Genomic DNA, 115,343 nt, shown 5'->3' with positions numbered 1-115,343 from the left:
TGAACGCGCCGCCCACGTTGACCGCGAAAGTATCCTGCCAGTCCTGCAACGAAAGCGCATCCGTCGCGCCCATGCGCAGAATGCCGGCCGCGTTGACCAGCACGTCCAGCTGCGGCGCGTCGCTCAGTAAACGCTCAGCGACGGCGCTGACCTGTTGTGCATCCGCTACGTTGAGCGTTTCCGTGGCGAACGGATAGACCTCCAGCGGGAAAGCCAGGTCGAAGCCGATAACCGTGGCCCCGGCGGCGCTGAAGGCCAGCGCGGTATGGTAGCCGATGCCTTTGCCCGCGCCCGTCACCCAGACGCGCTGGCCGCTAAAATCCATGCTCATGCCTGCGGCTCCCGTGACAGGAGCGCCCACCAGGCGTCGATAGTCGGATTTTTCGCCAGCATCACGAAATCGATGTCGGCGTGCACTTTGCGCCAGTTCGCCGCCAGCGCCATCATGCGCACGGAATCCAGACCGTAATCAATCAGGTTTTCGTCATCTTCCGGGACGTCGGATTCGTCGAGCAGCGGCAGCACCAGGTTACGCAGCTGTTCTTTGCTCTGCGGGGCGGACGCCGGCAGCAGATCGCGGGTCATCACCACGCGCCCGGAGCGGCCAGCGGTATATTTCAGCGCCATCATGTGCTCTTCGCGGCTGAAGTCGGCCAGCGCGTCGGCCACCATAAACGGCTTGATATCGCGCATAAAGGCATCGGTGGCGGTGGTCATGCAGCCGATATGGGCGTACACGCCGCAGATAATCAGCTGGTTGCGGCCGGTTTCCTTCAGGCTCTGCTCCAGCGGCGAACGGATAAAGGCGCTGTAGCGCCATTTGGTCAGCACGGTGTCGTTTTCATCCGGCGCGAGGGCCGCCACCACCTTCTGGCGCTCGGGATGTTTGTTCAGGCCCGGCCCCCACATGTCGTTTAAGAGCGCGCGGTCTTCATCGCTCTGGTTGTTCGGCTGCGCGGTGTAGTAAACCGGAATGCCGTTCGCTTTACAGTACTGGCGAAGCGCGGCGATATTGTCGATAACCTGCTGGATCATCGGGCAGCTGTCGCCCCAGAAATCGATAAAATATTCCTGCATATCATGGATTAACAGGGCCGCACGCTCGGGTTCGAAGGCCCACTGCACCTTGCTTTCCGGAAGGTCGGCGGCCGTCGGTAAGGAATATGCGTTCAGTTTTGGAATAGCCATAATTTCTCCGTGATTCAGGAAGCCAGCTGTTTTTGGGCAATCATCTGGCGCAAACGTTTTTTGTCCACTTTGCCGACCGGCGTAAGCGGCAGGCTTTCAACAATTTCGATACGATCCGGGAGCTTAAAGTCCGCGATGCCCAGCTCGCGCAGGTAGCGGCGGATCTCCACGGCCCGGAACGGGCGGCTGCCTACGATAAACGCGCAGCTTTTCTCGCCCAGCAGGCTGTCTTCCATCGACACCAGCGCGGCGTGGATAATCTCTTCGTGGCGCAGCAGCAGGTTTTCGATCTCCTCGGCGGCGATCTTCTCCCCGCCGCGGTTAATCTGATCTTTTTCGCGGCCCTGCACGGTGATGTAACCGTCTTCGGCAATGGAGATAAGATCGCCGGAGGCGTAAAACCCGTTGGCGTCAAATGCGCAGGCGTTGTGTTCCGGGCTGCGGTAATAGCCGCGGAAGGTGTACGGGCCGCGGGTCATCAGGCGGCCGACTTCGCCGCACGGCAGCGGGTTGCCGTCTTCGTCGGCGACCCAGACCTCGTCGTCCGGACACATAGGTTTGCCCTGGGTTTTGAAAATGTGCTCATTATCATCATCAAGGCGCGTGTAGTTCACCAACCCTTCCGCCATGCCGAACACCTGCTGCAGCCGGCAGCCGATTTCCGCCGGAATACGCGCCGCCAGCGCCTCGCTCAGGCGTGCGCCGCCAACCTGCAATAAAGTCAGCGATGCCAGCGAACTGTTGCTGCCCCACTCGGCAATCGCCTGCAGCCAAAGGCTTACCGCCGGCGGCACCAGCGCGGTAACGTTTATCTGATGGCGTTCGATAAGCGGGAAGCACAGCGTGGCGCTCGGATCGCTTGCCAGCACCACGCGGCCGCCGGCGTAAAAGACGCCCAGCGCGCCCGGTGAGCTCAAGGCGTAGTTATGGGCGGCGGGAATAGCGCATAAAAAGCGGGTATCTGCATCGAAACGGCAGATTTCTACGCTGCGGCGGATGCTGTAGTAGTAATCGTTATGCGTGCGCGGAATGAGTTTCGGCGTGCCGGTGCTGCCGCCTGATAGCTGGAAAAAGGCCACCTCGTCCGCCGCCGACGAAGCGGCGACAAAGTTATCTTCCGGCTCGTTAATAAAGGCGCTCAGGGAGCGGCCGCGTTCGTTTTCGTTCAGCAATACCGCCATGCGCAGCGAAGGATTCTGGCTGCACAGGGAGTCGAGAAAATCGTCATGCGCGAAAAGATTGTGCTTGCGGTCGGCGATCAGCAGCGCCGGTTCGAGCTGCTTTGCATAGGCCTCCAGCTCGGTGCGCTGGTGGCTGAACAGCGCGTTAACCGGCGCTACGCCGATCTTCAGCAGGGCAAACAGCGTGATGTAGAGCTCCGCCACGTTGCCAAGCTGCACCAGCGCGGTTTCGCCGGTGCGTAGGCCACGGCGCTGCAGCGCGCAGGCCAGCCGGGTCGACGACTGCTCCAGCTCGCTGTAGCTGTAGTGGCGCTCGCCGTCGATCAGCGCAATAGCGTTATTTTTGGCGTGCCGGCTCAGAATATCGGTGAGCGGCAGGTCCGCCCAGTAACCTTTTTCGCGATAGCGTGCGGCCAGATCTTCCGGCCAGCGGGTGAATTCAATCGCCATTTAATTAAGCCCCAATACGTTAAGCATGGTGGAAAGTTTTACCCCGGTTTCGCGCCATTCGGATTCCGGCGACGAGGCGGGCACGATGCCGGCCCCCGGCAAACAGACGAACCTGCCGTTTCGCCACGCGCGCGCAGCGAATGGTCACAACCCACTCGCCGTTGCCTTCCGCATCGCACCAGCCGACAATGCCGCCGAACAGTTCGCGGTCGAACGGCTCAAGCTCGGCAATCAGCCGCCGTGCGGCCTCGTGCGGGAAGCCGCTGAGCGCGGGAGTGGGATGCAGCAGGCAGGCAAGCGAAAGCGCGTTGTCCTGCGGGTCCTTCGCCTCGCCGTCAATGGGCGTGGCAAGGTGCCAGAGCGTTGGCGTGGTAATCAGCTCGGGTTTGTCCGGCAGCGCCAGGTAACGGCTGCGCGGCTGTAATACGTTTTGCATCGCGCTGGTGACCAGGCCGTGTTCATGGCGGTCTTTGGCGGAGTTCATCAGCGCTTCGCCGATCGCTTTGTCCTGCTGAGCGTCTTCTTTATTGCGTCGGGCAGAGCCCGCCAGCGGCAGCGAGCTGAACGCCTCGCCGTTTTTACGCAGCAGCAGCTCAGGGCTTGCCCCCAGCAGCGAACTGCCGTCCGGCAGCGGGACGTGGAAGTTAAAGCTGGCAGGGTTCTGGGCAATCAGGCGGTTTAGCAGCGCAGGGATATCGACGGGCGCGTCGGTTTCGATATCTATCAGGCGCGACAGCACCACTTTATCGATGCCCGGCCCGCCGGTGGCGGCCGCGGCGTGCGCCACCATTGCCATGAACTTATCCTGTTCCGGAATAGCCCGGCGAGCGGTAATGCCCGGCTGCGTCGCCGCCCGGCTTTGGCCAGCTTCCTGCTGACGCTGGGGACGAGAGAACGCCTGCCAGCTTAGCGGAATAAACAGCGCGGACGGCTGGCGGGTATCGAATGGAATGGCGCCGACGACTATCGGCTTTTCTATGCCCTGCTTTGCGGCGCGTTCAAACGCGTCGCGCAGCCGCGTCTGCAGATTTCCCTGCACGTTCGCGCCGTCTTCAGCGGGACAATCCAGACGCATAAAGCAGCCCTGGGTTGAAAAACTGCGGTAAGGAGACATAAAGAAAAAGCTATCCGCGCAAGGGGTTAGCTGCTTTTTCTGTGGCTCCTCGGCCAGTAATGTATCCATGCGTCCTCCGTTAAAAAAATGATAAAGGGTAGTAATAATAATTATCATTTGTATTTCGGGGTCGTAACCTAAAGAGAAACGATCTCGCTGTCAATCGGGACAAATTTTTTTTAACCTTTCCCGCGCTTGCACCGGAGCGGCATAATCATGAAAATGAGAAGCATTACTGATTACTTCAACAGGATGCGCCCGCGTGAAAATAAGAATTTCTTCAGCCCTGCTTAAACTGACCATCGGCACCACCCTACTGCTGGGCCTCAGCGGCCTTGCCCACGCCGCCGACTGGCCGCGCCAGGTGACGGACAGCCGCGGCGCCCACACCCTCGCTCAGGCGCCGCAGCGCATTGTCTCCACCAGCGTCACGCTGACCGGCTCGCTGCTGGCCATTGACGCGCCGGTCATCGCAAGCGGCGCCACAACGCCCGGCAACCGCGTGGCGGACGACCAGGGCTATATGCGCCAGTGGGGCAAAATCGCCAAAGAGCGTAATATTCAACGTCTCTATATCGGCGAGCCAAGCGCTGAGGCGGTGGCCGCCCAGATGCCGGATCTGATTTTAATCAGCGCCACCGGCGGGGATTCCGCCCTTGCCCTTTACGACCAGCTTTCCGCTATCGCCCCGACGCTTGTTATCAATTACGACGATAAAAGCTGGCAGCAGGTGCTGACGCAGCTCGGCGCGATCACCGGCCATGAAAAGCAGGCCGCAGAACGCATCGCCAGTTTCGATAAACAGCTGACCGAAGCGAAAAAGCGCATTACGCTGCCGCCGCAGCCGGTCACCGCCCTGGTTTACAGCCCGGCATCCCGCTCCGCCAACCTGTGGACGCCTGAATCCGCGCAGGGGAAACTCCTGCAGCAGCTTGGCTTCACCCTTTCCACGGTGCCGCCGGCCATTCATACCAGCCAGAGCATGGGCAAACGCCACGATATCCTTCAGCTTGGCGGCGAGAACCTCGCGGCCGGCCTGAACGGCGAAAGCCTGTTCCTGTTCGCAGGCGACGAAAAAGATGCGGACGCCCTGCAAAACGACCCTTTGCTTGCGCATCTGCCGGCGGTGCAAAACAAGCGCGTTTATCCTCTTGGCACCGAAACGTTCCGTCTTGATTACTACAGCGCAAGCCAGGTGCTTACGCGCATGACGGAGCTGTTCGGCAGCAAGTAATTATTTCGCCGTCGCCGCCTCGGCTTGCGTCGGGGCGGCCTGCTGGTAACGACGCAGCTGCGTCAGCACCACCGCCAGCGCCACGCCAATTAAGGCCAGCACCAGCCCGCCCGAGCTTGCCGCCGCAGCCGGCGTCATGGCGACGGTCATCCCGCCCAGAATCGCCGCGCCAATGGCGTCGCCCGTGACGTTTTGCGCCGTCCATAAGCCGTTGATGCGGCCCAGCATGCCGTCCGGCGTCAGCGTCTGAATCAGGGTGTATTGCAGCAGGGAGCTGATGGCGCTGAGATAGCCAAAGAGCGCAAGGCACGCAAGCCCGAGGCCCCAGTACGGCATCAGGCTAAACAGGCCAACAGAGATAAACGACACTATGCCGCTTGCCAGCATAATCACGCCGGGACGGGCATGATGGGCGATGCGTCCGCTGGTCAGCGCGCCAATCGCCGCGCCAAGGGGCACGGCGGCGTACATCAGGCCGATTTGTCCGGCGCTCATCTGCCAGTGGCCCGCCAGCGCCGGGTACAGCACCCGCACGGCGCTCGCCATGGTCAGCAGGGCGCCAACCAGCGCAATACCGCCGATAATCGGATGGCCGAGCAAAAAACGCAGCCCGTTGAGTAAAGAAAGCAGAGGGTTTTCCCGCGCCTGTGCAGGCGGCGGCAACAGCGGCAAACTCAGCAGCGGAATTAAGGTGACGAAAGTGCCGATGGAGGCCAGGCCGTAGTTCCACACCACGCCGCCGGATGCCAGCAGCAGGCCGCCGATCATCGGGGAAATAACCGAGCCGAGGCGCACCGTCAACATGGTTATCGCCCCCGCCTGCATCAGGTTTTCACGGCCGACCAGCGCGGGCGTCGCCGCCAGCAGCGCGGTGACGCCAATCGCGCCGAAGAAGCCGTCCCACACGCCGAGCAGATAAATAGCGGCAAGCGAAGGCTCCGGCAGCGCGGCGTTAATCGTCAGGCCGATAAAGCCTACACCGCAGGTTGAGCGCGCCAGCAAAATAAGCCGGCGGCGCTCGTGGCGGTCCGCCAGCACCCCGCCCATCATCAGCCCGACGAACATCGCCCCGCCCGTCAGCGTCACCGCAAGGCCCACCTGCAACGAAGAGCCCGTCAGCGTTTGGATCTGCACCGGCACCGCCACGCCCAGCAACCCCAGCGAGACGATGGAAATAAAACGAGCGAGAAACACGGCGCGAAAGGCCGGATGGGTCTTCAGCAGGCTGAGATTTAACAACAGAGAATTGCGGTTCATTACATGACCTTAAAACGAATTTTTCTTTCCGGGTGCGTGGCGGCTCATGCTAACATAAACAAATAAGAGTGATAATGATAATAACTATCATTTAATTTCACGCAGAGTAATTTTCAGGACGAGATATGTCGGTTTCACGGTTATCGACGCGCATCGCGGTGCTGTCGATCCTGTTTTTTTTGCTGCTATTGATGGCTACTTTCAGTTTGTTGTTGGGCGCGAAGCCGCTGCCGGTTGAGGTGGTGCTGGAGGCGCTCGGCGGCCAGTGTCAAAGCGCAGACTGCACCATAGTGCTGGATGCGCGGCTTCCACGAACGCTGGCGGGTATTCTCGCCGGCGGCGCGCTGGGCCTCGCCGGGGCGCTGATGCAAACCCTCACCAGAAATCCCCTCGCCGATCCCGGCCTGCTTGGCGTTAATGCCGGGGCCAGCTTTGCCATCGTTGCCGGCGCGGCGGTGTGGGGCCTGACCTCTCCTTTTGCCCTGCTCGGGCTGGCGTTTTTCGGCTCGCTCGCGGCGGCGCTGGTGGTGGCGTTTACCGGCAGCCAGGGAGGCGGGCAGCTCAGCCCGGTTCGCCTGACGCTCGCAGGCGTGGCGCTGGCCGCGGTGCTGGAAGGCCTGAGCAGCGGCATCGCGCTGCTCAATCCCGTGGTATACGATCGGCTGCGCTTCTGGCAGGCCGGCTCGCTTGATATCCGCACCCTTGCCACGCTGAAAATTATTCTCCTCCCGGTGCTGGTGGGCTGCGCTATCGCGCTGCTGAACGGCCGCTCGCTTAACAGCCTGAGCATGGGCAACGACACCGCTACGGCGCTGGGCAACAGGGTGGCGCGTACGCAGCTGTCTGGTTTGGTCGCCATTACGCTGCTGTGCGGAAGCGCCACGGCGGCGGTGGGGCCAATCGCCTTTATCGGACTGATGATGCCGCATCTGGCCCGCTGGCTGGTTGGCGCGGATCACCGCTGGTCCCTTCCCGTTACCCTGCTGGCTACACCTGCCCTGCTGCTGCTTGCCGATATCACTGGCCGTATGCTGGTGCCGGGCGAGCTGCGGGTGTCGGTGGTCAGCGCCTTTATCGGCGCGCCGATGCTTATTTACCTGGTGCGCCGCAGGCGCAAGGGGGCCGGACTATGATTCGTCTCTCTGCGCGTCTGGTTATCATCTGCCTGCTGCTGCTTTTGTTCAGCCTGACGCTCGGCGTCTGGAGCCTTGGCAGCGGGGTGCTGCCGCTTTCCGCAGGCCAGGTTATTGAGGCGTTGTTCGGCTACGCCCCGCGCAACGTTTCCCTGGTCGTCGTCGAGTGGCGCCTGCCGCGCGTACTGATGGCGCTGTTAATCGGCGCGGCTTTAGGCGTGAGCGGCGCAATCTTTCAGTCGCTGATGCGCAACCCGCTCGGCAGCCCGGACGTGATGGGCTTTAACACCGGCGCCTGGAGCGGCGTGCTGGTCGCCATGGTGCTGTTCGGCCAGCAGCAGACGACCATTGCCGCCGCCGCGATGGCGGGCGGGATCGCCACATCGCTGGTGGTGTGGCTGCTCGCCTGGCGCAACGGCATCGAAACCTTCCGCCTGATTATTATCGGCATCGGCGTACGCGCCATGCTGGTGGCGTTTAACACCTGGCTTTTGCTGCACGCGTCGCTGGAAACCGCGCTCTCCGCCGGGCTGTGGAACGCCGGCTCGCTCAACGGCCTGACCTGGGCGAAAACGCTTCCCGCCGCCCCGCTGATGCTGCTGGCTCTGGTAGCCGGCGCGCTGCTGGTGCGCCGCATGCGCCTGCTGGAGATGGGCGACGACAGCGCCTGCGCGCTGGGCGTCTCCGTTGAGCGTTCGCGCCTGGCGCTGATGCTAACCGGCGTTATCCTCACCGCTGCCGCCACCGCGCTTGCCGGGCCGATTTCGTTTATCGCGCTGGTGGCGCCACATATTGCTCGTCGCCTGAGCGGGACTTCCCGCTGGGGACTGTTGCAGTCCGCTTTATGCGGCGCGGCCTTATTGCTCGGCGCGGATCTCTGCGCCCAGCATCTGTTTATGCCTTACCAGCTGCCGGTAGGCGTGGTGACCGTCAGCATCGGCGGCATTTACCTTATTGCGTTGTTGATTCAGGAGTCCCGTAAGAAATGAGCCAGATATCCACCCCGCCGCGTCTGCATGGCGAACAGCTTACTCTGGGATACGGCACTCACGTAGTGGCCGACGGGCTGACCGTCGCCATTCCTGACGGGAAGTTCACCGCCATTATCGGCCCGAACGGCTGCGGCAAATCCACCCTGCTGCGCACCCTGAGCCGCCTGATGAAGCCCATGGCCGGCCGGGTGTGGCTTGACGGCAATGAAATTCACCGTTTCGCCACCAAAGAAGTGGCGCGCCGCATCGGGCTGCTGGCGCAAAACGCCAGCGCGCCGGGCGATATCAGCGTGGCTGAGCTGGTGGCGCGCGGACGCTACCCGCACCAGCCGATGTTTACCCGCTGGCGCGAAGAGGACAGCCAGGCCGTCGCCCGCGCCATGCAGGCGACGCATATTGAAGAGCTGGCCGATCAGCCGGTCGATACCCTGTCCGGCGGCCAGCGGCAGCGCGCATGGATTGCGATGGTGCTGGCGCAGGAGACCTCCATCATGCTGCTGGACGAGCCGACCACCTGGCTTGATATCAGCCATCAGATTGATTTGCTGGAGCTGCTGAGCGAGCTGAACCGTGAGAAAGGCTACACCCTGGCGGCGGTGCTGCATGATTTGAACCAGGCCTGCCGCTACGCCACGCATCTTATAGCCCTGCGGGACGGGAAGATTGTCGCTGAGGGCGCGCCGGAGGATATCGTCACGCCCGAGCTGATAGAAGCGATTTACGGCCTGCGCTGCATGATTATTGAAGATCCGGTGGCCCATACGCCGCTGGTGGTGCCGCTGGGACGCAGATAAAAACACGCACGACACCGAATAAGACACCCTCTCCCCGGGAGAGGGTGTCTTCCGCTATTTCAGCGCCAGCACCCGCTGCAATACCGGCCCTATCTCAGTGAAGGCAGCCGGGGAAATGATATCTACGTGCGCGCAGTCCAGCCGATGGATATCCAGCTGCGCTATCCACGGCGCCCAGGTTTTTTGCGGATCCATGCCTTCCGGTAAGGTACGTTCCGCCACAAACAGCGTCGCTTTGCCGGCGAAAGGCACGCTATGCGCGGTGGTCAGCAGGCGCACGGCGTCGCCGTAGTTGCCTTCGATGGCCTGGAATAGCGTGTCGGACGCCTGCCCCTGCTGCGCCGCAACAAAAGCCTCACGCTCGCGGTTGATCTCCGCCAGCACTATTGGATCGAGCTCGTTCGCCCCTTTTTCCGCCCAGTTCTGCGTTTCCGGCGGCCAGGTATCAAGCAGGCCGAGGAAGGCGACCTCTTCCCCCGCGGCGGCAAGCCTTGCGGCGATGCCCTGCGCAAGCGTACCGCCAAGAGAATAGCCCATCAGATAATAAGGCCCGTGGGGCTGCAGGCTACGCAGCGTTTTCAGATGCGTCTCGCAAACCTGCGCCAGATTCTCCGCCTGCTGCATCGGCCCCGTCGGCCGCGGCGACTGAATGCCGGTAATCGACCAGCGCGGATCGAGATAGCGCTGCAGCACGCTGAACTGCCAGGCGAAACCGGAAGCCGGATGGAAACAGTACAGCGTCGGCCCGGTGCTTTTACGCAGCGGCAGGACGGCTTCAAAGCCCGCGCGGCTGGCCTCTTCTTCGCTGCGCGCCTGCGCCAGCGTTTCGGCAAGCTGGCCGACGGTGGAGGCGATCATCACCTGGCCTACGGTCACCGGTTTTTCCAGCTCGCGCCTGAGCTGGGCGGCAAGACGCATCGCCAGCAGCGAGTGGCCGCCTAGGGCGAAGAAATCATCATTTACCGAAAGAATTTCGCTGCCCAGCAGGCCGGCGAAGGCTGCGGCAATCGTCTTTTCAAGCTCGGTTTCTGGCGCGCGACCGGCGCCACGCTGGGCCATTTCCGGCAGCGGCAGCGCCTTGCGGTCAAGCTTGCCGTTGGCGCTGAGCGGGAAATCCTCCAGCTGCACCAGCGCCACCGGCACCATATGCGCAGGCAGGACGGCTGCAAGTTGCTCACGCAGGAAATCGACGGGCAACGGCGCGCCCGAGGCGGAAACCAGGTAGCCCACCAGCTGACGCGCGTCGCCGCCGCTGGCGGCCGCGCCCTGATTGAGCACGCAGGCGTGGGTCACGGCCTGCGCAACATCGTCCAGCGCCTGCATCGCCCGGTCAATATCGCCAAGCTCAATGCGCTGGCCGCGGATTTTAAGCTGGTCGTCGCTGCGCCCCAGATATTCCACCGCGCCGTTTTCCAGCCAGCGCGCCACGTCGCCGGTGCGATACATACGTTCGCCCGCCGCAAAAGGATCGGCGATGAAACGGCTTGCCGTCAGATCCGGCCGCGCGAGATATCCCTGCGCCAGCTGGATGCCGGTGAGATAAAGATCGCCGGCGATCCCCACAGGTACGGGACGCATCGCGGCATCAAGAATGCGCAGCCCGGTATTCCAGACCGGCCAGCCAATCGGCACGCTGCTTCCCGTGACACGGGCGAGATCCTCGCCGAACGCCGGATACCAGCTTACGTCCACGGCGGGCCTCGGTAGGGCCATAAAGATTGTGCAACGGCGCATGCGTAAGCTGCTCCCACTGGCGGCACAGTTCCGCCGGCAGCGCTTCGCCGCTGCAGAACACGCGGCGCAGCGTAGCGCAGCTGGCGATCGCTTCCTCATCGGTGAGCGCGCCGACAAAGGCCGCCAGCATCGACGGCACAAAGTGCGTGGTCGTCACGCGGTAACGGGCAAACAGCTGCTGCAGCGCTTCCGGATCGCGATGCGCTTCAGGCGGCGCCATCACCAGCCGGGCGCCCACAATATAGGGCCAGAAGAATTCCCACACCGAGACGTCGAAACTGCAAGGCGTTTTCTGCAGCACCACGTCTTCCCCGTTCAGCGGATAGTGGTCCTGCATCCACAGCAGGCGGTTAACAATGGCCTGCTGCCCGACCATCACGCCTTTCGGGCGACCGGTCGACCCCGAGGTGAAGATCACATAGGCGGTATGTTCCGGCCTTGAAAGCTGCAGGTTTAGCGGCAGATTTACCGCCGCCAGCTCATGCTCATAGCAGAAGGTTTTCAGGCCCCGGACTGCGCTAAAGCGGGACAGCTGTTCGGCTGAGGTAATCAGCAGGCGCGGCGCGGCGTCTTCGAGCATCATCTGCAAACGATCGTCCGGATAGCCGGTATCGAGCGGTAGCCACGCGGCCCCCGCCTCCACGATCGCCTGTAGCGCAAGGGACAGGAAGACCGAGCGCGGAAGCGCCACGGCAACGACATCGCCCGGTTTAACCCCCTGCGCGATTAATTCTGCGGCCAGCGCCAGCACCTGCTCGCGCATGCGGCGATAGGTGAACCGATGGTTTTCGTCCGCCAGCGCCGGGGCATCCGGCGTGCGCTGCGCCTGTTCCGCTATCAGGGCGCTTAAGGTAGTGGCCGGCACCGGCATTTGCGTATGGTTTACGCTTTCCAGCAGGGCCGTTTCGGCGTCATGCAGCAGTTCGGCATCCACGCAGCGCAGCGCGGGGTTGGCCGCGAACTGGCGTAAAAGCAGCGGCAGGCGGGCCATATGCTGGCGCAAGGTCTGCGCCTCGTAGCGTTCCTCATTTGCCAGCAGTTCGAGTGAGAAGTCGCCCTGTTCGCTGATGTACAGCGCAATTTCCACATCGCGCACCGGGCCGGAGGCCAGCTGGTGCGTAATGCCTTCCATGCCGGCGAAATCGAGGCGGTAATCGAACATTTTCAGGTTCAGCACCGGGCCAAACAGCGGTTCGCCGCTGGAAACCTGCCCCAAATCGCGCTGGATTTGCTCGGCGTCGTAGCGCTGATAACGGCGCATTCCTTTCAGCTCGCGGGCCAGCTCCTGCGCCAGCTCGGGCAGCGTGGCATCAGGCTGGATGCGTACCCCGAACGGCAGTACGTTCAGCACCGGGCCGGTTGCGCACAGGGCGCTTGAGCCGATACGGCGCATAAAGATAAAGCCGGCGGAATAGTCGGCGCGTCCGCTTAAGCGGCCCAAGCCATAGCGCGACCAGGCCGAGCGCCATATCTGCGGCGGTCAGACCGCTGCCGTTTACCAGCCTGCGGAAATCTTCGCGGTCAAAACTCAGCGACTGCCGGATAAGCCTCGTGGTCGAACCCTGTCCGGTGAGCGGCCGGGTGGAAAGCGTGGCGGGCGCCGGCAGCTGGCGCGCTTTCTCTGCCCAGAACGCCGCATCGCGTTTCCACGCGTCGCTTTCGCGGTAGCGTTCATACTCCGCCACCACTTCGCTAAACGGCGTGAACGGAGAGGGTTCCGGCTGCTCGTCGCGGCGGTAAGCCGTATAAATATTGGCGATTCGGCGGGTGATGGCGGTGAAGCTGAAGCCGTCAACCACCAGGTGATGAAAACGCTGATACCAGAACCAGCGCGTGTCGCTCAGGCGCAGCAGCTCGTGATGGTAAAGCGGTTTCTGGCTTGCAAGGCGCAAATCCTGGTCGAGATCGTCACGCATAAACGCCTGCGCCGCGGCCTGCGGATCGGCCTCATGACGAAGATCGCGGCAGATCGGCGCCGTGAAGGCGGCGGCAGGATCTATCCACTGGCGGGCTTCGCCGTCCACCTCGCCAAAGCGCATGCGCAGGGTATCGGCTTCCGTCATGCCGGCAATAATCGCCCGGCACAGCAGCGCTTCGTCGACCTCTCCGTTTAACTCAACGTAGTGGGCCACGCTCCAGGCGTTGGGCTGCGGGGACAGCTGGTCCGCCATCCAGATGCCGGGCTGCGCGGCCACCAGCGGCAGCGTGTCGGTTTGTTGTTCCACGGGGTTTGCCATCAGCGCGTCACTCACTTCGCACCTCCCTGCTCAGCAAAAGAGGCCGGTTGTAAATTCGTCCAGTTGTCCTTAAGCCAGCCGTTGCAGGCCTCCGGCAACGCGGGCTCGCATACCACCTGCCAACCGGCGGGCAGCGCGCAGTTTTCTGGCCACAGGCTGAACTGCCTGGCAGCGTTTGCGAGAATAAAAAAACGACCCTGCGGGGCGTCAAAAGGATTAGTGTATTCCATGCCTTACTCCTGTCTGATCGGGGCCTGCCAGAGCCAGGCCAGCCCGTCGAGCAGGCCGCCGCGCCAGCAAAGCGCATCGTGTCCACCATCAACCTGACGGTAGAAAACAGCTCGCTGTGTTTGTTGTAGTAAGGGATAAAGGCGCAGGTTTACCCGATGAATAAGGGGTTCCCGTATGCCCGCCTCAAGATAAATGCGCAGCGGCGCGGGCTTGATTTGCCCTTCTTGTAGCTGCCTGATGAGCAGGCCGTCCTGCTGCTGGGGATCGCGCTTCGGCCACCAGTAGGAACCGGACTGGCTTAACACGCAGCCGAACGTTTCCGGCCAGTGCAGCCCGGCATACAGCGATGACAATCCGCCAAAGCTCTGCCCGGCCACGACCGTCGTCCGGGGATTATTATTCCATACGGTTTTTTCGCGCAGCTGGGGGAGAAGTTCTTCCTGCACCGCCAGCCAGAAGTCCGGATTGCAGGGAAGCTCCTGGCCGCGGCGCGCGTTATCGATAACGTCTATCAGCACGTAAACGGCTTCCGGCAGCGCGCCTGCGTTGGTCTGCGCCTGCAGGGCGGCCCATGCGGGCATCCCTTCCGCCCAGAATTGCCCGTCGAGCAAAATCGCCAGCGGGCGCCGGCCCGGCGCGCTATCGCCCGTGGCGAAAACCCACACGCGCCGCTGATTTTTAAGCCGCTTACTACGCCAGGTCACGCATTGCGCGGGTTGCCATGACGCCGCCGGGTTATCCCACCCCGGCTGAGCTGGCGCATCCGGCAGATGCAGCGCCGAGACGGGATGCCCCCGCCCGCCCTTCCAGCTGTCCGGGTTGAAAGGGTCGGCAATCGCGTGCGGCAGCAGTTTACGCCAGCCTTCGCGCAGGGCGTTACGCTCCGGCTCTTCGCCGGCAAAAGCCGCGGCGGGAAAGTCCTCTTCGTTGAGCGAGGGGATCAGACAATAATTACCGCGCCATGTCGAGGTGAGCTCCGTTTGCCATCGCCAGACGTCGGTGCCCGCTACGCGCTCCAGCGTTTGTGGACGGGAGCGCTGATGGTGATCGGTCACGCCGGTGATATAAATCCACACGCGTTTGATGGCTGAGGCGCGCTCGTCTCCGGCCGGATCGCGCCACCAGAAAGTTACCGTGCAACTTCCCCCTTTTTCACAGCTGACCGACGGCCCGCGCTGCGCCGCTATCCCCTGCCACCAGCTTTCACTTCCCATCCGCACCTGAACCACCAATACATAACCCCATGTTATTAATGGAATAATTTTTATCTTATCGAAATATATCGATAATACTATTGATAATTATTTGCATTTGCAATAGCGTATTTGCGCGCTTTAGGCTACGGGCTGTCGAGCGAAAACAATAAGTTGCCGGGCTGTCTGAAAAATATTGCCTTGTTATTCAATATTGACGCGCGCCCGGTATGAGTCACTGACATCCATGCTGCGCTCGGGCCCACTGGGCAAGGACGGCACAGAGAGCAGCGGAAAAGCAGGCCACCATAATGAATAAGAAGATCCAGTATTCCCTGTTGATGCTCATCAACATGGGAATTTACAGCGTTGCGCTTCCGGCAGTCGCGGAAGATAACGCTGCTGATAGCAAAGAAACCACACAGAACGCCGCTCACGAAGACACCATGGTGGTGACGGCCGCCGAGCAGAACCTGCAGGCGCCGGGCGTGTCCACCATCACCGCGGAAGAAATCAAAAAGCGCCCTCCGGCGCGTGATATCTCTGAAATCATCCGCACCATGCCGGGCGTTAACCTCACCGGCAACTCCACCAGCGGCCAGCGCGGCAACAATCGCCAGATTGATATTCGCGGCATGGGCCCGGAAAACACCCTGATCCTGATCGACGGCAAGCCGGTGACCAGCCGCAACTCCGTGCGCCTCGGCTGGCGCGGCGAGCGCGATACGCGCGGCGACGCAAGCTGGGTGCCGCCTGAAATGGTCGAGCGCATTGAAGTGATCCGCGGCCCGGCCGCGGCTCGCTACGGTAACGGCGCGGCGGGCGGCGTGGTGAATATCATCACCAAAAAAGGCAGCGGCGAGTGGCACGGCTCCTGGAACACCTATCTGAACGCGCCTGAACACAAAGACGAAGGCTCGACCAAACGTACCAACTTCAGCCTGAACGGCCCGCTGGGCGGGGATTTCAGCTTCCGCCTGTACGGCAACCTGGATAAAACCCAGGCCGACGCCTGGGACATCAACCAGGGCCATCAGTCCGAACGCACCGGCATTTATGCCGATACCCTGCCGGCAGGCCGCGAAGGGGTGATTAATAAAGATCTCAACGGCGTCGTGCGCTGGGACTTCGCGCCGATGCAGTCTCTGGAACTCGAAGCGGGCTACAGCCGCCAGGGCAACCTGTACGCGGGGGATACCCAGAACACCAACACTAACCAGATCGTGAAGGATAACTACGGCAACGAGACCAACCGTCTCTATCGCCAGACCTATTCCCTGACCTGGAACGGCGGCTGGGACAGCGGGCTGACCACCAGCAACTGGGTGCAGTATGAGCACACCCGCAACTCGCGCATGCAGGAAGGCCTCGCCGGCGGCACCGAAGGCATCTTCGCCAGCGACAAATTCAAGGATATCGATCTCAGCGACGTGCTGCTGCACAGCGAAGTGAATATCCCGCTTGATCTGATGGTCAACCAGAACCTGACGCTTGGGACCGAATGGAACCAGCAGCGCATGAAGGATCAGACCTCCAACGGCCAGACCTTTATGGGCGGCGCTATTCCGGGCTACAACAGCACCGGCCGCAGCCCTTACAGCCAGGCGGAGATCTTCTCTTTGTTCGCGGAAGACAACATGGAGCTGACCGACAGCACCATGCTGACCCCGGCTCTTCGCTTCGATCATCACAGCATTGTGGGCAACAACTGGAGCCCGTCTCTGAACCTTTCCCAGGGCCTCGGCGACGACTTCACCCTGAAAATGGGCATCGCCCGCGCTTATAAAGCGCCGAGCCTGTACCAGACTAACCCGAACTATATCCTCTACAGTAAGGGTCAGGGTTGCTACGCCAGCGGCACCGGCGTCGGCTGCTATATGATGGGTAACGACGACCTGAAAGCCGAAACCAGCATCAACAAAGAGATCGGCCTTGAGTTCAAACACGAAGGCTGGCTGGCCGGCGTGACCTGGTTCCGCAACGACTACCGCGATAAGATCGAAGCGGGCTACGCGCCGGTGGGTCAGACCTCTTCAGGCGCAACCAGAACGGATATTTACCAGTGGGAAAACATCCCTAAAGCGGTGGTTGAAGGTCTGGAAGGAACCCTGAACGTGCCGGTTAGCGATAGCGTCAACTGGACCAACAACCTGACCTACATGCTGCAAAGCAAGAACAAGGAAACCGGCGAGCGTCTGTCCGTGATTCCGGAGTACACCCTGAACTCCACGCTAAGCTGGCAGGCGCTGCAGGACATCTCCGTGCAGTCGACCTTCACCTGGTACGGCAAACAGCAGCCGAAGAAGTACAACTACAAAGGTCAACCGGCGACCGGGCCTGAAACCAACGAGGTCAGCCCTTACAGCATCGTTGGCCTGAGCGGCACCTGGGATGCGACCAAAAACGTCAGCCTGACGGCGGGTATCGACAACCTGTTCGATAAACGTCACTGGCGCGCGGGGAATGCGCAGACCACGGGCGGGGCGACGGGCTATATGTACGGCGCGGGCGCCGAGACGTTTAACGAGTCCGGCCGTACTTACTATATGAGCGTCAACACGCACTTCTAAGCGTAAAGGCAGCGGTGGATAGCGCTTCGCATATCCACCCTGCACTTAACCTTTTTGCAGGGCGGGCAGGCGCATGCGCCACCCGCCGTTTTCTTTCCGACCGCGGCCGCATGCCATGCAAGCTCATCTCACGCACTTCATCTTCCCCGGCACCGCTCAGCGTATTGCGCGCGTGGACTTTGCGGCCGATACGTACCAGCCGGGCGATCTGCTGTGGTTGCCCCACGCTTCACGGTTAGCCAACGCGGTAAATAAACGATGTGCGGAACACCTCGCAGGCCGTATCGCCGCGGCTGAAGCCCTGCGCCTGAGCGGCCTGAACGATTCTATCCCCGGCATCGGGTTGAACCGCGCGCCCTGCTGGCCGCCAGGATTTACCGGCAGCATTACCCATACCGACAGGCTGGCGCTGGCGACGGCGATCCCCGATCTCCCCGGCAAGCGTTGCGGCATCGGCATCGACGCCGAAGTCATAATAAATACTTATGACGCGCAGGATATCGCCGACGGCATCGTCAACCCGGCCGAGCGCGGGCTGCTGCGCGCCTGCGGCCTGCCCTTCCCCGTTGCGTTAACGCTGGCCTTCTCCGCGAAAGAGAGCCTGTTCAAAGCCCTGTATCGACACGTCGGGCATTATTTCGATTTTTCCGCAGCGGAAATCACGGCGGTCAGTGCGCAAATCCTCGAACTCAAACTCGTCTCCCGCCTCGGCCCTTTTGCGGCGGAGCAAAGCTTTTCCGCCCGCTGGAAGAGTGACGGCGCGGGATTAATGACGCTAATACGGCTCTGAGAATAATAAAAAGAAAACGCTTGCGGCGGCGTGATAAGAGAATGTTATAGTCAAAAAATAACCATTACAGACAACACAACAACTTTGACGACAAGGAGTTATTCTCTATGGAGAGTACCGTTTCCCTGCAACAGTTTCTGACCTCTGTGCAACAGCGTGACCCGCACCAGACCGAATTTTCTCAGGCCGTGCGCGAAGTGATGACCACCCTGTGGCCCTTCCTTGAACAAAATCCGCAGTACCGTCGTTCCGCGCTGCTGGAGCGTCTGGTGGAGCCCGAGCGCGTGATCCAGTTTCGCGTCGCCTGGGTGGATGACCGCAACCAGGTGCAGGTTAACCGCGCCTGGCGCGTGCAGTTCAGCTCCGCCATCGGACCTTTTAAAGGCGGGATGCGCTTCCACCCGTCGGTGAACCTCTCCATTCTGAAATTCCTCGGCTTTGAGCAGACCTTTAAAAACGCCCTCACCACTTTGCCGATGGGCGGCGGCAAAGGCGGCAGCGACTTTAACCCGAAGGGCAAAAGCGAAGGCGAAATCATGCGTTTCTGCCAGGCGCTGATGATCGAGCTGTATCGCCACCTTGGCCCGGATACCGATGTGCCGGCGGGCGATATCGGCGTGGGCGGCCGCGAAGTCGGCTTTATGGCCGGGATGATGAAAAAGCTCTCCAACAATACCGCCTGCGTGTTTACCGGCAAAGGGCTGTCGTTCGGCGGCAGCCTGATCCGTCCGGAAGCCACGGGCTATGGCCTGATTTACTTTACCGACGCCATGCTGCAGCGTCACGGCCTGGGCTTTGAGGGCATGCGCGTTGCGGTGTCCGGCTCCGGCAACGTCGCGCAATACGCCATCGAAAAAGCGATGTCCCTCGGCGCCCGCGTTGTTACAGCATCCGACTCCAACGGCACCGTGGTTGACGAAGAAGGCTTCACCGCGGAAAAACTGGCGCGCCTGTGCGAAATCAAAGCCAGCCGCGACGGCCGCGTGGCGGATTACGCAAAGGAGTTCGGGCTTAGCTATCTTGCAGGCCAGCAGCCGTGGAGCGTGCCGGTGGATATCGCCCTGCCGTGCGCCACCCAGAACGAGCTGGACGAGCAGGCGGCCCGCACGCTTATCGCCAACGGCGTGAAGGCGGTCGCGGAAGGCGCGAACATGCCGACCACTATCGAAGCCACCGACCTGTTCCTCGAGGCGGGCGTGCTGTTCGCGCCGGGCAAAGCGGCCAACGCGGGCGGCGTGGCGACCTCCGGCCTGGAAATGGCGCAGAACGCCGCGCGCCTGAGCTGGAAAGCGGAGAAAGTGGATATTCGTCTGCATCACATCATGCTGGATATTCACGAGGCCTGCGTGAACTACGGCGGCGAGGGCAAACAGACTCATTACGTGCGCGGCGCGAACATCGCGGGCTTTGTAAAAGTGGCCGACGCGATGCTGGGCCAGGGCGTGCTGTAAGGTTAAGCGCCAGATAATCAGGCGGATTATTTTAAGCCCGCTACTCTCTCGACCCCGGCTCAACGCGCCGGGGTTTTTGCTTTTTCACAAGCCCGGCGCAGAACCGTAGGGTGGATAAGCGCAAGCGCCATCCACCGAAATATCAAAGACCCTCCACCCGCTCAAACGCCGCCAGCAGCACTTCCGGGCTGAGCCTAACCGCCAGCGCGTGAATGGATTCCCCCGGCGCGAGCGTGCGGGTAATCACCTTGTCTAACTGCTCGCGGTTATGGATATCCACGTCCAGCTGCGCAAGGCTCGTCGGCAGGTTAAAGCGCTTAAACGCCTGCGCCAGCTCTTTTAACACCTCTTCCTGCCCCAGCAGCGCGCTCTGCACCAGAATGCCGTAGGCCACCTTGGTGCCGTGCAGGAAGCGGTCCGTCTGCGGCAGGGTGGTTAAGCCGTTGTGCACCGCGTGCGCTGCGGCAACGCGGGTGTAGCGTTCGCCAAGGCCGCCGACCATGCCGCCGCCGGCAATTATCGCGTCCACCACGTCGGCAAACGCCTGCGTCAGCTCGCCGCGTTGTTGGTCGGCAAGCGCCGTCTCGCTGCTTTCCAGCAGCACGTCGCGGATAGCTAACGCGGCGTTAATACCCAGGCGCACGGTCAGCGGCAGGGTTTGCGGCTGCGGGCTTAGCACCACCGCCTCGTACCATTTCGCCAGCGTATCTCCGATGCCCGCCAGCAGGTACTCCTGCGGGGCGCGCAGTATGATTTCCGGCTCGACCAGCACCAGATGGTTGGCGTCGTTAAAGATTTCAAAGCGCAGCGCCTGCCCCGCGTCGTTATACCAGACGGAAAGCGGCGTCCACGCGGCGCAGGTGGCGGCAATCGTCGGAATGGCGACCACCGGCACGCGCAGGCAACGCGCCACCACTTTTACGGTATCGAGCAGCGCCCCGCCGCCGACGCCGATTACCAGCTGGCGTTCACCCGCCCGGGCGACCAGCTTTTGCACCTCGCTTTCGCTGCAGTGGCCGCCAAAGGAGATGTGCTTTACTCCCGGCGCGTTAAAGGCTGCCGGCAGGAAAGGACGCGCCGCCGCTATCGCCCGCTCGCCGTAAATCCACACCGCGTTTTGTAATTGCTCATCGGTATAGAATTCATGCAGCCGGGCGAGCGCGCCGGGGTGAGAGTAATAGTTTGCCGGGCCGGTGACGACGCGGATGGCGGTAGTGGTCATGCTGTTGCTCCTTTTTCTTCTTGCCGTTATTGCGCGCGAAATGCCGTTAGCCCGATGATATGTCTGGACATCCGGACGGCTAATATCATTTTGCTTTATCTTATGCCTTTTGGTTAGTTGCCCGCAGGTCCTTTGCCCGTTAAAAATCCGCTAAATCAATTCATTATTTGCAGGGAACAGGCTAAAGATGACGACGCCTCACCGCCTCGAGATGCGGGATATCTCCATCGCCTTTTCCGGCTTTAACGCCCTGACGCGGGTTGACTTCACGCTTGACGGCGGCTCAATCCACGCCCTCACCGGCGCTAACGGCGCGGGCAAATCCACGCTGATGGCGGTGCTGTCTGGCGCCCACGAGCTTTATCTGGGCGAGATACTGATCGACGGCGAAAAGGTCGATATCCGCTCCCCGCGCGACGCCAAACGGCTCGGCATTCACCTCGTGCAGCAGGAGGTGGACGTAGCGCTGATTCCCGGCCTTAGCGTGGCGGAAAACATTATGCTCGATAAGCTTGCGCAGGCGGGCCACTTTTACCACTGGCCGCAGATCCGTAAACAGGCGCAGGACGCGCTGGCGCAGCTGGATGTCTCTCTCGACGTCAACAAACGCATTGAACAGTGCTCGCTTGCACAAAAGCAGCAAATCCTGCTGGCGCGCGCCCTTTCGCACCGCTGCCGCTTCCTGATCCTTGATGAACCCACCGCGCCGCTCGACCAGCATGAAAGCGAACATTTATTCAGCGTGGTGCGCCGCCTTCAGCGCAGCGGCATCGCCGTCGTGTTTATCTCCCACCGCATCCATGAGCTGAAAGCGATTTGCGACCGCATGACGGTGCTGCGCGACGGGCGGCTGATTGAAAGCGCGCCAATGCAGGCGCTGAGCGGCGAAGAGATCGTTGAGAAGATGCTCGGCCACCAGCTTGACGATATTTATCCCCCCCGGCGCCCGGCGGTGGTCGATGAGACGCTGCTGCACATCGAAGGGCTGCACGATGATTTGCTGCTGCGCGACATCTCCCTGCGGCTGCGCAAAGGGGAAATCCTCGGCATTGCCGGGCTGGCGGGCGCGGGCAAAACGGAGCTGTGCAAAGCGCTGTTTGGCGCCACGCGCAGCCGGGTGACGCGCGGCGAGCTGAAAGGCAAAGCCTGGAAGCCGAAAGACCCGGCGGATTCCGTCACCCGCGGCCTGGCTTTAGTGCCGGAAGAGCGCCGCAAGGAAGGCATTTTCATCGACGAGCCGGTAAGCATGAACCTTTCCGTCAGCGCCGATAACAGCTTTTCGCGCTGGGGCCTGTTCGGGCACCGCAGGGCGTGGCGCTGGGCGGAGGAAGCGATCGCCCGCCTGGGCATCCGCACCACCGGCCCCGCGCAGACCCTGCGCCGCCTTTCCGGCGGCAATCAGCAAAAAGTCGCTATCGGCAAATGGCTGCGCGGCAACGCCGAGGTGCTGATTTTCGACGAGCCGACCAAGGGCGTGGACATCAAGGCCAAAACCGATCTGTTCGCGCTTATCGACAATCTTGCCCGACAGGGCAAAGGCGTGATTTACGCCTCCGGCGAATTCGCCGAGCTGGTTGGCCTGTGCGACAGAATCTGCGTGCTGTGGGACGGCCGCATCGTTGCCGAACTCGATGGTCATGAAGCCTGCGAAGAAACCCTTTTACTCTACTCCACCGGAGGAACGCCTGCGTGAGCAAAGCACTTTCCCTTAAGGCGGCCTCGGGCCGTCACCAGCTGTTTGAATTTCTCTACAAGTGGGGAATGCTGCTGACCGTCGTCGCGCTGGTGGCGCTGTTCGGTTTTGCTTCGGATAACTTCCTCGACCCGCACAACATCATCAATATTCTGCGGTCGATCGCCATCGTGACGGTGATCGCCATTGGCGTATCGATTTCGCTGACCGTGGGCGGTTTTGATTTGTCGGTTGGCTCTACCGCATCGCTTGCCAACGCGCTGGTGATCTCGCTGTTTGTCTGGCACGGCTTCGGCACCACGGAGGCGATTCTTATCACCCTGGCGCTCTGCACGCTGGTCGGGCTGTTTAACGCCTTTTTAATCGTGGTGCTGAAAATCCCCGATATGCTCGCCACCCTCGCCAGCCTGTTTGTGATTCAGGGCGTGGCGATGACCTACAGCTACGGCGGCTCGATCACCGAAAACATGGTGCTGCCAAGCGGCGACATGGCGGAAGGCGCCATTCCCGCGGCGTTCGGCCTGCTCGGCCAGGTGCCGACCATCGTGATAATTATGCTGGCGGTGACCGTCGCGGCGCAGCTGGCGCTGTCGCTGACCAAACATGGCCGCCGCATGTACGCCATCGGCGGCAACCCGGAGGCGGCGCGGCTGTCCGGTATTCGCACCACGCGCTATCGCATAGCGGCTTACGTGCTGGCTTCTTTGCTGGCGGGCCTGGGCGGCATTCTGCTCGCTTCGCGTATCGGTTCTTCACAGGTTAACGCCGGGGGCGGCTATCTGATGGACGCCGTGGCGGCAGCGTGGATCGGCTTCTCCCTTGCGGGCTCCGGTAAGCCCAACGCGCTGGGAACGCTGGTGGGCGCGGTCATTCTCGGCGTGCTGCAAAACGGACTGGTGATGCTTTCCGTGCCGTACTACGCGATGGACATTATTAAGGGCCTGGTGCTGGCGGCAGCGCTGGCGATAACCTACATCCAAAAACGCTAATGACTTTCTGACAGGGAACACAACATGAAAAAAATCACCACTTCACTGCTGGCGCTGAGCCTGCTTGCCGCTCTGCCGGGTCACGCAGCCACGCCTGCGCCAGTCCCGGCGGCCATTGCCGGCCACGACGGCCCGGTTCGCATCGCGATTATCCGCAACCTCGGCTCCGACGATAACACCACGCAGTTTGTCGCCGGCGCCGTGCAGGAAGGCAAAAAGCTCGGTTTTAAGGTCAGCACTTTCCTTAGCAACGGCGACGACGCTAAGTTTCAGGACTTCGTAAACCAGGCCATCAGCCAGAAATACGACGGGATTATTCTCTCCCAGGGCCGGGATCCGTACTCCACGGAGCTGGTGAAAAAAGCCGTCGACGCCGGCATTAAAGTTGCGGTGTTCGATACCGCCGTCAACGGCGCGATTCCCGGGGTGACGGTTACGCAGCAGGACGACGCCTCGCTGACCAACCTTTCCTTCGGCCAGCTGGTGAAAGACTTCAACGGCAAAGCCAATATCATCAAGCTGTGGGTCGCGGGCTTCCCGCCGATGGAACGTCGCCAGACGGCCTATCAGGAGCTGCTGAAAGCGAATCCGGGCATTAAAGAGCTGGAGTCTATCGGCGCGGTATCAAGCGACGTGCAGGGCGACACGGCCAACAAGGTGGGCGCGGTGCTGGCGAAGTACCCGAAGGGCAAAATCGATGCGATCTGGGGCACCTGGGACGCCTTCAGCCAGGGCGCTTATAAAGCGCTGCAGGAGAACGGACGCACCGAAATCAAACTCTACAGCATCGACGTGTCCAACCAGGATTTACAGCTGATGCGCGAAGCAAACAGCCCGTGGAAAGTGAGCGTGGCGGTGGATCCTAAGCTTATCGGCGCCACCAACGTGCGTCTGATAGCCAACAAGATAGCCGGAGAGCAGACGCCTGCGACCTACGACTTTAAGGCCGCGGCGATCCCTCAGGCGCTGCTGGCAAGCCAGCCGGGGCCGGTAAACGTTGCCGCGCTGGGCAAAATTATTCCCGGCTGGGGCCAGACGGAAGATTTTATCGCGCCGTGGTTCGCCACGCTTGAAGCGAAACATAAATAAGAGGTGACGATGGAGCTTCCTCGCCCGGAATACAGCCGCAATATGCGGCTTATCGGCCACAGCGATCAGGGCGGCCGCCCGGACGGCGTGCAGGTGATGGTGCATCGCGGCTACGCCTACATCGGCCATATGGTGTCGCAGGGCTTTTCGATTGTCGACGTGCGCGATCCGAAAAACCCGAAGGCGGCAGGCTATATTCCTGCGCCCGCGGGAACCTGGAACGTGCATCTTCAGGCCCATGACGATCTGCTGCTGGTGATCAACGCCCGCGACCTGTTCGCCGACGCGCGCTTTGCCGACGAAAAGGTCTACTACACCCGCGCGGTGGGCGAAACCGTCAGCGACGTGCGGGACAAAGGCTGGAGCGCCGGGCTGCGGATTTTCGATATCTCCGTCCCGGACAGGCCGCGTGAAATCAGCTTCCTGTCCCTTAGCGGCATCGGCATTCACCGCTGCTGGTATGTGGGCGGGCGCTGGGCCTACGTTTCGGCGCTTATCGACGGCTTTAGCGACTACATCTTCCTGACTATCGATCTGGCGGATCCGCACAATCCGCAGGTGGCGGGAAACTGGTGGCTGCCGGGCATGAACGCCGCCGCGGGGGAAAAGCCGGGCTGGCCGGAAGGCAAACGCTACGCGCTGCACCACGCGATTATCAGCGGCGATACGGCCTACGCGAGCTGGCGCGACGGCGGGCTGACGCTGCTCGACGTCTCCGACCGCAGCCGGCCGCAGCTTATCAGCCACCGCAACTGGAGCCCGCCGTTTGGCGGCGGCACGCACACCGCCCTGCCGCTTCCGGACAGGGATCTGCTGGTCGTGCTGGATGAGGCGGTGCTGGATAATCAGGAGGACGGCGAGAAGCTTATCTGGCTGTTCGACATTCGCGATAAGGCCAATCCCGTCAGCATCGCCACCTTCCCGCAGCCGGATGAAATCGATTATGTGGCGAAAGGCGCGCACTTCGGGCCGCACAACCTGCACGAAAACCGGCCCGGCAGCTTTGTCAGCTCCACGCTGATTTTCGCCACCTACCAGAACGCCGGCGTGCGGGCTTACGATATCTCTAATCCCTACCGGCCGGTGGAGACCGGCGCGCTGGTGCCCGCCGCGCCGGAGCGCATGATGGATACGCGTCCGGGCCGCCCGCGGGTGATCCAGTCATGCGATGTGTTTGTGGACGCGCAGGGCATTATCTACAGCACGGACTACAACGGCGGGCTTTCGGTGATTGAATATCTGGGGTGATGCGCGGGGATTTTGTCGGATGGCGCTTCGCTTATCCGACCTGCTTTGCCTGAGTTTGTAGGGTGGAGAAGCGAAGCGCCATCCACCTTTTAATTCAGCCTATCCCTTCTGGCGGACGCGGGCAATAAACTGCTCGACGTTCTCAACCTGCCCGGCGATCAGAATCAGGTATTTGCCCAGCTCAATGGCGTGGCTGATACAGGCGACGCGCGTTTCGTCGTCGGTAATCGTTTCCAGATCCGCCACGTGCGACATGCCCACCGTGCGGCGAACCAGCTCGGTGCCGCAGTAGCCGACGGCATCTTTCCAGACGCTTTGCAGGAAACGGTTTACGTAGCCCGGATAAGCCAGCGCCGTATCGCGGGTTTGCGTGCGCGCCAGCTTTTCAAAGCGTTCGGCAAAGGTCAGCCACAGCTCGCGAATATCCTGCAGGCGCTGCTCCCGGCAGGCGGCGGCGTCGCGCGGGCCGAAATGCCCCGGCTGGGCGCAGTAGTTCAGCAGCAGGTTGCCGATTGCCGTCCCGATATCAAAGCCCATCGGGCCGAAATAGCCGAACTCGGCGTCGATGGCCTTCAGGCTGCCCTCGGCGACAAATATCGATCCGCTGTGGATATCGCCGTGCACAAGCGCTTGCGCCACCGAGAAGAAGCGATGCTTCAGCTCCGCCACGGCGATTTTCAGATCGTCGTCGTTGCGCAGCGCGGCAACCTGCTCTTCCAGCTCGGCTGGATAATTATTGCGGGCGTGTGCGATAAAGGGATCGTTGAAGAACAGATCTTCGGTGATCTCGCACATTTCAGGGTTAATAAAGCGGGCGACCTGCGCTTTCTTGTCGTGGGGATGCAGATAAAAATCTGAAGTGTGGAACAGCGTCTGAGCCAGATATTCCCCCAGCTGCGTCGCCGCCTGCGGGTAGTACACGCCGCTAATCAGCTCGCCGCGCCAGATGCGGTGGCTGGAGAGATCTTCCATCACCATCACCGCAAGCTCCGGGTCGTAATGGAGGATCTGCACGGTATGCTGCGGGCTGTGTTTGTAATGCTCCACCAGCGTTTGCGCTTCCAGACGCGCGCGATCGAGGGTTAACGGCCAGGATTCGCCGACGCAGCGCACGTACGGCAGCGCCTGCTTAACGACGATGCGGCTTACGCCTGCGGTATCGAAGATTTTAAACACCAGGTTCAGGTTGCCGTCGCCCACCTCCTGCGCGTCCACCAGGGCTGCAGGATTAGCCAGGCCGCCAAACTCTTGAGCGTAAGCTACCGCGTCGGCGGCGGTAAACGTGCGGTATTGCGACATTGCCGGTTCCTCTTCGGGAGTGATTAAATAAGCCGTTCAGACGTCTATACATCCGTCAGGCATGTTGGCACAATATCCCGCATCAACGCAACATGGATTTAACACGCATGCATAATTTAAAAACAACCAGCCTGCACGTTCGCGATAATCAGCTGTGGATCCTCGACCAGCAGGCGCTTCCCCAGCAGAAAAACTGGCTGCCTGCCCACAGCGTGGAGCAGCTTGTGGACCATATCCACGCCCTGCGCGTGCGCGGCGCGCCGCTGATTGGCCTTTCCGCCAGCCTGCTGCTGGCGCTGCTGGCCGAAAATGGGCTGCCGAAAGCGGAGCTTGGGCAGGCGCTGGAGATCCTGCGCGCGTCACGTCCGACGGCCGTCAACCTGATGAACAATCTGGATCGTATGAAACAGGCGCTGGCGCAGGACGCTTTCGTTCCCGCGCTGGGCAACGAAGCCTTGCGCCTGGTGGAAGAAGATAAAATTCTCTGCGAGAACATCGCGCAGGCCCGGCTGCGAGCTGGTTAAACCAGGCAGCCGCCTGCTTACCCACTGCAACACCGGCGGGCTGGCGACGGCGGGCGTCGGCACCGCCATCGGCGTGATTCACCGGGCGTTTGAGCAGGGCAAGGTGGCCTGCGTCTGGGTGGACGAAACGCGCCCCCTGCTGCAGGGAGGCCGTCTTACCGCCTGGGAGCTGGGCGAGCTTGGCATTCCCTACCGGCTGATTTGCGATGCCATGGCCGCCAGCCTGATGGCAAAGCGGCAGGTGGATGCCGTATGGGTGGGCGCGGACCGCATTGCCGCCAACGGCGACGTGGCGAATAAAATCGGCACCTACAGCCTGGCGGTGCTGGCGAAATACCACGGCGTTCCGTTCTACGTTGCCGCTCCACAGACCACGCTTGACGCCAACTGTCCGAACGGCGATGCGATACCTATTGAACAGCGCCCCGCTGCGGAGGTTACGGGTGTGGCAGGCAGCTTCGGCGCGGTACAGTGGGCGCCGGAAAACGCCTGCGTGTACAACCCGGCGTTCGACGTCACGCCCGCAGAGCTGATTAGCGGCTGGGTGCTGGATACGGGCGTGGTGACGCCGGAAAGGGTGCGGGACGGTTTTTTTAAAGCCCGATAGCCTGAAGGTGGATAACGCTTGCGCCTATCCACCCTACAATTCACAAGCCATAGGTCGGGTAAGCGAGCGCCACCCGACAAGTTTATTTCTCAGGGCAGCTTCGGATAGGCATCCGCAATCGCATCGCCGGTAAAGTTCGCGACCCAGCCTTCGGGGTTATCGAAGATGCGGATGGCGGTGAAATGCGGCTGCGACCCCATATCAAACCAGTGCGGCGTGCCTGCGGGTACGGAGATCAGGTCGTTTTTCTCGCACAGGATCTGATAGATTTTGCCGTCCAGATGCAGGCAGAACAGCCCCGCGCCTTCCACAAAGAAGCGCACTTCATCTTCGCCATGCGTATGCTCGGAGAGAAACTTGCCGCGCAACGCCTCTTTTTGCGGATGGTCCGCGCGCATGCTGATCACATCCCAGCTCTGGTAGCCCTTCTCCGCCACCAGCCGGTCGATGGCGTGCTGATAGGCATCCAGCACCCTTTGCGGTTCCGGGTTTTCCCCCAGATCGCGATCGGCCTGCCAGCGTTCGAACCTTACGTCTTTGGCGTTGAGCTGCTCGCGGATCGCTTCCGCGTCGGTGCTGTGCCAGACCGGCTCCCGGGATTCAGTGTCTGTAAAAATGGTCAGTGCGCTCATGAGGAAAAGGGCTCCAGAGTTATCTCGTCAAAACGGTTTACCTGCTGATGAACACTTTCAGTGTCCGCATCGCCGCGGATCAGCTGCACGGTATGCCAGCCCGCCTGCCGGGCGGCATCCAGCTCCTGGCGTATATCCGACAGGAACAGCAGTTCGTCTGCCGGCGTGCCGATTTCAGCGGCGATATTAAGGTACGACTGTGCTTCGCGTTTCGCGCCGACATGGGTATCGAAATAACCGCTGAATAAGGAAGTTACATCGCCTTCATCGCTGTAGCCAAATAACAATTTCTGCGCGTTGACGGAGCCTGAGGAATAAACGTATAGCGCCGCGCCCTGCCGCCGCCAGGCTTTAAAAGCGGGAACGACGTCCGGGTAAAGATGCCCGGTAAAATCGCCGTTCACGTAGCCATCGTGCCAGATAAGGCCCTGCAGCGCTTTTAACGCGGTGGATTTGCGATCATCATCCATAAAGCTCAACAAAACGTCGATCAGTCTGTCGATACCAGCCTGCGGCTCGTCGATCTCCGCTCGTAAATCGTCCAGAATCGCCGCGACAGCTTCTTCATGCTGATGCGCGCGTGCAAAGGCCGCCAGCCGCTCGCGGGCATAGGGAAACAGAACGTTATGCACAAAGCTGATGTCGCTGGTGGTGCCTTCGATGTCGGTAACAATTGCGCGGATCATGTTCTCTCCAGCAGGCGGCGCTGCATTTCACATTCAAATAAAAACTCCAGCCCTTCAAGATGCTGATGCGCCTGCGCGACGTTTTTGCCCCAGCAGGTCAATCCGTGCCCGCGCAGCAAAAAGCCGTAGCGCAGCGGGTTTTCACTCGCATAGCGCTCAATGCGGCCCGCCAGCCTTGCGATATCCTGGTCGTTGTCGAAAATGGCGACCGGCAGCGCATCAAGGTGCGTGGTCTGGCCGGTCAGCGACTTTTGCATTTCGTAGCCCTGCAGTATCAGCGCGTCTGACTTTTCCACACGTGAAAGCACCGTCGAATTGACGGTATGGGTATGCAAAACGGCGCCCGCCTGCGGAAAAAGACGATAAATCAGGGTGTGCAGGCCGGTTTCCGCCGAGGGTTTGCGGCCGGAAGGCGCGCGATTGCTGCTGATTTCCACCCGGATAAAATCGTCGGCCGTCAGGCTGCCTTTGTCCTTGCCGGATTCGCTAAGCAGGCAGTGAGCCTCGTCTTCGCGCAGCGACATATTGCCGCCGGTTGCCGGAGCCCAGCCTCTGGCGCCTATCCAGTGGCAGGTCGCCACGAGTTCGGCAAGTTGCGGATGTGCTGTCATATCCTTCCTTATGCGCAGGTGCGATGTCGCTATATCGTTATGGTTTAGACGTCTAAGCGTCTTGATTGCCAAAGCTTAACATCGACGTTATAGTCCAGCAACACAAGGAATACACGCCGCACATCAAAGGTCGCATAACAATGAGCCAGAAACCCTTGATTCCCGAGAGCAAATTGCCCGCCCTCGGCACCACCATCTTCACGCAGATGAGCGCCCTCGCCCAGCAGCACCAGGCTATTAATCTCTCGCAGGGATTTCCGGATTTTGACGGGCCGCGTTATCTGCAGGAGCGCCTCGCCTTTCACGTCGCAGAGGGCGCAAACCAGTACGCGCCGATGACCGGCGTGCAGGCGCTGCGCGAAGCCATTGCCGATAAAACCGCCGAGCTCTACGACCACAGGCCCGATGCGAATACCGAGATTACGGTGACGGCCGGAGCGACAGAGGCTCTTTACGCGGCGATCACCGCGCTGGTTCGGCCCGGCGACGAAGTGATCTGCTTCGACCCAAGCTACGACAGCTATGCGCCGGCGGTGACGCTGTCCGGCGGAGTGCTCAAGCGCATCGCCCTGCAGCCTCCGCATTTCCGCGTTGACTGGCAGGAATTTGCCGCGCTGCTTGGCCCGCGTACGCGCCTGGTTATTCTGAACACGCCGCACAACCCATCGGCCACGGTATGGCGCAAAAGCGATTTTGCGGCGCTCTGGCAGGCGATTGAACAACACGAAGTCTACGTTTTAAGCGATGAGGTTTACGAACATATCTGCTTTGCCAAAGAAGGCCACGCCAGCGTGCTCGCCCATCCGCAGCTTCGCGAACGCGCGATTGCCGTATCCTCCTTTGGCAAAACCTTCCATATGACGGGCTGGAAAGTCGGCTACTGCGTGGCGCCGGCCGCGCTGAGCGCCGAACTGCGCAAGGTGCACCAGTATCTGACCTTTGCCGTGAATACCCCGGCGCAGCTGGCTATCGCAGATATGCTGCGCGCGGAGCCTGAACACTACCGGGAATTACCGGACTTCTATCGCGCCCGGCGGGACAGATTTATCCAGGCGCTGGCGGACAGCCGTTTTGAGATACTGCCCTGCGAGGGCACCTATTTCCTGCTGGCGGATTACAGCGCGATTTCCGATCTGGACGACGTGAGTTTCTGCCAGTGGCTGACGAAAGAAGTGGGCGTGGCGGCGATCCCGCTGTCGGTGTTCTGCGCCGATCCTTTCCCGCACAGGCTGATTCGCCTGTGCTTTGCCAAACAGGAAGCGACGCTGGACGCGGCGGCTGAGCGTTTGCGTAAGGTTTGACCAGGGAGCGGTGGATGGCGCTGGCGCTTATCCACCCTACCCAACTGTATTATGCCGCCGGCACTACCTTAATATTCTCCATCCCAATCCCCAGCCTGCGCGGTTCATGGCCGAGAATGTTGCCTTCGTTGGACAGCTGCGGCGCCGGCGGAATGATTTCCAGCAGGTTGCTGCGGTCCGGATTCTCAAAGTGCAGCGTGGTGGTGGTAAGCTCTTCGCCTAACGTCAGATTCTGCTGCTGGCTTCCGACCTTCACCGGCACCGCTTTCCCCACGTTCGGCCCGAAGGCTTTGGCGGTAATCACCAGATCGAATTTTTCCGGCAGCGGTTCGGCGTACTCAATCTTCACCTCCGGCGCCAGGTTGGCGTTCGACCAGCGGCCCCAGGCTTCGGGACGTGAAATACCGGTAAACTGCTTCACGTTAAGCGGCGCGCCCGGCACGCTGAAGATAAAGCTGTCGGCCTGATAGCGGATCGCGTTTTCGTCGATTTTCAGCGTGGCGACGCTTTGGTTGAAGCGATCCTTATCGATTTGCTCTTTGGCAAAGGCCACCGCGTGCTGCTCCTGCTCGCCGACGATCGGGCGTACCGAAGGCTTGCCGCCCAGCTGCCCCTGGGAAACGCACAGGCCGGTGGACAGCGCCAGCTGCGGGTCCCATAAACGCGCCATTTTGAAGCAGCGATCGACCCAGATAAACTTATCTTTGGCTGCGAAATCAGCCAGCTGGTAGCGCAGCGGCGCGGAGTATTCGCTTTCCGGCAGCGGCTCGATTTTGTTGTCAGAAATGCGCAGCAGCAGCGGCATTTTGAAATGCGCGCCGGAATAGCTGAAGGTGTTCTTCTTCTGGTCGATAGCGTATTCGGTGATGGTTTTCGGGAAGTTCCACAGGTCGATGACGTCCGGCTTCCACTCAAGGATTTTCTCTTTAATATTCATAAAGACCGACGAGAGCGACTCGCCTGAAATACTGCTGCGCCCAAGCCCGATATAATTATCGCCGCCGAGAATATCCAGCACCGTCGCGCCGTTATCCATGGTGCTGCGCTTCACCGGAATTAATTTAGCCTCGGGCTTATCGCCGCGAATAATAAAGAATAGATTATCCCGCTCCTGCTTATTGAGATATTTATAGGCGGTGTTGTTCATGGCCAGATGATCGGAGGAAACGACAATCACCGTATTTTTAAAATACGGCGAGGCCTTAATTTTTTCGATTAACGCCGCGACGTGTTCCTGGCTGCAGGCCACGGCGCTGAATGACTGGTTAACCTTGCCGTCAAAGGTATAGCTGCGGCGGTTGCAGGTTTTGGAGATAAAGCCGTCCGGGTGATGGGTGTCCACCGTCAGCGTAAACAGCGAGAAGCGCTTATTCGCTTTCGACAGCTCGATGAATTTTTCATAAACCTCATCCAGCACCGTATCGTCATAAAAACCCCAGTTATTACGATAGGTCGGGTCGGCGACCATGCTTTTCAGCTCCTGCGCGCCATACATATGCTCGAAGCCGTGAGACTGTAAAAAGACGTCCTTGCCCGCAAAGCGCAGGTCTGCGCCCTGCATAAAGTAGTTTTCATAGCCGGAGGGCCTTCAGGATATCGCCCAGGCAGACGTTTTTCGGAAAGAAGCTCGACATCGAAGCCGAGGAGTTGCCCTCAAAAGGCGCAAACAGCGGAATGCCGCACTGGGAGGAGACCATGCCGGCAATGGTGTAGTCGGTGCCCGGCAGCTGGCCGGTATGGCTGAAGTCCATGCCCGAATCCTTCAGCCCGGTTAATTCCGGGGCAAGATCGGGGAAGAGTTCCGGCTGAAAATAGGTGCGCTCAAGGCTTTCCCCGTAAATATAAACCAGGTTCAGCTGCGGATGATTAATAACGCCGTGCGGGACTTTATAATAAGCATCGAAATCGGATTCCCCGGTGCGCGTCTGGGATTTAACCAGGTCGACGACCTGGCGAAACGCGGAGGAAGCATCCACCGACGCCAGCGCCAGCACCACGGCCAGCAGGCTGTAGCCAAAATGATGCGGACGATCTTTACGGTGGCGTAAGACCCACGTCAGCAGGCCGAAAATAATCACCAGCCCCAGCAGCACGCCGAGGCCCGGCAGCACGTATTTACCGATGCCCGCGCCCGTCAGGCTGCTGGTCAGCGTATAGAGAACGGCGTCGTTAATGCCCTCGCCGGTAAAATAGTTGCTGGCGACCAGCGTCACGTTAAGCACGATGTACAGCGTCAGGATCAGCAGGATGGAGCCGAACCACCAGATATTTCGCCCCGCTTTAACGGCGTATACGGCAATGGCTGCCGCAAATAACAACATTGAAAACGCTTCCGTCAACTGCCTGACCCTCACAAAAATGGACGCTCACCCGGCGCAACGCCTGCCTCAGAGAAATTCTGAGCGCTCAATCTAGCCCTGAAGGCACAGTGTTGCAATTTGTCTGTCACAAAAGTGTGCTGCGTTTCGGAATTGTTGTGTATTTCCTTTATAGGAAAAAGCTATCGCAGCCATCGTTATTAAGATTGCCCGGCAGATTGACCCTTCCACCGCTTCGATGCTGTAATTCCCGCGCTGTTATGATTTTTTAAAGTGGAATTGTAACGCGCAACATTAAGAGGCCACTCCGCAACGGGTGGCCTTTTTCTTTGCCGCTAACCTCGTTGTAAGGTATGGCTTATTGATTCGATAAAACCTACCCATTAGAGCCGGGCGCTCAACTTCGGTATCTTTCTCCCATCGCAAAACGGAGGAAGTACAGATGTCTTTAATTAATACAAAAATCAAACCATTCAAAAACAGCGCTTTTAAAAACGGTGAATTCATTGAAGTTACCGAGCAGGACGTAGAAGGTCGCTGGAGCGTATTCTTCTTCTATCCGGCCGACTTCACCTTTGTATGCCCAACCGAGCTGGGCGACGTGGCTGACCATTACGAAGAATTCCAGAAGCTGGGCGTGGATATCTACTCTGTGTCTACCGACACCCATTTCACCCACAAAGCCTGGCACGGCAGCTCCGAAACCATCGCCAAAATCAAATACGCGATGATCGGCGACCCGACCGGCGCGCTTACCCGCAACTTCGAAAACATGCGTGAAGACGAAGGCCTCGCGGACCGCGGCACCTTTATCGTTGACCCGCAGGGCATCATCCAGGCTATCGAAGTGACCGCTGAAGGCATCGGCCGTGACGCATCCGACCTGCTGCGTAAAGTGAAAGCGGCCCAGTACGTTGCTTCTCACCCAGGCGAAGTGTGCCCGGCTAAATGGAAAGAAGGCGAAGCGACTCTGGCTCCGTCTCTGGACCTGGTCGGTAAAATCTAAAGCAGTCGGTTTTGCAGGGCGGGCTCTACCGCCCTTTTGTCAGAAGGTGGACGGCGCATTCGCCTGTCCACCCCACTTGTTACGTTTTTTGCCTCCAGGGAGAGACCCGTGCTCGATACCAACATGAAAACCCAGCTCAAGGCCTACCTTGAGAGACTCACTAAACCTGTTGAGTTGATTGCAACTCTGGATGACGGCCCTAAGTCATCGGAGATTAAGGAACTGCTGGCAGAAATCGCTGAATTATCTGACAAAGTCTCCTTTAGCATTAATAACGACCTGCCGGTGCGCAAGCCGTCGTTCCTGATTACCAACCCAGGCTCCGATAAGGGTCCGCGCTTTGCGGGTTCCCCGCTCGGCCACGAATTTACTTCTCTGGTGCTGGCTCTGCTCCAGACCGGGGGACATCCGTCGAAAGAGTCGCAGGATTTGCTGGAGCAAATTCGCCAAATCGACGGCGATTTCCACTTTGAAACCTATTACTCGCTCTCCTGCCACAACTGCCCGGACGTGGTGCAGGCGCTGAACCTGATGAGCGTGCTCAATCCGCGCATCAGCCATACCGCCATTGACGGCGGCGTATACCAGAACGAAATCCAGGAACGCAACGTGATGGGCGTGCCTGCGGTTTACCTGAACGGCAAAGAGTTCGGCCAGGGCCGTATGACCCTTGCTGAAATCGTCGGCAAGATTGATAGCGGCGCGGAAAAACGCGCGGCTGAAGCGCTGAATAAACGCGAAGCCTACGACGTGCTGATCGTCGGCAGCGGCCCGGCGGGCGCGGCGGCGGCGGTTTACGCCGCGCGTAAAGGCATCCGTACCGGCCTGATGGGCGAACGCTTCGGCGGCCAGGTTTTAGATACCGTTGATATCGAAAACTACATTTCCGTGCCGAAAACCGAAGGCCAGAAGCTGGCCGGCGCGCTGAAAGCCCACGTTGACGATTACGACGTGGACGTGATCGATACCCAGAGCGCAAGCAAGCTGATTCCCGCGCAGGCCGAAGGCGGTTTACACCAGATCCAGACGGCTTCCGGCGCTACCCTCAGCGCGCGCAGCATCATCATTGCGACCGGGGCGAAATGGCGCAATATGAACGTGCCGGGCGAAGAGCAGTATCGCACCAAAGGCGTGACCTACTGCCCGCACTGCGACGGCCCGCTGTTTAAAGGCAAACGCGTGGCGGTTATCGGCGGCGGCAACTCCGGCGTGGAAGCGGCTATCGATCTGGCGGGGATTGTTGAACACGTTACCCTGCTGGAGTTTGCGCCGGAGATGAAGGCCGACCAGGTGCTGCAGAACAAGGTCCGCAGCCTGAAAAACGTCGACATCATTCTTAACGCGCAAACGCTGGAAGTAAAAGGCGACGGCAGCAAAGTGACCGGCCTGCAGTATAAAGACCGCGTGAACGAAAGCGTTCATGACGTTGCGCTGTCCGGCATTTTTGTACAAATCGGCCTGCTGCCTAATACCACCTGGCTTGAAGGCAGCGTCGAGCGTAACCGCATGGGCGAAATCATTATCGACGCCAAATGCGAAACCACGGTGAAGGGCGTATTTGCCGCAGGCGACTGCACCACCGTGCCTTACAAGCAGATTATTATCGCCACGGGCGAAGGTGCCAAAGCCTCTTTAAGCGCTTTTGATTACCTGATTCGCACCTCGGCACCGGAATAAGACAAAGACACACCTGCAAAATCCAAAGCGGCTTCGGCCGCTTTTTTTCTTCCCCTCCCCGCTTCGCTTACCCATTTTTAGGTATACAAATTAAAGAGTTAAGGGCACCCAGCGCAACTTTGCCGCGGTTAAGTCGTGATACGCTGCTTGCTTAAGATTCCTGTCGCACCTCAAATAACCCCCTCGCTTATTTTGTCGACGGCGACATGGCTCTGGTTAGTGGTATGTATAAAGGCAAACTTATGAAGCGAATCATCATCCCCTCTCATTTTATCCACACGCGCAGCACGCCTTTCTGGACAAGGGAAACCGCGCCGGCCGGCATCTGGAAACGCCATCTCGACGCCGGCACGCGGCAGGGCGTTTATCCCCGCTTATCGGTGATGCAGGGCGTTATTCGCTACTGCGGCTATGCCGATGAATTCAGCCCTGAACCGGTTGAAACGCTGGTTATCGAGGCCGGGCAGTTCGGCGTTTTCCCGCCCGAGGTTTGGCACCATATAGAAGCCTTAACCGACGAGGTGTTATTCAACGTTGATTTTTACGTCGACCCGCAAATTCTGCTTGAGGAATAAGGTGTAAGTGATGGACATGCAAGAAGAAAACAAAGGTTATACCCTGGCGGTGATGAACCGTAAGACCAAAACCGCCGCCGAAAAAGTCTACATGAAGCCGATGGCGCTGTACGTGCCGTCCGTCGCCGCCGCGGCCGTTGCCACGCTCGTGGAGAGCATCGGGCCGTCCGACGACTGCACGCTTTGCGATACCTGCTACGCCATCAGCGTCACCAACAACAATAACGGCGTCTCGGTAGATAAAGATTTCAAAACCCTGGCGCAGCTGGCGGAGCCGGACACCGCCGCCGAGGCGGTAAAAGAACTGATCAATATCGTGCGCGGCTACGACAACGACGAAGAGCACAACGTTTGCGGATGGTAGCCTGTAGCCTGATATAAAAAAGCCCCCTTATGGGGGCTTCAAATGGCTGACAAAGCCGTTACTTCCTGCGCCAGGTCGTGCCCTGCGGGCCGTCTTCCAGCACAATCCCCATCTCGTTTAAGCGGTCGCGCGCCTGGTCGGCCAGCGCCCACTCTTTTGATTTCCGGGCATCGTTACGCTGTTTGATCAGCGCCTCGATCTCAGCCACTTCGCTATCGTCCGCCTGCGCGCCGCTTTGCAGGAAGGCTTCCGGCTCCTGCTCCAGCAGGCCCAGCACGCCGGACAGCTGACGCAGCGCCGCCGCAAGTCCATTCGCCGCCGCCAGATCTTCGGTTTTCAGGCGGTTCACTTCGCGCGCCATATCAAACAGCACGGAGTAGGCTTCCGGCGTGTTGAAGTCGTCGTCCATGGCTTCGCGGAAGCGGGCTTCGAAGGCTTCGCCGCCCGCCGGCTGCGCCGCGCTGTCCGTGCCGCGCAGCGCGGTGTACAGACGTTCCAGCGAGGTGCGAGCCTGCTTTAAGTTCTCTTCGCTGTAGTTCAGCTGGCTGCGATAGTGGCCGGACATCAGGAAGTAGCGGATGGTTTCCGCGTCGTAGTATTTCAGCACGTCGCGCACGGTAAAGAAGTTGCCCAGCGATTTGGACATCTTTTCGCGGTCGACCATCACCATGCCCGAGTGCATCCAGGTATTCACATACTCGCCGTCGTGGGCGCAGGTGGACTGGGCGATTTCGTTTTCATGGTGCGGGAACATCAGGTCTGAGCCGCCGCCGTGAATATCGAAATGGTTGCCAAGCTGCTTGCAGTTCATGGCGGAACATTCGATATGCCAGCCCGGGCGGCCTTCGCCCCACGGGGACGGCCAGCTCGGCTCGCCCGGCTTGGACATCTTCCACAGCACGAAGTCCATCGGGTTGCGCTTCACGTTGGCTTCAACTTCTACGCGCGCGCCGGCCTGCAGCTGGTCCAGATCCTGGCGGGAAAGCTTGCCGTAGGCCGGGTCGGTTTCCACAGAGAACATGACGTCGCCGTTGGACGCCACATAAGCGTGGTGACGCTCGATAAGCTGTTCAACAATTTCGATGATTTCCGGGATATGTCTGGTCGCGCGCGGCTCGCTGTCCGGGCGCAGAATGTTCAGCGCGTCGAAATCTTTATGCATTTCGGCCACCATGCGGTCGACCAGCGCGACAAAATCTTCACCGTTTTCGTGGGCGCGTTTGATAATTTTATCGTCGATATCGGTGATATTGCGCACGTACTTCAGCTGATAGCCGATGAAACGCAGATAGCGGGCAACCACATCAAACGCCACAAAGGTACGGCCGTGGCCGATATGACACAGGTCGTAAACGGTAATACCACACACGTACATGCCAACCTGCCCGGCATGAATAGGTTTGAATTCCTCTTTTTGACGAGTCATTGTATTAAAGATTTTTAACATCAGGGGATTCCATATCAACGTGTGTAAGCGAAATTGCGGTATATGTTACCTCAAAATTTCACACGGAAGCAGTACGCTTTGCAAGGTGATGATGATGTTCAGTTATGCTATAACAACCACCTTGTGTGGCGGCACCGTCTGCCGGAACACTGTCTGACTAAATATAGGATGCCCAGCATGGTTACTTTTCACACTAATCACGGCGATATCGTCATCAAAACTTTTGACGATAAAGCGCCAATTACCGTTAAAAACTTCATGGATTACTGCCGCGAAGGTTACTACGACAACACCATTTTCCACCGTGTGATCAACGGCTTTATGATTCAGGGCGGCGGCTTTGAACCGGGCATGAAGCAGAAAGAAACCAAAGACACCATTCAGAACGAAGCCAACAACGGCCTGAAAAACACCCGCGGCACCCTGGCGATGGCCCGCACCCAGGCTCCGCACTCCGCAAGCTCGCAGTTCTTTATCAACGTGGTTGATAACGACTTCCTGAACTTCAGCGGCGAAAGCCTGCAGGGCTGGGGCTACTGCGTCTTTGCCGAAGTCGTGGAAGGCATGGACGTGGTTGATAAAATCAAGGCCGTCGCCACCGGCCGCAGCGGCATGCATCAGGACGTGCCGAAAGAAGACGTCATCGTCAACAGCGTCACCGTAAGCGAATAATCCCCGCTTAATGATCCTGTTTATTGCAGATTTACACCTCTGCTCAGAAGAACCGGCGATTACCGCCGGTTTTCTGCGTTTTCTGGCTGGCACCGCGCGCGAAGCGCAGGCGCTGTATATCCTCGGCGACCTGTTTGAGGCCTGGATCGGCGATGACGATCCCGAGCCGCTGCACGACCAAATCGCTTTAGCTATTAAAAGCCTGGTTGATGCCGGCGTGCCCTGCTTCTTCATTCACGGCAACCGCGACTTCCTGCTCGGCAAACGCTTTGCCCGCAAAAGCGGCATGACGCTGCTGCCGGAAGAAAAAGTCCTCGAGTTATACGGCCGTAAAATACTCATCCTGCACGGCGACACGCTTTGCACGGACGATTCCGGCTATCAGGCTTTCCGGCAAAAAGTGCATAACCCCGTTATCCAGCGGCTCTTCCTGGCGCTGCCGCTGTTTATCCGCAGGCGTATCGCCGCCAGAATGCGCGCGGGCAGCAAAGCGGCGAACAGCAGTAAATCCATGACCATTATGGACGTGAACCCGCAGGCGGTTGTTAACGCCCTCACCCGCCATCAGGTGCAGTGGATGATTCACGGCCATACGCATCGTCCGGAAATTCACTCTCTTACGGCAAACGATAAGCCCGCTTTTCGCTGCGTTCTGGGCGCATGGCATACGCACGGATCGATGATTAAAGTCACGCCCGCAGACGTTGAGTTAATTCCCTTCGATTTTTAACCAATCCCCTTCTTTTCGCCGCTTTGTTAACCACGCAACCGTTTTCCTTGCCCGTTGTTCATGATATTCTCCCAGACCTTCTGACCGACCGCCTGGCGTTCGGTGATGTTTGCCTACCCACAGGAGTTTTGAGACGCATGTCCTCCAACCAGACCCCGGCGCGTATCGCCATTGTCATGGGTTCCAAAAGTGACTGGGCTACCATGCAGTTTGCCGCAGAAATCCTCACCGCCCTTGATGTTCCGCACCACCTCGAAGTCGTCTCCGCCCACCGCACCCCGGACAAGCTGTTCAGCTTTGCCGAACAGGCTGCAAGCAACGGTTTTCAGGTGATTATCGCGGGCGCCGGCGGCGCTGCGCATCTGCCGGGCATGCTGGCGGCAAAAACGCTGGTGCCGGTGCTGGGCGTGCCGGTGCAGAGCGCGGCGCTGAGCGGCGTGGACAGTCTCTACTCCATCGTACAAATGCCGCGCGGCATACCTGTCGGCACCCTGGCGATTGGCAAAGCGGGCGCGGCTAACGCAGCCTTGCTGGCGGCGCAGATCCTCGCCCTGCACGATCCGGACTTGCATAAGCGCCTGGCCGCATGGCGCCATGAGCAAACAGAAGAAGTGCTGCAAAACCCTGACCCGCGGGGTGACGCATGAAGCGCGTGTGCGTATTAGGCAACGGTCAGTTAGGCAGAATGCTGCGCCAGGCGGGCGAACCGCTGGGCATTGCGGTTTATCCAGTAGGGCTTGATGCCGAACCGGAAGCGGTTCCCTTCGCGCAGAGCGTGATCACCGCCGAAATTGAACGCTGGCCCGAAACGGCGCTTACCCGCGAACTGGCCCGCCACAGCGCTTTCGTTAACCGCGACGTGTTCCCCATCATCGCGGACCGCCTTACGCAAAAACAGCTGTTCGACAAGCTCGGCCTCGCGACGGCCCCGTGGCAGCTGCTCTCCGGCCGCGAAGAATGGGCCGGCGTGTTTGCAAACCTTGGCGAACTGGCCATTGTGAAACGCCGGGTCGGCGGCTATGACGGCCGCGGCCAGTGGCGTTTACGTCACGATGAAACCGACCAGCTGCCGGAAGACTGCTACGGCGAATGCATCGTTGAAAAAGGCATTAATTTCTCCGGCGAGGTTTCGCTGGTCGGCGCGCGCGGGCATGACGGCAGCACGGTGTTTTACCCGCTGACCCACAACCTGCATCAGGACGGCATTCTGCGCACCAGCGTCGCCTTCCCGCAGGCGAACGCCGCGCAACAGCAGCAGGCAGAGGCCATGCTTTCCGCCATCATGCAGGAGCTGGGCTATGTCGGGGTGATGGCGATGGAGTGCTTTATTACGCCAGCCGGGCTGCTGATCAACGAGCTGGCCCCGCGCGTGCACAACAGCGGGCACTGGACGCAGAACGGCGCCTCCATCAGCCAGTTCGAGCTGCACCTGCGCGCGATTGTCGATTTGCCGCTGCCGCAGCCGATCGTTAACGCCCCGTCGGTGATGATTAACCTCATCGGCACCGATGTAAACTACGCCTGGCTGAAGCTGCCGCTGGTGCACCTGCACTGGTATGACAAAGACGTTCGTGAAGGCCGCAAGGTGGGCCACCTGAACCTGAACGACAGCGATACTGACAGGCTGAGCGCCTCGCTCGAAGCGCTGGTTCCGCTGCTGCCGCCGGAATACGCAAGCGGCATCGCCTGGGCGCAAAGCAAGCTTCTGTAGCCGACGGATTTTACGGCGGGTGGCGCTACGCTTACCCGCCTTCCAGGAATCTGTTTGAGCCAGAAGATTTCCAGCCCGGATAAGCGGCTGCGCCAGCCAACATTCGGGAAGCCGCATTTTCCCCTCTTTCTTTTCTTACTCAGCAGGCGCACAATCCCCGGCGTTTCACCCCCAATCGCCTGAAGGTTTATGCATGCAAAAAGCCCGTCCCGATACCCGCCATTATGAACATCTGCTGCGCGCCGATACTCCGCTTATCGACGTGCGCGCGCCGGTTGAGTTTGCCCAGGGGGCCATGCCCGCGGCGCTGAACCTTCCCTTAATGACGGACGACGAGCGGGCCGCCGTGGGCACCTGTTACAAGCAGCGCGGCCAGCAGGCGGCCATTGAGCTGGGCCACAGCCTGGTGAATGGCGAGGTTCGCGACGCCCGCCTGCAACGGTGGCTGGAGCAATGCAGGCTGCAACCCGAAGGCTATCTGTGCTGCGCCCGGGGCGGCATGCGTTCCCATATCGTTCAGCAGTGGCTGCGCGAAGCCGGGGTTGATTATCCGCTGGTGGAAGGCGGCTATAAGGCGCTGCGCCAGTTTGCGTTACAGGCCATTGACGCCCGCGCGCAGTGGCCGATGGTTATGGTCAGCGGCAACACCGGCTGCGGCAAGACGATACTTATCCGCTCCCTGCCGACGGGCGTCGATCTCGAAGGCCTGGCGCGCCACCGCGGCTCCTCTTTCGGCCGCACTGTTGTCGAGCAGCCTTCCCAGGCAAGCTTTGAGAATCATTTAGCCGCCACGCTGCTGAAAAAAAGCGCGGACGCGCCGGTGACCTGGGTTATTGAAGACGAAGGCCGCATGATTGGCTCGCGCCACATCCCGGAATCCCTGCGGGAAAACATGGCGCGCGCGCCGATTGTGGTGGTTGAAGATCCGTTCGAGGTGCGTCTGGAACGCCTGAAAACGGAATATTTCCAGCAGATGAGCGAGGCGTTTTTGGCCGTCAGCGATGAAGAGACCGCATGGAAAAATTACGCGGAATATCTGCACCACGGCCTGTTCGCCATCCGTCGCCGCTTAGGGATGGAGCGTTTTCAGCAGTTCACCCTGGTGCTGGATAAGGCGCTGGCGTTTCAGTGCAATACCGGCTCCAGCGACGGGCATCTGGCGTGGCTGGCGCCGCTGCTTGAGGAGTATTACGACCCGATGTATCGCTACCAGCTGGGCAAAAAAGCGGGGCAGATCGTGTTTCGCGGGGATTACGGCCAGGTTGAATCCTGGCTGCGCAGCAGCAGCTACGTCAGCCAGGCAAAATAGTTTCTCAGTGCCGGTCGCGTTTATCCGCGCGACGGGCCAGATAATCCCCCGCCATTTGCACCACCTGCACCAGCACGATCAGCGCGATAACGGTCACCACCATCACCTGCGTTTCGTAGCGGTAGTAGCCGTAGCGAATCGCGAGGTCGCCCACGCCACCGCCGCCCACAATCCCGGCCATCGCCGAATAGCCAATCAGGCTTACCAGCGTAATGGTCAGGCCGCGCAGCAGGCCCGCGCTGGCTTCCGGCAGCAGCACCGTGCAGATAATTCGCATCGGGCTTGCGCCAAAGGCCTGCGCCGCCTCGATAATCCCGCGATCCACCTCACGCAGCGCACCGTCGACCAGGCGAGCGTAAAAGGCGATTGCCGCTACGGAAAGCGGAACCGACGCCGCAATCGGGCCAATCGTATTGCCGAGCAGAAACTGCGTCAGCGGCAACAGCAGCACCAGCAGGATCACGAAGGGCACCGAGCGAATAATATTCACCACCACCGAGCTGAACACGTTTACAAAACGGTTTTGCCAGAACAGGTTCCTGTCGGTCACAAAAATCAGAAAGCCGAGCGGCAAACCGCCGACGATAGCCAGCACCGTTGAGATGCCGAGCATCTGGAAGGTTTCATTAAAAGCGAGCAGCAGGTCCGCGACTAAATCATCCATTGATCACCTCCACCCGGGCCGTACGGGCGCGAATATGTTCCACGGCGGCATCCACCGCGGCCGGGTTATGCGGAGCGGTTAGCTGAACCACCAGAATGCCCAGCGCCTTTTCGCCGATGTATTCAATTTTGCCGTGCAGGATATTTACCGCCACGCCAAATTTTACCGCCACGTCGGACAGCACCGGCTGTTCGGCGGAGTCGCCAATGAACAGGATCTTCAGCAACGAGCCGTGCAGATGCTGCTGCAGGCGCGCCGGCAGCGTGAGGTTCAGCGTGTGGGAAACCAGCTGGCGCGTGAAGGCGTGCTGCGGATGGGCGAAGATATCGAACACCTCGCCTGCTTCCACCACTTTGCCGCCGGACATGACCGCCACCCGGTCGCAGATGGATTTAATCACGTTCATCTCATGGGTGATCAGCACGATGGTGATGCCCAGCTGCTGGTTAATCTGTTTGAGCAGCGCAAGGATGGTGGCCGACGTTTCCAGATCCAGCGCCGAGGTGGGCTCGTCGCACAGCAGCACGTCAGGATGGTTGGCGATGGCGCGCGCAATGCCCACCCGCTGTTTCTGCCCGCCGCTGAGCTGTACCGGATAGCGGCCGGCTTTGTCTTCCAGCCCGACCAGGCTCAGGATCTCCGCGACGCGCGGCGCTATTTTGCCGCGCTCCCAGCCTGCGGCCTTCAGGCTGAACGCCACGTTCTGGCTTACGGTGCGGGTGTGCATTAAGTTGAAGTGCTGGAAAATCATGCCGATGCGCTGACGGGCTTTGCGAAGCTGCCCGCCCTCAAGCGCGGTGATTTCCGTGCCGGCAATTTTGACGCTGCCCTGGCTTGGGCGCTGCAGGGCGTTGAGCGTGCGCAGCAGCGTGCTTTTCCCCGCGCCGCTGGTGCCGACGATGCCAAAAATTTCGCCGGACGCAATATGCAGGCTGACGTCATCCACCGCCCGGCTGGTCTGGCCGCGGCCCGCGGGGAAATCCACACAGACCTTATCTAAATCAATCATGAAAACCTCAGAGTCGATGCGATGGGCAGGCATCCCGCCTGCCCGGCTAATGCAGCACTACTGTTTAGCGGCCTGCGTCATCCAGTCTGGTTTCTGGAAGGCGCTGAAAATGTTTTTCGGATCGTCAATCACGGCTTTATAGGCGGGTGATTTCACCGCTTCCACAATGTCCTTCGCAAAAGGTTTATCGGCGTCTTCGGTGCGCACGGCGATGATATTTTTGAGGTTTTCGTCGAGATGTTCCTGCTTGAGCGCAGAATTCAAGTCCAGCCCGGCGGCGATGGCAAAGTTGCCGTTAACCAGGGCGGCGGCAGCGCTGTCCAGCGTGCGCGGCAGCTGCGCGGCTTCCAGCGGTTTAAACACCAGGCCTTTCGGGTTGCTGGCGATATCGCGCTCCGAGGCTTTCGTCGGATCGATATTGTCCTTAATAGCGATCAGCTGCATGGACTGCAGAAACCGCAGGCCGCGCGCCAGATTCGTGGGGTCGTTGGAGAGCGTAACGATATCGCCCTTTTTCAGCTCGTCGATGTTTTTGACTTTATGGGAATAGAGGCCCATGCCGGCGGTGGGCACGGTCAGCAGCTTTGTCAGCTTCAGGTCTTTATCGGCGGTGAATTTGTTGAAATAGAGGCTGTGCTGGAACAGGTTGGCGTCGATGCTGCCGTTGGCGAGCGCCATGTTCGGCTGCACGTAGTCGCTGAATTCGCGTACCACCACCTTATAGCCTTTGTCTTTCAGGGCCGGCGCGATGGCCTGCTTAACCATATCGCCATAAGGACCGGGCGCTACGCCGAAAGTGATGGTCTTTGAGTCGGCGGCATGCGCCAGGTTTAGACCGCTTGCCAGAAGCAGCGCCGCGCTTGCGATACGAAGGCCGTGACGGATTCCCATATATTCTCCCTGAGATAAATGTGTGCTGTTTTGCGGCGGGCCGATCGGTGCCGGACCGCTCCATAAGTCGCTGAAACGAAAACCGAGCGATTAAGATGGCACAAACTGCCGCAGGGAGTAATTGCGAAAAAGGAATAAGGAAAGCTGAAATGGGTATAAGTGGGGGGCTGAGCGTTTTCCTTTTAGGGCTGTGGCTGGTGGGAGGGGTTGGAGGGAAACAGAAATTGTGGAGGATTCGATTGATATGCAATTCACAAGGGATGTTTAGTTTGTATTGGCTTAAATGAAATCTGGAAAATTTCCTATATTAGCCTCAGTTAAATTTAACATTTTGCTTTGCAATAGGAGTGTAAGTTTTAAAATCTGTCGAGGACTAATTAATAAAAGATGTTATGTGGTCAATGTTTGTTATGGTATGACTAAGATGCGTAACGTATTTTTGAGTAGTAGCACCTCTGTAAAAAACAACAAGGAAATGACTATGCACAATGAGCATGATGTATTTATTGACGCTATACACACTAAAAAAAACTGAGAATCCTGTTCTATTCAGAAGAAGATGGGCGTTACATCGAGAGAGTCTGTGCGCCTATGGATTATGCTGCTGGAAAAAAAATCAAAGATGGTATCCCCCGCTACTGGGTTTGGGATTTTGAGAGCGATAAAGCTAACCATACATTGCCATTAAGATCAGAACGTATTGAATATATGACTGATACGGGTGAACATTTCGAACCTGCATCCTTTGTTTCATGGAGTCCAAAATGGGTAATCGATAGGGAATGGGGACAATATAGCTAATTTTTCACTTTTGTCTTGAAGCCGCTAAAAAGCGGCTTCATTTTTTTAATTTCTCAGGTGGGGTTTATGATAAAAGATTATTTACTGATAATAATGGAAGATTCCTCATTATCTAAGGTTGTATTTGAAAATTTCTCACTCAAACTATTACCTCGGTGATAGTTAGTGTTCTTGTATATTAGCAATCAACACGATTAATCCAGGAACCTCTGGCACGTCAGTTATCCACTTCTCGCTCATTTCTATCCTAAGTTACTATTTTTCAGGCGATGTTATACCTGAAAGGGCCGTAACCAGCCCCCAGTGCAGTATGCAGGCAATTGGTGTAAAAGATCAGCCTAGAGTATTAAATAGAAATAAATCACCAACCACTCCTGCTGATAGTACCTGAGGGAATTAAGTTTGCTTGCGATCACCACCTAGGAATATTCTGATCCCCATTCTGCCTGTTGCCCTAAAAATGCGCTACGATAGCCGGGTATACCTTTTTCAAGGACAGGGAGAGAAAGAATGGCATATCTTACCGTCAGGGGCGTCAAAAGCTATGCCGCCGACCGTGACGTCAGTTTTGATCTCAGCAGTAAAGTTACACTTATTTACGGCCAGAACGGCTCAGGTAAGTCGACCGTGTCAGGCTATTTTTACGACCGTCACGCAGACCAATACCGGCATTGCACATTTAGCAGTTCGGGAGTAGATCATTTCCTCGTGTTTAATCAGGAATACATCGACAGCCGTTTCGGTAAAACTGACTCGCAGCCGGGTATTTTTACGCTCAGCGAGAAAAATCAAGGGCTACAAGACGTCATAACGAAGAATCAGAAGCAGAGTGCAAAAATTGCTACAGAACTAGAAGGAATTACAGCTGGCATTAGTAAAAGACAGCAAATGCTGGAAACCGTCAAGGATGACTGTGCCAGAAAGATGTTTGCCCGTACGGTAAATGACCGTAACAGGCTTGGGGGGTTTCTTGAGCGTGCAAAGCAGACAAGAAGCTTTTATGAGCGCATGCTGTCAACGCCTGTGTCGGAGTTACAGACCACCACAGAGACTCTGGAAGAAAAGTGGCATTTGCTCAGTAAAAGTGAAGGTACTCAAGTTGATGAACTGATCATGGTGTCGATTTCCGGGCCTGGAGCCAATGTCACAGAGCTGATGTGCACCCCCATAGTACCGGCAAATAGCACGCAGTTTTCCGCTACTATCGCCCATCTAGGTAATGCCGACTGGGTTCATAAAGGCTCCGGATATATTGAGGGCAGCATCTGCCCATTCTGTCAGCAAGTGTTTGATTCGGAGCATTTCGCAACAGAAATAGGCAAAATGTTTGATGCATCGTATCAAGATGTCCTGAAAACACTCTCCGCTTCGCAGGAGCAACTGGCGCAAGATTACAAGAGGCTTGAAGACTTTGAACGCCGCGTCCTTGTCCATGCCTTCGCTGGCCATAACAGCAGTCTTCATGCTTTGACAGAATCTTTGAAAAAGAGCGTGGAGCTACAACTCCAACAAGTGCTTAATAAAGTTAAAGAACCCTCACAGATAATTTTACTGGAAAACAAGCAGGACATTTATGCGCAGCTGTCTGATGAGGTTAATGCTCTTAACGCCCGCGTGGCGGAAAATAACCGCCTGGCAGTAAACTTTCGGGAGGAAAAACGGCGTCTGGCTGCGGAGGTGCACGGCCATCTGCGAGCGCGTTGCGAAGAGTACCTTGCAGAACAAGACGCTCAGCATAAGGAAATCCGTGCTCACCTTGTGCAGCTGACAGAGCAGCATGACATCCTGTTTGCTCAGAAACGCGCTCTTGACGCAGAGTCGTCCATGCTTACTGGCCAGCTTTCAGAGATCCAGCCAACCATCGACGTCATCAACGCCAACCTTAAACTTCTCGGCATTACCGGCTTTGAGATTTTCTGCCACGACAGTGAACTCAAGCGGTATCGACTGCGGCGCGGCAGTGAACCGCGAGAGGAGGCGGTATTTCGCTCCCTGAGTGAGGGCGAAAAAACCATCATTGCCTTCCTTTACTTTCTTGAGTCCTGCACCGGCAGCGTCACGCCAGAGGCCATTCCGACAGACAAAAAACTCATCGTTATTGATGATCCGATCTCCAGCCTGTCACATAATTACATTTATGAAGTCGCTGCGCTCATCAAACGAAAAATCATTACTCCAGCGATAGCAAAACACGTGGTGATTCTGACGCATAATATGTTCTTCTTTCAGGAAATTATTCTCAATAGCGGCCGTCTGCAGGACAACCGGTCTGCTCCAACAAACTGGTCGCTTATGCGCATCGTTAAAGGCGAGCATAGCGATTGCGTTGCGCTGTCCATGCATGAAATGCTCAACGATTACCAGGCACTATGGCAGACACTAAAGGACGTAAGGGACAGCAAAACCCAGCCGATCGTGCTTTTCAACACTATGCGCAATATTCTTGAATACTACTTTAGCTTCGCCTGCAAGCAAGAGAAGCTCAGGGCTGCGCTGGAAATGCTGGCAGCACAGCATTCAGACGCTGGAGAATATGACTCGTTTTATCGCGCCATCAACCGGCATTCCCATTCAGACGGAAGAAATATTCTTCAAACCGGCATCGTGGATAAAGAGCGCTACTTCGATATGTTTAGAAAAATCTTTAAACAAACTGAGGACGAGGAGCATTACGCGGCGATGATGGGAGAAGAAATGCAGCAGGAGCAATAAAGGCGCCAAGAAAAAATGTCATCACCTGCGGGCACCATTCACTTAACGGGTCGGAAGCGAGCGCATGTGTTTACGCACATGCTCTACGCGACCGAAGCGAAAACGAACGTACCGTATAACGGGCACAATTTTCGGCTTCATGCTGGGCCTTCCTTTTACAATCCGGCTACTGCCGAAAGTCCCTGTAACGATTTACAGGCGGTAAAAAGCTTAGGGAGGAACGCCCGAGGTGATGACTGGGCTGATTATACCATCACGAGGTAGGGGAGCAATGCTAAATCCTTACAGAAAATAGATTTAACAAATGCAAAAAATGTTAAGCTCTGCTTTATACTGCAAGAACGTTTACTAATCCTTTAGGCAAACGTTTACCAACCCTCCGTTGAAAAATTTCAGGTAACTTAGGTTATTACGAATTGACGCTAGCCTTTTTCAATATCTGCATCTCCCTCTTAGTCGGTTGGAGAGTCCATGCTACCGCAATTCAATGCCAGCTGCGGATAAAATTAGATTCCCCCACTACTTTTCTTCTTGTGTGCACATAATTGTCTGATAAAATCTGGATGTAAAAATAAACAATTTAAAGATGGGATAAAAGCATGACAATGATTGATTTATATAGACGGAATGTTGAGCGTAAAAGAGATGAAATCGCGCGCTTGATTGCCCAGAAGGCTAAAGAGTATGTAAAAATAACAAACTTAAATAATAAAATTCAATCTGCAACAAAACAAATGAACTCATCGAAATCCTTAACAACGATTAGCAACAGGCAAAAGGAAATATATAGGCATCAAGTAGATATATCTAAAGTTGAAAAGAGAATTTCAGAATTTGAATCCAAGATAGCCAAAAAGAATAAAGAATTACAAGCTGACCAAAGAAAAATGGATGATGAGGAAATTAAAGAATACAAAAAACGCCAACAGCTTCAAGATAAATTTCAGCGTAAGCAAACTAAGGTACTAAGCACTGTCAATAAAAAGTTATCGGAGCACTCTAATATGATAAAAAATTTAAGTGAATTACCTAAAGAAATAACGGTGTTGTTTCTTGCTTCAAATCCACAAGATCAAGGACAATTAAGATTAGATGAAGAAGTTCGTTCTATAAAAGAAATGATTACAAAATCACGTCATCGTGATGCAGTAAAATTGGAATCATGCTGGGCAGTTAGACCTGGTGACATTCTACAGCATATGAATGAATATATGCCAACAATTGTACATTTTAGTGGACACGGAAGTTTCAATGATGAATTAGTCCTTATGGATAACAACGCCAATACTAAGTTAGTCTCGCTTGAGTCTATTGTTCAGGCAATGAGTGTTGCAAATGACAACTTAAGATTAGTGTTTTTCAATACATGTCACTCAAAAAAACAAGCTAATAAAATGGTTGAACACATCGAATTTGCCATTGGAATGAGTGACTCAATTACAGATGAGGCTGCGAGGATCTTTTCCGCACAATTTTATTCATCTTTAACTTTTGGCCTTTCTGTTGAAAGATCGTTTAATCAAGCGAAAGCAGCTTTAATGCTAGAAGATATCCCAGAACAGGATACACCAACTCTTTTCATGAAATCTGGTTGTGATGCAGCTAATACATACATTATTGCACAGTTAGATTAATCAATGCTCTTAATAAATATTTAATTTGCTCAACATGATTCATTTTTCGGCATGTAGAGCAAATTAAACTCAATAAAAAAATCCTAATGTCCGCTCCTCGCTGGTAGCAAATCGTCAACCCATCCATGCTCACAACAAAATACTGCCGCCTAACTTCTAATCAAACTTACCTTTCTTCTCCCTCAAGGAAAAGGTGCTTTAAAAGGCACAGGTAAATCAATGCCGCCTCCCCTTGCCACCACTTCGCCCTCTATCACCTTCCACCCGTCCAATACCGGAGCCAACCACGGCGCTTTCAAATCTTCGGCCAGTACAAAAAAACATCTCATACAGCATCAGCATTATCGTCAGCGCCGCGCGGTATCCGTACAGGGTTTTGGAATCTGTTGCGACAGGGCTGCGAGGCATAATTTCAAGAAAGAGAATACAGGAAATTAAATTCTATAACCGGGAGCTTATTCATTGATCCATTAATAAATCCCCCAAGTAATGGAACCTGTATTTCCTTTTACTTAGCACCTCAAATAACCAGCATGGTTCAATAAACTTAACATTAGGAACTTTCATGCTAAAAAGTGGTGTTATCACTGCCATTCTGAATAGTATGATAAAAAACCCTTAACAGCATAAAGCCAATGAATTTATGGCGTATTCCGGTCACTTAATTTATCAAAATAATGCAAGACGGCACGGCATGTCACGTGGGATGGCGACGCCGGGTATTTATTACTGGTTTTATCAAAAAGTCCGTAATCGTGGTCCGTGGGACTACAAACAATTTAATCCGCTCTTTGCGGCCTTCGGCAACTTCAATTTTGTTGCGGCCGGCATTCCCCCGGAAATTCTTTTGCAGGGGGCCGGTTTTGCACAATCGCGGGCTGGTACGTCTAAAGATATTTGGGGCAAGTGGTATGAAAAACCGCCTTACGGCGATGACCCTACGGATCAGCGCAATATCAGAGAAGGAATTGAGTATGCCATTCAGAACGGCTATTAAATGGCTGCATGGCCTGACGACGCTCACGCTGCTGATTATTGTGGCCGGGTTTCTGTACCTGAACAGCAGCCGGACAGAAAGTCCGGACTTTTTAAAACGCGCCTCTCCGGTGAGCGAAAATACCTGGCTTTATATGACAGAGCAGAACAGCGGCGGGGCAACCGTATCGCTCATTTACCGTTATTATCTTTCGCCTGAATTAAAAGGTTCTGACGCTGATATAGCTATGAAGCTGAGTACTCAGCAGCCGCTCATCGTCGGGACAGGTACAATTACCGACATCAGGATTGATGAAAACAACATAATTAATGTGGGTTATAGCGGTAAAGTATTTTCAATTACCGACAGGGCAACACAAGTGGTCTTTCAGATGCCAACAAAGTAGAAAAATAACAAGCCCCCTTCCCTGCCAGAGGGAAAAGGGGCCTTTTAAACTCAACGCGGGATCAGTGAACCCCTGCCACCGGCTCACCCTCAATCATCTTTAGCCCGCCGGATGTCCGGACAAACCTCGGCGCTTTTAAGTCTTCGGCCAGCACAAAAATCATTTCGTACAGCATGCCGATCATTTGCTCTCTCTGTTCCGGCAGATCCTGATTGTTCAGCAGCGCTATCGTCAGCGCCACGCAGTATTGGCGCAGGGTTTCGGAATCTGTTGCAGGCGAGGTGCGGTAGTCGCTGGTTTCGCTGTCTTTTAGCGTCAGCTGCTCAATGAGATGCGCCGGCAGCGGCGCTTTCAGCACGCTTTTTAATACCTCCAGCCCTGCAAGCAGGCGGCCGCACAGCGCCATGCATTCGGTCAGATTATCGTTTTCAATCAAACCATCCGCGTACTGCCGGCAGATATCCAGCGCCTGGAAGAGATCCATCGCTGCGCCCTGCGGTTTTTTTAGCAGGGTTGCGATGCTGTCCGCAAATGCGGGTTGCCCGGGGGTGATTTCGTGGTGAGTCTGTGTGTTACCATCGGCGTTAGCCATAGCTGTTACCCTCTTAACGGTTGTGGTTAGCCCTCGTCTGGTGTTGCTGCACCTTTCGGGGGCGTTTTTTTCAGGGGTTTGCTTACCTGATTGTTTATTAATTGCGCTAATACTACTGGGTAACCTGCCAGTACTACAGATGAAAATTCAGGTGGATGTGCAGAATTCGAGGCGGATCGCAGGCTTGATGAAAAGCTTTGGGGAATTGCAGTTCAGGGCAGATCAGTTTGTGCTACCTGCCCCTTTTCGATTGGAAATTATTGCGCTGGTGAACCCGTTTCCTTTCGCCCGCAACGCTTTTTTTATCAGAGGGTAAATACCGTCCGGCAGCGGCTGTCATCCTCTGGCCAGGCCGCTTCCACTTCATGCAGCGGGCGTTGCCGGAACGGAATGGATAAATCGTTGTGCGCCGCCGCCTGCAGAAGTTCGCCGACAGAGGCTATCAGCCCGGCCTCGGAAACGCTGCCCAGCCCGCTTCCCATCAGCGTCAGCCCTGTCGAGCGCAACAGCTTGCCGTGCAGCGGAATTTCCTGGCCGCTGAGCGAACCAATCTGCACAAACCGCACGTTTTTCGCCGCGCCGGCCCACGGCCGCGTTCATGATTGCCAGCGCGCTCTGGCCCCAGAGATAATCCAGCACCACGTCAACGCCTTCAGCCATTAAGGCGGGTAATTCAGATGATAGGGCATCCAGCGTCAGGGTGACATCCGCTCCCTCGTGGCGCAGTTTTTCCAGCGCATCCCTGTTCCGGCCGGTGGCAATAATCTTACCGGCGCCAAGACAGCGCGCGATCCTGACGGCCAGCCCGCCCGATGTGCCGGTTGCACCGTTGATTAACACGGTTTCGCCTTGACGTAGCTGCGCCCGACGCGTTAACGCAGCCCAGGAGGACATGCCGGGATTGGCAATTGCCGCGGCGAGCACGGGATCGAGCGTTGCGGGTAAGGGCACGAAACCGTCGCGCGCCACCAGCGTTTTCTCCGCCATGCTGCCCCAGGGCATGTCAAACGTCAGGAAGTAGACCGGGTCGCCACTGGCGAGGTAGCCCGTACCGTCAATGCCGGGCACAAAGCGTTCGGCCGCCGTCGAGCTGTAATGCGTTCCCGCCGCGCGCGCTTTGACCAGCTGGCTTATCGCGGCGGCTTTAACGGTAATGACAACCTGCCGTTCACTGGCCTGAGGATCGGGAAACTCGCCGTATACCGGCATATCGCCGGCCTGATTAATCATCGCTGCCTTCATAGAGGGTCCACCTTTAGCTGACGGTTAATTATGTGTATAATGCACACATTATCCTTCACCTCAGACGGCGTCAATGAAAAGAGTGCAAAATACACATAACCGCGATAATTTTTCCGATCTGCACGATGCGCTACTCGCCCTTGTCGGGGCCTTTAACCGCCCGCAACGCGATGAATTAATGATTAAAGCGTCCACCATCCAGCTCGATCGCGCTTTGTTTCCGCTGTTGGTGCAAATCAGCCGCTTCGGGCCGATTGGCGTGGTCGAACTCGCAGACAGGGTGGGCCGCGATTACACGACGGTCAGCCGCCAGGTGGCGAAGCTGGAAGAGGCTGGCCTGGCAAAGCGGCAGAAAAACGCGAAGGATAAAAGGATCAACGAGGCCGCCATAACCCCGGCCGGCAAAGCGATGACCGATAAAATTGATGCGGCGCGGGAAAAAATCTATGAGAAGGTTTTTCTGCACTGGCGGGCGGAGGATCGCGTACAGCTGGAACGATTGCTCAGGCAGTTTGTTAACGACTTTACTTCGCCAGAGTGATGAAAAAAGAGGAATGAACCGCCATGCCTGACGCAGGCGGCTCCCGGGGCGGGTGAGCCTGCGCCCCCCGCCCGGCACGATTAGAAATCGTAACGCAGACGAACCAGGTTCATATCGCCCAGGTTGTCGCTGCTTGAGGTGAACACGTGTTCGTAGTCAACACGGAAACCGTAGTCCAGCTGGAAGCTCACGCCCACGCCGTTATCGATGCGCTGGTAGTCGCGACCGTTAGCGTATTCGATGCGATCGCCCATCACGTATGGCTGTACGGTTTTCAGCGCGTACTGGCCAACCGGCAGGGTGTAGCCCGCGAAGTATTCCACGCCCCAGGCATCGCCCGCGAAGTAGTTGTTCACGTCGACCTTTTTGGTGGTCATGAAGTTCTGATACCAGCCGCCGCCGACGCTGAACGTCCAGGCATCCGGCTTCCAGCTCAGCGCCGTACCGAGGATGTTCTGATCGTAGGTTTTGCTGTCGCCGTTGCCTGGGTTGCGCATGTCAGCACGGGTGTAGTTCCACGCCGCGCCCCAGGTCAGGTCATGGGTCAGGTGGTAATCCACGCCCAGCGAGCCGCCGCCATTGCGCTTGTAGCGCAGGCCGTTGCCCGGCAGGTATTCGCCGTCTTCAAACAGGTAAGAGGCGTAAACGTCGGCATCGCCAAAGCTGTTTTTGTATTTCAGCATCTTGCGTGAACGGTAGGTGCCGTCATAGTCGCCGTTAATACCGTTGCCCGACGCCTGGCCGACCATGTCGTAATCCCAGATATCGGTTTTCGCGCCCACCACGTCGTAATAAACGCTGTTTTGCTGGCCGAAGGTTAAGGTTCCCCAGGTTTTGCTTTTCAGCCCGGTATACAGCATACGGCGGGAAGTATCGTTCGCGCCTTCGGCATAATGGTTATCCCAGTCGAATACCGCCGGAATATTTACCCCCAGCTCGTAATAGCTTATCCAGCTAATATCATCAAACAGATAATAATCGGCCGCGAAACGCAAACGCGTCCCGCCGTCAAAGCCATTGCGTTTATAAGAAGTCTTATCGCCGTCACCGCTCATCATATTGAACTGCGGACGAATACTGCCGCCGAAGGTGAAATTCAGGCGGCTTAATGGATTACCCGCCTGGGGATCCTGTTTTAATAAGGTGATTTCTGCATTGGCCGCAAAAGAAGTCATCCCCAACAGCAGGCCTGCTCCCACAAGCCCTGGAAGCACGCGCATATTATTTTTCATGAATAAACCTTAGTCACCATTTTTATAAGCGGGGGGATATTACAGTTTATTTATTGCACCGGGCGAGGAATTTTTAATGATTCGTGCGGTTAAACGGGCGTGTATTCCTTAATAGGTATTATAAAAAATAAACAATAAGTCGCTAAATATGTTTTAGCGCAAAGAAAAGCGAAATATAACAAAGTTTATAACGCTATTTTCTGGCGGGATGCAAAGAGGGATTTCTCCCCCTTTGCGACAGGCTCAGGCAACAAACTGACGGAACAGGGCTTTGCCTTTCAGCAGGCGGCTTCCCAGCCAGCCGCCGCACAGGGAAAGAAGCAGCGCGCCGGCGGCCGGCAGAATGAGCCACAGCCGCCAGTCCGGCTCCCAGGGGAAATCAAATACCCTGGTCTGCAGCATGCCCAACGCGGTTTCCGCGCCTACCGCCGCCACCAGCCCGGAAACCAGGCCGAGCACGGCGAATTCGCACCACAACGTGGTTCTCAGCAGCCGTTTTCCGGCCCCCAGCGTGCGGTAGACCACCAGCTCCTGATGGCGCTGGCGCATGCCCACCTGCACCTGGGCCCAGCAGCAGCAGCACGCCGCAGGCGGTGACCAGCACCACCATCACCTCCAGCGCGCGGCTCACCTGCTCCAGCACCTGCCCTACCTGGCGCAGGATGGCGCCGATGTCCAGCAGGCTCACCGTCGGGAAGGTGCGGTTCAGCTGCGTCAACAGGCCGTTGTCCCCTTCCCAGCGGAAGCTGGTCAGCCAGCTTTGCGGCTGGTTATCCAGCGCGCCCGGCGGGAAGATGAAATAGAAGTTAGGCCGCAGGCTCTCCCAGTCGACTTTGCGCAGGCTGGTAACCTTCGCCGAGAAATCCTGGGTGTCGCCCATAAAGGTCACGGTATCGTTCAGCCCGATGTTCAGCCGCTTCGCCACGCCCTCATCCATTGAAACCTCGCCCGCTTTCGGCGGCCAGCTGCCCGCCAGGATCGGGTTGTGCTCCGGCTTCTGGCTCTGCCAGGTCAGGTTCAGCTCGCGGTTTAACGCCTCGTCCGGGTTGCCCTCGGTGGAGTTGCCGTTTATCGCCGTCATGCGCGCCCGCACTATCGGGTAGAACAATTCAGGCGCGACCTTGTGCTGCGCTAAAAAATCTTTGACCGGCGCTACCTGCTCGCTGGCGATATTGAGCAGGAAGTAGTTCGGGCTTTCAGGCGGGAGCTGCTGCTGCCAGCGGTCGAGCAAATCGCCGCGCAGCACCAGCAGCAGGGCCAGCAGCATAAACGACAGGGAAAACGCCGCCAGCTGGCTTAACGTGGCCCCCGGCTGGCGCAGCAGGCGGTTGACCGCCAGGCGCAGCGCGAGGTTCTTTACCGTCAGCTTTTTAAGGATTTTCAGCACGCCCCAGCCCAGGATGCCGCAAAGCGCCGCCAGCATAACCGTGCCCGCAAGCACCGCCCACAGCAGCATGCTTGCGCCCATCAGCCACGCCAGCAGCACAACGACAACGACGGCGGCGATCGGCAGATAAAACTTCAGCGGCCAGACGTTAGCCACCGCGTCGCGGCGCAGCACGCGCAGGGGCTGGGTCGCCAGCAGCAGGCGGTAAGGCCGCAGCCCGACCAGCAACGAAATCACCACCATCGACCCCACCGCCCAGAGCCAGGGCCACAGGCTCGCAGGCGGCAGCGCCGCAGGCAGCACCGGTTTTAACAGGCGCATCAGCGCCGCTTCAAATACCAGCCCGGCCGCGCCGCCGGTCACCGCCGCAAGCGCGAGCACCATTATCCACTGGCCGATAATAAGCTTGCGCAGCGCCGCCCTCCCCGCCCCGAGCGTTTTCAGGATGGCGACCAAATCATAACGGCTGCGGCAGTAGTGGTTCATCGCCACCGCCACGGCGGCCACCGCCAGCAGCAGCGTCAGCAGGGCGGAGAGCAGAAGAAACTGCTGCGAGCGCTGGAGAGATTTCCCCAGCGCGCCGTCGTCCTGCTCCATGCCGGACCAGCGCTGTTCCGGTTTCAGCTTCGGCAGCAGGTAGTTTTCGTAGGCTGTAATCTGGCGCGGCGTGCCGCCAAATTTGTAGCGCCAGGAGATGCGGCTGCCCGGCTGCACCGCCCCGGTTTTTTCAACGTCCGCCAGGTTCATCAGCAGGCGGGGCGCCATCTGGAACGGGTTGAAGCCGGAGTCAGGCTCTTGCACCACCTCCCCGGCAATTTTTAACGTGGCATCGCCCACGTCAATCGTCTCGCCGACTTTAAGGTTCAGCAGCGCCATCAGACGCGGCGCGAGCAGCACGCTGCCCGGCTCCGGCTTCAGGCCGGGCGGATTCGTTTCCAGCTCGCCGTACATCGGATAAACGGCGTCGACCGCTTTTACGCTCGCCAGCTGGGGCGTGTCGCCCGCGAAGGTCATGGTGGCGAAGGTAAGCTGCCTGCCGACCTTCAGGCCGTCTTTACGCGCCTGCTCCAGCCACGCTTCCGGTACGGCGCGTGCGCTGCGTAACGCGCGATCGCCCGCCATAAAGTCGCGGCTTTGTTGGCTAAGCCCCTGCTCCATGCGGTCGCTTATATTGCCCAGCGCCAGCACGCAGGCCACCGCCAGGCTCAGGGCCAGCCAGACGATCAGCAGCGAGGGCGAGCGCCATTCGCGCCAGAACCAGCGGGCAATCATGCTTCCTCCCACAATTTGCCTTCGCGCAGGCGCAGACGGCGGTCGCAGCGGGCGGCCAGCTGCTCGTCGTGAGTGACGAGGATAAGCGTGGTGGCGAAGTCGCGGTTAAGGGAGAAGAGTAAATCGGCGATGCGATCGCCGGTTTGCCTGTCCAGGTTGCCTGTCGGCTCATCGGCAAACAGCACGGCCGGCCGCCCGTTAAAGGCCCGCGCCAGGGCAACGCGCTGCTGCTCGCCGCCGGAAAGCTGCGCCGGGAGGTGATCCAGGCGCTCGCCCAGCCCGAGCTGTTCAAGCAGGGCTTTGGCCTGCGCCCGGCTGGCCGCATCGTTTTCACCGCGCAGCAGCGCCGGCAGCTCCACGTTTTCCAGCGCGTTTAAGGTCGGCACCAGCATGAAAGACTGGAATACAAAGCCGACGTTTTTGGCGCGCAGGGCCGCGCGGGCCTCTTCGTCCATGCTGTGCAGCGGCTGCCCGCAGAGGTGCACCTCCCCCTCGCTGCCGTCGTCCAGCCCGGCCAGAATCGCCAGCAGGGTGGATTTCCCCGAACCGGACTCGCCGATTAGCGCGATGGTCTGCGCCGGTTTGACAACCAGCTCAACTCCGGTGAGGATGGAGAGCCGATGTTCCCCCAGACCTACGGACTTACTAAGATGATGAACTTCAACAATGTTTTCCGCTGGCATTTGCCCTTCCTGTTTCTGGCTTTGATGACCTTCCGTGCCGCCGCGGCGGACACGTTGTTGATTCTGGGTGACAGCCTGAGCGCCGGATACCGCATGTCTGCGACCGCCGCCTGGCCTGCGCTGCTGGACTCGAAATGGCAGCAGCAAAATACCAGAGTGATTAACGCCAGCATCAGCGGCGACACCGCGCCGCAAGGGCTGGCGCGTCTGCCTGCGTTACTGAAACAGCACCAGCCGCGCTGGGTGCTGATTGAGCTGGGCGGCAACGACGGCCCTGCGCGGGTTCCAGCCGCAGGCCATCGAGAAAAGTTTGCGGCAGATAATCACCGCGGTGAAGGCGGCAAACGCTCAGCCGCTGCTGATGCAGATACGGCTGCCGGTCAACTACGGCCGGCGGTATAATGAGACATTTAGCGCTATTTATCCGCAGCTTGCCAAAGAGTTTGATATTCCTCTGCTGCCCTTTTTTATGGAGGAGGTCTATCTGAAACCACAATGGATGCAGGATGACGGCATTCACCCTAACAGTGACGCTCAGCCTTTTATCGCCGACTGGATGGCGACCCGTCTGGCTCCATTAGTTAAACATGACTCATAAAGATTCGGGGTCCCGCACGGGTAAAGTTATGCAAAAATCCATCTTAATTACAGGTTGTTCCAGCGGTATTGGCCTTGCCTGCGCAAAAGAGTTGCAGTCGCTCGGCTACCGCATTCTGGCGGCCTGCCGCAAACCTGAAGATGTGGAACGTATGAATCAGGCCGGCTTTACCGGCGTGCTGCTAGATCTCGACTCGCCGCAAAGCGTGGAGCGAGCGGCGGCGGAGGTCATCGCGCTGACCGGCAACCGCCTGTATGGCATCTTCAACAACGGCGGCTACGGCGTTTACGGGCCGCTGCAAACCCTTTCCCGCGAACAGCTGGAGCAGCAGTTTGCCACCAACCTTTTCGGCGCGCACCAGCTGACCATGCTGCTGCTGCCCGCCATGCTGCCGCATCGCGAAGGCCGCATCGTGATGACCAGCTCGGTGATGGGGCTTATCGCCACGCCGGGACGCGGAGCCTATGCCGCCAGCAAATACGCGCTGGAAGCCTGGTCGGACACCCTGCGCATGGAGCTGCACCACAGCGGGATTAAGGTCAGTTTGATTGAACCGGGCCCAATCCGCACAAAATTTACCGAGAACGTGAACCAGACCCGCGCGGACAGGCCGGTGGAAAATCCCGGCATCGCCGCACGCTTTACGCTTGGGCCAGAGGCGGTGGTGGAAAAAGTGCGCCATGCTTTTGACAGTGCAAAACCCAAATTACGCTATCCGGTGACGCTTGTCGCCCATGCGATGTCCTGGCTACGTCGCCTGCTGCCGGGCCGCGCGCTTGATAAAATTTTACGTGGTTGAGTTGAAGAGAAGCCAGCCGCCCCCATGTAAAAACAAATCTTTATAAGAGGGTAAGCCATGTCAGCTCAATATATTATCGATATCACCGAAGCGAACCTGCACCAGACCCTGGAGCAATCCGTCGCCACGCCGGTTCTGTTTTACTTCTGGTCGGCGCGCAGCCAGCATTGCGAAGAACTGACGCCGGTCCTGGACAGGCTCGCCGCGCAGTATCAGGGGCAGTTCATTCTCGCCAAAGTGGACTGCGACGCCGAGCAGATGGTCGCCTCCCAGTTTGGCTTACGCAGCATCCCCACCGTTTACCTGTTCCAGAACGGCCAGCCGGTGGACGGCTTCCAGGGGCCGCAGCCGGAAGAAGCGATTCGCGCCCTGCTGGAAAAAGTGCTGCCGCGCGAAGAAGAGCTGAAGGCTCAGGAAGCGATGCAGCTTGTGCAGGAAGGCAAACACGCCGAGGCGCTGCCGCTGCTGAAAGAGGCCTGGCAGCTGTCTAATCAGAGCAGCGAAATCGGCCTGCTGCTGGCGGAAGTGCAGATTGCGCTGAACCGCAGCGAAGATGCCGAAGCGGTGCTGAAAACCATTCCGCTGCAGGATCAGGACACTCGTTATCAGGGCCTGGTCGCGCAGATCGACCTGCTTAAACAGGCTGCCGATACGCCGGAGATCCAGCTTCTGCAGCAGCAGGTTGAGCAGGATCCCGACAACGCGCAGCTGGCAAGCCAGCTGGCGCTGCAGCTGCATCAGGTCGGACGTAACGAAGAAGCCCTTGAGCTGCTGTACACCCATCTGAAAAAAGATCTGGGCGCCGCCGACGGCCAGGTGCGCAAAATGCTGATGGAGATCCTTGCCGCCCTTGGCACCGGCGACGCGCTGGCCTCTAAATATCGCCGTCAGATTTATTCTCTGCTCTACTGATAGCTAAAGCAGCTGGTAAGTTTATAATTAACTCCTGTACGGAATCTGCAAAAGGAGCCGGCAGGGGTTTAACACCAGAGGCAATTTTTATTTATATTCCACTACGTTGCCATTTCCCTTCAAAATATAAGTTCCATCGTATACGGTGAACGCAATTCCCAGATTTTCACTTTTATCGACTGAAAATACGGCGTCCTTTTCAATGCAGTTTTCTTTTGTTTTCATATCATGAAAGCACAGCCTGTCATATTTCCCTTCTTCTTTATAACCATCGCCGAACAACCAAAAGGTAATAGTAAAATTCCCGTACGAAGCGGGTTTAGGGATAGCATATTTTTCTTTAAGAAAATCTTTATTTTTCAGCCACCAGTTGATTTTCCCCCGGTCGGTAAAAGGGAAGTTTTTTACCAACACATCACTGTAATTGTTTCGCTGATGAACAGCGATAATTTCCACCGGACGCAGCGACAACCAGAGGAAGTAAACGAGCAGAGCGCAGCCTGCCAGCACAAAGGATATTTTACTCATTCTACTTTTCACTACGCTCTCCGGTAATCTCTACAGTAGCTTCCATATTGGTCATAAAGGGCTTAAAACCAAACTGGTTGTACCGTTGCAGTACAAACCAGATACGGAAAATACGGAGCTGGTTAAATTTAATTTTTGAAATATCGATGCTATCAAGGCCAAAGTGATCCTGTACTTTATAATGCACAACGGCACGATAGCGCTCGTTATCTATATGCAGTGATTTTATAGTGATATGCGTTGCCCACGTATCGTGTACGGTAATCCCCATTCCGTTAAAATTATCCTGGAATCGGTCAAATTTAGATAATCTTCCTCCGAGAATAGCATCCATTAATTCATCTTTATTTTCATATGGATAGCCTTTCTGTAACCAATCTATGTTTTTGTTAAAGATTTTTTTCATTCGCAGCAATGTACTGTTATCTGTTCCGTCATTAATAAGATGCTCTTTCAAAGCCCTGTTTAGCGCCATATCGCGAAAAGGTGAACCGTTGCCATGTTGCATATGGTTGATCATCTTTTCAATCAGATACCTGTAAGGGCCGTAAACGGCAAATGAACGGGATAAATAACGGAATTCATCAAAAAGGATTCGGGCGCATTGCTGGCGAGTAACCTTTTCGCCCCCTATCCGGCTATCAGAAATACCTGACCACGGATGATTAAAAGGCGTCATTTTCGTTAACGTGTAAGGATCAACTTTGCTGGAAACATCAAATAAACGAAAATGCGATTTTAATTGTTCTTCGGTTAAGTCACCGCAACGCATATCGCCGGCGTTGTAATCGTCCATCCCTTTTTGCGTTCTGAATATGGTGCAGGGAAGCTGTAGAGCGGCCATCGTAATACATTCCTTGTATAAGATTTCACTGTCGTCTTCGCGAGGGAGGGTATGCCACGACGAGCAGCTGTGTAAATATTGCGCAGCACCCTGCGCCTGAATTCAGATTTTTGACCGGCTTAATACAGGATGTAATAACGAAGCCGCCTTTTTCGCGCATTTAACCCGCCCTGAATAGCGTTAACCCGTCTCTTTTATCCGGCATGCAGAAGTCGCTGAATGTTTGCGCGCCAGCGAGTAAACTAACAGTAAAACAACCAGGAGGTTTTTGATGCTAATCGTGATTCCCGTACTCATCCTCGTCGCGCTGATAATCGTCGGCGCCGGGGTAAAAATCGTCCCTCAGGGCTACCAATGGACCGTGGAGCGCTTTGGCCGTTACACCAAAACCCTGATGCCGGGCTTAAGCCTTGTGGTGCCGTTTATGGACCGCATCGGCCGTAAAATCAACATGATGGAGCAGGTACTCGATATCCCTTCCCAGGAAGTGATTTCCAAAGATAACGCCAACGTCGCCATCGACGCGGTGTGTTTTATTCAGGTCGTCGACGCGCCGCGCGCGGCTTATGAAGTCAGCAATCTTGAGCTGGCCCATTATCAACCTCACCATGACCAACATCCGTACCGTGCTCGGCTCTATGGAGCTTGACGAGATGCTGTCCCAGCGTGACAACATCAACACACGCCTGCTGCATATCGTGGATGAAGCCACCAATCCCTGGGGCATCAAGATCACGCGTATCGAGATCCGCGACGTGCGCCCGCCGGCTGAACTGATTGACGCGATGAATGCCCAGATGAAAGCTGAGCGAACCAAACGCGCCTATATCCTCGAAGCCGAAGGGATCCGCCAGGCGGAAATCGTCAAGGCCGAGGGGGAGAAGCAGTCGAAGATCCTGAAGGCCGAAGGTGAACGCCAGTCGGCGTTCCTGCAGGCGGAAGCCCGCGAACGTAGCGCCGAGGCGGAAGCGCGGGCTACGCAGATGGTTTCCGAAGCCATCGCCAAAGGCGATATTCAGGCGGTGAACTACTTCGTGGCGCAGAAATATACCGACGCGCTGCAACAGATTGGCTCGGCGAATAACAGCAAAGTGGTGCTGATGCCGCTGGATGCCAGCAGCCTGATGGGCTCTATTGCCGGCATCAGCGAACTTATCGCGCAAAGCGGCAACGAGCGTAAAAAATGATCGCCTTACTGCTTACCCATCCGCACGTCTTCTGGCTGACGCTGGGCGGCCTGCTGCTGGCGGCGGAAATGCTCGGCGCCAGCGGCTACCTGTTGTGGAGCGGCGTGGCGGCGGTGGTCACGGGCCTGCTGGTGTGGATTTTGCCGCTGGGCTGGGAGTGGCAGGGCGTAAGCTTTGCCCTGCTGACGCTGGTGGCGGCCTTTCTCTGGTGGCGCTGGCTGTCGTCCCGCAAACAGCAGGAGCCGGGCGACGTGCTGAACCAGCGCGGACACCAGCTGCTGGGGCGTCATCTGCGTCTGGAGACAACTTTAGTCAACGGACGCGGGCATATACGGGTGGCCGACAGCTCCTGGCCGGTGATGGCGGACAGCGATTTGCCGGCGGGCACGGAAGTCGTGGTGGTTGCCGTCGAGGGCATCACGCTGAAAATACGGGCGCTTTAACCTTCTTCGCGGGTGCGCTTAGATTATTCGCCCTGTCCTAACGCGTGCGGCAGCAGCCGGCAAGGTTGTCGATAATCGGGCAGTCGGCGCCGTCGTCGCCAGGGCAGGAGTCCGCAAGCGCCAGCAGCTGTCGGCGCATCGCCTGCAGCTCGCTGATATGGTTTTCAATTTCCGCCACTTTTTGCAGGGTTCTGGTTTTCACGTCCGCGCTATGGCGCGCGGGGTTGTTAAACAGGTTCACCAGTTCGCGACACTCTTCCAGATTAAAACCTACCTGGCGCGCCTGGCGCAGCAAGGTAAGCTCATCAAGGTGTTTTTGCGTATAGGTCCGGTAGCCGTTTTCGGAACGAAACGGCGCGGTCACCACCCCCTTCTCTTCGTAAAAACGGATAGCTTTACTGGTTAACCCGGTTTTTTTCGCCACGTCGCTGATATTCATCTTTTCCCCTCGCCGCCCGGCTTTTTTAACTTGCGCATCTCTATTGTAAGGGCTGTGAAGCAGGAACCAACCTGTCCTGAACATTTAGCCTGGCGTAAACAAAATAACCTCATTAACTCAAAGGGTTAGTTTTGCAGGCTTATTTTTTAACTGTGATACTCATCACAAAAAAATGCTTACGCACCGTGAGAAATTGACCTGCATCAAAGATGCATTTCCTTTACACCTTAAACGCTGGACGCCGGGCCGTGCGATTTTATATAAATGCAAATGATAGTGATTATCATTAATAATAAGGTTTGCATTTATGATGACAAGGACTTGCCAGGGGCGGTTTACGCTTACCGCTCTGTCGATTTTTATTGCCGGTGCCGCCGCCGCGCCTGCTGCCACAGCACAAACTCAGGCCGAAGGCGAAGATACGCTGGTGGTGACCGCCAGCCGTGCAGAAAGCAGCCTCTGGGAAAGCCCGGCAACCCTTCAGGTGCTTAACCGGGAGAAGCTGGAAACCTCCACCAGCACCGCGATTGCAGACGATCTGCAGGATATTCCCGGCGTTGAAGTCACCGATAACGCGCTGGCGGGGCGCAGGCAGATCCGCATCCGCGGCGAGGCCTCCTCCCGCGTGCTGATCCTGATCGACGGCCAGGAGGTGACCTACCAGCGCGCCGGGCAAAACTACGGCGCGGGGCTGCTGATTGACGAATCCGCCCTCGAGCGCATCGAAGTGGTCAAAGGCCCCTACTCCGTGCTTTACGGTTCGCAGGCGATCGGCGGCGTGGTGAACTTTATCACCAAAAAAGGGGGCGACAAGCCGCTCGGCGGCCTGGTCAAAGCGGTTTACAACTCCGCCACGGCGGGCTGGGAAGAGTCGGCCGCCGCCTGGGGCAGCATCGGGCAGCTCGACTACCGTCTTAACGGCAGCTATTCCGATCAGGGCAACCGCGATACGCCGGACGGGCGCCTGCCGAACACCAGTTTCCGCAATAACGGGCAGGGATTATGGCTGGGGTACAATATCGATCGCCAGAAAATCGGCCTGAGCCTCGATCGCTATAAGCTTGCCACCCAGACCTGGTTTGAGGACGCCGATAACCAGTACGACGCTTTCAGCGTGAAAATTCCAAAGCTTGAGCGCGAAAAGATCGGTCTGTTTTATGACTATGACCTCGACGGCGAGCTGCTGAAAAAAATCCATCTCGACGCCTATAACCAGACGATCGCGAGGACGTTTGAAAATGAAGTGGCGACCACCCAGCCGATCCCAAGCCCGGCGATCCAGGCGCTGAGCGTGCGCAATCAGACCCGCAGCAACGACAAGCAGTACACCCAGGGCGTGACGCTGCAAAGCGACTTCTCATTGCCTGCCGACAACAGCCTGGTCGTCGGCGCGCACTATCAGCATGACAAAGTTAAGCAAAACTCAACCGGCTATACGCGGCAGACCGCGGCGACCGGCTTCTTTGACACCGAGACCTGGACGCGCGGGTATAACGAATCGGAACAAAGCAATACGTCGATTTTTGCCCAGAACGACTGGAAGTTCGCCGATGACTGGCGCTGGACGCTCGGCGCCCGCCAGTACTGGCTCTCCTCTAAGCTCACCGGCAGCGATAACGCGACGACCAGCGTATCAGGCGTCGCCTACACCTCGCTGCCTTACGATTCCGCCCATGATAACGAGCTGGTCACCTCTACCGGCCTGCGCTACTCGGGCTTCGATAACCTTGAGCTTCGTCTCGCCTTTGCCCAGGGCTATGTCTTCCCGACGCTGAGCCAGCTATTTATGCAAACCTCGGCGGGCGGCGGAATAACCTACGGCAACCCGGGCCTGCAGGCCGAACACTCGAATAACTACGAGCTGGGCGCGCGCTATAACGGCAACCTGTGGGTTATCGATGGCGCGGTCTACTATTCCGCAGCCAAAGATTATATCGCCTCCGTCGCCTGCGCCGGCCAGGGCGTCTGTAACGGCAACGTGAACGCCTCCCGTAACGGCTATTACTTCTACGACAATATTGACCGCGCCAAAACCTGGGGTATGGAGCTGACCGCCGAATACAACGGCTGGGCCGTCTCCCCTTACCTGAGCGGCAATATTTTGCGCCGTCAGTATGAAAGCGGCGCGATCGCGACGTGGGATACCGGCGAACCGCTGCTTAACGGCCGCGCCGGCGTGAAGCACACCCTGATCCTCAACGCCCTGAACGTCACCTCCGATCTCTTCGTGCGTGCGGCCTCAGGCGCTTCGGATAAAACCAGCGCCAGCGAAATCCGCTATCCGGGCTGGGCCACGCTTAACCTCGCCTTTAACACCGAGTTCGGCCCACAGGATCGGTATCAGGTCAACCTGGCGCTCAACAACCTGACCGACAAACGTTACCAAACCGCGCACGAATCCATACCGGCGGCGGGCTTTAACGCGGCGGCGGGCTTCGTATGGAAATTCTGAGCATGAAAAAACTTTTCTGCGGATGCCTGATCTTCTGCGCCGCCGCCGTGGCGCAGGCCGGCGAGCGAATTGTGACGGCAGGCGGGTCGCTGACGGAAATTATCTATGCCCTTGGCGCGGGCGGGCGCGTCGCGGGGGTGGATGAAACCACCTCCTGGCCGCCGGAAACCGCATCCCTGCCGCATATCGGCTACTGGAAGCAGCTCAGCAGTGAAGGCATTTTGTCGCTGCATCCCGATACCTTTATCACCTGGCAGGACGCCGGTCCCGCCGTGGTGCTGGAGCAGCTTCGCTCGCGGAAGATAGACGTCATCACCCTGCCGCGGGTGCCGGCGACGCCTGAGCAGTTGTTCGCCAATATTCACACGCTGGCGAAGGCGCTCCACGTCGTGGAAAAAGGCGACGAGCTGGTGAATAACATTCGCCAGCGGCTCGAACAGGTGAAGCAGGCGAACCGCCGGCCCGTCCGCGCGATGTTTATCCTCTCCGCCGGCGGCAGCGCGCCGCAGGTGGCCGGTAAAGGCAGCGTGGCGGACGCCATTCTTACCCTTGCCGGGGCGCGCAACATCGCCACCCACGCGCAGTATAAAAGCTACGGCGCGGAAGCCCTTATCGCCGCCAACCCGGAGGTCATTATCGTGACCAGCGAAATGGTTCAGGGCGATATCTCCCGCCTTGGCGCCGTCGCGGGCGTCACCCATACCGCCGCCTGGAAAAACAAACGCATTATCGTCATCGACCAGGCGCTGATTCTGGGCATGGGGCCACGCGTTGCCGATGCCGTAGAAATACTGCATCGCCAGCTCTGAACAGACAGAAGGATTTGGTGTTTTAATGATTGTCACGACCTCAACAACACTCGATTTAAGCCCGCATTTTGCGCAGGCAGGCGGGCAGCCGTTTAAGGATCGCCACGCCACCATGCCCTGGCGCGGCGCGGCGCCGGTGGCGAAAGAGGCGCTGCAGAGTAGCTGGCAGGAGCTGATTAGCCGGGCCGCTCCCGCCCGCAAGCGGCTTGTCTATCTGCATATCCCTTTTTGCGCCACCCACTGCACCTTCTGTGGCTTCTACCAGAACCGCTATGAAGAGGATCGCTGCGCCAGCTATACCGATGCGCTGCTGCGTGAAATCGAAATGGAGGCCGACTGCGCATTGCATCAGTCGGCCCCGGTTCATGCGGTCTATTTCGGCGGCGGAACGCCCTCGGCGCTGTCGGCGCGCGACCTGGGACGCATCATTACCGCCCTGCGCGCGCGGCTGCCCCTGGCGCCGGACTGCGAAATCACCATCGAAGGGCGGGTGCTGAATTTTGATGATAACCGCATCGACGCCTGCCTGGATGCGGGCGCCAACCGTTTCTCCATCGGCATTCAGTCATTTAACAGCAAAATCCGCAAAAAAATGGCCCGCACCTCCGACGGCCCGACGGCGGCCGCCTTTATGGAAGGGCTGGTGCGGCGCGACCGCGCGGCGGTGGTCTGCGATCTGCTGTTTGGCCTGCCGGGACAGAACGCCGCCCTGTGGGGCGAGGATCTGAGAATTGCCCGCGAGATCGGCCTTGACGGCGTCGATCTTTACGCGCTCAACCTGCTGCCCCAGACCCCGCTAGGCAAAGCCGTCGCCGCAGAGCGCGTCGCCGTCCCTTCCCCCGCCGAGCGGCGCGATCTCTACCTGCAGGGCTGTGAGTTTATGGACGCCGCGGGCTGGCGCTGCATCAGCAACAGCCACTGGGCGCGCACCACCCGCGAGCGCAACCTTTATAACCTGCTGATCAAGCAGGGCGCGGATTGCCTGGCGTTCGGCTCCGGCGCGGGCGGCGCGGTGAACGGCTGGTCGTGGATGGTGGAGCGCAATCTTAACGCCTGGCACGAGTCCATCGCCGCCGGCAGAAAGCCGCTCATGATGATGACGCAGACCCAGGATCGCGGCTTTCAATGGCGGCACAGCCTGCAGGCGGGCGTCGAAACCGCACGTATCCCGCTTGATGAACTCACGCCCCGCGCGGCGGACCTTACGCCGCTGCTTGAACAATGGCGCCAGGCGGGACTGACAAAAGACGCCTCGACCTGCATGCGCTTAACCCGCGAGGGGCGCTTCTGGGCCAGCAACATTTTGCAGTCTTTACAGGAACTGATTGAGCAACTGAATACGCCACGCATCGTGGCCGATAAACCATAAAAGGAGTCGTTGATGAGCCATGTCTCTCTTAAGGATTTTTTAAAAACCGAGCCGGATGGCACCCTTGAAGCCATTGCCGGGCGGTACGGCGTCACGCTGCTGGAGGTGGTGAAAAACCTGCCTTCGCATACGCTGGCGGAAGGCGATAAGTTCGATACCGTCTGGGATAGCGTGTGCGAGTGGGGCAACGTCACGACCCTTGTGCACACGGCCGACGTGATTCTGGAGTTCACCGGCGAGCTGCCTTCCGGCTTCCATCGCCACGGCTATTTCAACCTGCGCGGCAAGAAGGGGATGACGGGCCATATCAAAGCGGAAAACTGCACGCATATCGCACTGGTCGAACGCAAGTTTATGGCTATGGACACTGCCTCTATCCTCTTTTTTAACGCCGCGGGCAGCGCGATGTTTAAAATTTTCCTCGGACGAGACGAACACCGCCGGCTGCTAACGGAGCAGGTCAACGCGTTTCGTCTTCTGGCACACACCCTTAAAGAGGCAGGCGAATGACTCCATGGCTCATTTTCGGCGCCGGCGGTACGGGCGTCGGCGCGCTGACGGCTGAGATAGCCCTGAAGCAGCGGCGTCCGCTTTACGTGCTGGTGCGTAACGCGCAGGCGGCGGAACGCCTGCGCGAAAAAGGCGCGCGGGTGATTATCGGCGACGCCTGCAACGCGGAACGCGTGGCCGAGGCCTGCGCCATGGCGGGCGAGCACGCGCTGGTTATCTCTACGCTCGGCGGGCAGAAAGAGTATCTCGCCAACCGCACCATTATCGATACGGCGGAAAACGCTCGCCTTACGCGCATGATTCTGGTCACCTCGCTCGGCTGCGGCGACAGCTGGCCGTGGCTGTCGGAGCGGGCGAAAGCCGCCTTTGGGCAGGCGGTTCGCGAGAAGTCGCTGGCGGAAAGCTGGCTGCAAACCAGCACGCTGGACTTTGCCATTCTGCGTCCCGGCGGTTTGCTCGACGGTCCGGCAACGGGCAAAGCCGAACTCTCGCAGGGCGAAGAAGCGCATGGTTTAGTGATGCGCGCCGACGTCGCCGCCCGCATCGCCGGGCTGGCCGGGCGGCCCGCGCTGAACCGGAAAATCTACAGCCTGGTCGAGCCGGGTCTTAAACCTTAAGCCGCAGGCGTTACCGCGGCAGCCTCTGCTGCCGCCTTTTTATGGAGATCCGAGTGTTGAAGGATTCACTCTCTTCCCTCAGCGTCTGTATCGGTCTGGCCTTCACGCTGGCTGCGCTCACGCTGGTCGCCGCCGGCCAGGGAGCAGTAAAGATCGGGCCTGGCGCCCTGCTTGACGACGCCTACCGCGATATCTGGCTGAATATTCGCCTGCCGCGCGTGCTGCTGGCGATCCTGGTCGGCGGCGCGCTGTCGGCGGCGGGCGTGCTGATGCAGGGATTATTTCGTAATCCGATGGCCGACCCCGGCCTGCTTGGCGTCAGCAGCGGCTCGGCGCTGCTGGTCGGGGTGGCCATCGTCTTCCCCGTCGCGCTGCCCGCCGTCTTTCTGCTCTACGAGCAGATGATTTTCGCCGTCGGCGGCAGCGTCGTGGTCTGCGCCCTTATCTTTCTTATCAGCCTGCGCCATACCCACGGCGGCATGATGCAGCTGCTGCTGGCGGGCATCGCCATCAATGCGCTGTGCGGCGCGGCAATCGGCGTGCTGAGCTACGTTGGCGACGAGCAGCAGCTGCGCCAGCTCACGCTGTGGATGATGGGCAGCCTCGGGCAGGCGCAGTGGTCGACGCTGCTGGCGGCGGCAAGCGTTACTTTGCCTGCGCTCGCCGCCACGCTGTGGCTGGCGAATACGCTTAATCTGCTGCAGCTGGGCGATGAGGAAGCCCACTATCTGGGCGTGAACGTCAGACGCAAGCGCCAGCAGCTCCTGCTGTTAAGCTCCGTGCTGGTGGGCGCGGCGGTTTCCGTCAGCGGGGTCATCGGCTTTGTCGGCCTGGTGGTGCCGCATCTTATCCGCATGATCGCCGGCGCCGACCACCGCTGGCTGCTGCCCTGCGCCACGCTTGCGGGCGCCTGCCTGCTGCTGATAGCGGACACGCTGGCGCGCACCCTGGTACAGCCTGCGGAAATGCCCGTTGGCCTGCTCACCAGCCTGATTGGCGGCCCCTGGTTTCTGTGGCTGATTTTACGATCCCGGAGGGCAATGTGATTGAAGCGCGCAATCTGACCTACGGCATTCAGGGGCGGCGGCTGACGGACAACGTCTCCTTCACCTTGCCCGGCGGCGAAATCGTGGCGATCCTTGGCCCGAACGGCGCCGGCAAATCCACGCTGCTGCGCCAGCTGACCGGCTATCTCAAGCCTGACGCCGGCTGCTGCTCGCTGTTTGGCAAACCGCTTCCCCGCTGGGGGACGGCGGAGCTGGCAAAGGTTCGCGCGGTGATGCGGCAAAACAGCCATATGGCGTTTCCGTTTAGCGTGCAGGAGGTTATTCGCATGGGGCGGCATCCGCACCGCAGCCGCAGCGCGCGCGACGAGACCGGGCGCATTATGGCGCTGTGCGGCTGCGAGGCGCTGGCGGCGCGTGACTACCGGCATCTGTCGGGGGGCGAACAGCAGCGGGTGCAGCTGGCGCGCCTGCTGGTTCAGCTATGGGAGCCTGAACCGTCCCCCAAGTGGCTGTTTCTGGATGAGCCGACTTCGGCGCTGGATATTCACCACCAGCAGCAGCTGTTTCGCCTGCTGCGTGGCCTGGTGCATGAGCGCCAGTTCAGCGTCTGCTGCGTGCTGCACGACCTGAACCTCGCTTCGCGCTATGCGGATCGCATCCTGCTGCTGGAGGAGGGAAAAATCGTCGGCAACGGCGCGCCGCAGGAGGTGCTGACCGAAACTCGCCTCGCCGGCCTGTACCGCGCGGGCTTAAAGGTGGTGACCTCGCCGGACGACCCGGCGCCGCTGATCGTTCTCGATCGCTGAACGCGTTGAGAAATTTCCTTGACCTTCCAGCTGCTGGAAGGTTTAACCTTTATCACGGTCAGTAAATTCACTGCGGTAAAAGGAGTCACTATGTCTCATACCATCAACCTGACGCTGGACGGCCTGAGCTGCGGCCACTGCGTCAAACGCGTTAAAGAAAGCCTTGAGCAGCGCGCCGACGTCGAGAGCGCGGAAGTCACTATCGATAGCGCGTCCGTTACCGGCAGCGCCGGCGCCGACGCGCTGATCGACACCATCAAGCAAGCCGGCTACGGGGCGGAGTTAAGCCACCCAAAGGCTGAACCGCTGACAGAAGAGTCAACACTCCCGTCGGAAGCACTGACAGCGGTCCCCCCTTCGCTTCCGGCAGCCGGCGACCATGACGACAGCCAGCAGCTGTTGATCAACGGCATGAGCTGCGCCAGCTGCGTCTCCCGCGTGCAAACTGCTTTGCAGAACGTGCCGGGAGTCGCGCAGGCACGGGTTAACCTCGCGGAGCGCAGCGCCCTGGTGATGGGGTCTGCCTCCGCCGGGGCTTTAATCAAAGCGGTCGAAAACGCCGGCTACGGCGCCGAAGCGATTAAAGATGATATGAAACGCCGCGAGCGCCAGCAGGAAACGGCGAACGCCGCCGCAAAACGCTTCCGCTGGCAGGCCGTTCTGGCGCTGGCGCTGGGCATCCCGGTAATGATCTGGGGCATGCTCGGCGACAATATGATGCTCACCGCCGATAACCGCTCGCTGTGGATGACCATCGGCGTGCTTACCCTTGGCGTGATGGCGATCGCCGGCGGCCATTTCTACCGCAGCGCCTGGCGCAGCCTGCTCAACCGCTCCGCCACCATGGATACGCTGGTGGCTTTAGGCACGGGCGCCGCCTGGCTGTATTCGATGACCGTCAACCTCTGGCCGCAGCACTTCCCGATGGAGGCGCGCCATCTTTACTATGAAGCCAGCGCGATGATTATCGGCCTGATTAACCTCGGGCATATGCTGGAGCAGCGTGCCCGCCAGCGCTCCTCAAAAGCGCTGGAACGCCTGCTGGACTTAACGCCGCCGACGGCGCGCGTTGTCACCGACGAAGGCGAAAAAACCCTTCCGCTGGCGGAAGTCGCCGCGGGCATGACGCTACGACTAACTACCGGCGACCGTGTGCCGGTGGACGGCGAAATTAGTCAGGGCGAAGCCTGGTTTGACGAAGCGATGCTGACCGGCGAGCCGGTTCCGCAGCAAAAAGCGAACGGCGACGCCATTCACGCGGGTATCGTTGTGCAGGATGGCAGCGTGTTATTCCGCGCCACGGCGACCGGCAGCCATACAACGCTGTCCCGCATTATCCGCATGGTTCGCCAGGCGCAGAGCAGCAAGCCGGAAATCGGCCAGCTGGCCGATAAAATCTCCGCCGTCTTTGTGCCGGTTGTGGTGCTGATTGCCCTGTTCAGCGCGGCGGTCTGGTACTTTGTCGGCCCCGCTCCCCAGATTGTCTACACGCTGGTGATCGCCACCACCGTGCTGATTATCGCCTGCCCTTGCGCGCTGGGCCTGGCGACCCCGATGTCGATCATTTCAGGGGTAGGACGCGCCGCTGAGTTTGGCGTACTGGTGCGGGACGCGGATGCCCTGCAGCGCGCCAGCACTCTCGACACGCTGGTATTTGATAAAACCGGGACGCTGACGGAAGGGAAACCGCAGGTTGTGGCGGTAATAACGCACGGCGGGATGCAGGAAAGCGACGCCGTAAGGTTAGCCGCGGCGCTTGAACAGGGCTCCGGCCATCCGCTCGCCCGCGCGATTGTGGACAAAGCGGGCGCCGACAAACTGCCGGAGGTTAACGGCTTCCGCACCCTGCGCGGCCTTGGCGTAAGCGGTGAGGCGCAGGGGCATAGCCTGCTGCTCGGCAATAAGGCGCTGTTCGACGAGCGGCGGATTGATACGCAGCCGCTGGCGGAGGAGATTGAAGCGCAGGCAAGCCGGGGGGCAACGCCGGTGCTGCTTGCCGTCGACGGCCGGCTGGCCGCCCTCTTCGCCGTTCGCGATCCGCTACGGGCCGACAGCGTGCGCGCCCTGCAACGCTTACACCGCAACGGCTACCGCCTGGTGATGCTGACCGGCGATAACCCGATAACCGCGAACGCCATCGCCAAAGAGGCGGGCATCGACGAGGTGATCGCCGGGGTGCTGCCGGACGGCAAGGCCGAGGCGATAAAAAACCTGCAGCGGCAGGGACGCCAGGTGGCGATGGTCGGCGACGGCATTAACGATGCCCCGGCGCTGGCCCAGGCCGAAGTGGGCATCGCCATGGGCGGAGGCAGCGACGTCGCCATTGAAACCGCGGCCATTACGCTGATGCGCCATAGCCTGATGGGCGTGGCGGATGCGCTGGCCGTGTCAAAAGCCACGCTCAGAAACATGCAGCAGAATCTGGCGGGCGCCTTTATCTATAACTCGCTGGGTATCCCCATCGCCGCCGGCGTGCTTTATCCGCTTACCGGCACGCTGCTTAATCCGGTCGTTGCCGGCGCGGCAATGGCGCTGTCTTCCATTACCGTGGTGAGCAACGCCAACCGCCTGCTGCGCTTTAAGCCGAAGGACTAACGACGGAAGCGCAGCGCTTGCCTGGCCTGCCGTTTTGCGGCCAGGCAAGCGCCATCCGCCGCAACATCTTCTGCGGACGGGTAAATTTGCACCTTCCCCCTTGCGGCGTTAGCATGACTTTTTAGCCAGGGATTTTGCTATGGGTCTGCTATCGCGTATCAGCTCGCTGTTATCAAGCGTTTTTACCACCACCTATCCCTGGCCCGCCCTCGACGTTGAGCTCCCCGGCAACCGCCATCTCCATCTGGTGGGCAGCATCCATATGGGCACGCGCGATATGGCTCCCCTGTCACAGCGCCTGCTCAATAAGCTGCGCGATGCGGATGCGCTGATTGTCGAGGCCGACGTTTCCGCAGGCGGCTCCCCTTTTGCCCAAATTGCCGATGACATCCCCCTCGAACAGCGGCTGTCTGCCGAAGACTGGCAGCGGGTGGCTTCGCTCACGCAAGAGCTGGGGATCTCGTTTAGCAGCATTGACAGCCAGCCGGCGTGGCAAATCGCGCTGCTGCTGCAGGCGCATCAGGCTCAGCGCCTGGGCCTGCGCGCCGACTACGGCATCGATTTTCAGCTGCTGGAAGCGGCGAAGGCCCTGGCCGTGCCGGTGATTGAACTGGAAGGCGCGCAAAGCCAGATTGATATGCTCACCCGGCTGCCCGAGGGCGGGATGCCGCTGCTGACCGACACCCTGACCCACTGGCATACCAACGCCCGGCTGCTGCAAATGATGATCGGCTGGTGGCTGGAGACGCCGCCGCAGCAGGGAAATATTTCCCTGCCGAATACTTTCGGCGATGAGCTATACGATGTGCTTATACACCAGCGCAACCGCCAGTGGCAGGATTTTTTGCAGCAGCTTCCCGCCGGCCGCTACGTGGTCGCCGTGGGCGCGCTGCATTTGTACGGGGAAGGAAACTTGCCTGGCCTGTTGAAAAAAGGATAAAAAAATGGCCAATATCGCTATTGGCCCGTCAAAGAGGAATTAAGTTTATTATTGTTGTTATTTCGATCGATTAACGACCGAAGCCGGAATTGTCGCTCAATGCGACGATTAACGCTATCACTATTAAGCTGCATTATAGTATCTATAAAACATATCACCTGAATGACAATGCCATGCGTTTTTGAGAAAAATTTAGCAGGAAGGATGAAATGACCCCCGCCATCAAGCTCCTCGAAAAGAATAAAGTTCCGTTTCAGCTTCACGCTTACGATCACGACCCTAATGAAACCAACTTCGGCGAAGAGGTGGTTCGCAAACTCGGGCTCGACGCCGCGCAGGTTTATAAAACGTTGCTGGTGGCGATGAACGGCGACATGAAGCACCTGGCGGTGGCCGTTACTCCCGTTTCCGGGCAGTTAGATTTGAAGAAGGTGGCGAAAGCGCTGGGCGCTAAAAAGGTGGATATGGCGGACCCAATGGTTGCGCAACGCGTGACGGGCTATCTGGTCGGCGGCATCAGCCCGCTTGGGCAAAAGAAACGCCTGCCGACGGTGATTGACGCGCCGGCGCAGACGTTTGGCAGCATTTATATCTCCGGCGGCAGGCGCGGTCTGGATATCGAACTGGCGGCGAGCGACCTGGCAAAGCTTCTTGATGCCAGCTTTGCCGATATCGCCCGCCGGGATTAATCGTCGTATCGGTGGATAGCGCTGGCGCTTACCGCCCTACGAATTTGTAGGGCGGGTAAACAACGAGCCATCCGCCAGACCGGCTTACTGCCAGCTCACCTCGCCTTTCGGTTCGTAGGCGCTCACATCCAGCGGCGAGTTCTGTTCGATGTACTGCTTAAGCACTTCCGCATCCACAAAGCCGGTGTTCACATAGCCCGGTTTTTTATCGATCGCCGGATAGCCGTCGCCGCCGGTGGCGTTAAAGCTTAGCGTCGCCATGCGGTAGGTTTTCGCCGGGTCGATCGGCTCGCCTTTGATTTTCAGATCCTGCAGGCCTTTTGCCGAAGCGACAAAGCTTACATTGGCGAACTGCGGGTAGGCGCCTGAATCCGGCGTTTTCTTCGCCACTTCCGTCAGGTAATCCGTCACCTCTTTGCCGGACATATCGACATAGGTCAGGGTATTGCCGAACGGCTGCACCTTGAGCACCTCTTTATAAGTGATGTCGCCCGCCTCGATGGAGTCACGAATGCCGCCGCCGCTCATTACCGCAAAATCTGCGCTGGCGCGCGCTATTTGCGCCGCAAGAATGACGCGCGCGAGGTTCGTCTGCACAAAGCGAACCTTGCTGCGATCGCCTTCCAGATGCCCGTTCACCTGGCCCACCTTCACCCTGAGCTGCGCCTGGCCTTTGTTCTGGAAAGGCGTCAGCAGCGCAAGCATCCGCTGGTTTTCAGCAATCTGCGGGGTGTAAAGCACGCGCTCGCTGTCGCCGTTGTCGTAGGTGATTTTCTTCTTCAGGTTGATGGGGATAAGCTGGTAACGCACCAGCTTCATCTCGCCGTTGCGGAATTCAAAATCCGCGCGGCCGACGTATTTGCCCCACTCATGCGCCTGCACAATCCAGGTGCCGTTTTGCTTATCCGGCGCGCAAGGCGTTCCCGGCACGTAGTCCACCTGCTTTTTGTTTTCGGATGCCATGCACACCGGGTTTTGTGAGTGACCGCCCACAATCATTGTCAGCGCCCCTGCGGGCAGGCTACGCGCCATTTCAACGTCGCCCGGCGCGTTGGAGCCGTGCTCGCCGTTGTCATAGTGGCCCATGTGGGTGGCGGCGATAATCACGTCCGGCTGTTCCGTGCTTTGCAGCTCCTGTATCACCAGCTTCGCTTCGTCGGCAGGCTTGCGGAATTCGATGTCGGTAAAGAATTCGGGGTTGCCGATTTTGGCGGTGTCGTCCGTGGTCAGGCCGATAACCGCAATTTTAACGCCCTGCGGTTTGAAGATGGCCCAGGGTTTAAATAACCGCTCGCCGGTGCTCTTTTGATAAATATTGGCCGACAGCAGCGGGAATTTGGCCCACTTTTCCTGCTGGCGCAGCACCGAGAGGGGATTATCAAACTCGTGGTTGCCGACGGCCATCGCATCGTAACCAATCAGATTCATGCCGCGGAAGTCGGGTTCCGCATCCTGCAGATCGGATTCAGGTACGCCGGTGTTGATATCGCCGCCCGACAGCAGAAGCACGCTGCCGCCCTTTTGCGCCACCTCTTTGCGCACGCTGTCCACCAGCGTTTTTTGCGCCGCCAGGCCGTATTCGCCGTATTCGTTGCGCCAGAAATGACCGTGATGGTCGTTGGTATGCAAAATAGTGATGTTGTAGGTTTTATCTTTTTCCCACGCCAGCGCAGAGATGCTCGTCAAACTCAACGCTACTGCCAGGGCCGAAGCCAGCCCTTTAATTGCGAACCGCATTGAAAATCTCCATGTTCTTAATCCTGATACGCACCAATAACAGAATGTTAGCATTCCGGACAAATAAGTTTTGTTAATTGCGACTTTCCTCAACTCTCGCCGCCGGGTATGTTAGCAGAGTAACAATAACCCACGGATACGCCTGCAATCCGTTACCGCTATCCGTTTCAAAAATAATAATCAGCTTCTCAACAGGTATTTATGGCAACCTCCGAACACACCCTCGCCCCGCCGGAAGCGAAAAAGGCGCGCACCTCCTTTGGAATTTTAGGGGCCATCAGCCTCTCGCATTTGCTTAACGATATGATTCAGTCGCTGATTCTGGCGCTCTATCCGCTGCTGCAGGCTGAGTTTTCCTTAAGCTTTGTGCAAATCGGTTTGATAACGCTGACCTTCCAGCTGACCTCGTCGCTCTTCCAGCCGGTGGTGGGCTATCTGACCGATAAACGGCCGATGCCGTGGTCGCTGCCGATGGGCATGTGCTTTACGCTGTGCGGATTAATTCTGCTGGCGCTGGCGGGCAGCTTCGGGATGGTTCTGCTGGCCGCCGCGCTGGTGGGAACCGGGTCGTCAATCTTCCATCCAGAATCCTCGCGCGTTGCGCGTATGGCTTCCGGCGGGCGTCACGGGCTTGCGCAGTCTATCTTCCAGGTGGGCGGCAACTTCGGCAGCTCGCTCGGGCCGCTGCTGGCCGCGCTGATCATCGCCCCTTACGGCAAAGGCAACGTGGCCTGGTTCGTGCTGGCGGCGCTGTTGGCTATCGTGGTGCTGCTGCAGGTCAGCCGCTGGTACGCCGCGCAGCATCGCATGGCGAAAGGTAAAGCGCAGAGCGCGGTGGTGAGTCATCTGCCGCGTAATAAGGTGATTCTGGCCGTTTCCGTGCTGCTGGTGCTTATCTTCTCGAAATATTTCTATATGGCAAGCATCAGCAGCTATTACACCTTCTACCTGATGCATAAATTCGGCCTGTCGGTGCAAAACGCCCAGTTCCACCTGTTCGCCTTCCTGTTTGCCGTCGCGGCGGGGACGGTGATCGGCGGGCCAGTAGGGGATAAAATCGGCCGTAAATACGTGATTTGGGGCTCCATCCTCGGCGTAGCGCCGTTTACGCTGCTTTTACCCTATGCATCCCTGTACTGGACGGGGATTTTAACCGTCATCATCGGCTTTATTCTCGCCTCGGCGTTCTCGGCGATTCTGGTGTATGCCCAGGAGCTGATGCCGGGCCGTATCGGTATGGTTTCCGGACTGTTTTTCGGCTTCGCCTTTGGTATGGGCGGGCTTGGCGCGGCGGTCCTCGGCCTGGTCGCCGATCGTACAAGCATCGAGTTGGTCTACAAAATATGCGCCTTCCTGCCGCTACTGGGTATTTTGACCATATTCCTGCCCGATAATCGGCATAAGTCGTAGTTTTACCCGGCCAAAGCCTTGCTTTGGCCGTTCTCCATCCCCACATACCTTCGTATCCCCCGGACTATAAGTGGCTGAAACGCTGCTTAGCCTGTTTTTTTTGTCGAAATGCGCTTTTTATTATTAATTCAATAATTATTCATCCACGCCGATAAAGATAATGTCATAAACTAATACAGTGACTTTTGGCCTGACCGCCCAAAACTGGACCTCACTGCTAACGAAAGGAGACGGAATGCATCACGCCACACCGCTTATCACCACCATTGTTGGTGGTCTCGTGCTCGCTTTTTTATTCGGCATGCTTGCCAATAAGCTGCGGATATCGCCGCTGGTGGGATATTTGTTGGCAGGGGTGCTTGCAGGTCCATTTACGCCAGGCTTTGTCGCGGATACTAAACTCGCGCCGGAGCTGGCGGAGCTGGGCGTTATCCTGCTGATGTTCGGCGTGGGGCTTCACTTCTCCTTAAAGGATCTGATGGCGGTAAAGACTATCGCCATCCCCGGAGCGATCGCGCAGATAGCCGTAGCGACGTTACTGGGCATGGCGCTTTCCGCAATGATGGGCTGGTCAATCATGACCGGCGTCGTCTTTGGTCTGTGTCTTTCCACGGCCAGTACCGTGGTGCTGCTGCGCGCCCTTGAGGAGCGGCAGCTTATCGACAGCCAGCGGGGGCAAATCGCCATCGGCTGGCTGATAGTCGAAGATCTGGTGATGGTGTTAACGCTGGTGCTGCTGCCGGCGGTGGCGGGCATGCTGGAAAAGGGCAACGTGGGCCTCGCCTCGCTGTCCCTTGATATGGCCTTCACCATCGGTAAGGTGATAGCCTTTATCGCCATTATGCTGGTGGTGGGCCGCCGTCTGGTGCCGTGGATTCTGGCGCGCAGCGCGGCTACCGGCTCGCGGGAGCTGTTCACGCTTTCGGTGCTGGCGCTGGCGCTGGGCATCGCCTTTGGCGCGGTTGAACTCTTTGACGTTTCCTTTGCGCTCGGCGCGTTCTTCGCCGGCATGGTGCTGAACGAGTCAGAGCTAAGCCACCGGGCGGCGCACGATACGCTGCCGCTGCGCGACGCCTTCGCCGTGCTGTTCTTTGTGTCCGTCGGCATGCTCTTTGACCCGATGGTGCTTATCGATGAGCCGCTGGCGGTGCTGTGCACGCTGGCCATTATCGTCTTCGGTAAATCCCTCGCCGCCTTCGGCCTGGTTCGCCTGTTCGGCCACTCGCAGCGCACGGCGCTGACCATCGCCACCAGCCTCGCGCAAATCGGCGAATTTGCCTTTATCCTCGCAGGGCTCGGCATGGCGCTGAACCTGCTGCCGCAAAACGGCCAGAATCTGGTGCTGGCGGGGGCAATCCTGTCGATTATGCTTAACCCCGTGCTGTTCGCCCTGCTGGAGCGTTATCTCGCTAAAACGGAAACCCTTGAAGAGCAGACGCTGGAAGAGGCCATCGAGGATGAAAAACAGATCCCCGTCGATATCTGCAACCACGCGCTGCTGGTCGGTTTTGGCCGCGTGGGCAGCCTGCTGGGCGAAAAGCTGATGGCCCAGGGGATCCCGCTGGTGGTGGTGGAAACCTCCCGCAGCCGGGTGGATGAGCTGCGCGAGCGCGGCATCCGCGCCGTGCTGGGCAACGCCGCCAACGAGGAAATCATGAACCTGGCGCACCTTGACTGCGCCCGCTGGCTGCTGCTGACCATTCCTAACGGCTATGAGGCCGGCGAAGTGGTGGCGGCCGCCCGCGCAAAACATCCGGACCTCGAAATTATCGCCCGCGCGCATTATGACGATGAGGTGGCCTACATTACCGAACGAGGCGCCAACCAGGTGGTGATGGGCGAAAGGGAGATTGCCAATACGATGATGGGGCTGCTGGACAAGCCTTTACCGCAGGAAACGGTGACGGGGTAAAGGGTTAATAGCGGACGGGTTATGTCTGATGAGGCGTGTCGGATGGCGCAGGCGCTTATCCGACCTGCTTTAGCTGGAAAATGGTAGGGTGGATAAACGCCTGCGCCATCCACCTTCCCGTCAAAACCTCAACGATCCCAGTAAGACTCTTCCAGGCTGTCCTCGCGCTCCGGCAAACCGCGCGTCAGGCGCGGGGAGTGCTGGTTCAATACCTGATAGCTCACGCGATTCGCATACTTACACACCTGCGCCAGCGACGAATACGTCAGCCAGGTGAACTGGTGCTTGCTGGAGTTCGGCACGTTGGAGCGATGATAGTTATTCGCCGTAATGTCATGCAGCAGCGCGGCCAGCGCGCCGTCGCCGGCGCCGTTGGTATTCATGATTTTTTCCGGGCCGCCCATATAAGGCGCGATGTGCGAGAAGATACGCCGCGGCTGCTGGCAATCTTTATGGCGCATCGCGCGGCTGAATTCGTACTGGTTAAATTCAGCTATCGCCCCCGGCAGCAGCGGATGCTGGGTGGTGCGCTTCGCCGACTCTTCCGTAAAGCCCGCCATGTACAATCCCACCGGCCCGGCGGTACAAAGCACTAAATCCACCCAGTCCAGCGCCTTGTCAGAGGCGAGCAGCGGATCGCTTTCGCCGGTCAGCGCTTCCCCTTCCTCTTCGTTCATCGCCAGAATCGAGACGTGCTCTTTGAGAAACGCCTGCCACCACTGGGGATTTTCGGCGATCACGTATTTCGTGCCCAGCGTCAGCACCACCGGGACGTTATGCTTTTTGGCGTAGCTAATCGCCTGCATGGTGGCGTCCGGCATGGGTTCGCCGGGCTTGCAGCGCACGAGATAGGAGGTCAGCACCAGCGCGGAAGCCCCGGCGATCACCTCTTCAGGAATGCTGTCCGCGCGCAGCTGGTTCATATGCCCCGGGCTGATGGCGAAGGTACGTTCGCCCTGCTCGCCGATAAGCGTAAAGCAGCGGCCGATCGCCCCGTCAACGCCCTGCAGGTAGTTCAGGTCGGTACGGCTGGAGGTATTGCACAGATAGCGATAGGCATAGCTGCCGATTTCGATATTGCTGCACATCACCCCCAGCAGCACCGAACGATCGTCCGCCAGCACGGAGTAGTTGTGCATGGTGTTGCCGATGGTGCCGCCGGCAAACTGATGGGCGATCAGATTTTTTTCCACCAGCTCCCGATACAGCGCTTCCGCCACGTCGTCGTCAATGACCAGGGAATGCCCGAAGCTTAACCCGTAACGCTGCACAAACTCGTCGTCGACTTTGGCTTCGATATCGACCAGCGTCTGATCGATGCCAACAATCCAGGAAGTGCCGGTTTCGCTTTCAGGCTGAACCTGCTGCAACAAAGGGTCGCGGGCGCTTACGGGAAAATAATGTTTGGATTTGCGTTTACCGGGAAATTTCATGATGTCATTGGGAGTGGCTAATCAGGCCGCAAATGGTAGCACATTCACGGCCGGCGGCGCGATTAGCGATAGCGGTCGATAAGATTCGCCATCATGGCGATATGGGCCGGGTCGTCATTGAGCGCGGGAATGTATTCGTACTTAGCGCCGCCCGCCTCCATAAAGACCTCGCGGTTTTGCACCGCCATTTCCTCAAGCGTTTCCAGGCAGTCCGCCGAGAAGCCCGGGCACATCACCTGAATATGCTTAACGCCCTTTTCGGCCAGCATTTTCAGCGTCTCATCCGTATAGGGCATCAGCCACGGCTCGCGGCCGAAGCGCGACTGGTAGGTCATCATCACTTTTTCCGGCGGCAGCTCCAGCGCGGACAGCAGCTCGCGCGTGGTGTCGCGGCAGCGCTGGGGATAATCGTCGCCTTCGTTAGCGTAACGCTGGGGAATGCCGTGGTAGGAAAGCAGTAAAATATCCGGCTCGCCGTGCTCGGCAAACGAACGTTTTACCGAAGCCGCCAGCGCGTTGATATAAGCAGCCTCTTCCGCGTAATCACGAATCAGCGTAACCGAAGGCATGGTGCGGGAGCGGGCGAAAATACGCCCCAGCTCGTCCCAGACGGCGGCCACCGTCGAGCAGGAAAACTGCGGATAAAGCGGCAGCACCACGATATGCGTGACGTTGTGCGACAAAAGCTCATCCACCGCGCTTTTCAACGAAGGGCTGCCGTAGCTCATTCCGAGAACGACGGGCACGTCCGGCAGCCGTGCGGCCAGCGCCTGCTGCTGACGGCGGCTGAAGACCATCAGCGGCGAGCCCTCTTCCATCCATACGGACTGGTAAAGCTTCGCCACCCGTGGAGCGCGCAGCGGCAGGATCACGCCGCGCAGCAGCGGCCACCAGAGCAGGCGCGGCGTGTCCACCACGCGTTTATCGCTCAGAAACTGGCGCAGATAGCGTTTTACCGCCGCCGGAGTCGGTGCATCAGGCGTCCCAAGGTTTGCCAGTAAAACGCCTATTTTTTCCTGACCCATCACTCCTCCTTATCAACAAATTGCGATAAGTGTAACGTAAAAGCCCGGCGGAAAAACCGATAACAGCGAAAGGGAAAGATTCGGGCAAAAAAATACCAGGGCATGCCCTGGTATTTTCTCCGGCTTTGATTTAGCCGAGGATTTTCGCCAGCTCCGCGCTGACTTCGGCCACCTTGCGGGTGCCGTCAATTTTCACGTATTTGGTGTTACCGGCCTGCGCTTCTTTGCTGTAGTAGTTAATCAGCGGAGCCGTCATCTGATGGTATTCCACCAGGCGCTTGCGTACGGTTTCTTCCTGATCGTCTTTACGGGTAGTCAGCTCTTCGCCGGTTACGTCGTCTTTGCCTTCCACTTTCGGTGGGTTAAAGGTGACGTGATAAACGCGGCCGGACGGCGCGTGCACGCGACGACCCACGATACGTTCAACGATCAGTTCGTCCGGTACAGCGAATTCCAGCACCACGTCCACGTTGATGCCCGCTTCTTTCATGGCGTCAGCCTGCGGAATGGTGCGCGGGAAGCCGTCAAGCAGGAAACCTTTACGGCAGTCTTCCTGAGTAATACGCTCTTTCACCAGCGCGATAACCAGCTCGTCGGTCACCAGTTTTCCGGCATCCATGATGTCTTTGGCTTGTTTACCCAGCTCTGAGCCAGATTTCACCGCGGCACGTAACATATCACCGGTGGAGATTTGCGGAATACCGTATTTCTCCATGATGAACTGAGCCTGAGTCCCTTTACCTGCGCCCGGAGCGCCGAGCAGAATGATACGCATTGCGTAATTCCCCATACGTTTGGATTTTGTGTACTTGGATCTGAGGCAATGACCTTATCATTAAAGGCGTATTCACCTCAAGGAAGCCAGGCGGTGCCGGAGAAGAGAAAAGCAAGAAGGTGGATGGCGTTAAACGCTTGTCCACCTTCTTGCTTCGGCAATCAGCGGGCGGACAGGCTATTGCGCCATCCGCCAGAGGGGTCAGGAAACCAGCAGCTGGTTCATACGACGGATGAACTGGTTCGGATCTTCCAGCGTGCCGCGTTCCGCCAGCAGCGCCTGATCGAGCAGCAGCTCAACCCACTCGCCAAACTGCGCTTCGTCCTGGGTGTCCGCCGCGCGTTTCACCAGCCCGTGCTCCGGGTTCAGCTCGAAGATGTACTTCACTTCCGGCACGGCCTGGCCCGCGGCGGCAAACAGCTTCGCCATCTGGGTGCTCATGTCGTTGCTGTCGGTGGTGACGATCGCCGGCGTATCGGTCAGGCGGTGCGTCAGACGGACTTCTTTCACGCGGTCGCCCAAGAGGGTTTTCACGCGGTCCACAAACGGCTCAAGCGCTTTTTCAGCTTCTTTCGCTTCTGCAGTTTCTTCGTCAGCCAGCTTTTCCAGGGATTCGTCGGTTTTGCTTACGGACTGGAAGGCTTTACCGTCGAACTCGGTCAGGTAGCTCATCATCCATTCGTCGATGCGGTCGGAAAGCAGCAGCACTTCGATGCCTTTCTTACGCAGCAGCTCCAGATGCGGGCTGCTCTTCGCCGCCGCGTAGCTGTCGGCGGTGATGTAATAAATCTTCTCCTGGCCTTCTTTCATGCGGGAGACATACTCTTCCAGCGACACGGTTTGCGCCGAGGAATCGGTATGGGTGGTCGCAAAGCGCAGCAGCTTAGCAATGGCTTCCTGGTTGGCGTGGTCTTCCGCCGGGCCCTCTTTCAGCACCAGGCCGAAGTTTTTCCAGAAGGTCTGGTATTTTTCGCTGTCGTCTTTCGCCAGCTTATCGAGCATCTGCAGAACGCGTTTGGTCAGCGCGCTGCGCAGGTTTTGCGTGACGCGGCTGTCCTGCAGGATTTCACGGGAAACGTTCAGCGGCAGATCGTTGGAATCTATCAGGCCCGCGCACGAAGCGCAGGTAGTTCGGCATAAACTGCTCGGCGTCGTCCATGATGAACACGCGCTGCACGTACAGCTTCAGGCCGTGCTTGTGATCGCGGTTCCACATGTCCCACGGCGCCTGGGAAGGGATATACAGCAGGCTGGTGTACTCCTGCTTGCCTTCCACGCGGTTGTGGCTCCAGGCCAGCGGGTCGGTGAAGTCATGGGCGATGTGCTTGTAGAACTCGTTGTACTCTTCGTCTTTGACTTCAGACTTGCTGCGGGTCCACAGGGCCTGGGCCTTGTTGATTTTTTCCCAGCCGACGATGGTTTCGCCATCTTTCTCTTCGCGGGTTTCGATTTCAACCGGCAGCGCGATGTGGTCGGAGTATTTGCCGATGATGGAGCGCACGCGCCAGTCGTCGAGGAACTCGTCTTCGCCTTCGCGCAGGTGCAGGGTGATTTCGGTGCCGCGATCGGCTTTGGTGATATCCGCTACGGTATATTCGCCCGCGCCTTCGGATTCCCAGAACACGCCTTCGTCAGCGGATGCGCCGGCCGCGCGGGTACGCACGGTGACTTTGTCAGCCACGATAAACGCGGAGTAGAAGCCCACGCCGAACTGGCCGATAAGCTGGCTGTCTTTCGCCTGGTCGGAGCCCATGGATTCAAGGAAGGCTTTGGTGCCGGATTTTGCAATGGTTCCCAGGTGATCGATAACCTCTTCACGGGTCATACCAATGCCGTTATCGGCGAGGGTCAGGGTGCGTTTTTCTTTATCAAAAGAGACGCGCACGCGCAGTTCGCCGTCACCCTCGTAGAGATCGGCCTGGGAAAGCGCGCGGAAACGCAGTTTGTCTGCCGCATCAGAGGCGTTGGAGATCAGCTCACGCAGGAAAATTTCTTTATTTGAATAGAGAGAATGGATCATCAGGTGCAGAAGCTGTTTCACTTCAGACTGGAAGCCACGGGTCTCTTGTCCTTTCATGGTCATTGATACCTCAACAAAATCAAAATACAGGGGTGATGAAAACGTTGAGTGTGAAATGGGGTTAGCGGGAGAGGTTTTCAAGCGGGGAGAAGAAGTTTCTCCCCGTAAGTGATTAGAAATTAATCTTATGGCGCCCGGCCAGCGAGTGTGAAAGCGTGGTGCCGTCGACCATCTCCAGCTCGCCGCCCACGGGTACGCCGTGCGCGATGCGGCTGGCGTCGATGCCGTACTGTCCGCACAGTTCGGCGATGTAGTTGGCCGTCGCCTCCCCTTCCACCGTCGGGTTGGTCGCGAGGATAATCTCTTTAATGGTTTCGCTGGCTAAACGCTCTTCCAGGCGGCCAAGGCCGATATCGTCCGGGCCGATGCCGTCCAGCGGCGAAAGGTGGCCCATCAGCACAAAGTAGCGGCCGGAGAACTGGCCGGTTGCCTCAATGGCGTGAATATCGGCCGGGGTTTCCACCACGCAAATCTGACCGTTTTCCTGGCGGCGCGGGTTGGCGCAAATCGCACAGACTTCCTGTTCGGTAAAAGTGCGGCAGTCCGCACAGTGGCCGATTTCCGACATGGCGCGGGTGAGCGCCTGAGCAAGGCGCATGCCGCCGCTGCGGTCGCGCTGCAAAAGCGCAAACGCCATGCGCTGGGCGGACTTAGGGCCAACGCCGGGCAGGCAACGCAGGGATTCCATCAGGGCTGTAAGTAAAGGGCTGGTTTGCATCGCTCGGACTTCTGAAAAAATAGTGGGCCATAGCCTAACATTAGCCCCGCGGGCGGGCATAGAAAAAGATATTCCCCCTGCGCGATGTCCCGCACGGGGGGAAATTTTTTAGCTGCGCCGGGAGTCCAGCTGCTCCTGGTTGTTCACCACGTCCAGCGCTTTCTGGTAGCTTTCGCTCAGCAGGCCGTATTCGGTAAAGACGCTTCCCCACAGGCCGGCCCACTCCATCGCGTCATCGCGATTCCAGGTCTGCTGAATTTCCGCGGTGACGGCTGCGGTATCCAGCGGTATCACGCCCGCCTGCACGACGCGCGCCAGGGTTATCTCCTGCGCCATTTTGGAATAGGTGCCGGAGGCATCGATAACGGCGAACACCTTGAAGCCTTCGGCAACCGCGCTAATCGCCGGGAATGCCATGCACACGCTGGTCACCGTGCCGGCGATAATCAGCGTTTTACGCCCCGTCGCTTTCACCGCCGCCACGAAGTCCGGGTTATCCCAGGCGTTAATCTCGCCTTTACGCGGCACGTACTGAGCGTGAGGGGCATACTGGTGAATTTCCGGGATCATCGGCCCGTTCGGCCCCTGCGGCACAGAGGCCGTAGTGATGACCGGGATTTTCGTAAGCGCCGCGATTTTAGCGAGCACCGTGGCGTGGGCGCGCAGGGTGGTCATCGGCATGTCGTGAACCAGCTGGAACAGGCCGCTTTGGTGATCGATGAGCAGCAGCACCGCATCGCTGACGTCAATCATGGGTTTTTGTCCGTTGAAGTTTGCAGGGTTCATCTTGTCTCTCCTCTTTAAAAGAAACGGCTATCTTTTGATAGCCGTTATGGGTCAAGCTTCTGCCTGGCCGAAGCGATTCGCATTAAAATCGTCAATGGCCTGATGGATTTCCTCACGGGTGTTCATAACAAAAGGTCCGTAACCGACCACCGGCTCGTTAAGCGGCTCTCCGCTCAGCACCAGCACCACGGCGTCGTTATTCGCTTCGATGGCCACGTTCTCGCCCTTCGCGTCCAGAACCACCAGCTGCGCCTCACGCGCGACCTCCTCGCCGTTGACCTGCACCGTGCCTTTAAGCACTACCAGTGCGGTATTCCAGCCGTCCGGCAGATTAAGGTTAGTCACGCCGTGGGCGTTCAGCCGCAGATCCACAATCCGCATCGGCGAAAAGGTTCTGGCCGGGCCTTTGCGCCCGTCCATTTCCCCGGCAATCACGCGCGCCTGGCCTGCGCCGTCGGGCAGCGCCACGACCGGAATGTCGTTATCCGTAATGGACTGGTAACCCGGCGGCGTGGATTTATCCTTCGCCGGCAGGTTCACCCAAAGCTGCACCATCTCCAGCGTGCCGCCCTTCTCACTAAAGGCCGGAGAATGGAACTCCTCGTGCAGGATGCCGCTGCCCGCGGTCATCCACTGCACGTCGCCGGGACCTATCACCCCGCCGCTGCCGGTGGAGTCGCGGTGCGCGACCTCGCCCTTGTAGACGATGGTGACGGTTTCAAAGCCGCGATGCGGATGCAGATCCACGCCGCGCTGCCCTTTATCGCTCGGCCTAAATTCTGCCGGGCCCTGCGTAATCGAGCAGCAGGAACGGGCTTAGCTGGCTTGCGAACTTTGAGTAGGAAAACATTGAGCGAACGGGGAATCCATCGCCCACCCAGTGGGACGCGGGAGCTGAGTAAACGCCAAGAATTGATTTCATCGTTATCTCCATTGAGTGCGATTGCTATGGGATAAAGCTTACGTATAAGACGCTGAATGCGGTAGATTGGGAAAATGGAATCAGCGTTCTATTTACAGGACAATACCTATGCAGGACCTTAACGATCTGTGGTACTTCGTGCAGGTGGTGGATAACGGGGGATTTTCTCCGGCCAGCCGCGCGATCGGCATTCCTAAATCCCGGCTTAGCCGCCGCATCGCTTTGCTGGAGGAGCGGCTGGATACCCGACTGATTCAGCGCTCGACGCGCAGCTTTACCGTCACCGAAGCCGGGCAGATTTTTTACCGCCACTGCAAGGCGATGATGATTGAAGCGGAGGCGGCGCAGGAGGCCATAGATACGCTGCGCGCCGAGCCGCGCGGGCTGATTCGCCTGACGTGCCCGATTGCCTTATTGCACGTGCATATCGGCGCTATGCTGGCGCGATTTATGGCCCTCTATCTGCAGGTAACCATCCAGCTTGAGGGAACCAACCGTCAGGTCGACGTGCTTAACGAAAACGTTGATATCGCCATTCGCGTGCGCCCGCTTCCGCTGGAGGACAGCGATCTGGTGATGCGTAAACTGGCCGATCGCAGCATGTGCCTGGTAGCCAGCCCCAAACTTCTTGAACGCTTTGGTCAGCCGGGCTCCCCTGCCGATCTGCAGCACTGGCCGAGCCTCGCCTTAAGCAAGCCGCAGCAGGTTTATCGCTGGTGCCTGTACGGCCCGGATAACCAGGAAGTTATTCTGCACCATCGCCCACGTTTTATTACGACGGACATGATTGCGCTGCGCAGCGCGGCGCTGGCTGGGGTAGGCATCGTGCAGCTGCCTTTGCTGATGCTCAACGAGCAGATAGCGGCGGGTACGCTGGTACATTTATTGCCGCAGTGGCGAACCAGACGGGAGATTATTCACGCGGTATTTCCGTCCCGGCGCGGGCAGCTGCCGGCGGTCAGAGCGTTAATTGATTTTCTGGCGGAGTGTTACGGGACGTTTGAAGAGGATTGAAACTGTTTCAGAGAAATTAAGTCGGGCGGCGCATGCGCTTACCCGACTCGGGTTGAGGCGGGGCGGATAAGCGCAGGCGCCATCCGCCGAACGCATCAGAATGGCATTTTAAAGCCCGGCGGCAGCTGCATGCCGCTGGACACGCCGGCCATTTTCTCTTTCTGCGCTTCGCCGATGCGACGGGCGGCATCGTTGAAAGCCGCGGCGACCAGGTCTTCAACCATCTCCTTGTCGTCTTCCATCAGGCTCGGATCGATTTCCACGCGACGGCAGTTGTGCGCGCCGTTAATGGTGACTTTTACCAGGCCCGCGCCGGATTCGCCGGTGACTTCCAGCTGGGCGATTTCTTCCTGAACCTGGGCCATTTTTTCCTGCATCTGCTGGGCTTGCTTCATCAGGTTACCCAGACCGCCTTTTCCAAACATAGTCTTCTCTCTTTCGCTCGGGCCGCCTAATCGCACGATACGGTTAGCGGCTATCAGGGATTACAACAGACCGGATGCACCGTTCTGTCAAACAGGGCGAATGCTGTCTTCATCCAAATCCGCGTCAAAAAAACGACGCAGCGTCTGAATGTTATTATCAGCGCTCATTGACTCTCTTGCCTGCGCCAGCTTCTCTTCGTAGATGGCCTGACGCCATTCCAGCGGCGTACGTTGCGCCTGATTATCATCTTCAATAATAGTCAGTTCAACGCTTTGTCCGCTAAAGGTGCTTATTGCCTCCGCCAGCGCCTTTTGCGCCGAGGGAGAATTCAGATGGCGCTGGCTGGAGCGCAGGTGCAGGCAAATGCGGTTGCCGTCCTGCTCTTTCCAGGCGTTCAGCGCCAGCTGCTGTACCAGCTTTGGCAACACCAGCTGATTAATTTCTGCCGCCCACGCGTCGCGTTCGATGGCTTCCTGCGCCAGCTTCTGCGCAAGCTCAGGGGTTTTCTCATGCTCGAGGGCGCGTTTAAGCGCCTTCGGCGTGGCGACCGGCTCGGCCGCCTCTTCGGCAACTATCTGGGACTTCCAGCGATAGGCTTCGGGCTTCTGCTCAGGCTTATCCTGGGCGGCTGCGGCCGGACGGGCCTGTATCCGCTCGGTAACCGATGCCAGACGCTCCAGAGCGGTGTTTTTTGCCGGCCGCGCTGGATTTGGCGCTGCCGGCTCACTCTTTTTTGCTTTGTTGGCTCCCTGCTGGCGCAGCAGCTGCGTGCGCGCCTGCAGCACCTGGCTTGTGGTGTCCGGCAACGGGGTTTCGCTCTGCCCTGGCGGCGGCGAAGCCTGCGGTCGCGGCGGAGGCGAGCCCGGATTGATTACCGGAATGCCCACGGCTTCGCGTGGCCGTTCCGGCTCCGGCACGGGTTTGCGCGGATGGAACGCCAGCGCGCGCAGCAGCGTCATTTCAATGCCCATGCGGCGATCCGGCGCCCACGGCAGCTCTTTGCGGCCGATCAACAGCGTCTGGTAATAAAGCTGCACTTCCGCCGGCGGCACGGTGCGCGCAAGCTCCCGCATTCTTTGCTCAATCACCGCCATATCGCTGCCCAGGGCGGACGGCGACAGCTGCACCATCGCCACGCGGTGCAGCAGGCTGAGCATTTCCACCAGCAGCGCCTCCCACTCCACGCCGCGGGCGGCGGCATCGTTGAGCAGCGCCATCACGCGCTGCCCGTCGGCGCCGACCATAGCCTCAATGAGCGACAGCGCCTGATCGTCGTCCAGCGTACCCAGCATGGCGCTCACCGAAGCGGTGGTCACCTGCCCGTCGCCGCTGGCGATGGCCTGATCGGTGAGGCTTAGCGCATCGCGCAGGCTGCCGTCCGCGGCGCGGGCCAGCAGCTGCAGGGCACGCGGCTCGCTGGCGATATGCTCTTCCGCGAGAATATGCTCCAGCTGGTGGCGGATCTGTTCGACGTCCAGCGCTTTGAGATGGAACTGCAGGCAGCGGGAAAGAATGGTGACCGGCAGCTTTTGCGGATCGGTGGTCGCCAGCAGGAATTTAACGTGCGAAGGCGGCTCTTCGAGCGTTTTTAACAGCGCGTTGAAGCTGTGGCGGGAGAGCATGTGCACTTCATCGATGAGATAGACCTTAAAGCGGCCGCGCGCCGGCGCGTACTGGACGTTATCCAGTAGATCGCGGGTATCTTCAACTTTGGTGCGCGAGGCGGCGTCGATTTCAATCAGATCGACAAAGCGCCCCTGTTCGATTTCGCGGCAGTTATCGCACACGCCGCAGGGGGTGGCGGTAATGCCGGTTTCGCAATTCAGTCCTTTCGCCAGCAGGCGGGCGATAGAGGTTTTCCCCACGCCGCGCGTCCCGGAAAAGAGATAAGCGTGGTGAATTCGGCCCAGCGACAAACCATTAGCCAGCGCGGTCAGCACGTGTTGCTGGCCGACGACATCAGCAAAAGTTTGTGGGCGCCATTTGCGGGCTAAGACCTGGTAGCTCATTCTCAGATTGGCTTCTTGATCGCGGGAAAGGTGAATTTGAGGGGTAATGCTAACATAAGCCTCACCCGATGGGCGAGGCTTCTCATTCAACTCCGGCGGGCGCTTAGTGGCCCGGGAAAGGCACCAGGCAATAGCTTTTCACGCCCATTTTTTCAAGGCGCTGTTCGCCGCCGATATCAAACAGATTGATGATAAAGGCCGCGTCGGTCACCTCTCCGCCCAGACGGCGAATGAGTTTTACGGTAGCTTCGATAGTGCCGCCGGTCGCCAGCAGATCGTCCACGACCAGCACCTTATCGCCCGGCTGGATCGCATCCACGTGGATTTCCAGCTGGTCGGTGCCGTATTCCAGCTCGTAGCTTTCGGCGATGGTTTCACGAGGCAGCTTGCGCGGTTTGCGCACCGGCACAAAGCCTACGCCGAGCGCCAGGGCGACGGGCGCGCCAAACAGGAAACCACGTGCTTCTGTCCCCACCACTTTGGTGATGCCGGCGTCTTTAAAGCGCTCGACCAGGAGTTCGATGCTGGTGGCGTAAGCTTTCGGATCTTCCAGCAAGCTGGTAACGTCGCGGAACAGGATCCCCGGTTTTGGGTAATCAGGAATGCTTTTGATGCTATTTTTCAGATACTCAAGCTGCTGCGCAGTTGCGGTCATGGGTTTTTGCCTGCTAAAAACATGAAACTCACAGAGCGCGTTGCAGGTTCGCTTTGAACCGCTGTTTATCAATTAACCAGCCGCACCCGTGCTCGAAAACGGTCGAATTTACTGGCTGGCGCGGACATTTGCAACCACCGCCAGCGTCGTTCAGGGTTTTTATTGCTTCTCGTCAACAACCGGCATGCGCCACATAAAGATCAGCAGGGCGCACATCATCACCAGCAAGAATAACCGTACCCACAAAATGTTGACCAGATAAAGCGACACGGCAAAGGTTACCACGATAAAAACCATCGCCTTCGGTTTGGTGCCCGGCGGCAGCGCGCGGTGCTTTTGCCAGTGGCGCAGATAGCCGCCGAACCACGAGCGGTAAAGCAGCCAGTGGTGAAAGCGCGGGCTTGAACGCGCGAAGCACCAGGCGGCGAGCAGCAGAAACGGCGTGGTCGGCAGCAAAGGCAGCACCACGCCGAACGTCGCAAGGACTACCGCCAGCCAGCCGATGATGATTAGAATAGTCCTTTGCATACCCGTCCCGGAATAAACTGGCGCGAAAATCGCGCTGCCACTGGAGAGTCATTTTGTGAAAACCGCTTCGCTCTTACAAGCTCTTGATGCGCGCGTCGCGGAACTGGCGGCAGCCATTGAGCCCTTATCCTTGCAGCGTGCGTCACAGGGCCCGCTTCGATAAAAAACTTTTTACCACCCACAGCACCCAGCTGAAAGATTACCTCGCCGAGGCGCAGGCTAATCTCGCTCAGCTTCAGCTTAGCGTGAAAACCGGCAAAACGGAGCAGGTCGCCTTCGTTGCCGAAAAGCTGGTCGCACAAATCGCCGCCCTCACGCGCGAGTTGGCCACGTGGAAGCTGCGCGCAAGCGAGCCGCAAAAACCGGCGCCGGAAAACCTCTACGAAAAACTCTCCACCCACCAGGACTATGAACGCCGCCTGCTGGCGATGATAAGCGATCGCGAAAGCAGGCTGGGCATACAAACGTCCCTGAGCGCCCAGCAGCAGCTCCAGCGGGAAATCGCCGCCCAGGAAGGCCGCCTGCAGCGCTGCCGGCAGGCTATCGCCCGCATAGAACGCGCCATCGAACGCAGGGAACGTGGGCTGGGTTAGCTATAATAGAGTCATCGCTTAGCGTTCAGGGGAAAACGATGGGTCTGCTAACCTGGATGATAACTGGTGTGCTGGCGGCAATAGCGGTGAATCTTCTGCGCCCCGCCGCCGCCGGCGGTTTCGCCGTTGCGCTGATTCTGGCCGTAACGGGCGCGTTAACCGGCGGCTACGCCTGCGCCGTGTTTAATATCGGCTCGCTGGCGACCTTTGACCTTAAGGCCTTGCCGGCGGCGCTGGCAGGGTCGCTGCTGTTTCTTTTTCTCTTTCGCAAACTACGGATGTCTTAAATGTCGCTGGATAACGCCCCGGATGAAGTCAAACTGGCCGTCGATTTAATTATGCTGCTGGAGCAGCATGAAATACCGACGCAAACCGTGCTTAGCGCGCTGGAAATCGTCCGTGATGATTTTTTGCGCAAGCAGCGGGAAGAGTCCCCTGCGCGCTGATTTTACTCTAGCCCGGGCAGCGCAGGGTGGGACAGAACTGGAAGGTTTCCAACAGTATTGCGACGTGGTCTTTCGCCTGCGCGTACAGGTCGAAGCTGTCCGGCGCGACAAGCCAGTTTTCAATCAGGCCGGTAATATAGCTGCGCAGCAGAATAACCGCGTGGGAAATACGCAGGTTTGCAGGCAGGGAACCGGCGTCGATACAGCGCTGAAGGCTCATTTCAATACGCTCGTTGCCTTCCATATAAAGCGTGCGTCTGGCCTGCTGTAAAACAGCCATTTCTCCAACGAATTCACATTTATGAAAAATGATCTCCGTCATTAATCGACGCCTTTCTTCCGTCACCGTTGCCTGCAGTATGTAAATAAGCAACTCTCTGACAACGCAGAGTGGATCGTCAGGAAATTTTGCCCGATACTCAGTTTCTAAATCACCGATACTGGATTCGGTCAGTTCCCAGATCTCATTAAATAAATCCGACTTATTTTTGAAATGCCAATAAATTGCACCGCGGGTAACGCCAGCCGCTTTGGCGATATCCGCCAGCGACGTAGAAGAAACACCCTGCTGTGAAAACAAACGAATAGCCACATCAAGAATGTGCTGGCGGGTTTCGAGGGCTTGTTGTTTGGTTTTTCGTGCCATATGTCGGTGAATTTACTGGAGTCAGATTTACATACATTTGTGAATGTATGTACCATAGCACGACGATAATATAAACGCAGCAATGGGTTTGTGGGCATTTGATCCATTGAACAAATTTGAAATCGGACACTCGAGGTTTACATATGAACAAAAACAGAGGGTTTACGCCTCTGGCGGCCGTTCTGATGCTTTCAGGCAGCTTAGCGCTTACAGGATGTAACGACAAAGAGACCCAGCAGAGTGCGCCGCAAGCCCCTGAAGTGGGTGTGGTGACACTGAAAAGCGCGCCTTTACAGATCACAACAGAGCTCCCTGGCCGTACTAGTGCTTACCGTATTGCTGAAGTTCGTCCGCAGGTAAGCGGCATTATTCTGAAGCGTAACTTTGAAGAAGGAAGTGAAATTAAGGCGGGTGTCTCGCTTTATCAAATTGATCCTGCGACTTATCAGGCCCGCTTACGACAGCGCGAAAGGCGACCTGGCCAAAGCGCAGGCCAGCGCCAATATCGCTCAGGTGACGCTGAAGCGTTATCAGAAACTGCTGGGCACGAAATACATCAGCCAACAGGACTATGACAATGCGCTTGCGGAATCACAGCAGGCGAATGCGAGCGTAGTCGCTGCGAAAGCCGCCGTTGAAACCGCCCGTATTAACCTGGCCTATACCAAAGTGACCTCGCCTATCAGCGGACGCATCGGCAAATCTGCCGTTACCGAAGGGGCGCTGGTGACCAGCGGACAAACCACCGCCTTGTCCACCGTGCAGCAGCTCGACCCTATCTATGTCGACGTTACCCAGTCCAGCAACGATTTCCTGCGTCTTAAGCAAGAGCTGGCCGAAGGCAAGCTGAAACAGGAAAACGGTAAGGCCAAAGTTCAGTTAGTCACTAACGACGGTATCACCTATTCCCAGGAAGGTTCATTGGAATTCTCCGATGTGACTGTCGATCAGACTACCGGTTCCATCACGCTGCGCGCCATCTTCCCTAACCCGGATAAAACCCTGCTGCCGGGCATGTTCGTACGTGCCAAACTCGAAGAGGGCGTGAATCCGAACGCGCTTCTGGTGCCACAGCAGGGCGTGACCCGTACGCCACGCGGCGATGCTTCCGCGATGGTGGTGGGCAAAGACGATAAGGTCGAAGTGCGTCAGCTGAAAACATCTCAGGCGATTGGTGATAAATGGCTGGTAACCGACGGGTTGCAGACCGGCGATCGCGTTATCGTAACCGGTTTGCAGAAGGTGAAACCCGGTGTTCAGGTGAAGGCGCAGGAAGTAGCGGACGAGAATAAAGGTCAGGACCAACAGACCGCCGCAGGCGCACAGTCCGAACAAACGAAGTCTTAACTTAAACAGGAGCCGTTAAGACATGGCTAAGTTTTTTATCGATCGCCCGATTTTTGCCTGGGTTATCGCCATCATTATTATGTTGGCGGGCGGGCTTGCGATCATGAAATTGCCCATCGCGCAATATCCAACCATTGCGCCGCCGGCAATTACGATCTCAGCAACCTATCCGGGTGCAGATGCGAAAACGGTACAGGATACCGTAACGCAGGTTATCGAACAGAACATGAACGGTATCGATGGCCTGCTGTACATGTCCTCGACCAGCGACTCTTCTGGTACCGTGCAGATAACCATTACCTTTGACTCAGGTACCGATGCGGACATCGCGCAGGTTCAGGTGCAGAACAAACTGCAGCTGGCTATGCCGCTGTTGCCGCAGGAAGTACAGCAGCAAGGCGTAAGCGTTGAGAAATCATCCAGCAGCTTCCTGATGGTGGTCGGGGTCATCAACACCGACGGCAGCATGACGCAGGAAGATATTTCCGACTACGTCGGCGCGACCATGAAGGATCCTATCAGCCGTACCACCGGCGTAGGCGACGTTCAGCTGTTCGGCGCCCAGTACGCGATGCGTATCTGGATGGACCCGAACAAGCTGAACAACTTCCAGCTCACGCCGGTAGACGTGATTACGGCTATCAAAGCGCAAAACGCCCAGGTGGCAGCCGGTCAGCTGGGCGGTACGCCGCCGGTGAAAGGCCAGCAGCTTAACGCCTCCATCATCGCGCAAACCCGCCTGAAGTCCGCAGATGAATTCAGCAAAATTCTGCTGAAGGTCAACCCGGACGGCTCGCGCGTGCAGCTAAAAGATGTGGCGAAAGTTGAGCTGGGCGGCGAGAACTATGACGTTATCGCGCGCTTTAACGGCCAGCCTGCGTCTGGTCTGGGGATTAAACTTGCGACCGGCGCCAACGCGCTGGATACCGCGGACGCCATCCGCGCCACCATCGCCAAGCTGGAACCCTTCTTCCCGGCCGGTATGAAGGTGGTTTACCCGTACGATACGACCCCGTTCGTTAAAATCTCTATCAACGAAGTGGTAAAAACGCTGGTTGAAGCGATCGTGCTGGTATTCCTGGTAATGTACCTGTTCCTGCAGAACTTCCGCGCAACGCTGATCCCAACGATTGCGGTGCCGGTGGTGCTGCTGGGCACCTTCGCCGTGCTGGCCACCTTTGGCTACTCGATAAACACCCTGACGATGTTCGGGATGGTGCTGGCGATAGGCCTGCTGGTGGATGACGCCATCGTGGTGGTGGAAAACGTCGAGCGCGTGATGGCGGAGGAAGGACTGCCGCCGAAAGAAGCCACGCGTAAATCGATGGAGCAGATTCAGGGCGCGCTGGTGGGTATCGCGCTGGTGCTCTCGGCGGTATTTATCCCGATGGCCTTCTTCGGCGGCTCTACCGGTGCGATTTACCGTCAGTTCTCCATTACCATCGTATCGGCCATGGTGCTGTCGGTGCTGGTCGCGTTGATTCTTACGCCCGCGCTGTGCGCCACCCTGCTTAAGCCGATCGCCAAAGGCGATCATGGCGAGAAGAAAGGCTTCTTCGGCTGGTTTAACAACATGTTCGACAAGAGCACGCATCACTACACCGACAGCGTCGGCGGCATTTTGCGTAGCACCGGTCGTTACCTGCTGCTTTACCTGCTGATAGTCGTCGGCATGGCCTTCCTGTTTGTTCGTCTGCCAAGCTCGTTCTTGCCGGATGAAGACCAGGGCGTATTCCTGACCATGGCCCAGCTTCCGGCGGGCGCCACCCAGGAACGTACGCAGAAAGTCCTTGATGAAGTGACGAAGTACTATCTGGAAAAAGAGAAGGCAAACGTGAAGTCGGTGTTTGCGGTTAACGGCTTCGGCTTCTCGGGCCGCGGTCAGAATACCGGTATAGCCTTCGTCTCTTTAAAAGACTGGTCGGAGCGTTCGGGTGATGAAAACAAGGTCGCAGCCATTACCGGACGAGCCGCCGCTGAGTTTTCAAAAATCAAAGATGCGATGGTGTTTCCGTTCAACCTGCCGGCTATCGTCGAGCTGGGTACCGCAACGGGCTTCGACTTCCAGCTGATTGACCAGGCAAACCTTGGCCACGACAAGCTGACCCAGGCTCGTAACCAGCTGTTTGGCGAAATTGCCAAGCATCCTGACCTGTTGGTGGGCGTGCGTCCGAACGGTCTGGAAGATACGCCGCAGTTTAAAGTGGATATCGATCAGGAGAAAGCGCAGGCGCTGGGCGTATCCATTTCGGATATCAATACCACGCTGGGCGCCGCCTGGGGCGGCAGCTACGTCAACGACTTTATCGACCGTGGGCGTGTGAAAAAAGTGTACGTCATGGCCGACGCGCCGTTCCGTATGCTTCCGCAGGATATCAACGAGTGGTACGTAAGGGGTTCTGGCGGGCAGATGGTGCCGTTCTCCTCCTTCTCCACCGCGCACTGGGAGTATGGTTCGCCGCGTCTGGAACGTTACAACGGTCTGCCGTCCATGGAGATCCTGGGCCAGGCAACGCCGGGTAAGAGTACCGGCGAGGCAATGAACATGATGGAAGAGCTGGCAGGTAAACTGCCAACCGGCATCGGCTATGACTGGACGGGCATGTCCTATCAGGAACGCTTGTCCGGCAACCAGGCCCCTGCCCTGTACGCCATTTCGTTAATCGTCGTCTTCCTGTGTCTGGCGGCGCTGTACGAGAGCTGGTCGATTCCATTCTCGGTTATGCTGGTGGTTCCGCTCGGGGTCGTCGGCGCGCTGCTTGCCGCCACCTTCCGCGGGTTGACCAACGACGTATACTTCCAGGTAGGCCTGCTGACCACCATCGGTCTGTCGGCGAAGAACGCGATCCTTATCGTTGAATTCGCCAAGGATCTGATGGAAAAAGAGGGCAAGGGGCTGGTTGAAGCCACCCTTGAGGCCGTACGTATGCGTCTGCGTCCGATTCTGATGACGTCGCTGGGCCTTTATCCTCGGGGTTATGCCGCTGGTTATCAGTTCCGGCGCCGGGAGCGGCGCGCAAAACGCCGTAGGCACCGGGGTAATGGGCGGGATGGTTACCGCAACCATTCTGGCTATCTTCTTCGTGCCGGTGTTCTTTGTGGTGGTACGCCGCCGCTTCAGCCGCAGGGCTGAGGATGTGGAACATACCCACCAGGTGGAACGCCACCAGTAACCTGCTAAATATGTTATTAAAAGGCCGCGTCAGCGGCCTTTTTTATGCTTAATAGCCTTAGCATCTATAAGCCGATATATAAGCATCGACAGCCATTGTTCTTGCGATTGATTTCAAGCTGTTGCGGAATATATTATTCCTGACGGCAAAACATCACGCCGGTTTTATCTTAAATTTTCTTTTGCGCAGCATAAAATTAACGTTCATACTTATTAATTAAGATTAATCCTAAGCCGCGACTTTTCCGAATTTAATTTAACATTTAGCCTTTTTTAGCGTCTTAAGCTTATGATATTAATCCTGGTTGCCGCCTAGATTAAGACTGTTCCGCTACCAGGAAAAAGCCTAATTTCATACGAAAGTATTAGCGGACCGCGCGGCAAATGCGCGAATAGCGCGGAATTGTAATTTTTAGTAATAGCGCGAGGAAATCCTTAGCAGATTGATTTATAGTAAAGGCATATGAAACAATCGTTGTAAACGATTCCCACCTCTTCAAGGTGTGTCCACCCCAACGCATTACGTTTTATCAAATTTTCTTCGATAAAAGGGGCTGCATTATGGACGAATACTCACCAAAACGGCATGATATAGCGCAGCTTAAATTCTTGTGCGAAAACCTGTATCATGACTGTCTGACCAACCTGGGAGAGAGCAATCATGGTTGGGTTAACGATCCTACGTCAGCCATTAACCTGCAGCTAAATGATTTGATCGAGCACATTGCGGCTTTTGCGCTTAATTACAAGATAAAGTATGACGACGAAAGCAAACTGATTGAGCAAATAGACGAATACCTGGACGACACCTTTATGCTTTTTAGCAACTACGGCATCAACGCTCAGGACCTGCAAAAATGGCGTAAGTCGGGGAATCGATTGTTTCGGTGTTTTGTCAGCGAGAGCCGCGCTAACCCGGTCAGCCTCTCCTTTTAAAAAAATATCACACATACTTAAGGTGAATTTATGACAACTAAGCCCTTAACCAAGACCGATTATTTGATGCGTCTACGACGTTGCCAAACAATTGATACGTTAGAGCGAGTAATTGAAAAGAATAAATATGAATTATCTGACAATGAGCTGGCGGTATTTTATTCAGCGGCCGACCATCGTCTGGCAGAACTTACCATGAATAAGCTTTACGATAAGATCCCCCCTTCGGTATGGAAATTTATTCGTTAATACTCCGAAACTTTATTGCTTATTTTTAGCGCATCGGCCCGGCTCCCTCTGCTTGCCATGTTCAGGCGAAACGCCGCAAATTATTGCCAGTTTCACGCCATCGTCATGGCCAATGCTTATTCCGTGAACGCCATCTGAAGTGCTCAATTTACTGGTCCGCGTCTGCTAACCTTAACTGTGATCGTTCGCACAATCAGGGAACGTTCCCGATCGCGACGAGGTTTTTTCGTTTAGGGTCAGGGTTTCCATACCGGGCAACAAAGAGCGACAACGATGAACGAAACGCAGAGTGAAGAAAAACGTAAAATGATCGCAGGCGAGCTGTATCGCCCTTCGGATGAACAGCTGCACGCCGAACGGGTAAAAGCCCGTCATCTGGTCCATCGCTACAACCATACCGCGCCGGACGAAAGCGCCGTGCGTAAAGATCTGCTAGAAGAGCTATTAGGCAGCTGCAACGATGCCTACATCGAACCCTCGTTCCGCTGCGATTACGGCTACAACATATACCTGGGTCAAAATTTCTACGCCAACTTTGACTGCGTGATTCTCGATGTCTGCCCGGTACGCATTGGCGACAACTGTATGTTCGCACCCGGCGTGCATATTTATACCGCCACCCATCCTCTGGATGCCCGGACGCGCAACAGCGGCGCGGAGTTCGGCAAACCGGTGACCATAGGCAATAACGTCTGGATTGGCGGCCGCGCGGTGATTAACCCCGGCGTGACCCTCGGTGACAACGTTGTGGTAGGGTCGGGCTCCGTTGTGACTAAAGACGTGCCCGCAAACTGCGTGGTTGCCGGCAACCCGGCGCGAATCATTAAAACGCTCTGAGTACGGCAAGGCGCGGCGAACTGTTATGGTTAATTTAGCCTAATCTGTTACTTTTTTGCCGGACGACGGCTTCTTAAAATAGCGTCGTCACTTTTGTGGTATCCGCGACTTACCTGAAATCAGAAGGCTTCCCATGACCGAAATCCAGCGCCTGCTTAACGATACGATTGAACAGCTGAACGTCGCCGAGAAGCGTGATAACCGCCCGCGGTTTAGCATCAGTTTTATTCGTAAACATCCGGGATTGTTTGTTGGCATGTGGGTGGGCTGGCTCGCCACGCTCGTCGTGATGATGCAATCTGAGACGCTGGCAGGCTCGGTGTGGCTGCTGGTGGTGCTTTTCGCCCTGCTTAACGGCTTTTTCTTTTTCGATGTGAATCCGCGCTACCGCTACAGCGATATCGACGTGCTGGATTTACGGGTTTGCTATAACGGCGAGTGGTACAACACCCGCAACGTGCCGGCCACGCTGATTGATGACATTCTGCAATCCCCGCGCGTGGACGCGCAGCAGAAAACGCTGCTGCAGAACATGATTACCCGCAAAGGGGAACTGTCTTTTTACGATGTTTTCTCCTTGTCCCGCGCTTAAATCCGCTTCAGGCGGGCGTTTTCAGGGGAAGCCTGGCTCAGGTTCCCCCTTGCCAGGCAGCCCTGACGCTCTCAGGCCCTAACGTTTTTTCTTTCTGCCCTGCACCGCTTTAAACCGCGGGTTGCTTTTGCAAATCACGTAAACCCTTCCCTTACGCTTTACGATCTGACAGTCCGGATGACGCTGCTTTGCGCTACGCAGCGAGCTCAGTACCTTCATAACTATGCCTCCTTGCCAAAAAATCGGCCAAAGCGCTGCTGGAAGCGCGCCGGGCTGCCTTCTTTTTCAAAGGTCCTCTGCCTGCCGGTGTAGTGCGGATGGGAAGCGGAAGAGACTTCGATAGTGATGTACGGGTAAGTTTGTCCGTCGAGCTCAATTTCCCGGTCGGTCTTTATCGTCGAACCTACTTTAAAGTACTCATTGGCGCTGGTGTCGTGGAACACCACGGTGCGGTAGTAAGGATGGATATCGCGTTTCATTGCCTTCACCTTGATACGTTATAACATAACAATACGGTAAAGGATGCGCGTTTAAAATGCAAGCGGCTTTGGCACAGGACCAGGCACTGCGGCGTTAGCCAAATCCTGAAAATGCTTAGACCCTCTGCGCGTCATAACTTAGAAGATAACAATATTGGGCGGCGCAAATGGCTTGCGGCAATGTTGCATCCATGGGCCGAACCTCGCCATAACCAAAGGAAACCATCATGAAGCTGCGCCGCTGTTGTGCCAAACCGTCAGAAAGCGAACCTAACACATCTCAATTGACCGGAGTCCAGAATGAGCACAACTTTTACCCCAGCGCTGCCGATACTCGATCTCTCACAGCTTGACGGCACCGCAACAGATCGCGCCGCCTTCCTTAGCCAGCTGCGCCACGCCGCGCGCGAAATTGGCTTTTTCTACCTGATTAATCACGGTGTCAGCCCGGAGCTGCAGCAGGCGGTTCAGGACGAAGCGCACCGCTTCTTCGCGCTGCCTGACGCCGAAAAACAGAAGGTGGCGATGATCCATTCGCCGCATTTTCGCGGCTACAACCGCGCCGCCAGCGAATTAACCCGCGGCAAACCAGACTGGCGTGAACAGTTTGATTTGGGCGCCGAACGTCCCGTCCTGCCGACAGGCCAGGACGAACCGGGCTGGCATCGTCTGCAGGGGCCCAACCTGTGGCCGGCATCACTTCCTGAACTGAAGCCCACGCTTTTGCAGTTCCAGCGCGAAATGACCGCCGTGGCGCTCAGGCTGTTGCGCACCTTCGCCGAAGCGCTGGAGCTGCCGACGGACAGCTTCGACCCGCTTTACGGCAGCAAACCTAACGAACACATCAAACTGATTCGCTATCCGGGCCAGCAGTCCACGGTGGGCGACCAGGGCGTGGGGGCGCACAAAGACTCCGGCTTCCTGAGCTTCCTGCTGCAGGATCGGCAAAAAGGTCTGCAGGTGGAAGTCACCCCGGACAACTGGGTCGATGCCGTGCCGCTGCCCGGCAGCTTTGTGGTGAACATCGGCGAACTGCTGGAGCTGGCCACCAACGGCTATCTGCGCGCTACCGTGCACCGCGTCGTTTCCCCGCCGCCGAACGAAGAGCGCCTGTCCATCGCCTTCTTCCTCGGCGCGCAGCTTGATGCGGTGGTGCCGGTTTATGCCCTGCCCCCCGAGCTGGCGCGTGAGGCGCACGGCCCGGAGAGCGATCCGCGCAACCCGCTGCTGCGCGATGTGGGCTGGAACTACCTGAAAGGCCGCCTGCGCTCCCATCCGGACGTGGCGGAACGTTATTACCCGGACGTGCTGCGCAACAGCGCAGAATTAATCGCTTAATACTAATAAGGAAAACCCCATGAAATATGCCTCTTTTAAACTGGCAGGTATTGCGCTGTCTTTAACTCTGGCTTTCAGCGCACACGCAGCGGAAACACTACGCGTTGCCGCCGATCCGGTGCCGCACGCCGAGATTCTCGCCTTTGTGCAAAAGCTCGATCCCAACCTGAAGCTAAAAATCGTCGAGCTCAGCAACGGCGTTAACGCCAACGAGCTGCTGGCGAACGGCGATGTAGACGCCAACTATTTCCAGCACGTGCCTTATTTACGCGATCAGGAAAAAGCGCTGGGCAAAAACTTCAGCGTCGCCGCGACGGTGCATATCGAGCCGCTGGGCATTTACTCTCATAAATACAAGGATCTGAAATCAGTGCCGGAAAACGCCACCATCGCGCTGCCGAATAACGTCACTAACCTCAGCCGTGCGCTTTATCTGTTGCAGGACAAGGGGCTGATTACGCTCAGGCCGGAGTTTAAAGACGCGGCGACAAACCAGGCCACGCCGAAGGATATCGCCGACAATCCGAAGCACCTGAAGATTATTGAAATCGAAGCGCCGCAGCTGCCGCGCTCGCTTGATGACGTCGATCTGGCGGTGATCAACGGCAACTACGCGCTGGAAGCGGGGCTGACGCCGGCTAAAGATTCCCTCGGCCTCGAGAGCGCGACGCACAACCCTTACGCCAATATCCTGGTCACTAATCCGGACCTCGCCAACGACCCGCGCATCAAAGAGCTGGCGAAAGACTTAGAGTCGCCGCAGGTGGCCGACTTTATCCGTAAGCAGTTCAACGGTTCGGTGATCCCGGTGGCGGCGCCTCAGTCATGATTACCCTTGAGCGGCTGAGCAAAGTGTATGCCGGAGAAGGCCAACCGGCGCTGGATAACATCTCCCTGAACGTGCCCGACGGCGCAATCTACGGCATTCTCGGGCGCAGCGGCGCCGGGAAAAGCACCTTGATTCGCTGTCTCAACCTGCTGGAGCGGCCCACCTCGGGCCGCATTATGATGGACGGCAAAGAGATAACCACCCTGAGCCAGCGCGAGCTGCGCCAGCATCGTCAGCGCACCGGGATGGTCTTTCAGCACTTCAACCTGATTCACGCCCGCAACGTGGCGGATAACATCGCCGTACCGCTGGAGATTGCCGGCCAGCCGCGCGCCGCGCGCGAAAAACGCGTGGCGGAACTGCTCGAGCTGGTTGGCTTAGCCGATAAGGCGCAGGCTTTCCCCTCGCAGCTTTCCGGCGGACAAAAGCAGCGCGTGGGAATTGCAAGAGCGCTTGCGGCGCATCCTGATATTTTGCTGTGCGATGAGGCCACCAGCGCGCTGGATCCGGAAACCACCGCCTCGGTGCTGGCGCTGCTGGCGGACATTAACCGCAAGCTCGGCTTAACCATCGTGCTGATTACCCACCAGCTGGAAGTGGTGAAAGCCATCTGCGATCACGCCGCCCTGCTGGAAAAGGGCAAACTTATTGAAAGCGGTCCGCTGGCCCGGCTGCTGGTCGATCCTTACTCGCGCCTGCGTGGCGCCCTGCTTCCCGACCGGGAGGCGGAACAGGCATTTTTACGCCGTCATGGAGTGGAGGGAATAAAATTATGCGAAGTCGCTTAGCCTGGGAAGACCTCTGGCCGCTGCTGCTCGACGGCACGCTCGACACGCTTTATATGGTCGGCCTGGCGGCCCTGTTTACCGTGATTATCGGCCTGCCGCTCGGCGTGCTGCTGTTTATCACCCGCCGCGACGGCGTGCTGCCCGCGCCGCGCGCAAACCAGATTATCGGCAGCATCGTCAACGTCGGCCGCTCGCTGCCGTTTATCGTGCTGCTGATCGCGCTGATTCCTTTTACCAGAATCATCGTCGGCACCACCCTTGGCAGCACCGCCGCCGTGGTGCCTATTACCATCGGCGCCTTCCCGTTCTTTGCGCGCGTGGTGGAAAGCGCCCTTGATGAAGTAGATAAAGGCCGCATTGAGGCCATTCTCTCCATGGGCGGCAACGCCTGGCATGTGATTAGCAAAGTGCTGCTTCCCGAAGCGCTGCCCGCCATGCTTGCGGGCATTACGCTTACGGTCGTTATGCTGATCGGCTTCTCATCCATGGCGGGCGTTATTGGCGGCGGCGGGCTGGGAGATTTAGCCATCCGCTACGGCTATCAGCGCTTTAATAATCAGGTGATGGTCGGCACCGTGGTGATTCTGGTGGTGATGGTGCAGATAGTGCAAATGACGGGCGACAGGCTGGTCAGGCGCCTCGCGCACCGTCGTTAGCTCACTGCCTTGCAATAAACGACGCCAGCATCGCCGCATCCGGAGCCGCGGCGACCGCACCTTTGTGGGTGGTCGCCAGCGCTCCGCAGGCGGAGGCCTGGGTCAGCAAGCCGGCAAGCTCGCGCGGGGCAGAAGGCATGCCCTGCCGGGCAATCCCGGCCAGCAGCCCCGCCATAAACGCGTCGCCCGCCCCCGTAGTGTCAATGCTGTCCACCAGAAAACCGGCATAGGCGTAACGTTTATCCTGCCACAGCGCTACGCCGCCCTTTTCTCCCTGGGTCACCAGCTTGAGGGCCGCCGGATAAGCTCTTAGCCCCTCCAGCGCTTCGTTAACCGTCGCCGTTTGCGTAAGCCATAACGCTTCTTCCTCAGAGAGTTTCAGCACGTCGGCCCGGCGGGCGAAGGCATCTACGGAACTGAACATAAACTGCGCGTCGACCCACTGCTGGGCGCGCAGGTTGACGTCAAAACTCACCAGCCCGCCCGCCTGATGCAGGCGTGAAATCGCCTCGCTGACGGTATGACGGCATTGTTCGGCCACCAGCGCCAGCGAACAGTAGTGGAGCAGATCGGCGCCAAACTCCGGTAAAGCGGCGGGCGTCAAAAACTGATCCGCGGAAGGATTAACCAGAAAGGTAAATTCACGCTCGCCTTTCTCCGCAAGGGTTACCACCACAGTGCTGGTGCGATAGCGCTCATCGGCTTCCATATGGCGGGTATCTACGCCGAACTGCGTCAAAGTGCGACGCATAAACTCACCGAAAGGATCCTTCCCCACGCGGCCGATAAAACCGCTGGCAAAGCCAAGGCGCGATACGCCTACCGCCACGTTGACCGGCGCGCCGCCCGCACAGGCCTCGAACCGCATTCCCTCCAGCGGCAGCAGATCCACCACCGCGTCGCCCAGCGACCAGATTTTCATCATTTTCCTTCCCCACATGCCGTTTATCGCCGGCCAAAACCCGCCTGCGCCCGTTTTTTTAAGTATGCCATTTCGATCACAAAGTTTAATTGTTAACGTTAACAAATGGAATTAACATCACATTTTTGTACTTAAAGCCCTTTTCAACGGTAAAAGTTAACGTTAACAATTTAGCCGAACCCTTCTGAGAGACGGCACACATGGCACGCATCACACGCAAACAACATCACTACCTGGTTCTGAGCGGACTGCTGTTTACGTTCTTCTGGACCTGGTCTTCGGCCTTTTCACTGCTTTCGCTGTGGCTGAACCAAAAAATCGGGCTCAAGGGGGCGGAAACCGGCATTATTTTTTCGATAATCGCCTTTACCGCCCTTTGCGCGCAGCCGCTGTATGGCTTTTTGCAGGACAAACTCGGCCTGCGTAAAAACCTGCTCTGGCTCATTGGCGGCCCTGCTGCTCGCCAGCGGGCCGTTTTTTGTTTTCGTTTGCACGCCGCTGCTGCATTTTCACATCCTGCCGGGGGCGATAAGCGTCGGCCTGTATGTCGGCGCCACCTTCTTTGCCGGGATCGGCGCGCTGGAGTCTTATACCGAGCGCGTGAGCCGCATCGTCGGGTTTGAATATGGCAAATCCCGCATGTGGGGTTCGCTGGGCTGGGCGGGCGCGACTTTTATCGCCGGCATGCTGTTCAACCTCGATGCCAATCTGAATTTCTGGATGGGCAGCGTTTCCGCCTGCCTGTTCCTGGCGCTGCTGTGGTGGATGCGCGAAGCGCAGCCTGATGCCTTAAACGAGCTCGAATTTGGCAAAAGCAACGCGCTGACCGTCAGCGACGCGCTGGGGCTGTTAAGGCTGCCTGACTTCTGGGCGCTGGTGGTCTTCGTCTGCGGCGTCAGCGTCTATAACGTTTACGACCAGCAGTTTCCGGTCTTTTTCGCCTCGCTGTTCCACAACGTGCAGCGCGGCAACGAAATGTTCGGCTTCCTTAACTCCTTGCAGGTGTTTCTGGAGGCGGGCGGCATGTTTCTCGCCCCGCTGCTGGTCAATAAAATCGGCGCCAAACGCGGCCTGCTGCTGAGCGGGCTTATCATGGCGCTGCGTATTTTCGGCTCCGGCATGGCGAGCGATACGCTGACCATTTCCCTGATGAAACTGCTTCACGCGGTCGAGCTGCCTGTCCTGCTTATCGCGATGTTCAAGTACATCACCACCCGGTTCGATCAGCGGCTGTCCGCCACGCTCTATCTGGTGGGTTTTCAGTTCATCACCTCAATTTGCGCCACCGTCCTTTCGCCGCTCGCCGGGCGTGGCTATGACCTGCTGGGCTTTGCCGACACCTATATGATCATGGCGGCGCTGGTGCTGTCCCTCACCCTGATCTCAGGCATGTTGCTGCGGGGGGATAAGCCGCAAAACGACCTGCCTTCTTTAAATCTGACAACCAGGTAATCATTATGACGCAACAACTTGCCCGGGCGATGCACGCCCTGGAAGCTAACCAGGCCAGCCGCGGCGGCCGGTTTTACCCGCAATTTCATCTTGCGCCGCCGGCCGGCTGGATGAACGACCCCAACGGGCTGATTTTCCACAACAACCTTTATCACGCGTTCTACCAGCATCATCCGTTTGATGAAAACTGGGGGCCGATGCACTGGGGCCACGCCACCAGTACAGACATGGTGCGCTGGCGGCACCAGCCCATTGCGCTGGCGCCGGGGGACGAATGGGATCGCGACGGCTGCTTCTCGGGCAGCGCGGTGGACGATAACGGCGTGCTGTCGCTGATCTATACCGGGCATATCTGGCTTAACGGCTGCGGAAACGACAGCGCCGTCCGCCAGGTGCAGTGCCTCGCCACCAGCCAGGACGGCGTTCATTTTGAAAAACAGGGCGTGGTGTTAACGCCGCCGGAAGGCTTTATGCATTTCCGCGATCCAAAAGTGTGGCAGGAGGATGGCTGCTGGTGGATGGTCATCGGCGCGCGGGACGCCGACGATCGCGGCCAGGTGCTGCTTTACCGCGGCGCTTCGCTGCGCGAGTGGAGGCTGGAGCGCACTCTTGCCAGAGCCGAACCCGCCATGGGCTACATGTGGGAATGCCCGGACTTTTTCGCCGCGGGGCCACGCCCATTACCTTATTTTCTCCCCGCAGGGCATACAGGCCTGCGGCTATCAGCACCGCAACCTCTTCCAGAGCGGCTATCTGCGGGGATGCTGGCAGCCGGGCGGGGATTTTGTGCAGCATGGCGACTTTACCGAGCTGGATCACGGGCACGATTTTTATGCTCCGCAGTCGTTTCTTGCCGCCGACGGACGCAGGATCCTGATGGGCTGGATGGACATGTGGGAGTCCCCGATGCCGTCCAAACGCGAAGGCTGGGCCGGCTGCCTGACGCTGCCCAGAGAAATTACCGCTGACGCGCAGGGGCGGCTGCGCCAGACGCCGGTTCGCGAACTGCTTTCCCTGCGCGGAAAGGAACACCCTGTTATGCCCTGCGTGCTGGAAAACGAGCGCCAGATCCTGCAGGACTGCGCGGAGGCGGCAGAGCTGGAGCTGAACTGGGACTGTCGCGAAAGCCGCGCCGAGCGCTACGGGCTACGCCTGGGCACCGGCTGCGAACTCTTCGTTGACGACCAGGCCCGGCGCCTGGTGCTGGCCCGGCGTTATCCCGACGAGCAGCTCAGCGGCGACCGCAGCGTGCCGCTGCCGGAAAATGGCGATCTGCGCCTGCGGATTTTTATCGACCGCTCATCCATTGAGGTATTTGTTAACGAGGGAGAATACTGCCTGAGCAGCCGGATTTATCCGCAGCAGGATCGGCAGCTGCAGCTGTTTGCCGATTGTGGCCGCGCGCTTTGCCGCGGCGGATCGTTATGGCTGCTTAAGCCCTGCGGCCTACAGGGAAACGCGCTTTAACAAAGGACAGGCCACGGGCTGCACGCCGCCTTGCGTGCGGCCTTCAATCAGATGCAGCGCCGCCTGACGGCCAATCTCGTGATGCGGCAGCTGCACCGTCGTCAGCGGCGGCAGAAACAGCTCCCCCACGCCCACCAGATTGTCGTACCCCAGCACCGCGACCTGCTGCGGGATGCTGATGCCCCGCGCCAGCAGTGTTTGATAGGCCACGAAGGCAATCCTGTCGTTGCCGCAGACCAGCACGTCGAAATCCGCCTCGCCATTCGTGCAGTGCCGATCCAAAAGCGCGGCTAAATCCGTGTAATGCTCATCGCCCATCGCCATGTGATATTGCCGCGCCGCGGCAAGGGAAAGCCCCGCCTCGCGCCAGGCCTGAATAAAACCGTCGCGGCGAGGCCTGCTGGCAAGCGCCCTTTCCGGCAGCCAGAAGCAAAGCGGGCGGCGATAGCCTTTAGCAATCAGGTACCGCGTGGCCTGGTACTGCCCGGCAAAATCATCCGGGATATAGCACGGCAGCGTTTTATCGTCCGTTACGCAGTTCGCCAGCACGACCTGTTTGCCCGCCAGCGCTGCAGGAAGGATAACGTGGCGCAGCCCCATGGTGGTGAAAATGATGCCGTCAGGACGCTGCGCCAGCAGGTGGCGCACGGCGCGCTCGGCGTCTTCAGAAGAAAGGATATTAATAAGAAAGCTGTTCCAGCCCCGCTCGCGCGCCGTCTGCTCTATCGCCAGCAGCATCTCAACCGAGAACGGCGTGGTGGCCGTGTCGAGGGCGAGAATAGCAATCGTCGAGGTTTTCGTCCCCTGGCTGCGAATCTTACGCGCCGAATAGTCCGGCACGTAGTTAAGCGCTTCGATCGCTTTTTGCACCCGCTCGCGGGTGGTCGGGCTGACATGTTCGGCATGGTTGATAACCCGTGAAACGGTCATCAGGGATACGCCAGCCATATTTGCTACATCTTTCAAAGAGGCCATGTGGGTGCCGGGAATTTGGGAATGTCCTGATAATATACAGTTTTCAGCGTTTTTTCCCGCCCGGCATCACATTCAGGCCTTCTCGCGTAGCAGCAGCGTCGTCAGCGTAAACGACAGGACCAGCGCCAGCACCACGCCCAGCAACGCGAACGCAAAGTAAGGGCCGATATAGGCCGGCAGGCTGAAGATGCTCGACAAAATATAGCCGTACAGACGCACGCCAAAGAAGGCGATAAACGCAGACGCCGCGGAACTCGCCACGGTCGCGGCGATAAACGCCTTTTTGTAGCGCGTCAGTACGCCAAACAGCGCAGGCTCGGTGATCCCAAGCAGCGCGGAGATCCCCGCGGAGAGCACCACCGAGCGCTCGGAGCGCGATTTGCTCAGCCGCCAGACGGCAAAAGTGGAGCCGGCAATCGCCATATTCGCCATAAACATCATCGGCATCAGCATGTCGTAGCCGCGGTCGGTGAAGTTTTGCAGCGCGATGGGCGTCATGGCATGATGCATGCCGGTCAGAATGGCTACCGGACGAATGGCGCCGACCACCAGCCCGGCAAAGCTCGCCGAAATGCCGAACAGCCCTTCGATAAACCACGCCAGCCCCCTGCCGAGGTAAATGCCCAGCGGGCCGATAATCACCAGCGCAACAAGGGCGGCTAAAAACAGCGTCAGCGTGGGCGTAAAGACCGTTTTCAGCACGTCCGGCATGATGCCGTCGACCCAGCGGTGGATATAGCTCAGGGCAAGCACCGAGAAGATCACCGGGATAACGCTTGCGGCATAGTTAAAAACGGAAACCGGGATCGCGTTCAGGAAATAGAACGCCTCAACGGCATCCGGCGCGTGCCCCGCCAGCGCTTTTGCCGCCTCAATCAGCGACGGATACATAAAGCAGGCGGCAACCGCGGCGGCCAGATATTCATTGGTTTTGAACATGCGCGCCGCCGAAATCGCAAGGAAGAACGGCAGGAAATAGAACACGCCGCTGGCGATTAAATCGATGACGATCACCGTGTCGCTTTTCGCGGAGATCGCCTTTAGCGCAATAAGCCCCGCCAGTAAGCCTTTGATCATCCCGGCGCCGGCGATAGCAGGCACTATGGGACCGAATACGCCGGAGACCGTATCCATAAACAAAGAGATCGGGCTTTTACGCTCTTTTTTTCGCTCGCCGGCCGTGCTGCGCGTAGAAGGCGAGCCCAGCGCGCAAGAGAGTTGTTCATACCAGCGATTCACCTGCGGGCCGATGATAATCTGAAACTGATCGCTTTGGATTTGCGTGCCTAAGATACCCGGCAGCTCTTTTATCGCCGGCTGATCGATTTTGCTTTCATCAACGATGTCAAAACGCAGGCGCGTCATGCAGTGCCAGACTTTATTAATATTATCGACCCCGCCAACCAGCCGGATAATATTATTGATGGCTTCAACTGTCCCCATTAATCGCTCCGAAGAATCCGTTTATTGTTATATGCCGCATGGTCTGAAAGCGTAGAGAAAGAAGCGGGACAAAACAAACCAATAAAAGCTGATGCGCGTCACAATTACCTTATTGCAAGGCATTAAAAACGACAATAGCGCAAATTGGTCTGGTTTATCACGCATATTCAAAGTATTTCCTGACCAATAAAAATATTTAAAAAAGCTGTTTACCCGCGCCTTTAAATAAGGCGATAGTAAATAAAGAAATCCTTTTTATGGTGGGCAACCGTCCTTTTTTCTTACGGCTTGTGGAGTTATCTCGTGCTACCAACCCTTATTGAAAATATCGAATGCTTTATTACCAAGCCCGATCGCCACAATCTCGTCACCGTGCGCGTGACCACCGGTAAAGGCGTGACCGGCCACGGCTGCGCCACTTTCCAGCAGCGTCCGCTGGCGGTGAAAACCATGGTCGATGAGTATCTCAGGCCGCTGCTGGTCGGGCGGGACGCCAACAATATTGAAGACCTGTGGCAAATGATGAACGTCAACGCCTACTGGCGTAACGGCCCGGTGATCAACAACGCCATCGCCGGCGTGGATATGGCGCTGTGGGACATCAAAGGCCAGCTGGCGGATATGCCGCTGTATCAGCTGTTTGGCGGCAAATCGAAAGACGCGATAGCGGCGTACGGCCATGCGGCCAGCGAAACGCTGGAAGGGCTGTATGCGGAGGTCGATAAGCTGCTGGAGCAGGGCTACCGCTATATTCGCTGCCAGCTCGGTTTTTACGGCGGTACGCCGCAAAACCTGCACGCCACCAAAACCCCCACCCCCGGCGCCTATTACGATCAGGATGAATACATGGACAATACCGTGGCCATGTTTAAAGCCCTGCGGGAGAAGTACGGCAGCCGGTTCCATATTCTGCATGACGTGCACGAGCGCCTTTTTCCGCAGCAGGCCATACAGCTGGCGAAGCGGCTTGAGCCTTACCAGCCGTGGTTTCTGGAAGATATTCTGCCGCCGCAGCACAGCGCGTGGCTTGAGCAGGTCCGCGCGCACTCTTCGGTTCCGCTGGCCATGGGCGAGCTGTTTAACAACCCTGCCGAATGGCACGAGCTGATTGTCAACCGGCGCATTGATTTTATTCGCTGCCACGTCTCGCAGATCGGCGGGATTACGCCCGCGCTGAAGCTGGCCATTCTGTGCCAGGCCTTCGGCGTACGTCTGGCGTGGCACGGGCCGCCGGACATGACGCCAATCGGCGTGGCGGTGAATACCCATCTGAATATTCATCTGCACAACGCGGCGATTCAGGAATTTATTCCCAACCAACCGAATACCGAAGCGGTGTTCCCCGGCGCGCCGGCGGCAGAACAGGGCTACCTGTATCCACCGGAAAAAGCAGGCATCGGCGTAGGTTTCGACCAGCAAAAAGCCGAAAGCTTCCCGGTGGAATACCGCCCGCATGAATGGACGCAAAGCCGTTTACCGAACGGCGCGATTCATACGCCCTGATCGCCTTTGCGAAACGCCAGGCTGTCGTGGTTAAAGGGGGTTACGTAGGTGCACGAATAGTTGATATCAATGATTTCGCTGATCTCGAACACCCGCCCGCCTTCAAGGATGCCCCGGTTGATGATATGCATCGCCGGGCTGCCTTTTTTACATTCCAGCAGCGCCGCCTGCTCTTTGCTGACGCTGACGGCCCGGTAGCTGGTCAGCAAATGCGAGATGCGATAGCCCTTGCCCAGCACATACTGCTGGAGGGATTGCTCAATAATAAGCTGGTTGAGGTCGGGAAAATCCTTGACCGGCATCCTTGAGATCTCAATCTGCACCTTTTGATTATCCACGTAGCGCAGGCGGCAAAACTGCCAGATAAACTCCTCTTCACCGAGGCCGAATACCTGCCG

The 115,343-nt window shown here is 58.0% G+C and carries 94 protein-coding genes, 14 pseudogenes and 1 other annotated feature (2 of these 109 running past the window's edge); of the genes and pseudogenes, 62 read left to right on the top strand and 46 right to left on the bottom strand.

What is annotated here, in order from left to right; genetic code table 11:
- The 4 genes and pseudogenes from dhbA to entC all read right to left on the bottom strand — a co-directional run.
- A protein-coding gene (dhbA, locus tag WLO32_RS05555) for a 2,3-dihydro-2,3-dihydroxybenzoate dehydrogenase (protein ID WP_435947509.1) crosses the window boundary here: on the bottom strand, positions 1-331 show its start. Its footprint begins 422 nt before the window's first position; only the first 331 of its 753 coding nucleotides appear in the window; the start codon lies at positions 329-331; the stop codon falls past the left edge of the window.
- Positions 328-1,188 (bottom strand): isochorismatase family protein, encoded by an 861-nt coding sequence (locus tag WLO32_RS05550; RefSeq protein WP_435947508.1) that lies wholly within the window; start codon positions 1,186-1,188, stop codon positions 328-330. The genes dhbA and WLO32_RS05550 overlap by 4 nt, the downstream gene beginning before the upstream one ends.
- A gap of 14 nt (positions 1,189-1,202) precedes the next feature.
- Entirely contained in the window at positions 1,203-2,819 is a 1,617-nt protein-coding gene (locus WLO32_RS05545) for a (2,3-dihydroxybenzoyl)adenylate synthase (protein WP_435947507.1), read from the bottom strand.
- A pseudogene (gene entC / locus WLO32_RS05540) lies at positions 2,820-4,002 on the bottom strand (isochorismate synthase EntC).
- A gap of 217 nt (positions 4,003-4,219) precedes the next feature.
- On the opposite strand from entC, the gene fepB reads away from it, so the two are divergent.
- On the top strand, positions 4,220-5,167 hold the full coding sequence (gene fepB / locus WLO32_RS05535) for a Fe2+-enterobactin ABC transporter substrate-binding protein (protein ID WP_435948252.1): 948 nt from the start codon (positions 4,220-4,222) through the stop codon (positions 5,165-5,167).
- Here the strand turns inward: fepB and entS are convergent, their stop codons facing one another.
- Complete coding sequence (gene entS, locus WLO32_RS05530) at positions 5,168-6,424, bottom strand: enterobactin transporter EntS (RefSeq protein WP_435947505.1); 1,257 nt, start codon at positions 6,422-6,424, stop codon at positions 5,168-5,170.
- A 125-nt stretch (positions 6,425-6,549) separates the two neighbouring features.
- Here entS and fepD point away from each other — a divergent pair, with 125 nt between their 5' ends.
- The 3 genes from fepD to fepC are packed head-to-tail and all read left to right on the top strand — an operon-like array spanning position 6,550 to position 9,343.
- Positions 6,550-7,557 carry a Fe(3+)-siderophore ABC transporter permease gene (fepD, locus tag WLO32_RS05525; RefSeq protein WP_435947503.1) on the top strand — a complete coding sequence of 336 codons (1,008 nt, stop codon included), beginning with the start codon at positions 6,550-6,552 and terminating at the stop codon, positions 7,555-7,557.
- Positions 7,554-8,546 carry an iron-enterobactin ABC transporter permease gene (gene fepG, locus WLO32_RS05520; protein ID WP_435947502.1) on the top strand — a complete coding sequence of 331 codons (993 nt, stop codon included), beginning with the start codon at positions 7,554-7,556 and terminating at the stop codon, positions 8,544-8,546. Before fepD ends, fepG begins: the two co-directional genes overlap by 4 nt.
- On the top strand, positions 8,543-9,343 hold the full coding sequence (gene fepC / locus WLO32_RS05515; RefSeq protein WP_435947501.1) for an iron-enterobactin ABC transporter ATP-binding protein: 801 nt from the start codon (positions 8,543-8,545) through the stop codon (positions 9,341-9,343). The genes fepG and fepC overlap by 4 nt, the downstream gene beginning before the upstream one ends.
- A 54-nt stretch (positions 9,344-9,397) precedes the next feature.
- Here the strand turns inward: fepC and WLO32_RS05510 are convergent.
- The 3 genes and pseudogenes from WLO32_RS05510 to fes all read right to left on the bottom strand — a co-directional run bounded on the left by WLO32_RS05510 (position 9,398) and on the right by fes (position 14,774).
- Positions 9,398-13,314: pseudogene (locus WLO32_RS05510) on the bottom strand (enterobactin synthase subunit F).
- A gap of 11 nt (positions 13,315-13,325) precedes the next feature.
- Positions 13,326-13,544: an MbtH family protein gene (locus tag WLO32_RS05505; protein ID WP_435947499.1), complete on the bottom strand. Its 219-nt coding sequence runs from the start codon at positions 13,542-13,544 to the stop codon at positions 13,326-13,328.
- A gap of 3 nt (positions 13,545-13,547) precedes the next feature.
- Positions 13,548-14,774: an enterochelin esterase gene (gene fes / locus WLO32_RS05500; protein WP_435948251.1), complete on the bottom strand. Its 1,227-nt coding sequence runs from the start codon at positions 14,772-14,774 to the stop codon at positions 13,548-13,550.
- Between the two features lie 275 nt (positions 14,775-15,049).
- On the opposite strand from fes, the gene WLO32_RS05495 reads away from it, so the two are divergent.
- From WLO32_RS05495 to gdhA, 3 genes are all read left to right on the top strand, one after another.
- On the top strand, positions 15,050-17,308 hold the full coding sequence (locus tag WLO32_RS05495; protein WP_435947497.1) for a TonB-dependent siderophore receptor: 2,259 nt from the start codon (positions 15,050-15,052) through the stop codon (positions 17,306-17,308).
- A gap of 115 nt (positions 17,309-17,423) precedes the next feature.
- The gene (locus tag WLO32_RS05490) at positions 17,424-18,098 is read left to right on the top strand and encodes a 4'-phosphopantetheinyl transferase family protein (protein WP_435947496.1); all 675 of its coding nucleotides are present in this window, start codon (positions 17,424-17,426) and stop codon (positions 18,096-18,098) included.
- Between the two features lie 107 nt (positions 18,099-18,205).
- On the top strand, positions 18,206-19,549 hold the full coding sequence (gene gdhA, locus WLO32_RS05485; protein WP_435947495.1) for an NADP-specific glutamate dehydrogenase: 1,344 nt from the start codon (positions 18,206-18,208) through the stop codon (positions 19,547-19,549).
- 142 nt (positions 19,550-19,691) lie between these two features.
- Here the strand turns inward: gdhA and WLO32_RS05480 are convergent, their stop codons facing one another.
- On the bottom strand, positions 19,692-20,771 hold the full coding sequence (locus WLO32_RS05480; protein ID WP_435947493.1) for an oxidoreductase: 1,080 nt from the start codon (positions 20,769-20,771) through the stop codon (positions 19,692-19,694).
- A 187-nt stretch (positions 20,772-20,958) separates the two neighbouring features.
- On the opposite strand from WLO32_RS05480, the gene WLO32_RS05475 reads away from it, so the two are divergent.
- The 4 genes from WLO32_RS05475 to WLO32_RS05460 are packed head-to-tail and all read left to right on the top strand — an operon-like array spanning position 20,959 to position 25,790.
- Positions 20,959-22,464 (top strand): sugar ABC transporter ATP-binding protein, encoded by a 1,506-nt coding sequence (locus WLO32_RS05475; protein ID WP_435947491.1) that lies wholly within the window; start codon positions 20,959-20,961, stop codon positions 22,462-22,464.
- Positions 22,461-23,453, top strand: a complete 993-nt coding sequence (locus WLO32_RS05470; RefSeq protein ID WP_435947489.1) for an ABC transporter permease — start codon at positions 22,461-22,463, stop codon at positions 23,451-23,453. Before WLO32_RS05475 ends, WLO32_RS05470 begins: the two co-directional genes overlap by 4 nt.
- Before the next feature lie 24 nt (positions 23,454-23,477).
- Entirely contained in the window at positions 23,478-24,542 is a 1,065-nt protein-coding gene (locus tag WLO32_RS05465) for a sugar ABC transporter substrate-binding protein (RefSeq protein WP_435947488.1), read from the top strand.
- 9 nt (positions 24,543-24,551) lie between these two features.
- Positions 24,552-25,790, top strand: a complete 1,239-nt coding sequence (locus WLO32_RS05460; protein ID WP_435947486.1) for an LVIVD repeat-containing protein — start codon at positions 24,552-24,554, stop codon at positions 25,788-25,790.
- Between the two features lie 99 nt (positions 25,791-25,889).
- Here WLO32_RS05460 and mtnK read toward each other — a convergent pair whose 3' ends face one another.
- Positions 25,890-27,089, bottom strand: a complete 1,200-nt coding sequence (gene mtnK / locus WLO32_RS05455; RefSeq protein ID WP_435947484.1) for an S-methyl-5-thioribose kinase — start codon at positions 27,087-27,089, stop codon at positions 25,890-25,892.
- 107 nt (positions 27,090-27,196) lie between these two features.
- Here mtnK and mtnA point away from each other — a divergent pair.
- A pseudogene (gene mtnA / locus WLO32_RS05450) lies at positions 27,197-28,220 on the top strand (S-methyl-5-thioribose-1-phosphate isomerase).
- Between the two features lie 89 nt (positions 28,221-28,309).
- Here the strand turns inward: mtnA and WLO32_RS05445 are convergent.
- The 3 genes from WLO32_RS05445 to WLO32_RS05435 are packed head-to-tail and all read right to left on the bottom strand — an operon-like array spanning position 28,310 to position 30,149.
- Positions 28,310-28,852 (bottom strand): 1,2-dihydroxy-3-keto-5-methylthiopentene dioxygenase, encoded by a 543-nt coding sequence (locus tag WLO32_RS05445; RefSeq protein ID WP_435947483.1) that lies wholly within the window; start codon positions 28,850-28,852, stop codon positions 28,310-28,312.
- Positions 28,849-29,538, bottom strand: coding sequence for an acireductone synthase (gene mtnC / locus WLO32_RS05440; RefSeq protein WP_435947482.1), 690 nt, complete (start codon positions 29,536-29,538; stop codon positions 28,849-28,851). The genes WLO32_RS05445 and mtnC overlap by 4 nt, the downstream gene beginning before the upstream one ends.
- Positions 29,535-30,149 (bottom strand): methylthioribulose 1-phosphate dehydratase, encoded by a 615-nt coding sequence (locus tag WLO32_RS05435; RefSeq protein ID WP_435947481.1) that lies wholly within the window; start codon positions 30,147-30,149, stop codon positions 29,535-29,537. Before WLO32_RS05435 ends, mtnC begins: the two co-directional genes overlap by 4 nt.
- 140 nt (positions 30,150-30,289) lie before the next feature.
- On the opposite strand from WLO32_RS05435, the gene WLO32_RS05430 reads away from it, so the two are divergent.
- Positions 30,290-31,450: a pyridoxal phosphate-dependent aminotransferase gene (locus WLO32_RS05430; protein WP_435947479.1), complete on the top strand. Its 1,161-nt coding sequence runs from the start codon at positions 30,290-30,292 to the stop codon at positions 31,448-31,450.
- A gap of 49 nt (positions 31,451-31,499) precedes the next feature.
- Here the strand turns inward: WLO32_RS05430 and opgB are convergent, their stop codons facing one another.
- Together opgB and WLO32_RS05420 are read right to left on the bottom strand one after the other, a co-directional pair.
- Positions 31,500-33,011, bottom strand: coding sequence for a phosphatidylglycerol--membrane-oligosaccharide glycerophosphotransferase (gene opgB, locus WLO32_RS05425; protein ID WP_435947477.1), 1,512 nt, complete (start codon positions 33,009-33,011; stop codon positions 31,500-31,502).
- A 10-nt stretch (positions 33,012-33,021) separates the two neighbouring features.
- A complete protein-coding gene (locus tag WLO32_RS05420) occupies positions 33,022-33,771 on the bottom strand; it encodes a hypothetical protein (RefSeq protein WP_435947476.1) in 750 nt (249 codons plus the stop codon).
- A gap of 439 nt (positions 33,772-34,210) precedes the next feature.
- Here WLO32_RS05420 and ahpC point away from each other — a divergent pair, with 439 nt between their 5' ends.
- The 4 genes from ahpC to WLO32_RS05400 all read left to right on the top strand — a co-directional run bounded on the left by ahpC (position 34,211) and on the right by WLO32_RS05400 (position 37,390).
- Positions 34,211-34,774, top strand: a complete 564-nt coding sequence (gene ahpC / locus WLO32_RS05415) for an alkyl hydroperoxide reductase subunit C (RefSeq protein ID WP_121265504.1) — start codon at positions 34,211-34,213, stop codon at positions 34,772-34,774.
- Positions 34,775-34,882: 108 nt separating this feature from the next.
- Complete coding sequence (ahpF, locus tag WLO32_RS05410; protein ID WP_435947474.1) at positions 34,883-36,451, top strand: alkyl hydroperoxide reductase subunit F; 1,569 nt, start codon at positions 34,883-34,885, stop codon at positions 36,449-36,451.
- A gap of 242 nt (positions 36,452-36,693) precedes the next feature.
- Positions 36,694-37,026 (top strand): DUF1971 domain-containing protein, encoded by a 333-nt coding sequence (locus tag WLO32_RS05405; protein WP_435947473.1) that lies wholly within the window; start codon positions 36,694-36,696, stop codon positions 37,024-37,026.
- Positions 37,027-37,042: 16 nt separating this feature from the next.
- Positions 37,043-37,390 (top strand): DUF1869 domain-containing protein, encoded by a 348-nt coding sequence (locus WLO32_RS05400; protein WP_435948250.1) that lies wholly within the window; start codon positions 37,043-37,045, stop codon positions 37,388-37,390.
- A gap of 58 nt (positions 37,391-37,448) precedes the next feature.
- Here the strand turns inward: WLO32_RS05400 and cysS are convergent, their stop codons facing one another.
- Entirely contained in the window at positions 37,449-38,837 is a 1,389-nt protein-coding gene (gene cysS, locus WLO32_RS05395) for a cysteine--tRNA ligase (protein ID WP_435947472.1), read from the bottom strand.
- A gap of 177 nt (positions 38,838-39,014) precedes the next feature.
- On the opposite strand from cysS, the gene ppiB reads away from it, so the two are divergent.
- The 5 genes from ppiB (at position 39,015) to mnmH (ending at position 43,259) form a co-directional block, all read left to right on the top strand.
- On the top strand, positions 39,015-39,509 hold the full coding sequence (gene ppiB / locus WLO32_RS05390; RefSeq protein WP_435947471.1) for a peptidylprolyl isomerase B: 495 nt from the start codon (positions 39,015-39,017) through the stop codon (positions 39,507-39,509).
- A gap of 10 nt (positions 39,510-39,519) precedes the next feature.
- A complete protein-coding gene (gene lpxH, locus WLO32_RS05385) occupies positions 39,520-40,239 on the top strand; it encodes a UDP-2,3-diacylglucosamine diphosphatase (protein WP_435947470.1) in 720 nt (239 codons plus the stop codon).
- A gap of 137 nt (positions 40,240-40,376) precedes the next feature.
- A complete protein-coding gene (gene purE, locus WLO32_RS05380) occupies positions 40,377-40,886 on the top strand; it encodes a 5-(carboxyamino)imidazole ribonucleotide mutase (protein ID WP_435947469.1) in 510 nt (169 codons plus the stop codon).
- Complete coding sequence (purK, locus tag WLO32_RS05375; RefSeq protein WP_435947468.1) at positions 40,883-41,950, top strand: 5-(carboxyamino)imidazole ribonucleotide synthase; 1,068 nt, start codon at positions 40,883-40,885, stop codon at positions 41,948-41,950. The genes purE and purK overlap by 4 nt, the downstream gene beginning before the upstream one ends.
- A 193-nt stretch (positions 41,951-42,143) precedes the next feature.
- Positions 42,144-43,259 carry a tRNA 2-selenouridine(34) synthase MnmH gene (mnmH, locus tag WLO32_RS05370; RefSeq protein ID WP_435947467.1) on the top strand — a complete coding sequence of 372 codons (1,116 nt, stop codon included), beginning with the start codon at positions 42,144-42,146 and terminating at the stop codon, positions 43,257-43,259.
- A gap of 4 nt (positions 43,260-43,263) precedes the next feature.
- Here mnmH and WLO32_RS05365 read toward each other — a convergent pair whose 3' ends face one another.
- The 3 genes from WLO32_RS05365 to WLO32_RS05355 are packed head-to-tail and all read right to left on the bottom strand — an operon-like array spanning position 43,264 to position 45,823.
- Complete coding sequence (locus WLO32_RS05365; protein WP_435947465.1) at positions 43,264-43,923, bottom strand: methionine ABC transporter permease; 660 nt, start codon at positions 43,921-43,923, stop codon at positions 43,264-43,266.
- Positions 43,916-44,932, bottom strand: coding sequence for a virulence-associated ABC transporter ATP-binding protein SfbB (sfbB, locus tag WLO32_RS05360; protein WP_435947463.1), 1,017 nt, complete (start codon positions 44,930-44,932; stop codon positions 43,916-43,918). The genes WLO32_RS05365 and sfbB overlap by 8 nt, the downstream gene beginning before the upstream one ends.
- A 57-nt stretch (positions 44,933-44,989) precedes the next feature.
- Positions 44,990-45,823, bottom strand: coding sequence for a MetQ/NlpA family ABC transporter substrate-binding protein (locus WLO32_RS05355; RefSeq protein ID WP_435947462.1), 834 nt, complete (start codon positions 45,821-45,823; stop codon positions 44,990-44,992).
- Between the two features lie 591 nt (positions 45,824-46,414).
- Here WLO32_RS05355 and WLO32_RS05350 point away from each other — a divergent pair.
- The 5 genes from WLO32_RS05350 (at position 46,415) to WLO32_RS05330 (ending at position 52,352) form a co-directional block, all read left to right on the top strand.
- Positions 46,415-46,624, top strand: coding sequence for a hypothetical protein (locus tag WLO32_RS05350; RefSeq protein WP_435947461.1), 210 nt, complete (start codon positions 46,415-46,417; stop codon positions 46,622-46,624).
- Positions 46,625-47,134: 510 nt separating this feature from the next.
- Complete coding sequence (locus tag WLO32_RS05345) at positions 47,135-49,336, top strand: AAA family ATPase (protein ID WP_435947459.1); 2,202 nt, start codon at positions 47,135-47,137, stop codon at positions 49,334-49,336.
- 599 nt (positions 49,337-49,935) lie between these two features.
- Positions 49,936-50,970 (top strand): CHAT domain-containing protein, encoded by a 1,035-nt coding sequence (locus WLO32_RS05340; protein ID WP_435947458.1) that lies wholly within the window; start codon positions 49,936-49,938, stop codon positions 50,968-50,970.
- 694 nt (positions 50,971-51,664) lie between these two features.
- Entirely contained in the window at positions 51,665-51,967 is a 303-nt protein-coding gene (locus tag WLO32_RS05335) for a polymorphic toxin type 44 domain-containing protein (protein WP_435947456.1), read from the top strand.
- Complete coding sequence (locus WLO32_RS05330; RefSeq protein ID WP_435947455.1) at positions 51,945-52,352, top strand: hypothetical protein; 408 nt, start codon at positions 51,945-51,947, stop codon at positions 52,350-52,352. Before WLO32_RS05335 ends, WLO32_RS05330 begins: the two co-directional genes overlap by 23 nt.
- A gap of 61 nt (positions 52,353-52,413) precedes the next feature.
- On the opposite strand, the gene WLO32_RS05325 is transcribed toward WLO32_RS05330, so the two are convergent.
- Together WLO32_RS05325 and WLO32_RS05320 are read right to left on the bottom strand one after the other, a co-directional pair.
- Complete coding sequence (locus tag WLO32_RS05325) at positions 52,414-52,944, bottom strand: hypothetical protein (RefSeq protein WP_435947454.1); 531 nt, start codon at positions 52,942-52,944, stop codon at positions 52,414-52,416.
- Between the two features lie 305 nt (positions 52,945-53,249).
- Positions 53,250-54,186: pseudogene (locus tag WLO32_RS05320) on the bottom strand (quinone oxidoreductase family protein).
- A 73-nt stretch (positions 54,187-54,259) separates the two neighbouring features.
- Here WLO32_RS05320 and WLO32_RS05315 point away from each other — a divergent pair.
- Positions 54,260-54,727 carry a MarR family winged helix-turn-helix transcriptional regulator gene (locus WLO32_RS05315; protein ID WP_435947453.1) on the top strand — a complete coding sequence of 156 codons (468 nt, stop codon included), beginning with the start codon at positions 54,260-54,262 and terminating at the stop codon, positions 54,725-54,727.
- A gap of 80 nt (positions 54,728-54,807) precedes the next feature.
- Here the strand turns inward: WLO32_RS05315 and WLO32_RS05310 are convergent, their stop codons facing one another.
- The 3 genes and pseudogenes from WLO32_RS05310 to ybbA all read right to left on the bottom strand — a co-directional run bounded on the left by WLO32_RS05310 (position 54,808) and on the right by ybbA (position 59,301).
- On the bottom strand, positions 54,808-55,959 hold the full coding sequence (locus WLO32_RS05310; protein WP_435947452.1) for a porin: 1,152 nt from the start codon (positions 55,957-55,959) through the stop codon (positions 54,808-54,810).
- 243 nt (positions 55,960-56,202) lie between these two features.
- Positions 56,203-58,618: pseudogene (ybbP, locus tag WLO32_RS05305) on the bottom strand (putative ABC transporter permease subunit YbbP).
- Entirely contained in the window at positions 58,615-59,301 is a 687-nt protein-coding gene (gene ybbA / locus WLO32_RS05300; protein WP_435947451.1) for a putative ABC transporter ATP-binding protein YbbA, read from the bottom strand. The pseudogene ybbP and the gene ybbA overlap by 4 nt, the downstream one beginning before the upstream one ends.
- Between ybbA and tesA the strand changes: the two are divergent.
- The 3 genes and pseudogenes from tesA (at position 59,269) to WLO32_RS05285 (ending at position 61,610) form a co-directional block, all read left to right on the top strand.
- A pseudogene (tesA, locus tag WLO32_RS05295) lies at positions 59,269-59,899 on the top strand (multifunctional acyl-CoA thioesterase I/protease I/lysophospholipase L1). The gene ybbA and the pseudogene tesA overlap by 33 nt on opposite strands.
- Positions 59,889-60,698: an SDR family oxidoreductase gene (locus WLO32_RS05290; protein WP_435947450.1), complete on the top strand. Its 810-nt coding sequence runs from the start codon at positions 59,889-59,891 to the stop codon at positions 60,696-60,698. The pseudogene tesA and the gene WLO32_RS05290 overlap by 11 nt, the downstream one beginning before the upstream one ends.
- 57 nt (positions 60,699-60,755) lie before the next feature.
- Positions 60,756-61,610, top strand: coding sequence for a co-chaperone YbbN (locus WLO32_RS05285; protein ID WP_435947449.1), 855 nt, complete (start codon positions 60,756-60,758; stop codon positions 61,608-61,610).
- 87 nt (positions 61,611-61,697) lie between these two features.
- Here WLO32_RS05285 and WLO32_RS05280 read toward each other — a convergent pair whose 3' ends face one another.
- A complete protein-coding gene (locus tag WLO32_RS05280; RefSeq protein ID WP_435947448.1) occupies positions 61,698-62,138 on the bottom strand; it encodes a DUF943 family protein in 441 nt (146 codons plus the stop codon).
- A 1-nt stretch (position 62,139) separates the two neighbouring features.
- Positions 62,140-62,982: a YPO3983 family protein gene (locus WLO32_RS05275; protein WP_435947447.1), complete on the bottom strand. Its 843-nt coding sequence runs from the start codon at positions 62,980-62,982 to the stop codon at positions 62,140-62,142.
- Between the two features lie 271 nt (positions 62,983-63,253).
- On the opposite strand from WLO32_RS05275, the pseudogene WLO32_RS05270 reads away from it, so the two are divergent.
- Together WLO32_RS05270 and WLO32_RS05265 are read left to right on the top strand one after the other, a co-directional pair.
- Positions 63,254-64,169 (top strand): annotated as a pseudogene (locus tag WLO32_RS05270) (SPFH domain-containing protein).
- Entirely contained in the window at positions 64,166-64,612 is a 447-nt protein-coding gene (locus tag WLO32_RS05265; protein WP_435947446.1) for an NfeD family protein, read from the top strand. The pseudogene WLO32_RS05270 and the gene WLO32_RS05265 overlap by 4 nt, the downstream one beginning before the upstream one ends.
- Before the next feature lie 37 nt (positions 64,613-64,649).
- Here WLO32_RS05265 and cueR read toward each other — a convergent pair whose 3' ends face one another.
- The gene (gene cueR, locus WLO32_RS05260) at positions 64,650-65,051 is read right to left on the bottom strand and encodes a Cu(I)-responsive transcriptional regulator (protein WP_435947445.1); all 402 of its coding nucleotides are present in this window, start codon (positions 65,049-65,051) and stop codon (positions 64,650-64,652) included.
- A 307-nt stretch (positions 65,052-65,358) separates the two neighbouring features.
- Between cueR and WLO32_RS05255 the strand changes: the two genes are divergently transcribed.
- The 10 genes from WLO32_RS05255 (at position 65,359) to ybaK (ending at position 76,845) form a co-directional block, all read left to right on the top strand.
- On the top strand, positions 65,359-67,503 hold the full coding sequence (locus WLO32_RS05255; protein WP_435947444.1) for a TonB-dependent receptor plug domain-containing protein: 2,145 nt from the start codon (positions 65,359-65,361) through the stop codon (positions 67,501-67,503).
- Positions 67,504-67,505: 2 nt separating this feature from the next.
- Positions 67,506-68,312 (top strand): heme/hemin ABC transporter substrate-binding protein, encoded by an 807-nt coding sequence (locus WLO32_RS05250; RefSeq protein ID WP_435947443.1) that lies wholly within the window; start codon positions 67,506-67,508, stop codon positions 68,310-68,312.
- 25 nt (positions 68,313-68,337) lie between these two features.
- Positions 68,338-69,681 carry a heme anaerobic degradation radical SAM methyltransferase ChuW/HutW gene (hutW, locus tag WLO32_RS05245; protein ID WP_435947442.1) on the top strand — a complete coding sequence of 448 codons (1,344 nt, stop codon included), beginning with the start codon at positions 68,338-68,340 and terminating at the stop codon, positions 69,679-69,681.
- Between the two features lie 12 nt (positions 69,682-69,693).
- Positions 69,694-70,191 (top strand): heme utilization cystosolic carrier protein HutX, encoded by a 498-nt coding sequence (gene hutX, locus WLO32_RS05240; protein ID WP_435947441.1) that lies wholly within the window; start codon positions 69,694-69,696, stop codon positions 70,189-70,191.
- Positions 70,188-70,808: an NAD(P)H-binding protein gene (locus tag WLO32_RS05235; protein ID WP_435947440.1), complete on the top strand. Its 621-nt coding sequence runs from the start codon at positions 70,188-70,190 to the stop codon at positions 70,806-70,808. The genes hutX and WLO32_RS05235 overlap by 4 nt, the downstream gene beginning before the upstream one ends.
- 53 nt (positions 70,809-70,861) lie before the next feature.
- The gene (locus WLO32_RS05230; RefSeq protein WP_435947439.1) at positions 70,862-71,854 is read left to right on the top strand and encodes a FecCD family ABC transporter permease; all 993 of its coding nucleotides are present in this window, start codon (positions 70,862-70,864) and stop codon (positions 71,852-71,854) included.
- The gene (locus WLO32_RS05225) at positions 71,851-72,621 is read left to right on the top strand and encodes a heme ABC transporter ATP-binding protein (protein WP_435947438.1); all 771 of its coding nucleotides are present in this window, start codon (positions 71,851-71,853) and stop codon (positions 72,619-72,621) included. The genes WLO32_RS05230 and WLO32_RS05225 overlap by 4 nt, the downstream gene beginning before the upstream one ends.
- Before the next feature lie 90 nt (positions 72,622-72,711).
- Positions 72,712-75,216: a copper-exporting P-type ATPase CopA gene (gene copA, locus WLO32_RS05220; protein ID WP_435947437.1), complete on the top strand. Its 2,505-nt coding sequence runs from the start codon at positions 72,712-72,714 to the stop codon at positions 75,214-75,216.
- Between the two features lie 139 nt (positions 75,217-75,355).
- Positions 75,356-76,156, top strand: a complete 801-nt coding sequence (locus tag WLO32_RS05215; RefSeq protein ID WP_435947436.1) for a TraB/GumN family protein — start codon at positions 75,356-75,358, stop codon at positions 76,154-76,156.
- Positions 76,157-76,365: 209 nt separating this feature from the next.
- Positions 76,366-76,845: a Cys-tRNA(Pro)/Cys-tRNA(Cys) deacylase YbaK gene (gene ybaK / locus WLO32_RS05210; RefSeq protein WP_435947435.1), complete on the top strand. Its 480-nt coding sequence runs from the start codon at positions 76,366-76,368 to the stop codon at positions 76,843-76,845.
- 84 nt (positions 76,846-76,929) lie between these two features.
- Here ybaK and ushA read toward each other — a convergent pair whose 3' ends face one another.
- Positions 76,930-78,582: a bifunctional UDP-sugar hydrolase/5'-nucleotidase UshA gene (gene ushA, locus WLO32_RS05205; RefSeq protein WP_435947433.1), complete on the bottom strand. Its 1,653-nt coding sequence runs from the start codon at positions 78,580-78,582 to the stop codon at positions 76,930-76,932.
- Positions 78,583-78,783: 201 nt separating this feature from the next.
- On the opposite strand from ushA, the gene WLO32_RS05200 reads away from it, so the two are divergent.
- Positions 78,784-79,992, top strand: a complete 1,209-nt coding sequence (locus tag WLO32_RS05200; RefSeq protein WP_435947432.1) for an MFS transporter — start codon at positions 78,784-78,786, stop codon at positions 79,990-79,992.
- Positions 79,993-80,227: 235 nt separating this feature from the next.
- A complete protein-coding gene (gene ybaL / locus WLO32_RS05195) occupies positions 80,228-81,904 on the top strand; it encodes a YbaL family putative K(+) efflux transporter (RefSeq protein WP_435947431.1) in 1,677 nt (558 codons plus the stop codon).
- A 128-nt stretch (positions 81,905-82,032) separates the two neighbouring features.
- Here ybaL and WLO32_RS05190 read toward each other — a convergent pair whose 3' ends face one another.
- The 7 genes and pseudogenes from WLO32_RS05190 to WLO32_RS05160 all read right to left on the bottom strand — a co-directional run bounded on the left by WLO32_RS05190 (position 82,033) and on the right by WLO32_RS05160 (position 89,643).
- A complete protein-coding gene (locus WLO32_RS05190) occupies positions 82,033-83,337 on the bottom strand; it encodes an inosine/guanosine kinase (protein WP_435947430.1) in 1,305 nt (434 codons plus the stop codon).
- A 62-nt stretch (positions 83,338-83,399) separates the two neighbouring features.
- On the bottom strand, positions 83,400-84,362 hold the full coding sequence (gene hemH, locus WLO32_RS05185; protein WP_435947428.1) for a ferrochelatase: 963 nt from the start codon (positions 84,360-84,362) through the stop codon (positions 83,400-83,402).
- Positions 84,363-84,492: 130 nt separating this feature from the next.
- Positions 84,493-85,137, bottom strand: coding sequence for an adenylate kinase (gene adk / locus WLO32_RS05180; protein WP_435947426.1), 645 nt, complete (start codon positions 85,135-85,137; stop codon positions 84,493-84,495).
- A gap of 201 nt (positions 85,138-85,338) precedes the next feature.
- Positions 85,339-87,214 (bottom strand): annotated as a pseudogene (htpG, locus tag WLO32_RS05175) (molecular chaperone HtpG).
- A gap of 115 nt (positions 87,215-87,329) precedes the next feature.
- Positions 87,330-87,935, bottom strand: a complete 606-nt coding sequence (gene recR, locus WLO32_RS05170; protein WP_435947425.1) for a recombination mediator RecR — start codon at positions 87,933-87,935, stop codon at positions 87,330-87,332.
- A gap of 108 nt (positions 87,936-88,043) precedes the next feature.
- Positions 88,044-88,721, bottom strand: a complete 678-nt coding sequence (locus WLO32_RS05165; protein ID WP_435947424.1) for an isochorismatase family protein — start codon at positions 88,719-88,721, stop codon at positions 88,044-88,046.
- A 51-nt stretch (positions 88,722-88,772) separates the two neighbouring features.
- A pseudogene (locus WLO32_RS05160) lies at positions 88,773-89,643 on the bottom strand (pirin family protein).
- Between the two features lie 108 nt (positions 89,644-89,751).
- On the opposite strand from WLO32_RS05160, the gene WLO32_RS05155 reads away from it, so the two are divergent.
- A complete protein-coding gene (locus WLO32_RS05155; RefSeq protein WP_435947422.1) occupies positions 89,752-90,657 on the top strand; it encodes a LysR family transcriptional regulator in 906 nt (301 codons plus the stop codon).
- Positions 90,658-90,752: 95 nt separating this feature from the next.
- Here WLO32_RS05155 and WLO32_RS05150 read toward each other — a convergent pair whose 3' ends face one another.
- From WLO32_RS05150 to WLO32_RS05135, 4 genes are all read right to left on the bottom strand, one after another.
- Positions 90,753-91,082: a YbaB/EbfC family nucleoid-associated protein gene (locus WLO32_RS05150; protein WP_121265440.1), complete on the bottom strand. Its 330-nt coding sequence runs from the start codon at positions 91,080-91,082 to the stop codon at positions 90,753-90,755.
- A gap of 87 nt (positions 91,083-91,169) precedes the next feature.
- Entirely contained in the window at positions 91,170-93,092 is a 1,923-nt protein-coding gene (gene dnaX, locus WLO32_RS05145; RefSeq protein ID WP_435947420.1) for a DNA polymerase III subunit gamma/tau, read from the bottom strand.
- Positions 91,773-91,837, bottom strand: a sequence feature (DnaX frameshifting element). Its footprint overlaps the gene before it by 65 nt.
- A 103-nt stretch (positions 93,093-93,195) precedes the next feature.
- The gene (gene apt / locus WLO32_RS05140; RefSeq protein ID WP_435947419.1) at positions 93,196-93,747 is read right to left on the bottom strand and encodes an adenine phosphoribosyltransferase; all 552 of its coding nucleotides are present in this window, start codon (positions 93,745-93,747) and stop codon (positions 93,196-93,198) included.
- A 159-nt stretch (positions 93,748-93,906) separates the two neighbouring features.
- Positions 93,907-94,275, bottom strand: a complete 369-nt coding sequence (locus WLO32_RS05135; RefSeq protein WP_435947417.1) for a DUF454 family protein — start codon at positions 94,273-94,275, stop codon at positions 93,907-93,909.
- 55 nt (positions 94,276-94,330) lie between these two features.
- Here WLO32_RS05135 and priC point away from each other — a divergent pair.
- From priC to rsmS, 3 genes and pseudogenes are all read left to right on the top strand, one after another.
- Positions 94,331-94,868, top strand: a pseudogene (gene priC, locus WLO32_RS05130) (primosomal replication protein PriC).
- A gap of 38 nt (positions 94,869-94,906) precedes the next feature.
- Positions 94,907-95,155, top strand: coding sequence for a hypothetical protein (locus tag WLO32_RS05125; protein WP_435947415.1), 249 nt, complete (start codon positions 94,907-94,909; stop codon positions 95,153-95,155).
- Complete coding sequence (gene rsmS / locus WLO32_RS05120; RefSeq protein ID WP_435947414.1) at positions 95,156-95,314, top strand: pleiotropic regulatory protein RsmS; 159 nt, start codon at positions 95,156-95,158, stop codon at positions 95,312-95,314.
- Positions 95,315-95,321: 7 nt separating this feature from the next.
- Here the strand turns inward: rsmS and acrR are convergent, their stop codons facing one another.
- Complete coding sequence (gene acrR / locus WLO32_RS05115) at positions 95,322-95,960, bottom strand: multidrug efflux transporter transcriptional repressor AcrR (protein ID WP_435947412.1); 639 nt, start codon at positions 95,958-95,960, stop codon at positions 95,322-95,324.
- 143 nt (positions 95,961-96,103) lie between these two features.
- Here acrR and acrA point away from each other — a divergent pair.
- The 6 genes and pseudogenes from acrA (at position 96,104) to WLO32_RS05085 (ending at position 103,093) form a co-directional block, all read left to right on the top strand.
- Positions 96,104-97,307, top strand: a pseudogene (acrA, locus tag WLO32_RS05110) (multidrug efflux RND transporter periplasmic adaptor subunit AcrA).
- A 22-nt stretch (positions 97,308-97,329) separates the two neighbouring features.
- Positions 97,330-100,480, top strand: a pseudogene (gene acrB, locus WLO32_RS05105) (multidrug efflux RND transporter permease subunit AcrB).
- Between the two features lie 560 nt (positions 100,481-101,040).
- Positions 101,041-101,415 carry an Hha toxicity modulator TomB gene (gene tomB, locus WLO32_RS05100; RefSeq protein WP_121265422.1) on the top strand — a complete coding sequence of 125 codons (375 nt, stop codon included), beginning with the start codon at positions 101,041-101,043 and terminating at the stop codon, positions 101,413-101,415.
- A 30-nt stretch (positions 101,416-101,445) separates the two neighbouring features.
- The gene (locus WLO32_RS05095) at positions 101,446-101,664 is read left to right on the top strand and encodes an HHA domain-containing protein (protein ID WP_121265420.1); all 219 of its coding nucleotides are present in this window, start codon (positions 101,446-101,448) and stop codon (positions 101,662-101,664) included.
- A 273-nt stretch (positions 101,665-101,937) separates the two neighbouring features.
- Positions 101,938-102,501 carry a maltose O-acetyltransferase gene (gene maa, locus WLO32_RS05090; protein WP_435947411.1) on the top strand — a complete coding sequence of 188 codons (564 nt, stop codon included), beginning with the start codon at positions 101,938-101,940 and terminating at the stop codon, positions 102,499-102,501.
- Between the two features lie 133 nt (positions 102,502-102,634).
- The gene (locus WLO32_RS05085; RefSeq protein WP_435947410.1) at positions 102,635-103,093 is read left to right on the top strand and encodes a YlaC family protein; all 459 of its coding nucleotides are present in this window, start codon (positions 102,635-102,637) and stop codon (positions 103,091-103,093) included.
- A 78-nt stretch (positions 103,094-103,171) separates the two neighbouring features.
- Here WLO32_RS05085 and ykgO read toward each other — a convergent pair whose 3' ends face one another.
- Positions 103,172-103,312, bottom strand: a complete 141-nt coding sequence (ykgO, locus tag WLO32_RS05080) for a type B 50S ribosomal protein L36 (RefSeq protein ID WP_121265414.1) — start codon at positions 103,310-103,312, stop codon at positions 103,172-103,174.
- 2 nt (positions 103,313-103,314) lie between these two features.
- Positions 103,315-103,572: a type B 50S ribosomal protein L31 gene (locus tag WLO32_RS05075; protein WP_121265412.1), complete on the bottom strand. Its 258-nt coding sequence runs from the start codon at positions 103,570-103,572 to the stop codon at positions 103,315-103,317.
- A 300-nt stretch (positions 103,573-103,872) separates the two neighbouring features.
- Here WLO32_RS05075 and WLO32_RS05070 point away from each other — a divergent pair, with 300 nt between their 5' ends.
- Genes WLO32_RS05070 through WLO32_RS05055 form a run of 4 tightly spaced genes read left to right on the top strand, consistent with a single transcriptional unit; the run spans position 103,873 to position 107,183 of the window.
- A complete protein-coding gene (locus tag WLO32_RS05070; RefSeq protein WP_435947409.1) occupies positions 103,873-104,910 on the top strand; it encodes an isopenicillin N synthase family dioxygenase in 1,038 nt (345 codons plus the stop codon).
- Positions 104,911-104,929: 19 nt separating this feature from the next.
- Complete coding sequence (locus WLO32_RS05065; RefSeq protein ID WP_435947408.1) at positions 104,930-105,739, top strand: MetQ/NlpA family ABC transporter substrate-binding protein; 810 nt, start codon at positions 104,930-104,932, stop codon at positions 105,737-105,739.
- Entirely contained in the window at positions 105,736-106,527 is a 792-nt protein-coding gene (locus tag WLO32_RS05060) for a methionine ABC transporter ATP-binding protein (RefSeq protein WP_435947406.1), read from the top strand. Before WLO32_RS05065 ends, WLO32_RS05060 begins: the two co-directional genes overlap by 4 nt.
- Positions 106,512-107,183, top strand: a complete 672-nt coding sequence (locus WLO32_RS05055) for a methionine ABC transporter permease (RefSeq protein WP_435947405.1) — start codon at positions 106,512-106,514, stop codon at positions 107,181-107,183. Before WLO32_RS05060 ends, WLO32_RS05055 begins: the two co-directional genes overlap by 16 nt.
- A 1-nt stretch (position 107,184) precedes the next feature.
- Here the strand turns inward: WLO32_RS05055 and WLO32_RS05050 are convergent, their stop codons facing one another.
- Complete coding sequence (locus WLO32_RS05050; protein WP_435948249.1) at positions 107,185-108,105, bottom strand: aminoimidazole riboside kinase; 921 nt, start codon at positions 108,103-108,105, stop codon at positions 107,185-107,187.
- 200 nt (positions 108,106-108,305) lie between these two features.
- On the opposite strand from WLO32_RS05050, the pseudogene WLO32_RS05045 reads away from it, so the two are divergent.
- Together WLO32_RS05045 and WLO32_RS05040 are read left to right on the top strand one after the other, a co-directional pair.
- A pseudogene (locus WLO32_RS05045) lies at positions 108,306-109,557 on the top strand (MFS transporter).
- Positions 109,558-109,562: 5 nt separating this feature from the next.
- Positions 109,563-111,024 (top strand): annotated as a pseudogene (locus WLO32_RS05040) (glycoside hydrolase family 32 protein).
- Here WLO32_RS05040 and WLO32_RS05035 read toward each other — a convergent pair.
- Entirely contained in the window at positions 111,004-111,999 is a 996-nt protein-coding gene (locus WLO32_RS05035) for a LacI family DNA-binding transcriptional regulator (RefSeq protein WP_435947404.1), read from the bottom strand. The pseudogene WLO32_RS05040 and the gene WLO32_RS05035 overlap by 21 nt on opposite strands.
- A 72-nt stretch (positions 112,000-112,071) precedes the next feature.
- On the bottom strand, positions 112,072-113,442 hold the full coding sequence (locus tag WLO32_RS05030; protein ID WP_435947402.1) for a PTS transporter subunit EIIC: 1,371 nt from the start codon (positions 113,440-113,442) through the stop codon (positions 112,072-112,074).
- A 303-nt stretch (positions 113,443-113,745) separates the two neighbouring features.
- Here WLO32_RS05030 and WLO32_RS05025 point away from each other — a divergent pair, with 303 nt between their 5' ends.
- Positions 113,746-114,945, top strand: coding sequence for an enolase C-terminal domain-like protein (locus tag WLO32_RS05025; protein ID WP_435947401.1), 1,200 nt, complete (start codon positions 113,746-113,748; stop codon positions 114,943-114,945).
- Here WLO32_RS05025 and WLO32_RS05020 read toward each other — a convergent pair.
- Positions 114,933-115,343: the 3' portion of a GntR family transcriptional regulator gene (locus tag WLO32_RS05020; protein ID WP_435947400.1), read on the bottom strand. It continues 312 nt past the right edge of the window; only the last 411 of its 723 coding nucleotides appear in the window; its start codon lies off the right edge, out of view; its stop codon occupies positions 114,933-114,935. The two genes, WLO32_RS05025 and WLO32_RS05020, sit on opposite strands and share 13 nt — an antisense overlap.

Source organism: Dryocola mayonis (genome assembly GCF_051307045.1).
Classification (GTDB): domain Bacteria; phylum Pseudomonadota; class Gammaproteobacteria; order Enterobacterales; family Enterobacteriaceae; genus Dryocola.
The sequence above is the reverse complement of the archived record's forward strand: the minus strand, read 5'-3'. Positions and strand labels throughout refer to the sequence as shown.

Bases quoted from the DNA above. Each gene is read 5' to 3' on its own strand.
- WLO32_RS05550 (WP_435947508.1), bottom strand. From the start codon at position 1,188: ATGGCTATTCCAAAACTGAACGCATATTCCTTACCGACGGCCGCCGAC.
- WLO32_RS05545 (WP_435947507.1), bottom strand. From the start codon at position 2,819: ATGGCGATTGAATTCACCCGCTGGCCGGAAGATCTGGCCGCACGCTAT.
- entS (WP_435947505.1), bottom strand. From the start codon at position 6,424: ATGAACCGCAATTCTCTGTTGTTAAATCTCAGCCTGCTGAAGACCCAT.
- fepD (WP_435947503.1), top strand. From the start codon at position 6,550: ATGTCGGTTTCACGGTTATCGACGCGCATCGCGGTGCTGTCGATCCTG.
- fepG (WP_435947502.1), top strand. From the start codon at position 7,554: ATGATTCGTCTCTCTGCGCGTCTGGTTATCATCTGCCTGCTGCTGCTT.
- fepC (WP_435947501.1), top strand. From the start codon at position 8,543: ATGAGCCAGATATCCACCCCGCCGCGTCTGCATGGCGAACAGCTTACT.
- WLO32_RS05505 (WP_435947499.1), bottom strand. From the start codon at position 13,544: ATGGAATACACTAATCCTTTTGACGCCCCGCAGGGTCGTTTTTTTATT.
- WLO32_RS05495 (WP_435947497.1), top strand. From the start codon at position 15,050: ATGAATAAGAAGATCCAGTATTCCCTGTTGATGCTCATCAACATGGGA.
- WLO32_RS05490 (WP_435947496.1), top strand. From the start codon at position 17,424: ATGCAAGCTCATCTCACGCACTTCATCTTCCCCGGCACCGCTCAGCGT.
- gdhA (WP_435947495.1), top strand. From the start codon at position 18,206: ATGGAGAGTACCGTTTCCCTGCAACAGTTTCTGACCTCTGTGCAACAG.
- WLO32_RS05480 (WP_435947493.1), bottom strand. From the start codon at position 20,771: ATGACCACTACCGCCATCCGCGTCGTCACCGGCCCGGCAAACTATTAC.
- WLO32_RS05475 (WP_435947491.1), top strand. From the start codon at position 20,959: ATGACGACGCCTCACCGCCTCGAGATGCGGGATATCTCCATCGCCTTT.
- WLO32_RS05465 (WP_435947488.1), top strand. From the start codon at position 23,478: ATGAAAAAAATCACCACTTCACTGCTGGCGCTGAGCCTGCTTGCCGCT.
- WLO32_RS05460 (WP_435947486.1), top strand. From the start codon at position 24,552: ATGGAGCTTCCTCGCCCGGAATACAGCCGCAATATGCGGCTTATCGGC.
- mtnK (WP_435947484.1), bottom strand. From the start codon at position 27,089: ATGTCGCAATACCGCACGTTTACCGCCGCCGACGCGGTAGCTTACGCT.
- WLO32_RS05445 (WP_435947483.1), bottom strand. From the start codon at position 28,852: ATGAGCGCACTGACCATTTTTACAGACACTGAATCCCGGGAGCCGGTC.
- mtnC (WP_435947482.1), bottom strand. From the start codon at position 29,538: ATGATCCGCGCAATTGTTACCGACATCGAAGGCACCACCAGCGACATC.
- WLO32_RS05435 (WP_435947481.1), bottom strand. From the start codon at position 30,149: ATGACAGCACATCCGCAACTTGCCGAACTCGTGGCGACCTGCCACTGG.
- WLO32_RS05430 (WP_435947479.1), top strand. From the start codon at position 30,290: ATGAGCCAGAAACCCTTGATTCCCGAGAGCAAATTGCCCGCCCTCGGC.
- opgB (WP_435947477.1), bottom strand. From the start codon at position 33,011: ATGCAGGGCGCAGACCTGCGCTTTGCGGGCAAGGACGTCTTTTTACAG.
- WLO32_RS05420 (WP_435947476.1), bottom strand. From the start codon at position 33,771: ATGTTGTTATTTGCGGCAGCCATTGCCGTATACGCCGTTAAAGCGGGG.
- ahpC (WP_121265504.1), top strand. From the start codon at position 34,211: ATGTCTTTAATTAATACAAAAATCAAACCATTCAAAAACAGCGCTTTT.
- WLO32_RS05405 (WP_435947473.1), top strand. From the start codon at position 36,694: ATGAAGCGAATCATCATCCCCTCTCATTTTATCCACACGCGCAGCACG.
- WLO32_RS05400 (WP_435948250.1), top strand. From the start codon at position 37,043: ATGCAAGAAGAAAACAAAGGTTATACCCTGGCGGTGATGAACCGTAAG.
- cysS (WP_435947472.1), bottom strand. From the start codon at position 38,837: ATGTTAAAAATCTTTAATACAATGACTCGTCAAAAAGAGGAATTCAAA.
- ppiB (WP_435947471.1), top strand. From the start codon at position 39,015: ATGGTTACTTTTCACACTAATCACGGCGATATCGTCATCAAAACTTTT.
- lpxH (WP_435947470.1), top strand. From the start codon at position 39,520: ATGATCCTGTTTATTGCAGATTTACACCTCTGCTCAGAAGAACCGGCG.
- purE (WP_435947469.1), top strand. From the start codon at position 40,377: ATGTCCTCCAACCAGACCCCGGCGCGTATCGCCATTGTCATGGGTTCC.
- purK (WP_435947468.1), top strand. From the start codon at position 40,883: ATGAAGCGCGTGTGCGTATTAGGCAACGGTCAGTTAGGCAGAATGCTG.
- mnmH (WP_435947467.1), top strand. From the start codon at position 42,144: ATGCAAAAAGCCCGTCCCGATACCCGCCATTATGAACATCTGCTGCGC.
- WLO32_RS05365 (WP_435947465.1), bottom strand. From the start codon at position 43,923: ATGGATGATTTAGTCGCGGACCTGCTGCTCGCTTTTAATGAAACCTTC.
- sfbB (WP_435947463.1), bottom strand. From the start codon at position 44,932: ATGATTGATTTAGATAAGGTCTGTGTGGATTTCCCCGCGGGCCGCGGC.
- WLO32_RS05355 (WP_435947462.1), bottom strand. From the start codon at position 45,823: ATGGGAATCCGTCACGGCCTTCGTATCGCAAGCGCGGCGCTGCTTCTG.
- WLO32_RS05350 (WP_435947461.1), top strand. From the start codon at position 46,415: ATGGATTATGCTGCTGGAAAAAAAATCAAAGATGGTATCCCCCGCTAC.
- WLO32_RS05345 (WP_435947459.1), top strand. From the start codon at position 47,135: ATGGCATATCTTACCGTCAGGGGCGTCAAAAGCTATGCCGCCGACCGT.
- WLO32_RS05340 (WP_435947458.1), top strand. From the start codon at position 49,936: ATGACAATGATTGATTTATATAGACGGAATGTTGAGCGTAAAAGAGAT.
- WLO32_RS05335 (WP_435947456.1), top strand. From the start codon at position 51,665: ATGTCACGTGGGATGGCGACGCCGGGTATTTATTACTGGTTTTATCAA.
- WLO32_RS05330 (WP_435947455.1), top strand. From the start codon at position 51,945: ATGCCATTCAGAACGGCTATTAAATGGCTGCATGGCCTGACGACGCTC.
- WLO32_RS05325 (WP_435947454.1), bottom strand. From the start codon at position 52,944: ATGGCTAACGCCGATGGTAACACACAGACTCACCACGAAATCACCCCC.
- WLO32_RS05315 (WP_435947453.1), top strand. From the start codon at position 54,260: ATGAAAAGAGTGCAAAATACACATAACCGCGATAATTTTTCCGATCTG.
- WLO32_RS05310 (WP_435947452.1), bottom strand. From the start codon at position 55,959: ATGAAAAATAATATGCGCGTGCTTCCAGGGCTTGTGGGAGCAGGCCTG.
- ybbA (WP_435947451.1), bottom strand. From the start codon at position 59,301: ATGCCAGCGGAAAACATTGTTGAAGTTCATCATCTTAGTAAGTCCGTA.
- WLO32_RS05290 (WP_435947450.1), top strand. From the start codon at position 59,889: ATGACTCATAAAGATTCGGGGTCCCGCACGGGTAAAGTTATGCAAAAA.
- WLO32_RS05285 (WP_435947449.1), top strand. From the start codon at position 60,756: ATGTCAGCTCAATATATTATCGATATCACCGAAGCGAACCTGCACCAG.
- WLO32_RS05280 (WP_435947448.1), bottom strand. From the start codon at position 62,138: ATGAGTAAAATATCCTTTGTGCTGGCAGGCTGCGCTCTGCTCGTTTAC.
- WLO32_RS05275 (WP_435947447.1), bottom strand. From the start codon at position 62,982: ATGGCCGCTCTACAGCTTCCCTGCACCATATTCAGAACGCAAAAAGGG.
- WLO32_RS05265 (WP_435947446.1), top strand. From the start codon at position 64,166: ATGATCGCCTTACTGCTTACCCATCCGCACGTCTTCTGGCTGACGCTG.
- cueR (WP_435947445.1), bottom strand. From the start codon at position 65,051: ATGAATATCAGCGACGTGGCGAAAAAAACCGGGTTAACCAGTAAAGCT.
- WLO32_RS05255 (WP_435947444.1), top strand. From the start codon at position 65,359: ATGATGACAAGGACTTGCCAGGGGCGGTTTACGCTTACCGCTCTGTCG.
- WLO32_RS05250 (WP_435947443.1), top strand. From the start codon at position 67,506: ATGAAAAAACTTTTCTGCGGATGCCTGATCTTCTGCGCCGCCGCCGTG.
- hutW (WP_435947442.1), top strand. From the start codon at position 68,338: ATGATTGTCACGACCTCAACAACACTCGATTTAAGCCCGCATTTTGCG.
- hutX (WP_435947441.1), top strand. From the start codon at position 69,694: ATGAGCCATGTCTCTCTTAAGGATTTTTTAAAAACCGAGCCGGATGGC.
- WLO32_RS05235 (WP_435947440.1), top strand. From the start codon at position 70,188: ATGACTCCATGGCTCATTTTCGGCGCCGGCGGTACGGGCGTCGGCGCG.
- copA (WP_435947437.1), top strand. From the start codon at position 72,712: ATGTCTCATACCATCAACCTGACGCTGGACGGCCTGAGCTGCGGCCAC.
- WLO32_RS05215 (WP_435947436.1), top strand. From the start codon at position 75,356: ATGGGTCTGCTATCGCGTATCAGCTCGCTGTTATCAAGCGTTTTTACC.
- ybaK (WP_435947435.1), top strand. From the start codon at position 76,366: ATGACCCCCGCCATCAAGCTCCTCGAAAAGAATAAAGTTCCGTTTCAG.
- ushA (WP_435947433.1), bottom strand. From the start codon at position 78,582: ATGCGGTTCGCAATTAAAGGGCTGGCTTCGGCCCTGGCAGTAGCGTTG.
- WLO32_RS05200 (WP_435947432.1), top strand. From the start codon at position 78,784: ATGGCAACCTCCGAACACACCCTCGCCCCGCCGGAAGCGAAAAAGGCG.
- ybaL (WP_435947431.1), top strand. From the start codon at position 80,228: ATGCATCACGCCACACCGCTTATCACCACCATTGTTGGTGGTCTCGTG.
- WLO32_RS05190 (WP_435947430.1), bottom strand. From the start codon at position 83,337: ATGAAATTTCCCGGTAAACGCAAATCCAAACATTATTTTCCCGTAAGC.
- hemH (WP_435947428.1), bottom strand. From the start codon at position 84,362: ATGGGTCAGGAAAAAATAGGCGTTTTACTGGCAAACCTTGGGACGCCT.
- adk (WP_435947426.1), bottom strand. From the start codon at position 85,137: ATGCGTATCATTCTGCTCGGCGCTCCGGGCGCAGGTAAAGGGACTCAG.
- recR (WP_435947425.1), bottom strand. From the start codon at position 87,935: ATGCAAACCAGCCCTTTACTTACAGCCCTGATGGAATCCCTGCGTTGC.
- WLO32_RS05165 (WP_435947424.1), bottom strand. From the start codon at position 88,721: ATGAACCCTGCAAACTTCAACGGACAAAAACCCATGATTGACGTCAGC.
- WLO32_RS05155 (WP_435947422.1), top strand. From the start codon at position 89,752: ATGCAGGACCTTAACGATCTGTGGTACTTCGTGCAGGTGGTGGATAAC.
- WLO32_RS05150 (WP_121265440.1), bottom strand. From the start codon at position 91,082: ATGTTTGGAAAAGGCGGTCTGGGTAACCTGATGAAGCAAGCCCAGCAG.
- dnaX (WP_435947420.1), bottom strand. From the start codon at position 93,092: ATGAGCTACCAGGTCTTAGCCCGCAAATGGCGCCCACAAACTTTTGCT.
- apt (WP_435947419.1), bottom strand. From the start codon at position 93,747: ATGACCGCAACTGCGCAGCAGCTTGAGTATCTGAAAAATAGCATCAAA.
- WLO32_RS05135 (WP_435947417.1), bottom strand. From the start codon at position 94,275: ATGCAAAGGACTATTCTAATCATCATCGGCTGGCTGGCGGTAGTCCTT.
- WLO32_RS05125 (WP_435947415.1), top strand. From the start codon at position 94,907: ATGGGTCTGCTAACCTGGATGATAACTGGTGTGCTGGCGGCAATAGCG.
- rsmS (WP_435947414.1), top strand. From the start codon at position 95,156: ATGTCGCTGGATAACGCCCCGGATGAAGTCAAACTGGCCGTCGATTTA.
- acrR (WP_435947412.1), bottom strand. From the start codon at position 95,960: ATGGCACGAAAAACCAAACAACAAGCCCTCGAAACCCGCCAGCACATT.
- tomB (WP_121265422.1), top strand. From the start codon at position 101,041: ATGGACGAATACTCACCAAAACGGCATGATATAGCGCAGCTTAAATTC.
- WLO32_RS05095 (WP_121265420.1), top strand. From the start codon at position 101,446: ATGACAACTAAGCCCTTAACCAAGACCGATTATTTGATGCGTCTACGA.
- maa (WP_435947411.1), top strand. From the start codon at position 101,938: ATGAACGAAACGCAGAGTGAAGAAAAACGTAAAATGATCGCAGGCGAG.
- WLO32_RS05085 (WP_435947410.1), top strand. From the start codon at position 102,635: ATGACCGAAATCCAGCGCCTGCTTAACGATACGATTGAACAGCTGAAC.
- ykgO (WP_121265414.1), bottom strand. From the start codon at position 103,312: ATGAAGGTACTGAGCTCGCTGCGTAGCGCAAAGCAGCGTCATCCGGAC.
- WLO32_RS05075 (WP_121265412.1), bottom strand. From the start codon at position 103,572: ATGAAACGCGATATCCATCCTTACTACCGCACCGTGGTGTTCCACGAC.
- WLO32_RS05070 (WP_435947409.1), top strand. From the start codon at position 103,873: ATGAGCACAACTTTTACCCCAGCGCTGCCGATACTCGATCTCTCACAG.
- WLO32_RS05065 (WP_435947408.1), top strand. From the start codon at position 104,930: ATGAAATATGCCTCTTTTAAACTGGCAGGTATTGCGCTGTCTTTAACT.
- WLO32_RS05060 (WP_435947406.1), top strand. From the start codon at position 105,736: ATGATTACCCTTGAGCGGCTGAGCAAAGTGTATGCCGGAGAAGGCCAA.
- WLO32_RS05055 (WP_435947405.1), top strand. From the start codon at position 106,512: ATGCGAAGTCGCTTAGCCTGGGAAGACCTCTGGCCGCTGCTGCTCGAC.
- WLO32_RS05050 (WP_435948249.1), bottom strand. From the start codon at position 108,105: ATGAAAATCTGGTCGCTGGGCGACGCGGTGGTGGATCTGCTGCCGCTG.
- WLO32_RS05035 (WP_435947404.1), bottom strand. From the start codon at position 111,999: ATGGCCTCTTTGAAAGATGTAGCAAATATGGCTGGCGTATCCCTGATG.
- WLO32_RS05030 (WP_435947402.1), bottom strand. From the start codon at position 113,442: ATGGGGACAGTTGAAGCCATCAATAATATTATCCGGCTGGTTGGCGGG.